The organism is Pantoea ananatis PA13 (assembly GCF_000233595.1).
GTDB lineage: Bacteria > Pseudomonadota > Gammaproteobacteria > Enterobacterales > Enterobacteriaceae > Pantoea > Pantoea ananatis.
In genome coordinates, this window is the sequence record NC_017554.1 from 574,236 (window position 1) to 687,809 (window position 113,574).

The 113,574-nt window shown below is 53.4% G+C and carries 118 protein-coding genes and 1 other RNA gene (2 of these 119 running past the window's edge); 83 read left to right on the plus strand and 36 right to left on the minus strand.

Annotated features, from left to right (window positions below):
- Positions 1-87: the 5' end (the start) of a ribosome biogenesis factor YjgA gene (yjgA, locus tag PAGR_RS02765; protein ID WP_014594709.1), read on the minus strand. It extends 459 nt beyond the left edge of the window; the window shows 87 of its 546 coding nt (coding positions 1-87); it begins with the start codon at positions 85-87; its stop codon lies beyond the left edge, outside the window.
- Between the two features lie 113 nt (positions 88-200).
- Between yjgA and pmbA the strand changes: the two genes are divergently transcribed.
- Both pmbA and cybC read left to right on the plus strand, forming a co-directional pair.
- On the plus strand, positions 201-1,541 hold the full coding sequence (gene pmbA, locus PAGR_RS02770) for a metalloprotease PmbA (protein WP_013027370.1): 1,341 nt from the start codon (positions 201-203) through the stop codon (positions 1,539-1,541).
- A gap of 97 nt (positions 1,542-1,638) precedes the next feature.
- A complete protein-coding gene (gene cybC, locus PAGR_RS02775) occupies positions 1,639-2,025 on the plus strand; it encodes a cytochrome b562 (protein ID WP_014604912.1) in 387 nt (128 codons plus the stop codon).
- A gap of 36 nt (positions 2,026-2,061) precedes the next feature.
- Here cybC and PAGR_RS02780 read toward each other — a convergent pair whose 3' ends face one another.
- Together PAGR_RS02780 and PAGR_RS02785 are read right to left on the minus strand one after the other, a co-directional pair.
- Positions 2,062-2,859, minus strand: a complete 798-nt coding sequence (locus PAGR_RS02780) for a DeoR/GlpR family DNA-binding transcription regulator (RefSeq protein ID WP_141118340.1) — start codon at positions 2,857-2,859, stop codon at positions 2,062-2,064.
- 34 nt (positions 2,860-2,893) lie between these two features.
- Positions 2,894-3,790: a sugar kinase gene (locus tag PAGR_RS02785; protein ID WP_013027367.1), complete on the minus strand. Its 897-nt coding sequence runs from the start codon at positions 3,788-3,790 to the stop codon at positions 2,894-2,896.
- Between the two features lie 165 nt (positions 3,791-3,955).
- Between PAGR_RS02785 and yihU the strand changes: the two genes are divergently transcribed.
- The 17 genes from yihU to PAGR_RS02870 all read left to right on the plus strand — a co-directional run bounded on the left by yihU (position 3,956) and on the right by PAGR_RS02870 (position 21,668).
- Positions 3,956-4,852 (plus strand): sulfolactaldehyde 3-reductase, encoded by an 897-nt coding sequence (gene yihU / locus PAGR_RS02790; RefSeq protein WP_014604914.1) that lies wholly within the window; start codon positions 3,956-3,958, stop codon positions 4,850-4,852.
- A 23-nt stretch (positions 4,853-4,875) separates the two neighbouring features.
- Positions 4,876-5,751 carry a sulfofructosephosphate aldolase gene (gene yihT, locus PAGR_RS02795; RefSeq protein ID WP_014604915.1) on the plus strand — a complete coding sequence of 292 codons (876 nt, stop codon included), beginning with the start codon at positions 4,876-4,878 and terminating at the stop codon, positions 5,749-5,751.
- A gap of 13 nt (positions 5,752-5,764) precedes the next feature.
- Positions 5,765-7,006 carry a sulfoquinovose isomerase gene (gene yihS, locus PAGR_RS02800; protein WP_014604916.1) on the plus strand — a complete coding sequence of 414 codons (1,242 nt, stop codon included), beginning with the start codon at positions 5,765-5,767 and terminating at the stop codon, positions 7,004-7,006.
- Positions 7,007-7,039: 33 nt separating this feature from the next.
- Positions 7,040-7,888, plus strand: coding sequence for an aldose-1-epimerase (locus tag PAGR_RS02805; RefSeq protein ID WP_014604917.1), 849 nt, complete (start codon positions 7,040-7,042; stop codon positions 7,886-7,888).
- Positions 7,889-7,922: 34 nt separating this feature from the next.
- Complete coding sequence (locus PAGR_RS02810) at positions 7,923-9,980, plus strand: alpha-glucosidase (protein ID WP_014604918.1); 2,058 nt, start codon at positions 7,923-7,925, stop codon at positions 9,978-9,980.
- 14 nt (positions 9,981-9,994) lie between these two features.
- The gene (locus tag PAGR_RS02815; protein WP_014604919.1) at positions 9,995-10,888 is read left to right on the plus strand and encodes a sulfite exporter TauE/SafE family protein; all 894 of its coding nucleotides are present in this window, start codon (positions 9,995-9,997) and stop codon (positions 10,886-10,888) included.
- A 46-nt stretch (positions 10,889-10,934) separates the two neighbouring features.
- A complete protein-coding gene (locus PAGR_RS02820; protein WP_014594701.1) occupies positions 10,935-12,329 on the plus strand; it encodes an MFS transporter in 1,395 nt (464 codons plus the stop codon).
- Positions 12,330-12,374: 45 nt separating this feature from the next.
- Positions 12,375-13,811 carry an MFS transporter gene (locus PAGR_RS02825; protein WP_014604920.1) on the plus strand — a complete coding sequence of 479 codons (1,437 nt, stop codon included), beginning with the start codon at positions 12,375-12,377 and terminating at the stop codon, positions 13,809-13,811.
- Positions 13,812-14,105: 294 nt separating this feature from the next.
- Positions 14,106-14,450 carry a glycine dehydrogenase gene (locus PAGR_RS02830; protein ID WP_013027358.1) on the plus strand — a complete coding sequence of 115 codons (345 nt, stop codon included), beginning with the start codon at positions 14,106-14,108 and terminating at the stop codon, positions 14,448-14,450.
- Between the two features lie 27 nt (positions 14,451-14,477).
- Positions 14,478-14,834: an SFCGS family glycine-rich protein gene (locus PAGR_RS02835; protein ID WP_013027356.1), complete on the plus strand. Its 357-nt coding sequence runs from the start codon at positions 14,478-14,480 to the stop codon at positions 14,832-14,834.
- A 3-nt stretch (positions 14,835-14,837) separates the two neighbouring features.
- Complete coding sequence (locus tag PAGR_RS02840; protein WP_014604921.1) at positions 14,838-15,134, plus strand: DUF4312 family protein; 297 nt, start codon at positions 14,838-14,840, stop codon at positions 15,132-15,134.
- Between the two features lie 33 nt (positions 15,135-15,167).
- Positions 15,168-15,944, plus strand: coding sequence for a DUF4311 domain-containing protein (locus PAGR_RS02845; protein WP_014604922.1), 777 nt, complete (start codon positions 15,168-15,170; stop codon positions 15,942-15,944).
- Between the two features lie 13 nt (positions 15,945-15,957).
- Positions 15,958-16,602 (plus strand): DUF4310 family protein, encoded by a 645-nt coding sequence (locus tag PAGR_RS02850; RefSeq protein WP_013027353.1) that lies wholly within the window; start codon positions 15,958-15,960, stop codon positions 16,600-16,602.
- 54 nt (positions 16,603-16,656) lie between these two features.
- Positions 16,657-17,790 carry an amidohydrolase/deacetylase family metallohydrolase gene (locus PAGR_RS02855; protein ID WP_014604923.1) on the plus strand — a complete coding sequence of 378 codons (1,134 nt, stop codon included), beginning with the start codon at positions 16,657-16,659 and terminating at the stop codon, positions 17,788-17,790.
- The gene (locus PAGR_RS02860; RefSeq protein WP_014604924.1) at positions 17,774-18,889 is read left to right on the plus strand and encodes a DgaE family pyridoxal phosphate-dependent ammonia lyase; all 1,116 of its coding nucleotides are present in this window, start codon (positions 17,774-17,776) and stop codon (positions 18,887-18,889) included. The genes PAGR_RS02855 and PAGR_RS02860 overlap by 17 nt, the downstream gene beginning before the upstream one ends.
- 1 nt (position 18,890) lies before the next feature.
- Positions 18,891-19,631 carry a 2-dehydro-3-deoxy-phosphogluconate aldolase gene (gene dagF, locus PAGR_RS02865; RefSeq protein WP_014604925.1) on the plus strand — a complete coding sequence of 247 codons (741 nt, stop codon included), beginning with the start codon at positions 18,891-18,893 and terminating at the stop codon, positions 19,629-19,631.
- 126 nt (positions 19,632-19,757) lie between these two features.
- Complete coding sequence (locus PAGR_RS02870; RefSeq protein WP_014604926.1) at positions 19,758-21,668, plus strand: BglG family transcription antiterminator; 1,911 nt, start codon at positions 19,758-19,760, stop codon at positions 21,666-21,668.
- Positions 21,669-21,671: 3 nt separating this feature from the next.
- Here PAGR_RS02870 and PAGR_RS02875 read toward each other — a convergent pair whose 3' ends face one another.
- A complete protein-coding gene (locus PAGR_RS02875) occupies positions 21,672-22,595 on the minus strand; it encodes a LysR family transcriptional regulator (protein WP_013027348.1) in 924 nt (307 codons plus the stop codon).
- A 129-nt stretch (positions 22,596-22,724) separates the two neighbouring features.
- Here PAGR_RS02875 and PAGR_RS02880 point away from each other — a divergent pair, with 129 nt between their 5' ends.
- A complete protein-coding gene (locus tag PAGR_RS02880) occupies positions 22,725-23,429 on the plus strand; it encodes a pirin family protein (protein WP_013027347.1) in 705 nt (234 codons plus the stop codon).
- 200 nt (positions 23,430-23,629) lie between these two features.
- On the opposite strand, the gene dolP is transcribed toward PAGR_RS02880, so the two are convergent.
- The 4 genes from dolP to PAGR_RS02900 are packed head-to-tail and all read right to left on the minus strand — an operon-like array spanning position 23,630 to position 27,205.
- A complete protein-coding gene (gene dolP / locus PAGR_RS02885) occupies positions 23,630-24,202 on the minus strand; it encodes a division/outer membrane stress-associated lipid-binding lipoprotein (protein ID WP_014604927.1) in 573 nt (190 codons plus the stop codon).
- A 14-nt stretch (positions 24,203-24,216) separates the two neighbouring features.
- The gene (diaA, locus tag PAGR_RS02890) at positions 24,217-24,804 is read right to left on the minus strand and encodes a DnaA initiator-associating protein DiaA (protein WP_013027345.1); all 588 of its coding nucleotides are present in this window, start codon (positions 24,802-24,804) and stop codon (positions 24,217-24,219) included.
- Between the two features lie 14 nt (positions 24,805-24,818).
- Positions 24,819-25,214, minus strand: coding sequence for a YraN family protein (locus PAGR_RS02895; RefSeq protein ID WP_014604928.1), 396 nt, complete (start codon positions 25,212-25,214; stop codon positions 24,819-24,821).
- On the minus strand, positions 25,172-27,205 hold the full coding sequence (locus PAGR_RS02900) for a penicillin-binding protein activator (protein ID WP_014604929.1): 2,034 nt from the start codon (positions 27,203-27,205) through the stop codon (positions 25,172-25,174). The genes PAGR_RS02895 and PAGR_RS02900 overlap by 43 nt, the downstream gene beginning before the upstream one ends.
- Before the next feature lie 62 nt (positions 27,206-27,267).
- On the opposite strand from PAGR_RS02900, the gene rsmI reads away from it, so the two are divergent.
- The 5 genes from rsmI (at position 27,268) to tdcC (ending at position 33,711) form a co-directional block, all read left to right on the plus strand.
- Positions 27,268-28,128, plus strand: coding sequence for a 16S rRNA (cytidine(1402)-2'-O)-methyltransferase (gene rsmI, locus PAGR_RS02905; protein WP_014594693.1), 861 nt, complete (start codon positions 27,268-27,270; stop codon positions 28,126-28,128).
- A 63-nt stretch (positions 28,129-28,191) separates the two neighbouring features.
- An RNA gene (rnpB, locus tag PAGR_RS22845) (RNase P RNA component class A) lies at positions 28,192-28,567 on the plus strand.
- Between the two features lie 473 nt (positions 28,568-29,040).
- Entirely contained in the window at positions 29,041-30,651 is a 1,611-nt protein-coding gene (locus PAGR_RS02910; protein WP_013027341.1) for an OpgD/OpgG family glucan biosynthesis protein, read from the plus strand.
- A 731-nt stretch (positions 30,652-31,382) separates the two neighbouring features.
- The gene (gene tdcB, locus PAGR_RS02915; protein WP_014594692.1) at positions 31,383-32,372 is read left to right on the plus strand and encodes a bifunctional threonine ammonia-lyase/L-serine ammonia-lyase TdcB; all 990 of its coding nucleotides are present in this window, start codon (positions 31,383-31,385) and stop codon (positions 32,370-32,372) included.
- A 10-nt stretch (positions 32,373-32,382) separates the two neighbouring features.
- Positions 32,383-33,711: a threonine/serine transporter TdcC gene (tdcC, locus tag PAGR_RS02920; protein WP_013027339.1), complete on the plus strand. Its 1,329-nt coding sequence runs from the start codon at positions 32,383-32,385 to the stop codon at positions 33,709-33,711.
- A gap of 89 nt (positions 33,712-33,800) precedes the next feature.
- Here tdcC and PAGR_RS02925 read toward each other — a convergent pair whose 3' ends face one another.
- Positions 33,801-34,775, minus strand: coding sequence for a glutathione S-transferase family protein (locus tag PAGR_RS02925; RefSeq protein ID WP_014604930.1), 975 nt, complete (start codon positions 34,773-34,775; stop codon positions 33,801-33,803).
- A gap of 257 nt (positions 34,776-35,032) precedes the next feature.
- Here PAGR_RS02925 and PAGR_RS02930 point away from each other — a divergent pair, with 257 nt between their 5' ends.
- Complete coding sequence (locus PAGR_RS02930) at positions 35,033-35,953, plus strand: formyltransferase family protein (RefSeq protein ID WP_080561258.1); 921 nt, start codon at positions 35,033-35,035, stop codon at positions 35,951-35,953.
- Between the two features lie 33 nt (positions 35,954-35,986).
- On the opposite strand, the gene PAGR_RS02935 is transcribed toward PAGR_RS02930, so the two are convergent.
- From PAGR_RS02935 to PAGR_RS02985, 11 genes are all read right to left on the minus strand, one after another.
- Entirely contained in the window at positions 35,987-36,679 is a 693-nt protein-coding gene (locus PAGR_RS02935; RefSeq protein WP_013027336.1) for a VIT1/CCC1 transporter family protein, read from the minus strand.
- 65 nt (positions 36,680-36,744) lie between these two features.
- On the minus strand, positions 36,745-37,305 hold the full coding sequence (locus PAGR_RS02940) for a cytochrome b/b6 domain-containing protein (RefSeq protein ID WP_014604932.1): 561 nt from the start codon (positions 37,303-37,305) through the stop codon (positions 36,745-36,747).
- 204 nt (positions 37,306-37,509) lie between these two features.
- On the minus strand, positions 37,510-37,920 hold the full coding sequence (locus tag PAGR_RS02945) for a DoxX family protein (RefSeq protein WP_024471122.1): 411 nt from the start codon (positions 37,918-37,920) through the stop codon (positions 37,510-37,512).
- A 202-nt stretch (positions 37,921-38,122) separates the two neighbouring features.
- Entirely contained in the window at positions 38,123-38,407 is a 285-nt protein-coding gene (locus PAGR_RS02950; RefSeq protein WP_014604933.1) for a YqjK-like family protein, read from the minus strand.
- Positions 38,407-38,802, minus strand: coding sequence for a phage holin family protein (locus tag PAGR_RS02955; protein ID WP_013027332.1), 396 nt, complete (start codon positions 38,800-38,802; stop codon positions 38,407-38,409). The genes PAGR_RS02950 and PAGR_RS02955 overlap by 1 nt, the downstream gene beginning before the upstream one ends.
- A 2-nt stretch (positions 38,803-38,804) precedes the next feature.
- On the minus strand, positions 38,805-39,110 hold the full coding sequence (locus PAGR_RS02960; RefSeq protein WP_014604934.1) for an ElaB/YgaM/YqjD family protein: 306 nt from the start codon (positions 39,108-39,110) through the stop codon (positions 38,805-38,807).
- A gap of 35 nt (positions 39,111-39,145) precedes the next feature.
- Positions 39,146-39,520, minus strand: a complete 375-nt coding sequence (locus PAGR_RS02965; protein ID WP_013027330.1) for a DUF1090 domain-containing protein — start codon at positions 39,518-39,520, stop codon at positions 39,146-39,148.
- 187 nt (positions 39,521-39,707) lie between these two features.
- Positions 39,708-40,055, minus strand: a complete 348-nt coding sequence (gene mzrA / locus PAGR_RS02970; protein ID WP_013027329.1) for an EnvZ/OmpR regulon moderator MzrA — start codon at positions 40,053-40,055, stop codon at positions 39,708-39,710.
- A complete protein-coding gene (locus tag PAGR_RS02975) occupies positions 40,052-40,726 on the minus strand; it encodes a DedA family protein (RefSeq protein ID WP_014594688.1) in 675 nt (224 codons plus the stop codon). Before PAGR_RS02975 ends, mzrA begins: the two co-directional genes overlap by 4 nt.
- Before the next feature lie 312 nt (positions 40,727-41,038).
- Positions 41,039-41,815 (minus strand): transcriptional regulator ExuR, encoded by a 777-nt coding sequence (exuR, locus tag PAGR_RS02980; protein WP_014594687.1) that lies wholly within the window; start codon positions 41,813-41,815, stop codon positions 41,039-41,041.
- 87 nt (positions 41,816-41,902) lie between these two features.
- Positions 41,903-43,207 carry an MFS transporter gene (locus PAGR_RS02985; protein WP_013027326.1) on the minus strand — a complete coding sequence of 435 codons (1,305 nt, stop codon included), beginning with the start codon at positions 43,205-43,207 and terminating at the stop codon, positions 41,903-41,905.
- Positions 43,208-43,606: 399 nt separating this feature from the next.
- Between PAGR_RS02985 and uxaC the strand changes: the two genes are divergently transcribed.
- From uxaC to PAGR_RS03000, 3 genes are read left to right on the plus strand one after another with little or no spacing between them, the layout of a single operon-like run.
- Positions 43,607-45,022, plus strand: a complete 1,416-nt coding sequence (gene uxaC, locus PAGR_RS02990; protein WP_014604935.1) for a glucuronate isomerase — start codon at positions 43,607-43,609, stop codon at positions 45,020-45,022.
- A gap of 2 nt (positions 45,023-45,024) precedes the next feature.
- Positions 45,025-46,473, plus strand: a complete 1,449-nt coding sequence (locus PAGR_RS02995) for a tagaturonate reductase (protein ID WP_014604936.1) — start codon at positions 45,025-45,027, stop codon at positions 46,471-46,473.
- 2 nt (positions 46,474-46,475) lie between these two features.
- Positions 46,476-47,966, plus strand: coding sequence for a UxaA family hydrolase (locus tag PAGR_RS03000; RefSeq protein WP_013027323.1), 1,491 nt, complete (start codon positions 46,476-46,478; stop codon positions 47,964-47,966).
- Between the two features lie 54 nt (positions 47,967-48,020).
- Here PAGR_RS03000 and PAGR_RS03005 read toward each other — a convergent pair whose 3' ends face one another.
- Both PAGR_RS03005 and PAGR_RS03010 read right to left on the minus strand, forming a co-directional pair.
- Positions 48,021-48,992: a TerC family protein gene (locus tag PAGR_RS03005; protein WP_013027322.1), complete on the minus strand. Its 972-nt coding sequence runs from the start codon at positions 48,990-48,992 to the stop codon at positions 48,021-48,023.
- Positions 48,993-49,252: 260 nt separating this feature from the next.
- A complete protein-coding gene (locus PAGR_RS03010; protein ID WP_014604937.1) occupies positions 49,253-50,233 on the minus strand; it encodes a Gfo/Idh/MocA family protein in 981 nt (326 codons plus the stop codon).
- Positions 50,234-50,368: 135 nt separating this feature from the next.
- Here PAGR_RS03010 and PAGR_RS03015 point away from each other — a divergent pair, with 135 nt between their 5' ends.
- Positions 50,369-52,057: a chloride channel protein gene (locus PAGR_RS03015; protein ID WP_014604938.1), complete on the plus strand. Its 1,689-nt coding sequence runs from the start codon at positions 50,369-50,371 to the stop codon at positions 52,055-52,057.
- Here PAGR_RS03015 and PAGR_RS03020 read toward each other — a convergent pair.
- Positions 52,054-52,557 (minus strand): M48 metallopeptidase family protein, encoded by a 504-nt coding sequence (locus PAGR_RS03020; protein WP_014604939.1) that lies wholly within the window; start codon positions 52,555-52,557, stop codon positions 52,054-52,056. The genes PAGR_RS03015 and PAGR_RS03020 overlap by 4 nt on opposite strands.
- Positions 52,558-52,639: 82 nt before the next feature.
- Here PAGR_RS03020 and rlmG point away from each other — a divergent pair, with 82 nt between their 5' ends.
- On the plus strand, positions 52,640-53,758 hold the full coding sequence (gene rlmG / locus PAGR_RS03025; protein WP_014594681.1) for a 23S rRNA (guanine(1835)-N(2))-methyltransferase RlmG: 1,119 nt from the start codon (positions 52,640-52,642) through the stop codon (positions 53,756-53,758).
- Here the strand turns inward: rlmG and PAGR_RS03030 are convergent, their stop codons facing one another.
- On the minus strand, positions 53,759-55,780 hold the full coding sequence (locus PAGR_RS03030) for an NADPH-dependent 2,4-dienoyl-CoA reductase (RefSeq protein WP_044042268.1): 2,022 nt from the start codon (positions 55,778-55,780) through the stop codon (positions 53,759-53,761). It lies immediately after the preceding gene.
- 162 nt (positions 55,781-55,942) lie between these two features.
- Positions 55,943-56,650: a purine nucleoside phosphorylase YfiH/LACC1 family protein gene (locus tag PAGR_RS03035; protein WP_014604941.1), complete on the minus strand. Its 708-nt coding sequence runs from the start codon at positions 56,648-56,650 to the stop codon at positions 55,943-55,945.
- A gap of 108 nt (positions 56,651-56,758) precedes the next feature.
- On the opposite strand from PAGR_RS03035, the gene PAGR_RS03040 reads away from it, so the two are divergent.
- The 4 genes from PAGR_RS03040 to PAGR_RS03055 all read left to right on the plus strand — a co-directional run bounded on the left by PAGR_RS03040 (position 56,759) and on the right by PAGR_RS03055 (position 61,931).
- On the plus strand, positions 56,759-57,568 hold the full coding sequence (locus PAGR_RS03040; RefSeq protein WP_013027315.1) for a 5'-nucleotidase, lipoprotein e(P4) family: 810 nt from the start codon (positions 56,759-56,761) through the stop codon (positions 57,566-57,568).
- Between the two features lie 572 nt (positions 57,569-58,140).
- Positions 58,141-58,773 carry a carbonic anhydrase gene (locus tag PAGR_RS03045; protein WP_014604942.1) on the plus strand — a complete coding sequence of 211 codons (633 nt, stop codon included), beginning with the start codon at positions 58,141-58,143 and terminating at the stop codon, positions 58,771-58,773.
- On the plus strand, positions 58,770-60,245 hold the full coding sequence (locus PAGR_RS03050) for a SulP family inorganic anion transporter (RefSeq protein WP_013027313.1): 1,476 nt from the start codon (positions 58,770-58,772) through the stop codon (positions 60,243-60,245). Before PAGR_RS03045 ends, PAGR_RS03050 begins: the two co-directional genes overlap by 4 nt.
- A 261-nt stretch (positions 60,246-60,506) precedes the next feature.
- The gene (locus PAGR_RS03055) at positions 60,507-61,931 is read left to right on the plus strand and encodes a GGDEF domain-containing protein (RefSeq protein WP_014604943.1); all 1,425 of its coding nucleotides are present in this window, start codon (positions 60,507-60,509) and stop codon (positions 61,929-61,931) included.
- An 18-nt stretch (positions 61,932-61,949) separates the two neighbouring features.
- Here the strand turns inward: PAGR_RS03055 and ddlA are convergent, their stop codons facing one another.
- Complete coding sequence (gene ddlA / locus PAGR_RS03060) at positions 61,950-63,047, minus strand: D-alanine--D-alanine ligase (protein ID WP_014594675.1); 1,098 nt, start codon at positions 63,045-63,047, stop codon at positions 61,950-61,952.
- Positions 63,048-63,145: 98 nt separating this feature from the next.
- Positions 63,146-63,499, minus strand: a complete 354-nt coding sequence (gene iraP, locus PAGR_RS03065; RefSeq protein ID WP_022622436.1) for an anti-adapter protein IraP — start codon at positions 63,497-63,499, stop codon at positions 63,146-63,148.
- 364 nt (positions 63,500-63,863) lie between these two features.
- On the opposite strand from iraP, the gene PAGR_RS03075 reads away from it, so the two are divergent.
- Positions 63,864-65,441 carry a sensor domain-containing diguanylate cyclase gene (locus PAGR_RS03075; protein WP_014604944.1) on the plus strand — a complete coding sequence of 526 codons (1,578 nt, stop codon included), beginning with the start codon at positions 63,864-63,866 and terminating at the stop codon, positions 65,439-65,441.
- Between the two features lie 16 nt (positions 65,442-65,457).
- On the opposite strand, the gene PAGR_RS03080 is transcribed toward PAGR_RS03075, so the two are convergent.
- Entirely contained in the window at positions 65,458-67,239 is a 1,782-nt protein-coding gene (locus tag PAGR_RS03080; RefSeq protein ID WP_014604945.1) for a GGDEF and EAL domain-containing protein, read from the minus strand.
- Between the two features lie 340 nt (positions 67,240-67,579).
- Here PAGR_RS03080 and PAGR_RS03085 point away from each other — a divergent pair, with 340 nt between their 5' ends.
- The 3 genes from PAGR_RS03085 (at position 67,580) to PAGR_RS03095 (ending at position 72,125) form a co-directional block, all read left to right on the plus strand.
- On the plus strand, positions 67,580-69,043 hold the full coding sequence (locus PAGR_RS03085) for a methyl-accepting chemotaxis protein (protein ID WP_014594672.1): 1,464 nt from the start codon (positions 67,580-67,582) through the stop codon (positions 69,041-69,043).
- A gap of 422 nt (positions 69,044-69,465) precedes the next feature.
- Entirely contained in the window at positions 69,466-69,705 is a 240-nt protein-coding gene (locus PAGR_RS03090; RefSeq protein WP_014604946.1) for a hypothetical protein, read from the plus strand.
- A gap of 245 nt (positions 69,706-69,950) precedes the next feature.
- Positions 69,951-72,125, plus strand: coding sequence for a sensor domain-containing phosphodiesterase (locus PAGR_RS03095; protein WP_014604947.1), 2,175 nt, complete (start codon positions 69,951-69,953; stop codon positions 72,123-72,125).
- 616 nt (positions 72,126-72,741) lie between these two features.
- On the opposite strand, the gene PAGR_RS03100 is transcribed toward PAGR_RS03095, so the two are convergent.
- Positions 72,742-72,984 (minus strand): biofilm development regulator YmgB/AriR family protein, encoded by a 243-nt coding sequence (locus tag PAGR_RS03100; protein WP_013027304.1) that lies wholly within the window; start codon positions 72,982-72,984, stop codon positions 72,742-72,744.
- 736 nt (positions 72,985-73,720) lie between these two features.
- Between PAGR_RS03100 and PAGR_RS03105 the strand changes: the two genes are divergently transcribed.
- The 4 genes from PAGR_RS03105 to PAGR_RS03120 all read left to right on the plus strand — a co-directional run bounded on the left by PAGR_RS03105 (position 73,721) and on the right by PAGR_RS03120 (position 75,367).
- Positions 73,721-74,029 carry a hypothetical protein gene (locus tag PAGR_RS03105; protein ID WP_013027303.1) on the plus strand — a complete coding sequence of 103 codons (309 nt, stop codon included), beginning with the start codon at positions 73,721-73,723 and terminating at the stop codon, positions 74,027-74,029.
- Positions 74,030-74,298: 269 nt separating this feature from the next.
- A complete protein-coding gene (gene ycgZ / locus PAGR_RS03110) occupies positions 74,299-74,538 on the plus strand; it encodes a regulatory protein YcgZ (RefSeq protein WP_014604948.1) in 240 nt (79 codons plus the stop codon).
- A 141-nt stretch (positions 74,539-74,679) separates the two neighbouring features.
- The gene (locus tag PAGR_RS03115; protein WP_014604949.1) at positions 74,680-74,949 is read left to right on the plus strand and encodes a hypothetical protein; all 270 of its coding nucleotides are present in this window, start codon (positions 74,680-74,682) and stop codon (positions 74,947-74,949) included.
- 142 nt (positions 74,950-75,091) lie between these two features.
- Positions 75,092-75,367: a biofilm development regulator YmgB/AriR family protein gene (locus PAGR_RS03120; RefSeq protein WP_014604950.1), complete on the plus strand. Its 276-nt coding sequence runs from the start codon at positions 75,092-75,094 to the stop codon at positions 75,365-75,367.
- Positions 75,368-75,452: 85 nt separating this feature from the next.
- Here the strand turns inward: PAGR_RS03120 and PAGR_RS23870 are convergent, their stop codons facing one another.
- The 3 genes from PAGR_RS23870 to PAGR_RS03135 all read right to left on the minus strand — a co-directional run bounded on the left by PAGR_RS23870 (position 75,453) and on the right by PAGR_RS03135 (position 78,280).
- A complete protein-coding gene (locus PAGR_RS23870) occupies positions 75,453-75,650 on the minus strand; it encodes a hypothetical protein (protein ID WP_014604951.1) in 198 nt (65 codons plus the stop codon).
- Positions 75,651-75,779: 129 nt separating this feature from the next.
- Positions 75,780-76,037 (minus strand): hypothetical protein, encoded by a 258-nt coding sequence (locus PAGR_RS03130; RefSeq protein WP_014604952.1) that lies wholly within the window; start codon positions 76,035-76,037, stop codon positions 75,780-75,782.
- Positions 76,038-76,351: 314 nt separating this feature from the next.
- Complete coding sequence (locus PAGR_RS03135; RefSeq protein ID WP_014604953.1) at positions 76,352-78,280, minus strand: methyl-accepting chemotaxis protein; 1,929 nt, start codon at positions 78,278-78,280, stop codon at positions 76,352-76,354.
- Between the two features lie 1,040 nt (positions 78,281-79,320).
- Here PAGR_RS03135 and PAGR_RS03145 point away from each other — a divergent pair.
- The 6 genes from PAGR_RS03145 to PAGR_RS03170 all read left to right on the plus strand — a co-directional run bounded on the left by PAGR_RS03145 (position 79,321) and on the right by PAGR_RS03170 (position 87,274).
- Positions 79,321-80,865 carry a methyl-accepting chemotaxis protein gene (locus PAGR_RS03145; RefSeq protein ID WP_013027297.1) on the plus strand — a complete coding sequence of 515 codons (1,545 nt, stop codon included), beginning with the start codon at positions 79,321-79,323 and terminating at the stop codon, positions 80,863-80,865.
- 455 nt (positions 80,866-81,320) lie between these two features.
- On the plus strand, positions 81,321-82,799 hold the full coding sequence (locus PAGR_RS03150) for a SulP family inorganic anion transporter (protein ID WP_013027296.1): 1,479 nt from the start codon (positions 81,321-81,323) through the stop codon (positions 82,797-82,799).
- Between the two features lie 170 nt (positions 82,800-82,969).
- Positions 82,970-84,517 carry a BglG family transcription antiterminator gene (locus PAGR_RS03155; RefSeq protein WP_014604955.1) on the plus strand — a complete coding sequence of 516 codons (1,548 nt, stop codon included), beginning with the start codon at positions 82,970-82,972 and terminating at the stop codon, positions 84,515-84,517.
- A complete protein-coding gene (locus PAGR_RS03160) occupies positions 84,510-84,983 on the plus strand; it encodes a PTS sugar transporter subunit IIA (protein ID WP_014594664.1) in 474 nt (157 codons plus the stop codon). Before PAGR_RS03155 ends, PAGR_RS03160 begins: the two co-directional genes overlap by 8 nt.
- Positions 84,984-85,003: 20 nt before the next feature.
- Positions 85,004-86,413: a PTS fructose transporter subunit IIC gene (locus PAGR_RS03165; protein ID WP_014604956.1), complete on the plus strand. Its 1,410-nt coding sequence runs from the start codon at positions 85,004-85,006 to the stop codon at positions 86,411-86,413.
- A 3-nt stretch (positions 86,414-86,416) separates the two neighbouring features.
- Complete coding sequence (locus PAGR_RS03170) at positions 86,417-87,274, plus strand: ketose-bisphosphate aldolase (protein WP_014604957.1); 858 nt, start codon at positions 86,417-86,419, stop codon at positions 87,272-87,274.
- 206 nt (positions 87,275-87,480) lie between these two features.
- Here PAGR_RS03170 and PAGR_RS03175 read toward each other — a convergent pair whose 3' ends face one another.
- Positions 87,481-88,065 (minus strand): phage repressor protein CI, encoded by a 585-nt coding sequence (locus PAGR_RS03175; protein ID WP_014594661.1) that lies wholly within the window; start codon positions 88,063-88,065, stop codon positions 87,481-87,483.
- A gap of 423 nt (positions 88,066-88,488) precedes the next feature.
- Between PAGR_RS03175 and PAGR_RS03180 the strand changes: the two genes are divergently transcribed.
- The 25 genes from PAGR_RS03180 (at position 88,489) to PAGR_RS03290 (ending at position 105,783) form a co-directional block, all read left to right on the plus strand.
- Positions 88,489-88,857 carry a hypothetical protein gene (locus PAGR_RS03180; RefSeq protein WP_014604958.1) on the plus strand — a complete coding sequence of 123 codons (369 nt, stop codon included), beginning with the start codon at positions 88,489-88,491 and terminating at the stop codon, positions 88,855-88,857.
- Between the two features lie 66 nt (positions 88,858-88,923).
- Entirely contained in the window at positions 88,924-89,142 is a 219-nt protein-coding gene (locus tag PAGR_RS03185) for a DUF2732 family protein (protein WP_014604959.1), read from the plus strand.
- Positions 89,142-89,369 carry a TraR/DksA C4-type zinc finger protein gene (locus PAGR_RS03190; RefSeq protein WP_014594660.1) on the plus strand — a complete coding sequence of 76 codons (228 nt, stop codon included), beginning with the start codon at positions 89,142-89,144 and terminating at the stop codon, positions 89,367-89,369. Before PAGR_RS03185 ends, PAGR_RS03190 begins: the two co-directional genes overlap by 1 nt.
- Entirely contained in the window at positions 89,366-91,429 is a 2,064-nt protein-coding gene (locus PAGR_RS03195; RefSeq protein ID WP_014604960.1) for a replication endonuclease, read from the plus strand. Before PAGR_RS03190 ends, PAGR_RS03195 begins: the two co-directional genes overlap by 4 nt.
- Positions 91,430-91,693: 264 nt before the next feature.
- Positions 91,694-91,861, plus strand: coding sequence for a hypothetical protein (locus tag PAGR_RS03200; protein WP_227008678.1), 168 nt, complete (start codon positions 91,694-91,696; stop codon positions 91,859-91,861).
- A gap of 693 nt (positions 91,862-92,554) precedes the next feature.
- Positions 92,555-92,758 carry a tail protein X gene (locus tag PAGR_RS03205; RefSeq protein ID WP_014604961.1) on the plus strand — a complete coding sequence of 68 codons (204 nt, stop codon included), beginning with the start codon at positions 92,555-92,557 and terminating at the stop codon, positions 92,756-92,758.
- Between the two features lie 5 nt (positions 92,759-92,763).
- Entirely contained in the window at positions 92,764-92,988 is a 225-nt protein-coding gene (locus PAGR_RS03210; protein ID WP_014604962.1) for an HP1 family phage holin, read from the plus strand.
- Complete coding sequence (locus tag PAGR_RS03215; protein ID WP_014604963.1) at positions 92,972-93,481, plus strand: lysozyme; 510 nt, start codon at positions 92,972-92,974, stop codon at positions 93,479-93,481. Before PAGR_RS03210 ends, PAGR_RS03215 begins: the two co-directional genes overlap by 17 nt.
- On the plus strand, positions 93,478-93,912 hold the full coding sequence (gene lysB, locus PAGR_RS03220; protein ID WP_014604964.1) for an Rz-like lysis system protein LysB: 435 nt from the start codon (positions 93,478-93,480) through the stop codon (positions 93,910-93,912). The genes PAGR_RS03215 and lysB overlap by 4 nt, the downstream gene beginning before the upstream one ends.
- Positions 93,794-94,069: an Rz1-like lysis system protein LysC gene (lysC, locus tag PAGR_RS24055; RefSeq protein ID WP_227008744.1), complete on the plus strand. Its 276-nt coding sequence runs from the start codon at positions 93,794-93,796 to the stop codon at positions 94,067-94,069. Before lysB ends, lysC begins: the two co-directional genes overlap by 119 nt.
- Entirely contained in the window at positions 93,999-94,469 is a 471-nt protein-coding gene (locus tag PAGR_RS03225) for a phage tail protein (protein WP_014594656.1), read from the plus strand. The genes lysC and PAGR_RS03225 overlap by 71 nt, the downstream gene beginning before the upstream one ends.
- A 92-nt stretch (positions 94,470-94,561) precedes the next feature.
- Positions 94,562-95,146 carry a phage baseplate assembly protein V gene (locus PAGR_RS03230; RefSeq protein WP_013027279.1) on the plus strand — a complete coding sequence of 195 codons (585 nt, stop codon included), beginning with the start codon at positions 94,562-94,564 and terminating at the stop codon, positions 95,144-95,146.
- Positions 95,143-95,493, plus strand: a complete 351-nt coding sequence (locus tag PAGR_RS03235; protein ID WP_013027278.1) for a GPW/gp25 family protein — start codon at positions 95,143-95,145, stop codon at positions 95,491-95,493. Before PAGR_RS03230 ends, PAGR_RS03235 begins: the two co-directional genes overlap by 4 nt.
- Positions 95,494-95,496: 3 nt before the next feature.
- Complete coding sequence (locus PAGR_RS03240; protein ID WP_014604965.1) at positions 95,497-96,405, plus strand: baseplate assembly protein; 909 nt, start codon at positions 95,497-95,499, stop codon at positions 96,403-96,405.
- Positions 96,398-96,931 carry a phage tail protein I gene (locus PAGR_RS03245; protein ID WP_014604966.1) on the plus strand — a complete coding sequence of 178 codons (534 nt, stop codon included), beginning with the start codon at positions 96,398-96,400 and terminating at the stop codon, positions 96,929-96,931. Before PAGR_RS03240 ends, PAGR_RS03245 begins: the two co-directional genes overlap by 8 nt.
- A gap of 69 nt (positions 96,932-97,000) precedes the next feature.
- On the plus strand, positions 97,001-98,548 hold the full coding sequence (locus PAGR_RS24435) for a phage tail protein (protein WP_014604967.1): 1,548 nt from the start codon (positions 97,001-97,003) through the stop codon (positions 98,546-98,548).
- Entirely contained in the window at positions 98,548-99,081 is a 534-nt protein-coding gene (locus PAGR_RS03255; RefSeq protein WP_014604968.1) for a tail fiber assembly protein, read from the plus strand. Before PAGR_RS24435 ends, PAGR_RS03255 begins: the two co-directional genes overlap by 1 nt.
- Positions 99,082-99,559: 478 nt before the next feature.
- Positions 99,560-100,729 carry a phage tail sheath protein gene (locus tag PAGR_RS03260; protein WP_014594650.1) on the plus strand — a complete coding sequence of 390 codons (1,170 nt, stop codon included), beginning with the start codon at positions 99,560-99,562 and terminating at the stop codon, positions 100,727-100,729.
- A gap of 12 nt (positions 100,730-100,741) precedes the next feature.
- Positions 100,742-101,254, plus strand: coding sequence for a phage major tail tube protein (locus tag PAGR_RS03265; RefSeq protein WP_013027271.1), 513 nt, complete (start codon positions 100,742-100,744; stop codon positions 101,252-101,254).
- A gap of 54 nt (positions 101,255-101,308) precedes the next feature.
- Positions 101,309-101,605 (plus strand): phage tail assembly protein, encoded by a 297-nt coding sequence (locus PAGR_RS03270; RefSeq protein WP_013027270.1) that lies wholly within the window; start codon positions 101,309-101,311, stop codon positions 101,603-101,605.
- A 32-nt stretch (positions 101,606-101,637) separates the two neighbouring features.
- Complete coding sequence (locus PAGR_RS22915) at positions 101,638-101,760, plus strand: GpE family phage tail protein (RefSeq protein ID WP_013027268.1); 123 nt, start codon at positions 101,638-101,640, stop codon at positions 101,758-101,760.
- The gene (locus PAGR_RS03275) at positions 101,753-103,819 is read left to right on the plus strand and encodes a phage tail tape measure protein (RefSeq protein ID WP_014604969.1); all 2,067 of its coding nucleotides are present in this window, start codon (positions 101,753-101,755) and stop codon (positions 103,817-103,819) included. The genes PAGR_RS22915 and PAGR_RS03275 overlap by 8 nt, the downstream gene beginning before the upstream one ends.
- A gap of 6 nt (positions 103,820-103,825) precedes the next feature.
- Positions 103,826-104,329, plus strand: a complete 504-nt coding sequence (locus tag PAGR_RS03280; RefSeq protein ID WP_014604970.1) for a phage tail protein — start codon at positions 103,826-103,828, stop codon at positions 104,327-104,329.
- Position 104,330: 1 nt separating this feature from the next.
- Complete coding sequence (locus PAGR_RS03285; protein WP_014604971.1) at positions 104,331-105,488, plus strand: contractile injection system protein, VgrG/Pvc8 family; 1,158 nt, start codon at positions 104,331-104,333, stop codon at positions 105,486-105,488.
- A 73-nt stretch (positions 105,489-105,561) separates the two neighbouring features.
- A complete protein-coding gene (locus PAGR_RS03290; protein WP_014604972.1) occupies positions 105,562-105,783 on the plus strand; it encodes an ogr/Delta-like zinc finger family protein in 222 nt (73 codons plus the stop codon).
- A 377-nt stretch (positions 105,784-106,160) separates the two neighbouring features.
- Here the strand turns inward: PAGR_RS03290 and PAGR_RS03300 are convergent, their stop codons facing one another.
- Complete coding sequence (locus PAGR_RS03300; protein WP_014604973.1) at positions 106,161-106,691, minus strand: hypothetical protein; 531 nt, start codon at positions 106,689-106,691, stop codon at positions 106,161-106,163.
- A gap of 137 nt (positions 106,692-106,828) precedes the next feature.
- Between PAGR_RS03300 and PAGR_RS03305 the strand changes: the two genes are divergently transcribed.
- From PAGR_RS03305 to PAGR_RS03315, 3 genes are all read left to right on the plus strand, one after another.
- A complete protein-coding gene (locus PAGR_RS03305) occupies positions 106,829-107,020 on the plus strand; it encodes a toxin-antitoxin system HicB family antitoxin (protein WP_014604974.1) in 192 nt (63 codons plus the stop codon).
- A 915-nt stretch (positions 107,021-107,935) separates the two neighbouring features.
- Positions 107,936-108,787, plus strand: coding sequence for a DNA processing protein DprA (locus PAGR_RS03310; protein ID WP_014604975.1), 852 nt, complete (start codon positions 107,936-107,938; stop codon positions 108,785-108,787).
- 24 nt (positions 108,788-108,811) lie between these two features.
- Complete coding sequence (locus tag PAGR_RS03315) at positions 108,812-110,104, plus strand: hypothetical protein (protein ID WP_014604976.1); 1,293 nt, start codon at positions 108,812-108,814, stop codon at positions 110,102-110,104.
- Positions 110,105-110,155: 51 nt separating this feature from the next.
- On the opposite strand, the gene PAGR_RS03320 is transcribed toward PAGR_RS03315, so the two are convergent.
- Complete coding sequence (locus PAGR_RS03320; protein WP_014604977.1) at positions 110,156-111,169, minus strand: phage integrase; 1,014 nt, start codon at positions 111,167-111,169, stop codon at positions 110,156-110,158.
- A 9-nt stretch (positions 111,170-111,178) separates the two neighbouring features.
- The gene (locus PAGR_RS03325; RefSeq protein ID WP_014604978.1) at positions 111,179-111,784 is read right to left on the minus strand and encodes a phage repressor protein CI; all 606 of its coding nucleotides are present in this window, start codon (positions 111,782-111,784) and stop codon (positions 111,179-111,181) included.
- A gap of 89 nt (positions 111,785-111,873) precedes the next feature.
- Between PAGR_RS03325 and PAGR_RS03330 the strand changes: the two genes are divergently transcribed.
- The 6 genes from PAGR_RS03330 to PAGR_RS03355 all read left to right on the plus strand — a co-directional run.
- Positions 111,874-112,110: a hypothetical protein gene (locus tag PAGR_RS03330; RefSeq protein ID WP_014604979.1), complete on the plus strand. Its 237-nt coding sequence runs from the start codon at positions 111,874-111,876 to the stop codon at positions 112,108-112,110.
- A gap of 34 nt (positions 112,111-112,144) precedes the next feature.
- Positions 112,145-112,654, plus strand: coding sequence for a phage regulatory CII family protein (locus tag PAGR_RS03335; protein ID WP_014604980.1), 510 nt, complete (start codon positions 112,145-112,147; stop codon positions 112,652-112,654).
- Between the two features lie 19 nt (positions 112,655-112,673).
- Positions 112,674-112,844, plus strand: a complete 171-nt coding sequence (locus PAGR_RS03340; protein ID WP_373420381.1) for a phage filamentation protein Fil family protein — start codon at positions 112,674-112,676, stop codon at positions 112,842-112,844.
- A 1-nt stretch (position 112,845) separates the two neighbouring features.
- On the plus strand, positions 112,846-113,229 hold the full coding sequence (locus tag PAGR_RS03345; protein ID WP_014604982.1) for a hypothetical protein: 384 nt from the start codon (positions 112,846-112,848) through the stop codon (positions 113,227-113,229).
- Between the two features lie 69 nt (positions 113,230-113,298).
- Positions 113,299-113,526 carry a DUF2732 family protein gene (locus tag PAGR_RS03350; RefSeq protein ID WP_014604983.1) on the plus strand — a complete coding sequence of 76 codons (228 nt, stop codon included), beginning with the start codon at positions 113,299-113,301 and terminating at the stop codon, positions 113,524-113,526.
- On the plus strand, positions 113,526-113,574 hold the 5' end (the start) of the coding sequence (locus PAGR_RS03355) for a TraR/DksA family transcriptional regulator (protein WP_014604984.1). Its footprint extends 179 nt past the window's final position; only the first 49 of its 228 coding nucleotides appear in the window; it begins with the start codon at positions 113,526-113,528; its stop codon lies off the right edge, out of view. Before PAGR_RS03350 ends, PAGR_RS03355 begins: the two co-directional genes overlap by 1 nt.

The following is a 113,574-nucleotide window of genomic DNA, read 5'->3' on the forward strand; positions in this document are numbered from 1 at the left end:
GCTCTTACTAACCCAAATAATCTCTTCATCTTCTTCTTCGTGATTATCGGGTACATCATCGAGCCACTCATCAGGCTGCTTAGTCATATCTGGCTCCAAAAAAAAGAGGCTAATCCTACCAGTTTATCGGGTGACTGCGAAATTGTTCTCTGACTCTGATAGACTCAAATTATTCAACCATAAGATTAGACGGCAGGTCGATGAACGTATCAACTCAAGTTGCAGAACAGCGAACAGCACTGGAACAGGCAATTGCACAGGCGCTTGAACTGGCAAAAGCAAGTACGGATGGCGCGGAAGTCGCGGTGAGCAAGACGACCGGTATTGGTGTGAGTACCCGCTACGGCGAGGTAGAAAACGTTGAGTTCAACAGCGACGGCGCACTGGGTATTACCGTTTATCATCAAAACCGTAAAGGCAGTGCTTCATCGACCGATCTCAGCCCAGACGCGATCAAACGGACTGTGCAGGCGGCGATCGATATTGCACGCTATACGTCACCCGATCCTTTTGCCGGACCGGCGGATGCAGAATTACTGGCTTATGAGGCTCCGGATCTCGATCTTTACCATCCGTGGGAGATCGATGCCGATCACGCCATCAAACTGGCGGCCCAGGCAGAACAGGCGGCGCTGCAGGCGGACAAACGCATCACCAACACCGAAGGCGGCAGCTTTAACAGCCACATCGGGATTAAAGTCTTCGGCAACAGCCACGGCATGTTACAGAGCTACTGCTCCAGCCGCCATTCGCTTTCCAGCTGCGTGATTGCTGAGCAGGACGGCAATATGGAGCGTGACTATGCTTACACCATCGGCCGGGCAATCGACGATTTAAAAAGCCCGGACTGGGTCGGCGCAGAATGCGCGCGCCGAACGCTGTCGCGTCTTGCGCCACGCAAGCTCGACACCATGAAAGCGCCGGTGATCTTTGCCCCCGAAGTGGCAACGGGTCTGTTCGGTCACCTGGTGGGCGCCATCAGCGGTAGCAGCGTGTATCGGAAATCCACCTTCTTGCTGGATGCCATGGGCAAACAGATTCTGCCTGAGTGGCTGACCATTCAGGAGCAGCCGCACCTGTTGAAAGGTTTAGCGTCAACGCCGTTTGACAGCGAAGGCGTTCGCACCCAGGCTCGCGACATTATCAAAGATGGCGTGCTGCAAACCTGGCTGATGACCAGCTATTCGGCGCGCAAGCTGGGCCTGACCAGCACCGGCCACGCGGGCGGTATCCACAACTGGCGCATCGCCGGTCAGGGGCACAGCTTCGACGCTATGCTGAAGCAGATGGGCACCGGCCTGGTGGTGACAGAACTGATGGGGCAGGGCGTCAGTGCGATCACGGGCGACTACTCACGTGGCGCAGCCGGTTTCTGGGTAGAAAACGGGGAAATCCAGTATCCGGTAAGCGAAATTACTATCGCCGGTAACTTAGGCGACATGTGGCGGAACATTGTCACCGTGGGCGATGACATTGAAACCCGTAGTAATATTCAGTGCGGTTCGGTCTTACTCCCCGAAATGTATATTGCCGGACAGTAAAATCTCTTTTAAGTTGTTTATGCGATAGCAAGCGGAGGGCATCGACCCTCCGTTTTTTTTTATAAAAAGCATTCCCACAATAAAAAGGAAGCTGAGCATGCGTAAAGAGCTTATGTCGTTGTTAGCTGTAGCCGTGTTATCCGTGAGCGTGACCGCCGGTGCTGCCTCTCTTGAGCACGATATGAAAGATATGTCGGGTATCTATAAGTCACTGGACGGGGCGAAAAGCGCCGACCAGTTGCACAAGATGTTAGGTGATTTGCGTGCTAAAGCTGAGGATGCCAAAAAAGGCACGCCGGACAAGCTGGAAGGCAAAGCCTCGGACAGCCCGGAAATGAAAGACTTTCACAAAGGTATGGATGACCTGATCGCCCAGATTGATAAAGCGGATGCGCTGGCTAAGCAGGGTAAACTGGATGAAGCCAAAGCAGAAGCGCAGAAGCTGGCGGCTATCCGTAACGAAAACCACAAGAAGTTCCGCTAATTTTACCGATAACCCCGGCTTGCCGGGGTTAATTGCTCAGGGCTCTTCATCGCCGCCTGGCGTCGCCTGAATGATTTCCACCTGATGTGCTTTAAGTACGTTCTGCAACGCCGTTGCCGGCAACCGATCTGTAAACAGGGCGGTCGCCTGGGTAACGCTGCCCATTTCTACCGCTGCCGATGCCTGAAACTTGGTGTGGTCTGCCGCTAACAAAATATGACGCGCATGCGCCATCATGGTTTGCGCCACGGCGGCCTCGTTAACATCAAATTCCAGTAGCGCCCCATCGCTCTCAATGGCGCCCATGCTGGTAACCAGATAATCTGCCCGAAAACCGGCCACAAACGCGGACGTGACCGGGCCAATAATGCCACCGTTGTGGGGACGCAGCGTGCCGCCGGGCACCATCACTTCAAACTGTGGGCATTTGTACAGAATATGGGCGACACGAAGGCTGTTGGTGATAACGCGCAGATGTTTATGATTTGCCAGCGCCCGGGCGACGTGTTCAACCGTAGTGCCAATAGTGATAAATACCGTTGATCCATCGGGAATATAGTCCGCAATGGCTTCCGCAATCGCACGTTTTTCTTCAGTCTGTGAGACTTCGCGCTGTTCAAAAGCGGTATTCACTACGCTGGATGCACGGCCCGCACCACCATGATGACGCGTGATTAATCCCTGATCGCTGAGTTTACGAATATCGCGCCTGACCGTTTGTGTGGAAACGTCGAGCAGCAAGGCGAGTTCATCAATATTCATGTAGCCACGTTCAGCGATCAGCCTGAGCAAACGATCGTGGCGAGGATTACCGGTTACGTCCGAGAGGATCATGGATTGTTCTCTGAATACCACCATGGCACACAGTTTATACATTTACCGACATAAAAGAACAGGTTTGATCATAATCAGGGATCCCGTCTCGCCCGCCCGGTCGCGTACATTTTAGCGCCGCGACCGCACTGGCAAAGCGCACGGCCTCTGTGACAGAGCCCTTCTGCGCCAGTTTCACGGCCAGCCCCCCGTGGAAGACGTCGCCCGCGCCGGTGGTATCGACGACCTGTACCTCAAAGGCGGGCTGATGCTGGAGCGTGCCGGCGTCCAGCCAGACGCAGCCCTGAGCGCCCTGGGTAACATAGACATGACCATTTGTGAGCATTTGTGCTTTTTTTAACGCCGCCGTTTCCCCCTCCAGCCCGGTTAAGCGCTGTAAACCCGGCGCTGAAAATGCCGCATGATCGCTTAACGCCACCAGCTCCCCAATGTCCTGCGGGGTCACATCCCCATCCAGAATGGTGGGAACGCCCTGTTGGCGGGCCAGGGTAAACGCGCACTTGGCACCCTGGTGCCAGCGAACATCTGCCAGCACCGCATCCCATTGTGAGAAGTCGATCTCTGTTAGCCAGTCTGCGCATTCTGCTAAGTCCGGGCTAGGGTAGTTGGCAATCATCCGTTCCCCCTCGGCATCCACCAGAATCGCGGATTGTGAAGAGCGGGCGGCCTCAAAAACCTTAGTATATCGGGTCTTTACGCCGTACTCATTTAACTCAGACAGCAGTCTCTTCCCTGTGTCATCGTCACCAACCCGACCAATAAAATCCACCTCTGCACCCAGTTTAGCTGCGGCAACGGCCGCTGTAGCAGCCGGACCACCGCCGACTTCCCGATAGTTGTTTGCCACATATTTTCCGCTCTGAGACGGCAAGGTATCCAGATACCAAATGCGATCTAATACGGTGATCCCTACACAAGCAATACGCGTCATAACGCTTCCTCACATTTTGTTGGTGTTGTCATTTTAATTTCATCAAATGTTTTAAAAGTGACACCTGTCAATTTTTTGACCATAAATTACAAATATGATCTAAAACAGACAGTAAAAGTCGTCTTTAATGACAAAATATGACAATAACGGGGTTGGGAGAGCGGTATGTCGGTAATTGCGTTTATTGGATTGGGACAAATGGGCGCGCCGATGGCGAGCAATCTGCTGAAGCAGGGCCATCAGCTCAACGTCTTTGATGTGGATCCTCAGGCCGTCGCGCGTCTGGTTGATAAGGGCGCCCGGGCGAGCGTTTCTGCTGCGGAGGCGGCAACCGGGGCCGAGTTTGTTATCACCATGCTGCCCAACGGCGAGTTAGTGCGTTCCGTACTGCTTGGCGACAAAGGTGTGTGTAGCACGCTGGCATCCACTGCGCTGGTGATTGATATGTCCACGATCCATCCGCTGCAAACCGATCGGCTGATCTGTGAGATGGCCGCTCGCGGTTTCAGCATGATGGACGTGCCCGTCGGCCGCACGTCAGACCATGCGATAGCCGGTTCACTGCTGCTACTGGCAGGCGGCACGCCGCAACAGGTTGCACGAGCAAAACCCGTGCTTATGGCGATGGGCAATGAGCTGGTCGTGGCAGGCGGCCCCGGTATGGGGATTCGCGTCAAGCTGATCAACAACTACATGAGCATCGCCCTGAATGCCCTCTCGGCGGAAGCGGCGGTGCTGTGTGAAGGTCTGGGGCTGTCGTTTGACGTGGCGTTGCAGGTGATGAACGGCACGCCTGCGGGCAAAGGGCATTTCACCACGACCTGGCCTGACAAGGTACTGAAAGGGGATCGCTCACCGGCCTTCATGATCGATCTGGCGCATAAGGACCTGGGGATTGCGCTGGATGTTGCCAACCAGCTGCATGTACCGATGCCGCTCGGGGCTGCCTCACGTGAAGTTTACAACCAGGCCCGCGCTGCCGGACGCGGACGCGAGGACTGGACCGCCATCCTTGAACATGTTCGCGCCAGCGCGGGCCTCATTTCTCCCCACACAGTGTGACGCTTAATTCAGAGGAAAGAAGCATGACTCATTACACCCTTAAAGACATCACCCGACCTTCAGGTGGTTTCGCCATGCTCGCAGTCGATCAGCGTGAGGCCATGCGTTTGATGTTCGCGGCCGCTGGCGCGTCACTACCCGTCAGCGATCGCGTGCTGACCGAGTTTAAAGTCAATGCCGCCAGCGTGTTATCGCCCTATGCCTCGGCGATCCTGATTGATCAACAGTTTTGTTTCCCGCACATCGTCGAACGGCAAGCGGTTGCCCCCGGCTGCGGCCTTATCGTCGCGGCGGATGAATTCATTCCGGGCAATGGCATTCCGGTGGACAGCGTGGCGATCGATAACAACGTCGATCCGGTGGCGATGAAGCGTGACGGCGCGAAGGCGCTGAAGCTGCTGGTGCTGTGGCGCAGCGATGAAGATCCGCAGCAACGTCTCGACATAGTTAAGGCCTTCAACACCCGCTGCCACCGCCATGGCCTGCTCAGCATTATCGAACCGGTAGTCAGGCCACCGCGCCGTGGCGATCGCTTTGATCGCGAGCAGGCGATCCTGGACGCGGCCACAGAATTGGGCAACAGCGGCGCGGATCTCTACAAGGTGGAAATGCCCCTGTACGGCAAAGGTACACAGTCGGATCTGCTGGCGGCCGCGCAAAAGCTCAACGATCGGATCGCGATGCCGTGGGTCATTCTCTCGTCCGGCATTGATGAAAAATTATTCCCGCGCGCCGTGCGGGTGGCGATGCAGGCGGGCGCATCGGGCTTCCTGGCCGGGCGAGCCGTCTGGTCTTCCGTCATTGGCTTACCGGATACCGACCTGATGTTGCGGGATGTCTCCGTCCCCAGGCTGCAACGGCTGGGTGAGATCGTAGATGAAATGATGGCTAAACGCTAAGAGGGCAACGCAAATGAAATGGTTTAACACGCTGAGTCATAACCGCTGGCTCGAACAGGAAACGGACAGGATTCTCGACTTTGGTAAAAACGCAGCGGTCGCCACCGGATTTGGCTGGCTGGGGAATACCGGGCAGGTAAAACCCGAGATGGGCACGCACCTGTGGATTACCGCACGCATGCTGCATGTCTATGCCGTTGCGGCCTCGATGGGACGGCCGGGAGCTTATCAACTGGTCGATCACGGCATTAACGCCCTGAATGGTGCGCTGCGCGATAAACAGTACGGCGGCTGGTATGCCTGCGTAAACGATGAAGGCGTCGTTGATGCGTCCAAACAGGGTTATCAGCACTTTTTCGTGTTGCTGGGCGCGGCCAGTGCGGTCACTACGGGGCATCCTGCCGCCCGCCAACTGCTGGATGACGCGATCGACGTGATCGATCGCTACTTCTGGAGTGAAGACGAACAGATGTGCCTGGAGTCCTGGGATGAAGCCTTTAGCAAGACAGAAGACTACCGCGGCGGCAATGCCAATATGCACGCCGTTGAAGCCTTCCTGATTGTCTATGACGTCACGCACGACAAGAAATGGCTGGATCGCGCGCTGCGTGTCACCTCGGTGATTATTCACGACGTCGCGCGCAGCGGTGAGTACCGCGTCAATGAACACTTCGACACTGACTGGAACCCATTACGCGATTATAACAAAGAGAATCCCGCTCACCGCTTCCGGGCTTATGGCGGCACGCCCGGACACTGGATTGAATGGGGACGTCTGATGCTGCATCTGCATGCTGCGCTGGAAGCGCGCTTCGAAACGCCGCCGGCCTGGCTTATTGAAGATGCGAAAGGCTTATTCGACGCCACTATCCGCGATGCCTGGGCGCCCGATGGCGCAGACGGGTTTGTTTACACCGTGGACTGGGATGGCAAGCCCGTAGTGAGTGAAAGAGTGCGCTGGCCCGTGGTTGAGGCAATGGGCACGGCTTACGCCCTGTATGCGGTCACTGGCGAGGCGCAATACGAAGCCTGGTACCAGAAATGGTGGGATTACTGCATCACTTACATGATGGATTTCGAGAATGGCTCATGGTGGCAAGAGCTGGATTGCGAAAACAAGGTGACCACCAAAGTGTGGGACGGCAAACAGGATATCTATCATCTGCTGCATTGCCTGGTGATCCCGCGCCTTCCTCTGGCACCGGGGCTGGCACCCGCCGTAGCGGCAGGATTACTGGACTGTAATGCGAAATAACCCCTGAAAAACAGACTAACGGGAGTACCAGCTATGCACAGCAGCGGACAAACCCTTGTTCTTCACGCTGGAGAATATCAGGCAAAAATCGTCACCGTAGGCGCTGGCCTGGCTGAGCTGACGCACGCGGGCCGCCATCTGGTGCTCCCACATCCTCCGGAGGCAATGCCGCTGGCGCATATGGGCAAAGTCCTGATTCCCTGGCCGAATCGCGTCGCGAAAGGAACCTGGAAACATAACGGCAAGCTGCTTCAGCTACCCATCAATGACCACGAAGGCGTTACCGCCATTCACGGCTTATTGGCCTGGCGTGACTGGCAGATCGCCAAACACACCGACAGCGAGGCGACCTTAACGGTTTTCCTGCCGCCCAGTTACGGCTATCCGTTTGCGTTGCTATCGGCAGTGACTTACCGGCTTGATGCCGCACAGGGCCTGCAGGTCAGTATCAGCAGCCAGAACGTAGGCGATCAACCCGCGCCCTACGGTGTCGGTTCGCATCCTTATCTGACCTGCAACATGACCCTGGTGGATCACTGCCTGCTTAAGCTGCCGGCCGCGATTGCAGAAGGGGATTTTCTTACCCCGCGTCGGTTGGCGTCGACGCAGATCGACTGCAGTGTTAACACCCGCGCAGCCGGACGCGAATGGGAGGTGAGATTAACCTGTCCACAGCAGGCACTTTCGGTTTTTTTACGCAGCGATCAACCCTGGTTGCAAATTTACAGCGGCGAAAAACTTGGCCGCACGGGATTGGCAGCCGAGCCAATGAGTTGTCCACCTGACGCGTTCAATTCTGGCATTGATGTGATTTTTCTTGCGCCACAGGCGCGCCATCTCATGACGTTCACGATTGGCTGTGACCAGCACGAATCACGCTAAACCTTATTTTTTATCCTACAACGCAGAGGTCAGAATGCATTTACAACATCCTGAGACGGCAGGCGTAAAGCTGACTGCCGCCGGTAACGGCTTTTCACTGACTTATCAAAACAGACAAATTCTTAGCCACAGCGAGGAAAAACCCTGTCTGTGGATAGGCAATGGCAACGCCGATATCGACATGTTTCGCGGCAATTTCAGTATTAAAGACCGGTTGAATGAAAAACTGGCGTTAACCTCGGCCGTTGTGACTGCGCAGGACACCGGCTGGACGGTGCGCTTCTCACGCGGAGAGGTGTTTAGCGCCACGCTGATCATCGGCACAGACGAAAACGGCCGCCTGTTGCTTACGCTGACAAACGACAGCGACAGGCTTAACCGTATCTGGCTGAGGCTGTCAGCCTTGGACGACGATCATATCTACGGCTGTGGCGAGCAGTTTTCCTGTTTTGATTTGCGCGGGAAACCTTTTCCACTCTGGACCAGCGAACAGGGCGTCGGGCGCAATAAGAAAAGCGTGGTCACCTGGCAGGCTGACTGTGCAGAGAATGCCGGCGGAGATTACTACTGGACCTTTTTCCCCCAGCCGACCTTTGTCAGCAGCCAGAAGTATTACTGCCATGTGGATAACAGCGGCTACATGAATTTTGACTTCAGCGCAGCGGATTATCATGAACTGGCTTTCTGGGAAAATAACGCCACGTTACGTTTTGAATGTGCCGATACCTACATCGCCCTGCTGGAAAAAATGAGTGCCCTGTTGGGGCGTCAGCCGGTATTACCGGACTGGGTTTACGATGGCGTCACGCTGGGGATCCAGGGCGGCACCGACATCTGCCAGCAGAAGCTGGACAAAATGCGTCAGGCGGGCGTGAAAGTGAATGGCATCTGGGCGCAGGACTGGTCCGGCATCCGGATGACCTCCTTCGGCAAACGCGTGATGTGGAACTGGCAGTGGGACAGCGAGCTTTATCCCCAACTGGACGCGCGCATTCAGCAGTGGAAAGCGGAAGGCGTACAGTTCCTGTCTTATATCAACCCTTACGTCGCCAGCGACCGTAACCTGTGCGAAGAGGCCGCCCGGAAAGGATATCTGACCAAAAATGCGGCTGGGGACGATTACCACGTCGAATTTGGTGAGTTTTATGCGGGCGTCGTCGATCTCACGAATCCGGAGGCTTACCACTGGTTCAAAGGCGTCATCAAAGACAATCTGATTGCCCTGGGCTGTCGCGGCTGGATGGCGGATTTTGGGGAGTACCTGCCAACGGACACGTATCTGCACAACGGCGTCAGCGCCGAAATCATGCACAATGCCTGGCCCGCGCTGTGGGCGAAGTGTAACTACGAGGCGCTGGAAGAAACCGGCAAACTCGGTGACGTGCTGTTCTTTATGCGTGCGGGTTACACCGGCAGTCAGAAATACTCCGTGATGATGTGGGCCGGGGATCAAAATGTTGACTGGAGCCTGGACGATGGCCTGGCCTCGGTGGTGCCCGCCGCGCTGTCACTGGCGATGAGCGGCCACGGTTTGCATCACAGCGACATCGGTGGCTACACCACGCTGTACGGCATGAAACGCAGTAAAGAACTGCTGCTTCGCTGGTGTGACTTCAATGCTTTTACCCCGATGATGCGCACCCATGAAGGGAACCGTCCTGGCGATAACTGGCAGTTTGACAGCGATGAAGAAACCATTGCCCACTTTGCCCGCATGTCCACGATCTTCACCACCTTAAAACCTTATATCAAGCAGGCTGTCGCGCAGAATGCCCACTCGGGCTTACCCGTTATGCGCCCTTTGTTTTTGCACTATGAAGCGGATGCCCGCACCTACACGCTCAAATACCAATATCTGCTGGGGCGTGACCTGCTGGTGGCACCGGTTTATGAAGAGGGCCGCCGCGACTGGTCGCTCTATCTGCCTGAAGACCGCTGGGTCAACATGTGGACCGGAGAAACGTTAAACGGCGGGGATATCACTGTCGCCGCGCCGATGGGGCAGCCGCCGGTATTTTATCGGGCAGACAGCGAATGGCAGTCATTGTTTGCTTCATTACGGCTTGCTGGCAGTCAGATATTGCCACAGTAGCGGGAGAAAGGATTATGGATTTCTTTACGCTACTTACACCTGAAGGTCTGGAAATCACCACTGAGGTCGTCTGCATCATTATTGCCATTATGTTTCTGTACACCTTTATTGGCATCTGTGCGGGATTTGGTGGCGCGCTGGTTACGATGCCGCTGGTGACGTTGCTGCTGCCGGTCAAAATGGCTGCACCGATGTCGGTGATTGTGGGGACGGCAACGGCGCTGTATGCCACCTGGCTGTCTCGCAAGGAAACCAACTGGAAGTCAGCCCTGGTGCTGATCCTGTTCTCCTTTGCCGGTATCCCTTTGGGCATTTACGCGCTGTCCAATTTTCCGGACGACGTGATGAAAACCGGGCTGGGCGTTTTCCTGATCCTTTATTCGTTCTACAGCCTGTTTATTCCTCGTCTGCCTGTCTATGACAAAAACTGGATAGTGATGCCCACCGGTATTATCGCCGGTGCGCTCGGCTCGGCGTTTGCCACCAACGGTCCGCCCGTCGTGATCTACGGCATGTTAAGGAATCTGGCACCCGCTGCTTTTCGCGGCACGCTCAATGCATTTTTTACCGCGAATAACATCGCCATTATTGGCGGCCTGACCACCAGCGGCATTTTAACGGTCTCAACGGTCAAGCTGGTGATGTTCTGCATTCCTACCATGATCCTGGGATCGTTAGTGGGCCAGTATGTGCACAAGCGTATCTCCGTGCGGGCTTTCCGACTGATGGTGTTTCTCCTGCTGATTGCTTCGGGCTCCATGCTGATCAAAGGCGCTCTGGATATCCCGGCCTGGCAGGTACTGGTGCCCTCATTTGGCCTGCTGGCCGTCATGCAGCTGCTGTTTGGTAAAAAAGTGGCCGCTATTCGCGCTGAAATCGAGCAACAAAACGCTTCAAAACCATCCTGAAAAAGCGGCCCTGCTGACAGGTTCAGTGGGGCAGCGGAGAGAAATCATGAGCCAACACCATCTTGCTTCCGGCAGTGAACCGGCGACGTTACGGTTGCCCTTCAAAGAGAAAGTCGCCTATGGCATCGGCGATCTGGGTTCAAATATTTTATTAGATATCGGTACGCTCTACCTCCTGAAGTTCTATACCGACGTGCTGGAGCTGCCGGGAACCTACGGCGGCATCATTTTCCTGGTGGCCAAGTTTTTTACCGCCTTTACCGATATGGGTACCGGCATCATGCTGGATTCGCGGCGTCGGATTGGCCCGAAAGGCAAGTTCCGCCCCTTCGTGCTGTACGCGGCCTTTCCGGTAACTCTGTTAGCTATCGCCAATTTTGTGGGTACGCCGTTTGACGTCACCGGAAAAACGATCGTCGCCACAGTGCTGTTTATGATGTATGGCCTGTTCTTCAGCATGATGAACTGTTCCTACGGTGCGATGGTGCCCGCGATGACGAAAAACCCCGACGAGCGTGCCGCACTGGCCGCCTGGCGGCAGGGCGGCGCAACGCTGGGCTTGCTGATCTGTACCGTGGGTTTTGTACCGGTCATGAACCTGATTGAAGGCAATCCGCAGCTGAGTTATGTCGTTGCGGCCACGCTGTTCTCGGCGTTTGGCTTATTTTTTATGTGGTGGTGTTATGCCGGCGTAAAAGAGCGTTATGTCGAGCAACCCGCCAGCAGCCCCACGCAGAAACCGGGACTGTTAGCGTCGTTCCGTGCCATCGCGGGCAACCGTCCACTGTTTATCCTGTGCATTGCCAACTTATGCACACTAGGCGCCTTTAACGTCAAACTGGCGATCCAGGTTTATTACACCCAGTACGTGCTGAACGATCCCATTCTGCTGTCATGGATGGGATTCTTCAGCATGGGGTGCATTTTTATTGGCGTATTTATGATGCCCGGCGCGGTCAGGCGCTTTGGTAAGAAAAAAGTGTATATCGGCGGTTTGCTGATTTGGGTCGCGGGCGATCTGCTCAACTATTTCTTCGGCGGCGGTTCGGTCAGTTTTGTCGCGTATTCCTGTCTGGCTTTTTTTGGCTCAGCCTTTGTCAACAGCCTTAACTGGGCGCTGGTTTCCGATACGGTGGAGTACGGGGAATGGCGGACGGGCGTTCGTTCTGAAGGTACGGTTTATACCGGTTTTACCTTTTTCCGTAAGGTCTCACAGGCGCTGGCCGGCTTTTTCCCCGGCTGGATGCTGACACAAATTGGCTACGTGCCCAACGTGATTCAGTCGTCCGGAACGGTAGAAGGGTTGAAGCAGCTGATGTTCATCTATCCCGGTGCGCTGGCCGTGATCACCATCGTGGCCATGGGGTGCTTCTACAATCTCAATGAGAAGATGTATGTCCGCATCATTGAGGAGATCGATGCACGTAAGCGTCAGCGCTAATTTGGCTTTGTGACTGCGCCGGTCGCGGCGCTAAAAGGATCACTTATGAAGACAGGCTCCGATCCATTAACGCTGAAACTCCCGCTGCGTGAGAAGGTGGCTTACGGCGTCGGTGATTTTGGCTCCAACCTGATGCTGACTATCGGGACGCTTTATTTACTCAAGTTCTACACCGATGAGCTGGGCATGCCAGCCTGGTACGGCGGGGTGATTTTCCTGGTGGCGAAATTCTTTACCGCCCTAACCGATATGTTCACCGGCATTGTGCTGGATTCACGCCGCCATATTGGCACGAGAGGAAAATTCAGACCTTTTATTCTCTATTTCTCGCTGCCGGTAGCGCTGGTGGCTGCGGCACAGTTTGTTGCTAACGACTTTAGCCTGACGATAAAGACAACGATCGCGACCGCCCTGTTTATGACGTTTGGTCTGTTTTACAGCTTGATGAACTGTTCCTATGGCGCAATGGTGCCAGCCATAACCAAAAATCCCCACGAACGCGCCCACCTCGCCGCCTGGCGGCAGGGCGGGGCAACGGTGGGATTACTGGTTTGCACCGTGTGCTTTATGCCCATTCAGTCGCTGTTTGTTGGCAAAAGTGCGCTGGGCTATCAGGTTGCCGCCGCCGTCTTTGTGGTCGCCGGGCTGCTGTGCATGTGGTTCTGTTACAGCGGGGTTAAAGAGCGCTATGTTGAGCTCACCCCGACGCATCATAAACCCGGTGTGGCAACGGCCTTCCGCGCCATCTTTCACAATCCGCCGTTGCTGGTTCTGTGCCTCGCGAACCTCTGTACCCTGGCGGCGTTTAATATCAAGCTGGCCATTCAGGTCTACTACACGCAGTACGTGCTGAACGATGTTCATTTGCTCTCCTGGATGGGCTTCTTCAGCATGGGCTGTATTCTGGTGGGCGTACTGCTGGTGCCCACAGCGGTAAAACAGTTTGGTAAGAAACAGGTTTATCTGGGGGGACTCATCCTCTGGGCCTTGGGCGATCTGGGTAACTTTCTCTGGGGAAGCAGCTCTCTGCTGTTCGTCATGTTCTCCTGCGTGGCGTTTTTCGGTACGGCATTCGTTAACAGCCTTAACTGGGCCCTGGTGCCGGATACCGTCGAGTACGGGGAGTGGAAAACCGGCATTCGGGCAGAAGGTGCCTGTTACACGGGCTACACCTTCTTTCGCAAGATATCCGCCGCGCTGGCGGGATTTCTGCCCGGTCTGATGCTGACGCAAATAGGCTACGTGCCCAATGCCGTACAAAGCGATGGCACGCTGGCAGGTTTAAGGCAGCTGATCTTTATCTGGCCCTGTTCGCTGGCGATTGCGGCGGCGTTGATCATGGGCTTCTGCTACAAGCTGAATGAAGCGCGTTTTGCCCTGATCGTGGCCGCCATTAGCCGACGTAAAACGCATCGCCTCCAGCCCGTTGACGACAAAAACCGCGTTACGCCATTACGTCAGCCCACTGACGCTGAGTCATAAGTTTCTCTGTTACCTTGCCCTCAGGGTTGCTGTTTGCCAGTTTTGTGACGGCTGACCAGCAACCCGGTTTTCTGTTTATTCCTCACCTGCCGCCTTTCCTGTGTGATATCCCTTTTTTAACTCACTGTTTAATCTGGTAAAAATAATCCGTCCGCTAAGCGAACGCGCAAGTTTGCGTTCCGGATCACTCACAAGGGCCGGATTTCCACTTCGAAACGGAAAAAGTCGTTCTCCACAGCGCTGCCGCCTCTGGTTAGTTTGAGATCACGCTAAGCGCGAAATGGGAAGCAGACGATGAGTACGGGTAAGGGAGCGGTAGCGATGAATGCGTCACAAGACGAACAGCAAAGGATTCAGGCCCTGACGGATCGCGTGATGGCGCAGATTGAGGTGCTTTTTGCCGAGCGGGCCATCCAGCCGAATGCCGTGCAGATACAAATGCTGGCTTCGCACGTGCGGGCAATGGCATTGCGATCCGTCACCGGCGAGAGTCTGCCAGAGGTTGAGGCTGAGCTGTTTGACGAAATTTCCAAAGAGTCGATGGCGCTGGCACAGCAGGTGGTGGACCTGTTTGGCAATTTGCCACCAGAAGAAGCCTGGCTGCTTTCTGTCCACTTTGAAGTGGCGAAGAACGACTAATTTTCCAACCCTGAGAGGAACAGACATATGGTAACCGTAGTGATCGGCGATCGTTTAGGTAAAGGACAAAAAGTGGCGGCTGGCGTAGAAAAAGCGGGTGGCCGTGCCGTTGTGGTGCCGGGCGTCGCGGCAGACATGAAGCTGGGCGACGTCATGAAAGCAGAGAATGCCGATTTCGGTATCTCCTTTTGCGGCAGCGGAGGGGCAGGCGCGATTACGGCGCAAAACAAATACGGCTATAAGGCCAAACATGGTATGCGCTCTGTGGATGAAGGCGTGACCGCCATTAATGAAGGCGCCAACGTGCTGGGCTTCGGCTTTATGGACAAAGAAGAGCTGGGTGAACGTCTGGTTCAGGCCTGGAACAAAAAACACGGTGGATAAGGAATGAAAGAGACCTTTACAACCTCGGTAGCCGTAAGCGGTAAGGGCGACACCAAGGCGAAAGCCTTCGCAGATGCGCTGAGTCGTGTACAGCACGAAGTCCTGCGCAACGCCAATAAGATTCTGCTGCGCATTGAACCGCAGGACGTAAAGGTGGTGCGCGCGCGGGAACGCGTCTCAACCGAAAAATTCCTTTTCTTTTTCCTGGCACGCGAGCGCAGGCTCTTCAGCGTCGACCTGGAGGTCACCATTAACGTGACCTGCCTGGACGGCGATAAGGTCGAGTTCACCCGCGTGTAAGTCAGCCTCAAACAACACATATAAGGAAAGAGGATGTTTCTCATCATTTTGCTCAAGTCGTTAATTATCGGCGGCCTCGTGGGCGTCGGTGTGGGCGCCGGTGCCGCCCGCATGTTCCATGCCCCGACGACACAAGGTATGGGCGCCTTTCGCACACTGGGTGAACTTAACTCCTGTGAAGGCGATCCTGCCTCTCACTTCTCTTTTGGGTTGGGATTCTTCTTTAACGCCTGGGCCTCCTCCGTGGCGGCGGGTGCGTTCACGCAGGACGTGGATCATCGCATCATCCCCAACTGGGGCGCGGCGGCGATCATGATCAAAAACCGCAATGTGGCAGAGACGCTACACGACCCGAAAAAGATGGCTATCGCCTGCGGCATCATCGGCATGGTGGTGGTGGCTTTTCTCAACTCGACCGCCTCTGCTGTTCCGGCGGCTCTGCAGGTCACGGCGGTAAAGGTGCTGGTACCGGCCGCTAATTTGCTGGTGAACACGGTCATGCCGGTGATCTTCTGGCTGGCGGCAATTGACGCCGGTAAGAAATCGGGCTTTTGGGCCACCATCTTCGGCGGTCTGGCACAGCTGATTATGGGCAATGCCGTACCGGGCCTGGTGCTGGGCATTTTGATTGGTAAAGGGGTTGAAGAGAGCGGCTGGAACAAAGTGACCAAAATCATGATGACCGCCATCGTCGCCCTGTTTGTTCTCAGCGCCTTCTTCCGCGGTTTCGATATGAAGATGCTGCAATCCTTCCAGCTCGGCATTCCTGGCTGGCTCGACAGTATTCATAACAGCCTGAGCGGCAAATAACGGAGCGTCTGCAATGGAAGAATCAAACAAAGGTTTCTGGTATGCCGACTGGTCATTCCCGATTTTTGTCGGTCTGCTCTCCTCCGGCGTGTTTGCCGGGACCCATATGTACTACCTGTACGGTATCGGCGCTTTTAACGAAGTGGCCTTCGTCTCGATGTTACGGGCGGGCATCGATACCGGCGTTTACGGCGCGGTGGCCGCTTTCGGTGCCAGCTTTCTGTTCGCCCGCATCATTGAAGGATCGCTGGTCGGGATTCTGGATATCGGTGGTGCCATCCAGACCGGCGTCGGGTTGGGCGTGCCCGCGCTGCTGCTGGGCGCCGGTTTTGTCTTCCCGGTGGCGAATTTTGCGGCTTCGCTGGTCACCGGTCTGGTTATCGGTGTGGCGATAGGCTACGTCATCATTCTGGCGCGTAAGTTCACCATTAATCAAAGCAACAGCACCTATGGTGCGGACGTGATGATGGGCGCGGGCAATGCATCAGGACGCTTCCTGGGGCCATTGATCATCCTGGCCGCTATGGGCGCCTCCATTCCTATCGGTCTCGGTTCGCTGTTGGGTGCGCTGGTGTTCTATCTGTGGAACAAACCGATCACCGGCGGGGCGATCCTCGGTGCCATGATCCTCGGCGCGATTTTTCCGGTCGCGATCTGATCGCGTTAATGCCCGATCGGTGAAGGCCGATCGGGGCAGTCAAAGGAGATTCCTATGTACGATCTGATTCTGCGTCGGGCGCGACTGCCGGATGAACGTCTGATCGATATCGCCATACTCGACGGAAAAATAGCCGCCGTGGGTGAGGTAACCGGCAGGGCCAGAGTGGAACAAACCCTGGCGGCGAACTGCTATCTCAGTGCGGGCTGGATCGACTCCCACGTACACTGCTATGAAAAGTCGCCCATCTACCACGATCATCCCGACCGGATTGGCGTGGAAAGCGGCGTCACCTGTGTTGTCGATGCAGGCAGTACAGGTGCAGACGACATTGATGATTTCAGACAGCGCACGCAAGCGGTCACTACCCAGGTTTTTGCGCTGCTGAATATCGCCCGCACCGGCATCGTTACCCAAAATGAACTGGCGGACATGACGCAGATTGATCGCCCGGCGATTGCCGACGCGGTAAGACGTCATCCCGATTTTATCGTCGGGCTTAAAGCCCGGATGAGCAGCAGCGTAGTGGGCGAAAACGGCATTCAGCCGCTGGTGCTGGCGAAGACGATTCAGCAGGAAAATGGCAACCTGCCCCTGATGGTGCACATTGGTAACAATCCCCCCAACCTCTATGAAATCGCCGCGTTGCTGACCTCCGGCGACATCATCACGCACTGCTACAACGGCAAGCCAAACCGCATCCTGACGCCCGAAGGGCAACTGCGTGCAGCGGTAAAACAGGCCCTGGCAAGGGACGTGCGGCTTGATGTTGGCCACGGCAGTGCCAGCTTCAGCTTTGAGGTGGCGCGCGCGGCGATTGCCCAAGGCATTCTGCCTGACACCATCAGTTCAGACATCTACTGCCGCAATCGTCTGAACGGACCGGTTTATACCCTGGCGCACGTGATGTCGAAATTTTTCAATGTAGGCATGACGCTGCCGCAGATTATTGCCTGCGTAACGCATCAGGCGGCCAGCGGGCTGAGATTACGCAGTAAAGGTGCTATTGAGCCCGGACTTGATGCCGACTTTACCCTGTTTACCGTGGCGCACGAATCCGTGTCGTTTGTGGATGCGGAAGGGCTGGCGGAGCAGGGCGATCGCCAATTGATTCCTCTGGCGGCTATCGTCGCCGGTGAGTGCTGGATGACTGAAGAAGGGAAAAAACACAATGTCTTCACTGTATGAGAAATATGGCCTGAAGCAGGTCATTAATGCCTCTGGCCGCATGACCATTCTTGGCGTGTCTACACCGGCCAGCGACGTGGTTGATACGGTTAAATACGGCCTGGAGCACTATTTTGAAGTGAAGGACCTGGTCGATAAGACCGGGGCTTACATCGCTAATTTGCTGCAGGTGGAAAATGCGCTGGTGGTGTCCTGTGCTTCTGCGGGCATCGCCCAAAGCGTAGCTGCCGTCATTGTGAAAGATGACGACTGGCTGCTGGATAATTTACATAGCGCACCGCTGACCGTGCCGCACGACATCGTGGTGCCAAAAGGGCATAACGTGAATTACGGCGCGCCCGTTGGCAGCATGATTGCGCTGGGCGGCGGTCGGACGGTTGAGGCGGGTTACAGTAACGAGTGCTCGCCCCAGCAGCTTTCCGCCGCAGTCACCGCCCAGACGGCGGCCATTCTCTATGTGAAGTCCCATCACTGTGTACAAAAGAGCCACCTGAGCGTTGCGCAGGCCGCCGAGGTGGCACGTAAGCATGGCGTGCCGCTTATCGTGGATGCCGCCGCTGAGGAAGATCTGCAGTGCTATTACCAGGCGGGTGCCGATCTGGTTATTTACAGCGGGGCTAAAGCCATTGAAGGCCCCACCAGCGGCCTGGTTATCGGGAAACATCAGCTTGTCGAGTGGGTGAAGCGCCAGAGCAACGGCATTGGCCGCACCATGAAAGTGGGCAAAGAGGGGATTCTGGGACTGACCCAGGCCATTGAATCCTACCTGACCCTGCCGAAAACCACCGGCGCCCAGATGGTGGAAAAAATGACGCCTTTCATCAACAACCTTAACGGTCTGGATGGCGTCAGTGCGCGCGTTGTATGGGATGCCGCCGGACGCGACATTGCCCGTGCCGAAATTAAGTTTGATGAGGCTAACATCGCGCGTCGAACCGGCGATCTGGTGCAGGCGCTAAAAAACGGTGATATCGCCATTTACTTCCGTGGCTACAAGGCTAATGAGGGCATTATTGAAGCCGACGTGCGCAGCGTCAGCGCTGAGCAGCTGCAGATTATTTTCACCCGCATTCGGCCGCTGTTAACAGGAGAAAAATAGCATGACGCTAACCCCCAATTTTTATCAGGATCGCCTGTGTCTTAACGTACTGGCGGGTTCAAAAGAGAACGCGCGAGCCATCTGGCAGGCCGCAGAAGGCCACGTACTGGTCGGCGTGTTATCAAAAAACTACCCCAGCAACGAGGCCGCTATTGCGGATATGCGCGAGTATGCCGCGCTGATTGATAACGCACTGTCCATCGGCCTGGGCGCGGGCGATCCCCGGCAGTCGCGAATGGTCAGCGAACTGGCCGCTGTACTACAGCCGCAACATGTTAATCAGGTGTTTACCGGCGTCGGCACCAGCCGTGCGCTGCTCGGTCAGTCACAAACGGTAGTCAACGGGCTGATTTCACCAACCGGCACGCCGGGCAAGGTGAAAATTTCCACCGGTCCCCTCAGTTCACAGGGCAGCGACGGAATTGTGCCCATTGATACCGCGATTGCGTTACTGAAGGACATGGGCGGCAGTTCCGTGAAGTATTTTCCAATGGGCGGTCTGGACACGGTGGACGAGTACCGCGCGGTGGCCGAAGCCTGTGCGAAACAGGATTTCTGGCTGGAGCCGACCGGCGGGATCGATCTGCAAAACGTTGGGCCGATCCTGCGTATTGCCCTGGACGCTGGCGTGAGCAAGATCATTCCCCACATTTACAGTTCGATCATCGACAAAGCCAGTGGCGAAACCCGCGTGGAAGACGTGCGCCAACTGCTGGCCATCTGTAAAAGTCTGCTGGACTGAGCCCAGGCCTGTGCGCCACTTCAAGGACAGATTACGGGCGCGCAGGGCATAATAGACCTGCCGCCTGTTTTCCGGCAGTCTGACGTTTACTTTGTTCTTGTTAACCGCTGAAGCAGGTAACCCGACGTGAGATTCCCGAATCAGCGCCTTGCGCAACTGTTCGACGCATTGAAAAACGAAACGCTCCCCCAGGACGAACTGGCACGGCGGTTTGCGGTGTCCACGCGCACCGTACGCACGGATATTACCGCGCTCAACGCCATGCTGCAGCAGCACGGCGCGCAGTTTGTCCTGAATCGCGGTGCGGGCTACCAGCTTAAAATTATTGATGCACTGCGCTTTAACGTGCTGCAGCAGCAGACGCGTGCGCCTCTGCGGGTGCCGCGCACCTCACACGACCGAATCCGCTACCTGCTGGTGCGCTTTCTCACCGCCGCCTATTCCCTGAAGCTGGAAACCCTGGCTGAGGAGTGGTTTGTCAGCCGTGCCACGCTGCAGAATGACATGGCCGACGTGCGCGAATGGCTCGGCCGTTATCAGTTGAGTATCGAAAGCAAACCCCATCACGGCATGAAGCTGTTTGGCAGTGAAGTGGCGATCCGCACCTGCTTAACCGATCTGCTGTTTGAGATCGATCAGGAGCAGCCTGACAGCCCGCTGATCGTGCCCGAATCGCTGGAAAGCGGCCTGCTGGAAACCCTTCAGCCGCTGCTGCAAAACGGCCTTGCCCAGCACAATATCCGCCTCAGTGATGAAGGCGAGCGCTATTTGCGTTTTTACTGCGCGGTGGCGCTACGTCGCATCAATGAAGGCTATCCGCTGAGCGATCCACAGGTGGAAGAGATCGGGGATGACGTGCGCGAGTCTGCGCAGACGCTGATCCATGCGCTGCGGCCGCTCACCGTTAAACCGGTTTCTCCGGCGGAAGAGAGCTGGCTGCGGGTGAATATCGCCGCCCGACGCATTCAGGACGTTGCCCCCAGCGCCATTAATGCTGACGATGCGGAGGCGCTGGTTAACTACCTGCTCAGCTTTATTAACACTCACTACTATTACGATCTGCAGAACGATCCTCAACTCCGTGCCGATCTGCTTACCCATATTAAAACGATGATCACGCGCGTGCGTTATCAGATCCATATTCCTAACCCGTTATTAAGCAATATCAAGCAGCACTATCCAATGGCCTACGATGTGACGCTGGCGGCGGTGTCCAGTTGGGGAAAATATTCGCCCTATACGATTAGCGAAAATGAAATTGGTTTTCTGGTGCTTCATATCGGCGTCGGGCTGGAGCGCCATTATAACGTGGGTTACCAGCGTCGCCCTCAGGTACTGCTGGTGTGCGACAGCGGTACGTCGACGCTCCGCATGATCGAAGCCATGTTAATGCGCAACTATCCCCAGTTGCAGGTGACGCAGTGCCTGTCGCAGCGTGAATATGAGGCCCGCCAGCGCATCGAAGAAGATTTTGTGATTTCCACCACGCGGCTGAGTGAAAAAGAGAAACCGGTTGTCGTGGTCGCGCCTTTCCCGACGGAATTTCAACGGGAGCAGATAGGCAAGCTGGTGCTGGTGGACCGCACCCGGCCCTATATGTTGGAGAAATTTTTTGATGCCCGCCATTTCTGCATCATCGATCGGCCGATGAGTCAGTCTGCGCTGTTTCGGCTGTTATGCGATCGGCTGGAAGCAGAAGGCGTGGTGGATAATGCGTTTTATGCTTCCGTTGAGGAGCGTGAAGCCATTGTCAGCACCATGCTGGGCGAAGGGATTGCGCTTCCGCATTCGCTGGGGCTGATGGCGAAAAAAACGGTGGTGTACACCGTGCTGGCCCCGCAGGGGATCCCCTGGGGCGAGGACACGGCTTACGTGATTTTCCTGCTGGCAATCAGCAAAAACGAGTATGAGGAAGCGATGGCTATCTATGACCTGTTCGTGACCTTTATGCGCGAGCGGGCGATGACGCGATTGCGCGACAGCAGTGACTTTGCCTGCTTTAAAAGCGTCGCGCTGGACTGTCTGAGCCGGCTGTAATCTTCAGGGATGGGCGCCCGGCGTCGGTGAGTTTTTCCGGGCCAGCAGGCGAGGAATTTCGCGCAGGCACCAGGCTTTTGCCTCACCCATGCTGTCACGCCGCCAGGCCATGATGATATCGACCTCACGCGAATACTCCGGGCTGACCACCCGCAAGCGGCCCTCTGCAATGTCCTGCTCCACCATGTTATAGGGCATGGTGGCGACCCCTAAACCGGCCAGGAGCGCGCGACGTTTGTCATCCATCGTACTGACGGTCAGGCGCTGTTGCTTGTCCAGCAGTTGCACGGTCAGAACCGGACGTTCGCGGGCTGTATCTGCCACGGCAATGCCGCGATATTTTACCCGGGTGACTTCTGAAAGCGGCTCGGGTTCGTTGTGTATTGGATGGTCAGGGCTGGCAACGTAAACGCTGATGATGCTGTAAAGTTTGCGGGTGTTTATTTCGGTCGAGGCGCGAAAATGCATATCCGGTGCAATGACAATATCAGCCCGCCCCTGTTCCAGTCTCTCCCAGGCGCCAGCCAGTACTTCTGTGATGATGGCGATCTGGGTATTGGCTTTGTCAGCCAGCTTCGTGACCAACGGAAACAGCGCATCGGTGGGCACTAACGCTTCCGTCACGATAGTCAGCTGGGTTTCCCAGCCGCGTGCCAGCGCCTCGGCATCGGTCGTAAGCTTGTCGGCGGCCTCCAGCAACACCCGACCGCGCTCCAGTAACATTCTTCCGACATTGGTGAACTTCGTTCGATGGCCCGAACGGTCAAACAGCACCACATCCAGCTCTTCTTCCAGTTTCTGCATGGTGTAGCTAAGCGCTGAGGGCACGCGGCCCAGTTCATCGGCGGCGGCGGCAAAGCTGCCGCGGCGATCGATAGCATCCATCACACGTAAAGCTTCAAGGGTTAACGCACGGTCTTTGGCCATCCCGGTTCTCTGTCAGGAAATTTGAATATGCACGGCAGATTAACTGGCTAACAATCCGGCGTCCAGACTTTTACCATAAAGGCATATTTCCCGTCGTCGATTCTTGCCGACGGATGCTGGAGGTACATAATGATTACGACACGCAGTGCATCCGCTTGTGGTCAGGCCGATTACGGTTGGTTACAGGCGCGCTACAGCTTCTCTTTTGGCCACTATTTCGATCCCAAATTAATGGGTTATGCCTCCTTACGCGTTTTGAATCAGGAAGTCCTGGCACCCGGCGCGGCGTTTCAGCCGCGCACCTATCCTCAGGTGGATGTGCTGAATATCGTTTTACAGGGTGAGGCGGAATACCGGGACAGCGAAGGCAATCACATCAGCGTGCGTGAAGGTGAGGCGTTGCTGCTCTCCGCTCAGCCTGGCGTGAGCTACAGCGAACTTAATCCGAGTAAAGATCGCCCGTTAACCCGTATGCAGCTCTGGCTGGCGGCCTGCCCGGAACGTGAAAATCCCCGTATGCAGAAAATGACGTTGTCGGGCGGCATGCGTTCGCAACTGCTGGCCTCACCAGATGGCGGCGACAGCAGCCTGCAGTTGCGTCAGCAGGTCTGGATTCATCAGGTTGAGCTGGCGGCAGGCGAGCAGCATCTGGTGCCGCTTCAGGGCGCGCGCGCCTATCTGCAATCTATCCATGGCGCGTTTGAGGCCTCGGCCGGGGGCGCTCATCAGGAACAGCTGGGCTGTGGCGATGGCGCATTTTTGCAGGAAGAGCAACAGCTGTGGCTGTCAGCGAAAACCCCGACCCGCGCACTGGTGATCGATATTCCGGTCTGAGGCCTTCTCTCGTTACGCCGCCGCCAGCGGAGACAACCTCGGGCGGCGCGATAATGCTGGGCGGCAAGCCGGAAAACGTTTGTTGGCTCTGGCCCGGTCACGGCTAAACCCGCAATAAAAAAAGCCGCAACCCAACAGGGTGCGGCTTTTCTGTCTGCGCCAGTAACAACCCGGACAGCTGTCCTGGGGTTAACTCAGCATTACTTCACCATGGTAAACGCGGTGGTAACGTGTTTCACGCCGCTGACCCGGCTGGCAATGTCCGCGGCGGCTTTGGCTTCTTCTGGCGTCACCAGGCCCAGCAGGAACACTTCACCGTTTTCCGTGGTGACTTTGACGCTTGATGATTTCACCTGATCGCTGCCCAACAGCTGCGAGCGAATCTTGGTGGTGATCCAGGTATCAGACGACGAGGTGCCAAGGCTGACTTTCGGCCCAATCCTAATCTCGTTATAGACTTCGGTTGCGCCATCAACGCCCATGGTGATCTGTTTCGCGCGGTTGGCAATCTCCTGACTCGGGGCCTGACCGGTTAGCAGGACTTTACCCTGATAGGCGGTAGCAATGACGCGAGCATCGGTTTTGATTTGCTGATCTTTTGCCAGCGCGTTGCTGACGCGTAATTCCAGCGTGCCGTCATCGACCTGCGTTCCGACAGAGCGCGGATCGGTGGCGGTTTTGGTCGCCACAGCGGCGCTACCGGCAACCACCGCGACGCAGCCCTGCAGCAGCATGGCGGTTAAAACAATGGCTATAGCGTTCAATGCTTTCATTGGTGCTCCTTCCGTCATTCCTGGTGGGGAAACAAGGTGTTATCAATCAGATCGCACAAACAGTTGAGTGTTAACATATGCATCTCCTGAATGCGAGCACTACGATGTGAAGGAATACGAATTTCCACATCCTGCGGTCCCAGCAATCCGGCTAATTCGCCCCCATCATAACCGGTAAGCGCAACGATAGTCATATCGCGCGTGACGGCGGCTTCGACGGCCTTTACGATGTCCCGTGTATTCCCGCGTGTAGAGATTGCCAGCAGAACGTCACCGGTTTGTCCCAGTGCACGCACCTGCTTAGCGTAAATCTCGTCATGCAGACGATCGTTACTGATCGCCGTCAGCATGACGTTGTCCGCACTTAAGGCCAGCGCGGGCAGGCTGGGGCGTTCGGTTTCAAAGCGGTTGATCATGCTGGCGGCAAAGTGCTGAGCATTGGCGGATGACGCACCATTACCACAGCTCAGTATTTTGTTACCGTTGAGAAGCGACTGCACCATTGTCATTGCTGCACGCGAAATGGCATCGGGTAACGCCTCTGCAGCAGCGATTTGAGTTTGAATACTTTCGGTAAAACACGCTTTAATTCTTTCCTGCACACGACCACCTGGTTCTAAACGTCTGCATTAAAGGCATTCGGCAACCATTCAAGCGCCGTGCCGGTAATGGCAATGATGTCGAAACGGCAATTCACTGTTTCAAAACTGCCGCCGCGTTGCGCCAGCCACAGAGAGGCGGCACGCAGCAGCTTGTGTTGTTTCTGTCGGGTAATACTGGCCAGACTGCCGCCGAAGCGTGCGTTACGCCGGTAACGCACTTCGACGAACACCCAACACTGGTTGTCTCGCATTATCAGGTCTAGTTCCCCTGCGCGATAGTAAACATTGCTGGCGACCCATGTTAACCCCGCCCGCTCAAGATAGCGGCGGGCGAGTTGTTCGTGCTCGGCACCCGTACGGCGGCGGTTTAGCTGGCCGGTACGATGTTGCCCTGGCGATACTGGTTCCATGTCAACTTCCTGTTGATCACACAATCAGCGGTGGCGCTCAGCTTGCCGGTATTGCCGTCGAGCGAGAAGCCCGGCACCTGACGCATCTGGTTAAAGTGGTTAGCCAGCGTCCACGCATCAATCCCCATTGCGTACAGACGCACCAGCGAGTAATCGTTATTGAACGACTTCGCGGCCTGCTGCATCAACGCCGGATTTGCGCCGGAAAGCAGGGGGATATCGCTGAACTGCAGCCCTTCCATTTCCAGACGGAAATCCGGCCCTGCGCCCGCCTGCGCGCTGCGCGAACTGGCGTAGAGCGCAACGTTGCTGCGGCTACCGGTGCGCATGCTGATCATCGGTTTGATCAGTTGCAGTTCATCCTGAGTCGAGACGATATAAGCGGCATCAATGGCTCCGCCACTGCTGGCGGCCGGGGTGCTGGTTTGCGGTGCCGGAATGTTCAGGCCCGCAACGGAAACGCTTTGCGGCTGAGAAGACGAGGGCATAACCACGGGCGTACCGCTCATGCTGATGCCTGCACCGCTATTGATGCCCTGCTTGAGTTCTGAAACAGAACCAAAGCGCTGCTGGAGCACGGTGCCGCCGCCCAGTGACTGCCACTCTTTCGTAAAGGCCGCCGTTACGCGATCGCCCAGGCCGTTGCGAGGCACTAACAGCAGCGGCTGGCGTTTGCCCTGGTCCCAGATATGATGCGCCGCATCGCGCGCTTCATCTTCAGGCGACAGCGCAAAATAGCACATATTCGGATGGTTCTGGATTTGCTCTGGCTCGTTCAGCGCCAGGACATTCAGCGGTGTCTGGCTGTTCGCGACCGTTTCAACGTTGTTTTTCAACAGCGGTCCAACAACGAGCGTGGCACCATCCTGTTGGGCCTGCTGCATCACCTGCGCGATGGGCTGACTGCTGGTGTCGTAAACCTTCACCTGCGCATTGCTGGCGGGTTCGGCGGCCGGCTGTTGCTGAGGCTGCTGTTGCGTCGTTGCCGGTTGCTGCGCCGTGCCGCTCTGCTGCGCAGCCGCCGGGTTAGCTGACGGGCTGACGACCGCATTCGCATCTGCAGGCTGCTGCTGATTTATCGCGATAGGATCCTGGGCGCTGCCCGGCGTCGCCTGAGGCGCAGTAGCGAGGGTGCCGTTCTTCGCGTCGTTAAAGCCTTTCTGGATAGCGCTGGCGAACATCTGAGCCTGACCGTTCAGCGGCAGCAGCAGCGCGATAGTGCTGGTGGACGCTTTGGTAAAGTTCTGCACCTGGCTCAGCTGGGTCGGTAAGGTTTTTGCAGCAGGGTTATCGGGATAGCGCGTCTGCCAGTCTTTAATGGCTGACTTCAGCATGTTGGCATCCTGCGCGTTGGCATGCCACGCCGTGAGCAGATCCAGCCAGCCCTGCAGAATGTTTTCGTCGGCATTGATCACCAGCGAATTCATATCCTGCTGCGACAGCTGGGTCAGCGCCTGCCAGGTGGCATCGATATTCTGCTGGCGTTCATCGCCTTTAAGCAATGGCTCCTGAGCAATATAGGCGCGGAGCAGGGCCAGCGAGGTTTTACCCTGTGCGCTGGCAATCTGTAAACCGTAGTAGCGCGCCAGCTGATCCTGAGACAGCTCGCTGGTTTTCACCTGACTCAATATCGGTTGGGCATCGGCAATCTTTTGCTGAGCAACCAGAGACTGGGCTTTCAGCAGCAGTAATTCTTGCTGCTGTTTATCAGAAAGCTGATTAGGCAGTTCGCCGATCGCCTGAGCAGCCTGCGGATATTTTCCTTCTTTCAACAGGGCGCGGATTGCGAGTAATTGCCAGTCGGTCTTGCTATCATCGCTGCTTTGCTGCACCTGCTGCAGATAGTAGGCGGAATTATTAGTAACGGGTGCCTGGATGTCTACGGACTGGCTTTTCGGGCCCTGGCCACTACACGCGGCTAAAATCAGACCAGCAAGAAGGACAGGCACAAAGCGTCCTGCTTTATGACGAACGATTTTTGAAGGAAGCATACTGTATCCAGTGATGTTTTTTTCAAGATGCTCAATATTAAATCGGCAATTCGGATGAAACAATGAAACAACTCGATCGGGCAGACATTTCCGCCAGCACGCTCTACATCGTGCCAACCCCAATAGGTAATTTGGCTGACATTACCCAGCGGGCGCTAGCGGTACTTTCCAGCGTCGATCTGGTCGCAGCGGAAGATACACGTCATACCGGACTGTTGCTACAACATTTCGCCATCAATGCGCGACTCTTCGCACTTCATGACCACAACGAACAGCAGAAAGCAGAAATCCTGCTAACCAGGCTGCAACAGGGAGAAAGCATAGCTCTGGTTTCTGATGCTGGCACGCCATTGATCAACGATCCGGGTTATCACCTGGTTCGCCGCTGCCGTGAGGCCGGTATTCGCATCGTTCCTTTACCGGGTGCCTGCGCAGCGATAACAGCATTAAGCGCAGCGGGATTGCCGTCTGATCGTTTCTGTTACGAAGGATTTCTACCCGCCAAAACAAAGGCGCGGTGTGATGCGCTTCGGGCGCTGGCCGAGGAGCCGCGTACCTTAATCTTTTACGAATCCACGCACCGTTTACTGGACAGCCTGCAGGATATGGTAACGGAGCTGGGGGCTGGCCGTTACGTCGTGCTGGCGCGCGAATTAACCAAAACCTGGGAAAACCTGAATGGCGCACCGGTGGGGGAACTCCTGGCTTGGGTGAAAGAGGATGAAAATCGCCGTAAAGGTGAGATGGTGCTCATCGTTGAAGGCCATCATCCTGACGAAGAGGCATTACCCGCAGATGCACTGCGCACGCTGGCGTTGTTGCAGCAGGAACTGCCGTTGAAAAAGGCGGCGGCGCTCACGGCTGAGATACACGGTGTGAAAAAGAATGCGCTCTATAAACATGCGCTTGAGCAGCAGGCCTGAGCCTGTTGAGTTGCCTGCGCGCCGGGCGTGACAGCGCGGGCTAAACCCTCTATAATGCGCGCCGAAGCTGACCAGACAGTCGCCGCTTCGTCGTCGTCCTTCTCTGAAGGAGACGGGCGGAGGGGAGGAAAGTCCGGGCTCCATAGGGCAGGGTGCCAGGTAACGCCTGGGGGGGAAACCCACGACCAGTGCAACAGAGAGCAAACCGCCGATGGCCCAGTAATGGGATCAGGTAAGGGTGAAAGGGTGCGGTAAGAGCGCACCGCGCGGCTGGTAACAGTCCGTGGCACGGTAAACTCCACCCGGAGCAAGGCCAAATAGGGGTTCACATGGTACGGCCCGTACTGAACCCGGGTAGGCTGCTTGAGCCAGTGAGCGATTGCTGGCCTAGATGAATGACTGTCCACGACAGAACCCGGCTTATCGGTCAGTTTCGACTTCTTAATGCAAACCCCGCGCAAGCGGGGTTTTTGCTTTTTGGCGCGGCAAAGCCGGCGCCGCTGCCGCCACCAGACGCGGGGGATATCGGCAGCAGGCCATGGCTCCTTGCTGACGCGGGCTGGCCAGCGCGATGAAGGGCGTTGTCCGATACCGTCGTAAAACAATGTGGCGTTAGCCGGTCAGGGCGCTTCCGCGCTGGCGACCCTGAGAGGAAACGCGATTCACTCTCCTGATCTGGCAAGAAAAATGGGCCGCGTTGCCAGAGGCTTTGTTTCTCAGGCAAATCCCATCCATTTTCTTTCCAATGCACTATAGGCTCATCCGATGTGTCAGATGATGGCTTGCCATCTGTTTGGGAGGCAACGGTTTCTCTCGTCTATAGTTGAAGGCAGCTTGCCACACGTCATTATTTTACGTTTTGCCCCATTGGGCGCGAATTCATTGAATGAAGATTAAAAAAACAGGTGGATCATGGTTACAAGAAGGACTTTACTGACTTATTCCGGGGCGTTTGCTGCCTTATCTGCATTAGGCATTTCTCCCGGCGCTATCGCAGCAGGCGTTCTCAAGTTAGGTAACAGCGAAGCATTTAACTTTGAAACCTTGATTGCCCAGGCCAAGGCCCTGGCAGCCAAACCCTATGAAAAACCCACCTCATTCGACCCGTCATTGTTATCCAACATAACCTATGACGCCTACATGAAAACCGTCTACAAGCCGGACTATGCGCTGTTTAAAAATGCCGGACGGTTTCCTGTTACCTTTTTCATGGTAAACGGTTTACACCGTATGCCGGTGAAAATGCACGTCGTGGAAAATAACGCCGCGCGTGAAATTATTCAAAATATTGACTACTTCACCACGACGGATAAAAACGTTACGTTGCCGGCGCTGAAAGGTAACGTATTCTCAGGTTTCAGAGTGCTGGCCAGCCAGGACACGCTAAAAACCAATCCACAAAATGACTGGATATCTTTTATGGGCGCGTCTTATTTCCGCGCCATCGGCGAGCTGGGTCAGTTTGGTTTATCCGCGCGCGGTATTGCGCTGAATACCGTTCAGCCGGGTGTCGATGAAGAGTTCCCTGACTTTACGGATTTCTGGTTTGAAGCGCCGAAAGACGACAGCAAACATCTCACGGTCTATGCGCTACTCAACGGGCCGAGTATCACGGGCGCCTACAAATTTATCCTGCAGCGCGGCAAAGGGGTTATACAGGATGTCGAATGTACGCTTTTCCTGCGTAAGGACATTCAGCGTTTCGGTATCGCGCCTCTGACCTCCATGTACTGGTTCTCAAAAACGGTTAAAGGAGCGGCGACAGACTGGCGCCCGGAAGTGCATGACTCCGATGGTCTGGCGATGTGGACCGGCAGCGGCGAACATATCTGGCGGCCGTTAAATAACCCATTACGCGTGGTCACGTCCAGTTTTCATGATGAGAACCCGCGCGGCTTTGGTTTACTGCAGAAAGATCGGGATTTCGACAGCTATCTGGACGCTGCGCACTACGAGAAACGTCCCGATCTGTGGGTGGAACCGCGAGGGGAATGGGGCAAAGGCTCAGTTCAACTGATGGAAATCCCGACTGACGATGAAATCTACGACAATATCGTCGCCATGTGGGTACCGGATGCGCCAGCAAAAGCGGGCGATCAGCATCATTTCCATTATCGTTTGCACTGGCTGGCCGATGAGCCTTATCCTTCTCCTCTGGCGCGTTGTGGGGCTACCCGACTGGGCCGGGGCGGTGTACCGGGTTCCGATCGTCCGCATGACAGCCGTAAGTTTGCCGTCGAGTTCCGTGGCGATGTGCTTAATCATCTGCCGTCAGGCGTTTCCCCCGAAGCCGTGCTTTCTGCATCGCGTGGTACTTTTGAGAACGTGCTCGTGTCTAAATTGCCGGACGATTCAGGCAACTGGCTGGCGCAGTTTGATTTGGTCGCCGGCGAAGGCGATCCGGTAGAGCTTAAGCTCTATTTGAAAGCACAAGACAAGGTGGTGTCGGAAACCTGGTGCTACCAGTACCATCCGTTCAACTCCCCTGCGAAGCCCTGGCCCGTCGCGTGCGAAACGAAATAACTTTTAAATAACGCCCATTGAACAGATGGGCGTTAATCTTTTAACGCGACTCATCGGCAAACGTCGCGCATTAAAATGCTATTGGATGCGTTATCTTCAGCGTTTCAGGGATAATAATGACCTTCCCCCTTTCCCGGCTAAGCCCGTCTTAAATAGCGTGATTGTCTTCCCTTATCCTTGTTCTGTTAACGGCTGTTTCATCGCTCTGCTTTTTTCGGCGAAATATTCTTAAGTGAAAAAAAGATATTTTATTGATCTTCACAAAGTCAGTATAAATAAAAGCATTGGTTCTCATAAGAAAAGAGTGAAGTGTGAGAAACAGCACAATCCCATTTTTTTATGATGATTAAGATTCGTAGCGGATAAAGGCGACGTAAAGGAATGACATCATGCACAGGTATACGCAACGACGAACGCCCCGGCTAACACTGTATCAGAGCACTGTTTGCCCCCTATTAACGAATCGCTTTAACCCCGTCTCTTCTGCAAGAATACGTTTTATCCCTTCCGTCAGTAATACAGTTTCTTCCACACAATACGCTGTTTTATCGCCATCCTTTTCCTATCCTCTCGCTGCCCGTTTCTTTTTAAATCAACTGCGTAAGCTCATGCTGTTACAGCATGCTGCGAAGCGAAAACGGTAAGTTTATTACTTTTTTTCAGCTTTTATACGATCGCATTTCTCTTCGGGGAATTTTGCTGAATAAACCCTACCTGAAAAAGGAGTCGATATGAATATCAATAAAAACCTTCCCGTTAGCCTTGATGAAATTTATGCTGCCAGAGAGAGACTCACAGGGAAAGTTTATAAAACCGGCATGCCACGTTCAAACTATCTCAGCGAGCGCTGCGACGGAGAAATATTCCTTAAATTTGAAAATATGCAGCGAACGGGTTCTTTTAAGATTCGTGGTGCATTCAATAAAATGAGCTCACTGACGGAGAAAGAAAAACGTCAGGGCGTTGTCGCCTGCTCAGCGGGTAACCATGCGCAGGGCGTTTCACTGTCGTGCGCCATGCTGCATATTGACGGCAAAGTGGTCATGCCTGCGGGTGCGCCAAAATCCAAAGAAGCGGCGACGCGCGATTACTCCGCGGAGGTGGTCATTTATGGTGAAAACTTTAATGACACGCTAACCAAAGTGGAAGACATTGTGGCCAGCGAAGGCCGCATATTTATCCCGCCTTATGATGATGTGAAAATCATTGCCGGACAGGGCACCATCGGTCTGGAAATTCTTGAGGATCTCTTTGATGTCGATAACGTCATCGTTCCCGTAGGCGGCGGCGGGCTCATTGCCGGGATTGCCACGGCGATCAAGTCCATTAATCCCACGATTACCGTCATCGGCGTGCAGTCTGAAAACGTTCACGGTATGGCAGCCTCCTTTTTTGCTGATACCATTACGCGCCATCGTCTTACCGGCACCCTTGCGGACGGCTGCGATGTCGCCTGTCCGGGCGATCTCACCTTCGCGATTGTGAGAGAATTGGTCGATGAGATGGTGTTAGTGAGTGAAGACGACATTCGTAAAAGTATGATTGCATTGATTCAGCGAAACAAAGTGGTCACAGAAGGTGCCGGCGCGCTGGCATGCGCCGCGTTACTGAGCGGCAAAGTCGACCACTACATTCAGGGGCGGAAAACGGTGTGCATTATCTCAGGCGGCAATATTGATTTGTCCCGGGTTTCCCAGATTACGGGTTTTGCTGACGCATAAAGGATAAGTTATGAGTAATTCTGAAAATATTCTCGACCAGGAAAAAACCTCAACCTGGCGTAAGTCCGATACCACATGGACACTCGGACTGTTTGGCACGGCCATTGGCGCCGGCGTGCTTTTCTTTCCCATTCGGGCCGGTTACGGTGGGCTGATCCCTATCTTGATCATGCTGGTGCTGGCCTGGCCCATCGCGTTTTACTGCCATCGGGCGCTGGCCCGACTGTGTCTGTCAGGCAGTAACGTATCGGGCAATATTACCGAAACGGTAGAAGAGCATTTCGGAAAAACGGGCGGGGTGGTCATTACTTTTCTCTACTTTTTCGCGATTTGCCCGCTGCTCTGGATTTATGGCGTCACCATCACCAATACCTTCATGGCGTTCTGGCAATATCAGCTACTGCTGCCGGCCCTCAATCGCGGTGTGGTGGCGCTGTTGCTGCTGCTGTTGATGGCTTTTGTGATCTGGTTTGGTAAAGACCTGATGGTAAAGGTGATGAGCTGGCTGGTGTTTCCGTTTATCGCCAGCCTGGTGCTGATTTCGCTGTCGTTAATCCCCTACTGGAATACCGCCGTGATCGATCAGGTTAACCTGAGCGACATCGCCCTGACCGGGCACGATGGCATTCTGGTTACCGTGTGGTTAGGCATTTCTATTATGGTGTTCTCGTTCAATTTTTCGCCGATTGTTTCTTCTTTTGTGGTGTCAAAGCGGGAAGAATACGAGCCGGAAATGGGCCGGACCTATACCGAAAACAAGTGCAGCCAGATCATCTCCCGCGCCAGCATACTGATGGTGGCGGTAGTGATGTTCTTTGCCTTTAGCTGTCTGTTTACCTTATCCCCGCAGGATATGGCGGACGCGAAGGCTCAAAATATCCCTGTGCTCTCCTACCTGGCGAATCACTTTTCCGCCCTGTCGGGTGAGAAGTCCACCTTCTCTACGGTACTGGAATACAGCGCCTCGGTGATTGCTCTGGTCGCTATTTTCAAATCCTTCTTTGGGCACTATCTGGGCACGCTGGAAGGGTTAAACGGATTGATTATCAAATTTCGCTATAAGGGCGATAAAGACGCTGTGTCCAGCCGTAAGCTGAATACGCTGAGCATGGTCTTTATTATGGGCTCGACCTGGCTGGTAGCTTACCTTAACCCCAATATTCTCGACCTGATTGAGGCGATGGGCGCGCCGATTATCGCCTCGCTGCTCTGCCTGTTACCCATGTATGCCATCAGCAAAGTCCCTGCACTGGCAAAATACAAAGGCCGGGCTGACAACGTTTTTGTCAGCGCGATTGGCTTACTCACCATTTTAAATATCGCTTATAAGTTTTTCTGACCGTCATTCAGCCCTGTTTGACCTGACATGTGCTGTTAGTCAGCGCACGTCAGGTCTTTTCACATCCAATTCAACGCGGTGTTCTGTTGTTAACCGCGACCGTGCGGCGCATCCCAGTCAAAGGCCGGGCCGACAGAGATCACCCCGTGCGGGTTGATGGTTTTATGACTGCAGTAGTAGTGGTGACGAATGTGAGGCAGGTTTACTGTGTCGGCGATACCCGGCATCTGGTAAATGTCGCGCAGGAAACCGCTCAGGTTCAGATAGTCGCTGATACGGTGGCGATCGCATTTAAAATGGGTGACGTAAACCGGATCAAAGCGCACCAGCGTGGTCCATAAGCGTAAATCGGCCTCGGTTAACCTGTCGCCAGCCAGATAGCGATGCTGACCCAAGATCTGCTCTACCCGCGACAGTGAGTGGAACAGGGCGGTTACGGCTTCATCGTAAGCGGACTGAGAGGTGGCAAAACCGGCTTTGTACACGCCGTTGTTAATGGTGTCGTAAATCCAGCCATTGAGCGCATCAATCTTCTCTCGCAGGTCAGCCGGATAGTAATCCCCCGCCCGCGCCCCGACTGCATCGAACGCGCTGTTAAACATGCGAATAATATCGGCAGACTCATTGCTAACGATGGTGTTCTGCTGTTTGTCCCATAACACGGGCACGGTGACACGCCCGCTGTAGTCGGCATCCGCATGGAGATAGAGCTGATAAAGAAATTCATTTTGGTGCAGTTTATCGCCAGTTGCATCCGGAAAACTGTCATCAAACGTCCAGCCGTTTTCCAGCATCAGCGGATGCACCACCGAGACATCAATCATGCTGTCCAGACCTTTAAGCTGACGCATCAGCAGGGTGCGGTGCGCCCACGGGCAGGCAAGCGACACGTAGAGGTGATAGCGATCGCGTTCCGCCGTAAATCCGGCTTTGCCGCTCAGTCCTGCGCTGCCGTCGGGCGTAACCCAGTTACGCCATGCGGATTCCGAGCGCTTAAAGCGCCCACCGGTTGATTTCGTGTCATACCATGTGTCATGCCAGACACCATCAATTAGCTGACCCATCTTGTCTCCCGTACAAACGATAAAAAGAATATTTCCGACTTTAACCATAGGCGGTTATGGATAACTTCGACAGCGCACCACGTGCGTTGCCAAACATTTTGCCTACCCGCATAAATGCGCGCTATACGGCGAACGGGCCAGAGGCGTAATCGGGCTAAGAATGCCTTATCATGGGGCTGTCTACGGCCTGTAACGGACAAGCCGTCCATCACGCCCGTCCCGCAGGATCAGGCGAAAAAAAGATGAAGGAAAGCGGAATGAAAGCGGTACTCTTTGGTTATCACGAAATGGCCTGTACCGGCCTGAAGGCGTTAATGGATGCCGGATTCACGGTTAGTGCCCTGTTTACCCATGCAGATCCCGCGTCCGGCGCGCAGTTTTACGGCTCCGTCGCCCGCCTGGCTGAGCGCCACAACATCCCGGTTTTTATCACCGAGGATGTCAATACCGCCGAATGGCAAGCCCGCATAGCCAGCCTTGAGGCAGATTATCTGTTCTGCTTCTCTTACCGTCAGGTTCTCAGCGAAGCCATCCTGTCCTCTGTTAAAAAAGGGGCCTATAACGTGCATGCCGCCTTGCTGCCGGCTTATCGGGGCCGTGCCCATCTCAATTGGGTAATTATTAAAGGCGAGATGCAAACCGGTGTGACCCTGCACCGCATGATTAAACGTCCTGATGCCGGCCCGATTCTGGCGCAGAAGGCCGTTGAAATTCATCCACAGGACAATGCCCTGGCACTGCATACCCGACTGGTTGCGACCACGGCGCAAATGCTACCGACCTGGCTTGATGCGCTGGTGGCGGGCGAGCTTACCGAAACCCCTCAGGACGAGCGTGCAGCAAGCTGTTTTGGCAGCCGTAAGCCGGAAGATGGCCAAATTCACTGGCAGGCGCCCGCCCGCGATATCCATAACCTTGTCCGGGCGCTGGCGTTTCCCTGGCCCGGCGCTTTTACATTGGCAGACTCACAGCGATTCACCGTCTGGCAAACCCGCGTTATTGATGCGCGTAAAGCCAGCCAGCCGGGTGAAGTTGTTTCAGTTACACCGCTGGTTATTGGCTGTGGGCAGGGACAACTTGAAATTCTGCAGGGGCAGTCTGCGGGCGGCGAATCTGTCACGGGCACGACGCTGGCAGGCCAGCTCGGGCTGATTGTCGGGCAGCATCTGGCGCGCTGAGGGCGGCAGATGCATCCTTACCCAGTAAGTGCGTCAGCCAAGCGCCATACCTGAAAGATAGCCGACTGATGCAGACAGCGTCATCGCCAGCAGGCTCCAGAAGCAAATGCGCGTGACGCTTTTCCTGACCGGCGCATCACCGGCTTTGGCCGCCGTCGCGCCCAGAAGCGTCAATGCCAGGAGCGCCGAGACCGCAATGGCGGGCAAGGCGAAGGGGCCGGTGATCAGCATGGCAACGGCGAAGGGTAAAATACTGCCTGAGGCAAAACTGACCGCAGAAAACAGAGCGGCCTGAAGGGGTTTGGCACTGCTGAAATCGGTGATGCCCAGCTCATCTCTGGCATGAGCGGCTAAGGCATCATGGGCCATCAACTGTTCTGCGACCTGACGAGCCAGCTCGGGCGACAGGCCACGCGCCCTGTATATGGCTGACAGCTCCACCGTTTCAGCCGCAAAATCGGCCTCGAGTTCGGCTTTCTCCTGCCGCAGAGAAGCTTTTTCAGTATCTGACTGCGAGGACACCGAGACGTATTCTCCCGTCGCCATCGACATTGCGCCTCCAACAATACCTGCCAGCCCGGCGAGCAAAACATTGTGATGACTGCTGCTGGCAGAAACGACGCCGGCCAGCAGGCTGGCGGTCGAAACGATGCCATCATTCGCGCCCAATACGGCAGCCCGTAGCCATCCGGCGTGTTCAATTTTATGCGATTCACTATGTAGCATCGGGTCTTCCAGTGATAAGCGATTCGTTTAATCAGGAGGGCGACAGCCTGCATGCGTGCCCTGTGCTATTTTTCATAGCGGGATAGCAGGATATGAAGCACGCCCATCGCGCCATGGCTGTAAAAATAAATCTCTACAAAGGTGGTCAGGAATTTATGCCAGTGCAATACCCTACGCGTCAAATCAGGCGTGGCGAGCGACGTACTGTTAAATAAAAACCATAGCCCACCAGAACAGGCGACGGCGATCAACGCGATAACCCCCAGGCCCTGCACCGTCGCGGCTATGCCACCGCCATGTGCCTGTGGGAGTTTCAGGCCGGTCAGCTGTACGACATCGTTTCGAATACCCCGAAAATCCAGCGTGAGCCAGGCGAAGTACCAGCGAAAACCTCGCTGAACCAGCATCCAGATGAGCATGATAACGCCCGCAGCGATCAGCAACAGTCCTGAGAGAATATGTAGCCAGGTTATCAGCGTCTCCAGGCTGTGCTCGCCGAGCGCTTCACGTGCGGTGAAATTGGAATTGATGATCTGCGAAAGGATCAGCACGGCGACCAAAAGATGAAGCCGTCGAAAAAAGGGTGCATCGTGATGGGGAAGCCACTGACCATAAGATACTTTCATAGCGTTGCCAAAAAGAAGAGGGACGGAACGCTATATTTCCATGACTAGATTAGGCTTACCTTAAGCACCGGGTGGGCCGGGACTCTGCGGGATGGTAGGGCATGATCGCTTCAAACCGCCCGGCAAAGGATTTTGATCATAAAAGCAAAACGCACCGGGAGAAAGCAACCGGTGCGTCAGAAAAGCGGTGTAGTCAGGCGTCAGTTAGCGCGCCAGAGCACCCTGAGGTTTTTTGCTGATCAGGCGATCGATACTGTACGCACCCGGACCTACCAGACCTAACACCAGGAAACCGCCAGCGATAGACAGGTTCTTCATGAACATCAGCTGGTTCACGCCCTCGGCGAAGTTACTGTGAAACAGAAACGCGGTCAGAATCGTAAAGCCAGCGGTAAACAGCGCGGTAAAACGGGTCAGGAAGCCAAACATGATGGCCAGGCCGCCGCCAAACTCCAGCAGAATAACCAGCGGCAGCATGAAGCCGGGCACGCCCATGGCTTCCATATAGTGCTGAGTGCCGGCGTAGCCGGTGATTTTGCCCCAGCCTGCAGTAATAAACAGGATAGTCATCAGGATACGGGCGGCTAACAAACCACTGTCTTCGAATTTTTTCATCATCTACTCCAACGCTAAAAGTTTGCAAGGCAGCGATGCCCGCGGTGAATATTCCCGTTAACTGCATGGTTGCAATTGGCCGGGCTGATAGCTGGAGATGATAGTCGCGAGAAGTGACAGTTGTAAGCGATATAAACTGTCGATGTTATTCAGTAAAACTGAAAAAAGAAAAAGCCAGTCGCACTGGACTGGCTTTGGGGATTCAACGCGGGGGAAGGGCTGATTTAACCATGCGCCAGGTACTCCACAGGCCAAAGCCCCGTTTCGCCCAACGTAGCAGGCGATTAGGACTGCGAATGGAATAGATAGCTAATGCACTACTGCCAATGGCCAGATAGCGTTTCAGACTCAAAAACGTAAACCAGCCACGATCGTAGGGCGCGGTGATCTCCAGCCAGCTACGCCGCGCGGCACTCATGTCCAGACGCTGCTGCTGAACCTGTTTCAGCAGTTCATCGATACGCGCTTCACGCTCGCGGCGGCTCATTACCGGTTATCCTCAAGCAGATCACGATCGTTCGCCAGTTCCTTGCGCGTGTGGCGCAGCAGGGTTGACTGACGTGATTTACGCAGTGTCCATAGCCCAAAGATCAACGCCAGCAAGAACAGCACGCCAGTGGTGATGGCAATAGCCATTAAACGATACTGAGCATCAACTGCCCAGATAATCAGCACCATCAGGCTCATCAGGCCAAAAGCCGTGAAGAGCATGGTCAGGCCAAGCATCAACAGCATCTGGATGATATTGGCCTTCTCTTCTTCCAGCTCTACCACTGCAAGACGAACGCGTGTTTCGACCATACCAACCAGCGTGGTGACGATACGCTGACCAATATTGATGACCCCTTTGGCCGGTCCGTGGTTCTGCTGTGAATCCGTCATGATTAACGACGCGAGATCAGCATACCGATGGCAACGCCGATGGCGGCACCGATACCCACGCCATGCCATGGATTATCACGCACATAACCATCTGCTTTCTGCGCCGCTTCGCGCGTGGTCGCCGCCAGGCGCTCACCCGATTCACCTAAACGCTCACGAGAGCTGTCCAGCGCAACGCGCGCTTTGTGACGGAGCTTGTCCAGTTCACCTTTGGACTTTTCAGTCCCGCTGCTCAGGACTTCTTCCAGCGTATCCGCCAGGTTTTTCAATTCAGCACGCAAATATTCCGATGATGTGTCTTTAGACATAAAATACTCCTTTAACATCAGTAGATTGAATCCGATTAATAGGGCTCCGCCTGTAACTTCTTAAGCTCCTGGCGTGCTTCTTCCAGCTTGCGTTCGCGTTTTGCAATCTTGTCCTTGTCATGACCTTCGTCGCGCTCTTCCTTGAGTTCGCGCTCACGCTCAGCCACTTTCTCTTTCTGAGCGTTGATTTTTTCCAGATGCGAGGCTTTAAGCTTTTTATCAGTACATCCCGCGCGCACCTCGGTAAGGGCGCGCTCCAGACCGTTCACACGGCGCTGATTGTTGTGCTTCTGAGCCATCTCGATTTCACGCTGAATGTCCTGCTCTTTTTGCTGACACAGCGACTGTGCCGCCATCAGGGAGCCTGAAAGAGAAAACAGCGTGATTCCCAGTAGTAACGTATGTTTCATTCGGCTTTGTACCTTCCATTGTTGCCTGACTTAATTCAGCGCACTGCAAGAACCCTCCGCAGTGCGCTGATAACCCGCCTTAGTTTAAGCATAGACATCAGGTGGAAAAAGTCCAAAGATCACCGATATACAGAGAAACGCTTAGCACAGTCTGAAAGTGCGCTAAGCGTTTAAGAAGGGCGACGAATTAAGCAAGTGAAAGGTGAGCCGCCTGGTCGTGTTGCGCGACGATAAACCCGTCCGGCAGCAATCGACGCAGAACTTTCTGCGCGGCGAGGCTTTGCTCTTCGTTGTCAAAATGAATAATCAACGCATCCCCTGAGGGCGTGATGCTTTTGATTCGAATACCCTGGGCGCTCAGCTGCTGATAGAGATAGAAGCCATCGGGCATCGGGGCACCCGCGTGCGAAACGCGAATCTGCACCACGTTTTCATGGCGCATCAGGCTGGGCATCATGCTCACCGCTACCAGCGCAAATGCCCCGCCAATTAACCAGGGAAGCCAGCGTTTAGGAAAAGCGTGTAAAGGTTTCATGAGCCCTCACCACGCTGGTTTGCGCGGCGTTTACGCCACAGCACAATCAGCGAGCCCACCAGCCCAATCACCAGCAACACCAGCGGAAGCATCATCAGGAAAAACATCAGTTCATCTTCGTAGCGGCGGAAGATCGGCGTTTTGCCTAAGGCAAAGCCCAGAACAGTGAGAATGACGACCCACAGAAAGCCACTCATCCAGTTAAAAAACTGGAAACGGGCGTTGCTTAAACCGGAAAGGCCCGCAATTGTGGGCAGCAGCGTACGCACGAAAGCAATGAAACGGCCAATGAGCAGTGCCGATAAGCCGTGACGGTGAAACAGATTATGTGCACGCTGATGATAGCGGGCAGGAAGGTGTGATAGCCAGTTTTGCACCGTCGGCGTGTTCCCCAGCCAGCGGCCCTGAATATAGCTCACCCAGCAACCCAGGCTGGCGCCGGTGGTGAGGACCAGAATGGTCAGCGGAAAACTCATGGTTCCTTTGGCAATCAGCACGCCCACCAGAATCAGCAGGCTGTCACCGGGCAGGAAAGCGGCAGGCAATAAGCCGTTTTCCAGAAAAAGGATCATAAATAAGACGCCGTAAATTGCCCACACCAGTGTTGGATCGGAAAGCGTTTCATAATCCTGTTGCCACAAGGCATGCAGCAGCGCTTGCAAAATTTCCATCAATCATTCCCGAACATCATCGTTGAACATGTCCCACAGGGACCTCAGCGCAGACTGACATTTTTTATCGATTCTGAGAGCGTAGTCTGAGCAAGCGTTTCTGGATCCTTCCAGAACTGATTGTTAAATCAGCGATTTGATAAGCCCTTATCGCAAAAGGTAAGAAAAGGATGATAACTGTAACAAAAATCAAGCTTCGGAGACAGAACTACTCCTAAACGAACAGGAGTTTTACCCTCTGTATCTCGATGTAAAAAGGAGTTTTACATGTCCTGACACTATTGCAGATTAACTGACTGTTTTTCAGTCAAATTAACGCTGAATCGTATCTGCATCCGGAAGGACAACCGGATTTTCACTGAACATGTAGCGGTCAACATTGAACTCAAAATCGTCGGCGGTGGCGTTAAATAACATCTGCTTAGTATTTTCGAGATGTTGCCACATTGCCAGCTTACTGGCGGCGGGATCTTTGCGGATTAATGCTTTAAGAATCTGATCGTGATCGTCGCACCAGCTTACGATACTGCGCTGATCGATATGCTCATGCAGCTTAAGCCAGTAAGGGTTGTGTAAACGGTGCAGCCACATCTTCTCGACAATCGCGGCCAGGGCGCTGTTTTGCGTCGACTGAGCAATACGAACGTGAAACCTCATATCCCATTCAGAGTCCCTGAAATGGTCCTCCTGTCGCGCTTTCTCCTGAATCGCCATTAAATCGACAATATCCTGACGTGTCACCTGGGTTGCCGCGAACTCGGCAACGTTACTTTCAATAAGCTGGCGCGCCTGCAACAGTTCAAACGGGCCAAAGGCGGCAAACTCTAGCTGGCTGCTGCTTTCGGTGACCCGGTTTTGCTGCTGGCTGGAAATCACGTGAATGCCCGAGCCTTTACGCACCTCAACGTAGCCTTCAACCTCCAGCATGATGATGGCTTCGCGCACCACCGTGCGGCTGACTTCCATTTCTTCAGCGATCAGGCGCTCTGCGGGCAGTTTCTCTCCCACCTGGTAAACCCCGTTTTCAATGCGGCGTTTTAACTCGCTGGCCAGCTGTTGATAAAGTCGACGAGATTCAGTGAGGTCCATGAGGCAATCCAAAGTAACGAGCAGATAAGTTGTTATACCACTTTGCGGCAAGAGAAGAAAAGGGCTGGCACTGGCCAGCCCTCAGGATTAGCTACGTATTGGCGCAGCCTGAGAAGGGGAAGGGGCGGTCTGCAGTTCAGAAATGGGTTTATTTTTTAACACTGTCCAGATCACCACGGCACCGAGCAAGTCGAACACGGCCAGGGCGGCAAACAGTGGGCTAAAGCCTAATGTATCGGCCAACGCACCGACGACCAGCGCAAACAGGGTGCTGGCTGTCCAGGCCGCCATCCCGGTCAGGCCGTTCGCCGTGGCAACTTCGTTACGACCAAACACATCGGAAGACAGGGTAATCAACGCACCAGACAGCGCCTGGTGGGCAAAGCCGCCTACGCACAGCAGCGCGATAGCAATATAAGGGCTGGTAAATAAACCAATGGTGCCCGGGCCGATCATTAAGATCGCGCCCATCGTCACCACCATCTTACGTGACACAATCAGGTTGACCCCAAACCAGCGCTGAAACAGCGGGGGCAAGTAACCGCCCAGGATACAACCAAAGTCGGCAAACAGCATGGGCATCCAGGCGAACAGCGCGATCTCTTTAAGATTAAAGCCGTAAACTTTAAACATAAACAGCGGAATCCAGGCGTTGAACGTTCCCCATGCCGGTTCAGCCAGAAAGCGTGGCAGGGCGATGCCCCAGAACTGGCGATTGCGCAGGATCTGCAGGGCCGACATTTTGGTGGTGTTGCCGGTTTGATGCTGCAGCTCCTGACCCGAAATAATGTAGTGGCGCTCTTCGTCACTCAGCTTTTTCTGCTGCTTGGGATGCTTATAAAACACCAGCCAGCATAGCGCCCAAATCATGCTCAGTACGCCCGCGATAATAAAGGCCATCTGCCAGCTGTGCGCAACAATCGCCCAGACCACCAGGGGAGGTGCCAGCATCGCGCCGATTGAGGAGCCGACGTTGAAATAGCCCACCGCTACCGAGCGTTCTTTCGCCGGAAACCATTCGCTACTGGCTTTTAGCCCGGCAGGGATCATCGCGGCTTCTGCGGCACCCACTGCGCCGCGCGCCAGGGCCAGACCGCCCCAGCTTCCCGCCAGCGCCGTCGCGGCGCAAAAGATCGCCCACAGCACAGCAAACACCGCGTAGCCCACTTTGGTGCCCAGTAAGTCAAGAACGTAACCTGCGACAGGCTGCATGACGGTGTAGCAGGCAGAGTATGCCGCCACAATATAGGAGTATTGCTGGGTGGTGATATGCAGTTCGGTTTGTAGCGTCGGGGCTGCCACGGCAATCGTGTTACGCGTCAGATAGCCGAGTACCGTACCCAGGGTAACCAGGCCAATCATATACCAGCGTAATCCTTTGATCTTACGCATTCTGTACCTCTTCCAGTTGTTTGCGCGGTCTTACCGCTGTTGTTATCTGGAGCGGGACATCTCGTGATACAGCTCTGCTCACGCCCGCCGGCCCTGCACCAGCGACCGTTATCTGCCTTGCCTTGTGTAAGAAAGTTGTTACCTTGCGGTAAAGCGAGAGCCTAACTTGTTATACAACTTTAAAAGTTGAAAGCCATCACAAAAACCCGCAATAGCTTGTGGGATACTGCAAACAGACGAGAACACAGCCAGTTAGCGCGCTGCGGGCGACAATAAGGTCCATATGGGATGTGATCATCTTGCTTAAATGTGACCTGAGTCGTAAAAAAACCTGCAGTCAGCCAAAATTGGTATGATAACTTTGAGCCATTCAGGGGTCATCCCATAAGGAAGCTTTTTATGTCGCGTTTCATGACCGAGGATTTTTTGCTGGACACTGAGTTCGCCCGTCGTCTCTATCACGACTACGCCAAAGACCAGCCTGTCTACGATTATCACTGCCATTTACCGCCGCAGCAGATTGCTGAAAACTATCGCTTTGCCAACCTTTACGATATCTGGCTGAAAGGCGATCACTATAAGTGGCGGGCGATGCGGGCTAACGGTGTGGCAGAGGCGCTGTGTACCGGTGATGCCAGCGATCGGGATAAATTCAATGCCTGGGCGCGCACCGTGCCGCAAACCATTGGCAATCCGCTTTATCACTGGACGCATCTGGAGCTGCGCCGTCCCTTCGGCATTACCGGCGTGCTGCTGTCCGAAAAAACGGCTGATGAGATCTGGCAGCGTTGCAACGATTTACTGGCGCAGGACGATTTCACCGCGCGCGGCATCATGCAGCAGATGAACGTTAAGATGGTCGGGACCACCGACGATCCGCTGGACGATCTGACACATCACCGCGCACTGGCTGAAGACAACAGCTTCAAGGTGAAGGTGTTGCCAAGCTGGCGTCCGGATAAAGCCTTTAATATCGAAGCCGACACCTTCCTGCCGTGGATTGAAAAACTGGAAAGCCTGACCGATATCAGCGTGCAGCGCTTTGATGATTTACGTCAGGCGCTGAGCAAACGTCTGGATCACTTTGCGGCACACGGCTGCAAGATTTCCGACCATGCGCTGGACGTCGTATGTTATGCCGATGCCGATGAAACCACGCTGGACAGCATTCTGGCGCATCGTCGCGGAGGCGCAAAGCCGGATGCCCAGGCTATCGCCCAGTTTAAAACCGCAGTGCTGGTATGGCTCGGGGGGGAATATGCTCGTCGCGGATGGGTGCAGCAGTACCATATCGGCGCGCTGCGCAATACTAACCAACGCCAGTTCCAACTTCTGGGCGCAGATGTAGGCTTTGACTCCATCAACGATCAGCCCGTCGCCGAGCCGCTGGCCCGCTTACTCGGTGCGCAAAACCTCAATAACGCCTTGCCTAAAACCGTCCTCTATTGTCTGAATCCGCGGGATAATGAAGTGCTGGCGACCATGGCCGGAAATTTCCAGGGCGAAGGCCAGGCCGGGAAAATGCAGTTTGGTTCCGCCTGGTGGTTTAACGATCAGCTGGACGGCATGCAGCGCCAGATGACGCAGCTGGCGCAAATTGGCCTGCTGAGCCGCTTCGTCGGGATGTTAACCGACAGCCGCAGCTTCCTTTCTTATACCCGTCATGAATATTTCCGTCGGCTGCTGTGCCAGATGATTGGCCGCTGGGTCGAACAGGGCGAAGCACCCGCAGACGAAGCGCTGTTGGGCCAGATGGTACAAAACATTTGCTTCAACAATGCCCGTGACTATTTTGGCATTGAGCTGGGAGCCTGACCATGAAGCGGCTAAACCGCCACGACTTTCCCGGCGCGGTCTACCACGATCGCGTGATTCAGTTCGGTGAAGGTAACTTTCTGCGTGCCTTTATCGACTGGCAGCTTGACTGGCTCAATGAAGATCAGGGCACAGACGCCGGTGTGGTGGTGGTCAGGCCGCGTAATCGCGACGTCAGCGACAATCTGAATCAGCAGGACGGTCTGTATACCACGCTGATCCGCGGGCTGAACGCGCAAGGCGAACAGGTGAGCGAAAGCCGCCTGATCCGCAGCCTTAACCGTGAGATTCAGCCTTACCAGCAGTTTGACGATTTTATGGCGCTGGCACGTCAGCCTGCTATGCGGTTCGTTTTCTCCAATACCACCGAAGCCGGCATCGCGTTTACCGAAACGGATCGCTTGGACGATCGGCCTGCATCCAGCTTTCCGGGCAAGCTGACGCAACTGCTGTGGGCGCGTTACCAGCATTTCGACGGTGATAAAGAGAAAGGCTGGCTCATCGTGCCCTGTGAGCTGGTCGATCACAATGGCGATATGCTGCGTGAACATGTGCTGCGCTATGCCGATCTCTGGCAACTGCCCAGGGAATTTCAACGCTGGGTTGATACGCGCTGCGCATTCTATAACACGCTGGTGGATCGCATTGTAACCGGCTTCCCGTCCGAGAGCGCCACGCTTGAAACCCAACTGGGCTATCAGGACCGTTTTCTGGTGGCCGGTGAAGTTTATTATCAATTTGTTCTTCAGGGGCCAGCTGCGCTGTTTGACGAACTGAAGCTGGCCGCACTGGCGCCGCATGTCCGTCACGTTGACGATATTGCCCCGTACAAAGCGCAAAAAGTCGCGATTCTGAACGGCGCTCACACGGCCATGGTGCCGGTTGCGTATCTGGCGGGGCTGGAGAGCGTAGGAGAGGCGATGGACGATGAGCAAATCTCGGCGTACGTGGATGCGCTGCTGCGCAAAGAGATTATCCCCACGCTGGATTTGCCCGCTGATGAGCTTAACGCTTTTGCCGATGCGGTACTGCGTCGCTTCCGCAATCCGTTTATTCGCCATGCACTGCTTTCCATCGCCCTGAACGGCATGACCAAGTTCCGTACGCGCTTGCTACAACCTTTGCTGATGTCGCATGCGAAAACAGGGCAGTGGCCACAGCACCTGACGTTTGCGCTGGCAGCCCTGATTGCGTTTTATCGCGGGGAATCGGCGGATAAAAGCTGGCCTCTGCAGGATGAGCCGCACTGGCTGGAACGCTACTCAGAGGGCTGGGCCGCCGTGGCAGCAGAGCAGATCTCTCCTTTAGCGTTGGTCAATCGCGTATTAAGTGATGCCGAGCACTGGGGACAAGATTTAACACAGCAACCCGGCCTGGCCGAAACGGTCAGCCAGCACCTGCAACGCATCCTCGCGCACGGTATACGTGACGCGCTGAGCCAACGGAGATAACCATGCAAGACGCCATAAAAATTCATCCGCAGGACAATGTTGCCGTGGCGTTGCATGATATGGAAGCCGACACCACGATTGAACTCGCCGCCCAGCCCGTCACGCTGCTTCAGGACGTGGGACGGGGGCACAAGTTTGCCTTGCGCGCCATCGGCAAGGACGAGTTGATCATAAAATATGGTTTGCCGATTGCGCATGCGACTCAGGCCGTTGGGGCAGGGGAGCTGATTCATTCCCACAATGCGCGCACCAATCTTAGCGACCTGGATCACTATGAATATCAGCCCGACCAGATTGCGTCAGCCACCCAGCCAGGCGACCGTGAGGTACAACTTTACCGTCGCGCCAATGGCGATGTCGGTATTCGGAACGAGCTGTGGATCTTACCGACCGTCGGCTGCGTAAATGGCATTGCGCGACAGATTTTACAGCGCTTTCTGAAGGAGACGCAGGAGGCCGCCGGTACAGACGGCGCTTTTCTGTTTAGTCACACCTTTGGCTGTTCGCAGCTGGGCCAGGATCACGACAACACCCGCACCATGCTACAAAACATGGTGCGCCATCCCAATGCCGGCGCGGTGTTGGTCATCGGCCTGGGCTGCGAGAATAACCAGGTGGATGTGTTTCGTGAAACCCTGGGCGCGTTTGAAAGCGATCGCGTTGAGTTTATGGTGTGCCAGCAGCACGACGATGAAGTGGAAGCCGGACTGGAACGGCTGCACGCACTCTATGAAAAAATGCGTCACGATCGCCGCTCGCCCGGCACACTCAGCGAGCTCAAGTTCGGTCTGGAATGTGGCGGTTCCGATGGCTTCTCAGGCATTACGGCGAATCCGCTGCTGGGGCGCTTCTCCGATCAGATGATCGCCAACGGCGGTACCACGGTGCTGACGGAAGTGCCGGAGATGTTTGGGGCCGAACGGATTCTGATGGGCCGTTGCCGGGATCGGGCTACCTTCGACAAAACCGTGTCGATGATTAACGACTTCAAACAGTACTTTATCGATCATCATCAGCCCATCTATGAAAACCCGTCACCGGGTAATAAAGCAGGCGGTATTACCACGCTGGAAGAGAAGTCACTCGGCTGTACACAAAAGGCGGGGCAAAGTCAGGTGGTGGACGTGCTCAAGTATGGTGAACGTCTGACAACGCCGGGCCTTAACTTGCTCAGCGCGCCGGGGAACGATGCGGTGGCGACCAGTGCGCTGGCCGGTGCGGGCTGCCATATGGTGCTGTTCAGCACCGGGCGCGGCACGCCGTACGGCGGATTTGTCCCTACGGTCAAGCTGGCCACCAACACGCCGCTGGCCGAAAAGAAACCGCACTGGATTGATTTCAACGCCGGAAGGCTGGTCGAAGGCATGAGCATGGACGCGCTGTTAGCCGACTTTGTTGACACCATCGTGGCGATTGCCAACGGGCAATTAACCAACAATGAAAAGAATGATTTCCGTGAGCTGGCTATTTTTAAAAGCGGCGTGACGCTGTAAACGCAAGGGCGGCATGTCTGCCGCCCTTTTTCACTGTGTTTCCTTACCCTGCCGTTAAGGCTTAGTCAGCTTCTTCTTATCGTTCTTGTGATTCACCCAGGCGTTGATCATCAGGGTTGAGGCAAGAATCGCGCCCACGACGCCCAGCGATATCGCCACCGGGATATGGTAAATATCGACAATCAGCATCTTGATACCGATAAACACCAACACGACAGCCAGGCCGTATTTCAGCATTGAGAAGCGTTCCGCGACGTTAGACAGCAGGAAGTACATGGCGCGCAGGCCCAGAATCGCAAACAGGTTTGAGGTCAGAACGATAAAGGGATCGGTGGTGACGGCAAAGATGGCCGGGATACTGTCGACGGCAAAGATCACATCACTTAATTCGACCATGATCAGCACCAGCAGCAGCGGTGTCGCAAACAGCACGCCGTTCTTGCGGGTAAAGAATTTCTCCCCTTCCAGCGTGTCGGTCATGCGCAGGTGTTTACGCAACCAGCGCACCACCGGTTTGTCGCCCACCGCCGCATCATCCTCTTTTGCCATCGCCATTTTGATACCGGTAAACAGCAGGAAGGCACCGAAGATATACAGGATCCAGCTAAACTGCGTGACCAGCCAGCTGCCCGCGAAGATCATGATGGTACGCAGCACGATAGCGCCCAGTACACCGTAGATCAGCACACGACGTTGCAGGTTGGCAGGAACAGAGAAGTAGCTGAAAAGCATCAGCCAGACGAAAACGTTATCGACCGCTAGGGATTTTTCCAGCACGTAGCCGGTCAGGAAAGCCAGCGTCTGACTGGTTGCGACTTCGCGTCCGGCGGTGCCGTCCAGATACCACCAAAATGCAGCACTGAACAGGAGCGAGACGGAAACCCAAATCAGCGACCAGACCGCAGCCTGTTTAAAGGACATGGTTTGCGAACCGCGACGACCCTGTAAGAACAGGTCAATCGCCAGCATGATAACTACTACAACCGCAAAACTGCCCCAGAGGAGTGGCGTACCTACAGTTTGCATAATCGTATCCTGTCTGAAAAATAAAAAAACGGCTGAAGTCAGAAGACGTCAGCCGCTTATTCAGTGTAAGCAAACCTCGCCTTCCGGCAAGGTCTCACTTACAACTCAGGAATTGATTCTGGGTTGCCTGATGACCGGATGCGTGCGCAACGTAGTGACGATCAATCAGCTTACAAGTTACTCCCCTTTGCAAGCGGGTAAGTTACGTGGCTGGCGCTCAGGAATCAATCATTGCCAGTCATATTTTGAAATATTTACATTCAGGATGCATCGGCCGGAAAAACGACGCCCGTCTGACGTCGGATCTCGGTGAGTAATCCGGCCACGCAACGGGAAACCACCAGCGCCGGATGGCTGACGTGGCGCTGTTCAACCAGCCGCACAAAGGTCTCTGCTTCATACAACATGCTGTTGATATGCTGCGGCTGGGTTAACGCCTGTTTATCCCCTTCACGCGGGATAAAGGTCACTGACTGGCACTCAGCGATGCGGTTTATCACCAGCGATCCCGCCTCACCCTGAATTTCACTGGCCAGCACGGAGTCACTGACCTTGGAGTGCACAATCGTGACATCAAACTCACCATAATTGAGGATCACCGTGCCGTGCGCATCGACGCCGCTTTCCAGCAGGGTGGCGGAGGCGTTAACCTGCTGCGGCTCGCCCCATAGCGTGACGGCCAGCGCCAGGCAATAGTAACCGATATCCATGATGGAGCCGTTGGACCAGCGGGGATCGAAAGTATTAGGCCGCTCGCCATTCAGGTAACGCGGATAACGAGAGGAATACTGGCAATAGTTCAGCAGCGCCTTGCGCAGTGTGCCAGTCTTTGCCAGCCCCTGTTGCAGTTGAATAAAGTTCGGTAAGCTGGCGGTTTTAAAGGCTTCAAACAGCACGACCTGATGCCGGAAGGCGCAGGCGATCATCGCCTCAGCTTCCTGCAGATTCGAGGCCAGCGGCTTTTCGCAAATCACGTGTTTACCCTGCGACATAAACAGCATGGCCTGCTGACAGTGCAGGGCGTTGGGGCTGGCGATATACACGGCATCGATTTCAGGATGGGCGGCCATGGCCTCCAGCGACGTAAAAAGCTGGTCGCAGGGATAATCATGACGGAATGCCTCTGCCTGCTGCAGAGTGCGCGAATAGACGGCACAGAGCGTCATCTTGCCGGTTTCATGTGCCGCTTCAATAAACTGACGCGTAATCCAGTTGGTTCCCACAATGGCAAAGCGAATCACAGTTAGCCTCCTGCACAGATAAAAACGCAGAGTAGCATCTGAAACCGGGCAGGCAACGCCAGACGTTGATCCTGAGATCTCCATTCCAATAATATGTCTCGATAACGCACGTTAAGCACAAGACGGGGAGCGCAGGTGAAAGGAAGTAAACATGCACTAAACTGGACCACATTGCTTATCGCCATCCCGGTTGGCTGTGCGGCGTCGTTAGTTACCTTGTTATTTCGTGAAACGATCGAGTTTATCAATCAGTTGCTGTTTGGCCGCAGCAACGACATTACCGAATCTCTGCATCTCTGGCCCTGGATATTCTGGCCGGTTCTGGTCGGTGTCGGCGGGCTGCTGGCGGGATTCTTCCTGCGCTATGCGGTGGCAATCGAGCAGCAGCAAACCGTAAAAACAGATTATCTGGAAGTCATCAACGCGCGCCTTGATGTCGTGCCCACCAAAACCTCGCTATTCCGGGCACTGTCGTCGATAGCCAGTATTGGCAGCGGCGCGTCAATCGGTAAAGAAGGCCCAATGGTTCAGCTTGCCGCCCTGTGCGGCAGCATCATTGGGCGCGTGTTGCCCGGCGCGTTGCAGTTAAAAAACAGTGACGTCGTCGCCATGGCCGCCGCCGCGGGTCTTTCGTCGGTTTATCATGCGCCGCTGGCGTCGGCTATCTTCGTGGCGGAAATTGCTTTTGGCATGTCGGCTTTACAACGGCTGATTCCGCTGGTGGTGTCGTCCGCTATGGCGGTTATGACCATGTGGACGTTAGGCTTTCGTAATGCGCTGTATCCGCTGGCCGATGTCAGCTTCACGATGGATAGTTACAGCCTGCTGATTACCATCCTGATCGGTTTACTGTCTGGTCTGGCTGGCTTACTCCTTATTCGGCTGATTGCGCGCGCTAAAACGCTGTTCAGTCGGGTCAAGTCCTTGCCGTTGCGCCTTGGGGCAGGGGGATTTGCCGTGGGCCTGCTGGCGCTGATCTCAACCGATATCCTCGGGAATGGTTACGAGGTGATTGTGAAGGTGATGGCGGGTCATTATCTGCTGTCCGGGTTACTGCTGCTACTGGTGTTAAAAACCCTGGCGACCACTCTTTCCGTGGGGTCCAATGCGGTGGGCGGGCTGTTTACGCCGTCCCTGCTCATTGGCGCGCTGCTGGGCATGGTCATTGCACTCGGCGGCGTGGCGCTGCATCTTCCGCTAGATAACGTTTTGCTGTTCGCCGCCGTAGGCATGGCGGCGGTGCTGGCTGCCGTGAGTCAGGCTCCCCTGATGGCGATGCTGATGGTGCTGGAAATGACGCTCAACAGTAGCTTGCTGTTCCCGGTCATGATCGCTTCCGTGCTGGCGACAATGGTGGTTTATCGCCTGCAAATGGCAAGTACCTATCCGGTCGTGACTCACCACTTCAACCGCTCTGAAGCCAAATATGACTTCGATAATATGCGCATCAGCGAGCTGATTATTCCGGGCGCGGCGCTCCAGCCTGAAGCGTCGGTGGGCGAAGCGCTGGCGGTGAGTTCGCTTAAGCGCGAACGCTATGTTTACGTGATCAACGCGGAAGGTGCATTCCTGGGCGTTGTCTCAATTCATGAGATATCGCGCAGGGTGCTGGCACAGGAGATTAATCTGGATTCGCCGGTGCAGTGCGTGATGGATCAGGATTTCCCGGTCGCCTATCAGAATCAAAGCCTACGGGAAGGGTGGGAAGCCTTTGCGGCCGTGACGCTGGAGCGCCTGCCGGTGCTGAATAACCCGCAGGAGCGCCGTTTCCTGGGGGCGCTCACCAAAACCAGCCTGATTCAGCAAGCGCAGCAGTTTCTCTAAGCTGCGTTGCCCCGCATCGCCTGTTCCGTCATCCACAGGCGCGCATCGAATTCGAGCTGGTGGTAGTCCGGCTCCATATGGCAGCACAGCTGATAGAACGCCTTGTCGTGGTTTTTCTCTTTCAGGTGTGCCAGCTCATGCACCACGATCATGCGTAAAAAGGGTTCGGGCGCCTGGCGGAAAAACGTCGAAATACGGATCTCGGCTTTGGCCTTCAGGTTGCCCCCCTGCACGCGGGAGATGGCGGTGTGCAGGCCCAGCGCGTGCTTCATCACCTTAATCTTGTTGTCCCATACCACCTTATTGATCGGCGGAGCATTTCGCATGTAGCGGTTTTTCAGCGCCAGTGTGAAGTCGTACAGCGCCTTATCACTCACTCTGTCATGCATATCAGGATAGCGCTGTTGCAGCACCGGGCCTAAACGCTGGCGATCGATAAGGGTCTGCACCTGCTCAAGGATGGACTCAGGATAACCCTGAAGATAGATAAGTGAGGACATTAGAGATTCCCGGCGAAAGACAGTATACTGCGCCCCCTTTTTGGGGCGAAAATCAACCAAAGTGTACCACGCCGGAGAATTCATGAGCCAACTTGAACTGAACGATCGCGCACTAACCCTGCATCGTTTCCCGCAGATGCGTGACGAGAGTCCGTTACAAGCCTGGGATGCCGCTGATGAATATCTGTTGCAGCAAAGCCTGCCATCGGGTCCGGCGTTGATTTTTAACGACAGTTTCGGGGCGTTAACCTGCGCGCTGCATTCGCGTCCGGTGTGGCATATTAGTGATTCCTGGCTGAGCCAGCAGGCAACGCGCCAGAACCTGCGCCTGAATGCGCTGGATGACAGCGACGTCCATTTCCTCGACAGCCTCTCTGACTTACCGGCGGCGCCCGCACTGGTGTTGATTAAAGTTCCTAAAACGCTGGCCCTGCTGGAGCAGCAACTGCGTGCGGTGCGTCAGGTGATTACCCCGGAAACCGTGGTGCTGGCGGCGGGGCGTGCGAAAGAGATTCATACCTCCACGCTGCAACTGTTTGAACAGATTATTGGTGAAACCAAAACCTCGCTGGCCGTAAAAAAAGCGCGGGTAATATACAGCCAGTTCACCCAACCCGCGCTGCGTGAAAAAGCGCCAACGCAGGTCTGGCCGCTGGACGGAACGCCTTACCAGATTCACAACCATGCCAACGTGTTTTCCCGATCTTCTCTGGATATCGGTGCGCGCTTGTTCATGCAGCATCTGCCGGAAAATATTGAGGGCGAAATCGTCGATCTGGGCTGTGGCAATGGCGTTATCGGGCTGATGGCGCTGGCGCAGAATCCTGAGGCAGAGGTGCATTTCCTTGATGAGTCTTATATGGCAGTGGCCTCCAGCCGGTTAAACGTTGAGGTCAACCGCCCAGACGATCTGTCGCGCTGCCAGTTCCGGGTCAACAACGTGCTTAGTGGCTATCCATCCGATACCTTGCATGCCGTGCTCTGTAATCCACCCTTCCACCAGCAGCACGCGGTCACCGACCACCTGGCCTGGCAGATGTTCCGCGATGCGAAACGCTGCCTGCAATATGGTGGAGAACTGCGCATCGTTGGCAACCGCCACCTTGATTATCACCACAAGCTGAAAAAGCTGTTCGGTAACTGTACGCTGGTGGCCTCCAACAAAAAATTTGTGGTGCTGCGCGCCGTAAAAATGCGTTAACTAAAGCGTTAACGCCAGTGCGGTGGCCTGGGCGATTGCCCGACGGGCATCCAGCTCTTGCGCCACATCGGCCCCGCCAATTACCTGCACCGGTTTGCCGTTTGCCCGCAATGCCGCTTCCAGTTCGCGTTGCGGCTCCTGACCGGCGCAGATAATCACATTATCAACCGGCAGGACAAGCGGTTCGCCGTCGCGTTTGATATGTAGTCCTTCATCATCAATCGCCAGATACGTAATCCCGCCCCACATTTCAACGCCGCGTGACTGCAGGCTGCTGCGGTGGATCCAGCCGGTGGTTTTCGCCAGCGTTGCGCCGGGCTTGCCCGCCTTACGCTGAAGCAGCCAGATTTGGCGAGGGGATCGCAGCGGCGCGGGGGCGATCAGACCTCCGCGCTGCGTCAGGCTGTGATCGATGCCCCATTCACGATAAAAGTCGTCCACCGTTTCGGTCTGATGCGGTTGAGAAAGGTATTCTGCCGTATCAAACCCGATCCCGCCTGCGCCAATGATCGCCACGCGCGGCCCAACCGGACGTTTATCCGCCAGCACATCCAGATAGCTCAGCACGCTGGGATGATCGATACCGGGAATCTCTGGCGTGCGGGGTTTAATGCCGGTTGCCAGGATAACCTCATCGACGTCAGCCAGCATAGCGGCGCTGACCCGGCAACCTGTTTTAATGACCACGCCTGCCGCAGGTAAACGATGACGAAAATAGCGCAGGGTTTCGCTGAACTCTTCTTTGCCAGGGATCTGACGGGCGATATTGAACTGCCCGCCGATGTCTGGCGCGGCATCATAAAGTGTTACCTGATGCCCCCGTTCTGCCGCCTGCAACGCAAACGCCATGCCCGCCGGTCCGGCACCGACCACGGCCAGCCGTTTAGCTGCGCGCGTCGGCGTAACGGGCATCAGGGATTCATGGCAGGCGCGGGGGTTAACCAGGCAGGAGGTCACATGACCGGCAAAAATCTGGTCCAGACAGGCCTGATTACAGGCGATACAGGTGTTGATGCTGTTGTCATCCCCCCGCTGCGCCTTGCTGACAAAGGCAGCATCGGCCAGAAAAGGTCGCGCCATCGACACCATGTCTGCACAGCCATCCTGTAATAGCTGTTCGGCCACCTGCGGGTGGTTGATACGGTTAGTCGCCACCACCGGCACCGCGACGTGCTGACGCAAACGGCGCGTGACCCAGACAAAGGCGGCGCGGGGGACGCAGGTGGCAATGGTTGGAATTCGCGCCTCATGCCAGCCAATGCCGGTATTAAACAGCGTCACACCGCAGCGTTCCAGCTCGCTGGCCAGCTGCAGCGTCTCTTCTAACGTGCTGCCGTGGTGAATTAAATCCAGCATCGACAGCCGGAAGATAATAATAAAGCGGTCGCCAGTGGCCGCGCGTACCGCACGAGTAATTGCCAGGGCAAATTGCATGCGCCCGGTAAAATCACCGCCCCAACGATCCTGGCGCTGGTTGGTGTGCTGCACCAGAAACTGGTTAATCAGATAACCTTCGGAACCCATGATTTCCACACCATCGTAGCCCGCCTTCTGGGCGAGCCGGGCACAGTGGGCGAAATCGGCAATGGTCTGTTCAACCTCGGCATCGCTCAGTTCACGCGGAGTAAAGCGATTGATGGGGGCCTGTATCGCAGAGGGGGCAACCAGATCGCGCTGAAAGCTGTAGCGGCCCGTATGCAATATCTGCAGGGCGATTTTCCCCTCATGCTGATGCACCGCGGCGGTAATCTGTCGGTGCCAGTCACACTGTGCGTCGTCATTCAGTACGGCACCGTGTTCGGCGGTCACGCCCTGGGGATTTGGTGAGACGCCGCCTGTGACGATCAGCGCCACGCCTTCCCGTGCCCGCTCGCCGTAGAATGCCGCCAGCCTGGCCGCGCCATCTTCACGCTCTTCAAGGCCCGTATGCATTGACCCCATCAGAAAACGGTTTCTGAGCTGAGTAAAGCCCAGATCGAGCGGGGTGAATAAAGCAGGATAGTGGGAGGACAGCGCTGTCATAATCACTCACAGATAAAGTGGTCGGATGAGTTAGCTTCAACCATTTCTATGTTAAAAAAAAGTGAAATGGCATCAGGGTGTGAGAAACATCATAAAAGCGTCACTACCCGGCGCGGCAGTCCGCCCCTTAAACACGCCGCAAAAGAGCAGACTCAGTGGAATTCAGCGGCGGCGAATCCAGGAATAGCGCGAACGATAGCCGCTGCCGTGATGGGTATTGAAACGGTAGCTGGAGCCAGATTCGGTGGCGCAGTAAGTACACAGAGGAATCAGGTCGATTTGTGCTGCCGGTATGCCTGTATTGACCAGCATCTGCTTAGCCAGCTGCGGTAAATCGAACCAGATGCCTGCCTGGGTGGCAACGGCCTGGGGGCGCAGTGCGTACGGATTACGAGGCTGCTGCTCGTGATAGCGCAGCGGCAGGGGGATACCTGGCAACCGCTCAATATCTGCCAGGCGTTGCCGATCCAGCTCAAAACAGCAGGGCGCCAGCGCCGGGCCAATCGCCACGGTCAGGCTCTGGGGCGTTGCGCCGCGTTCACAGAGTTGCTCCACGGCGCGGTACAGCACCCCGGCCAGCGTGCCCTGCAGGCCGGCATGCACGGCGGCCACCTGTCTCTCTTGCCGGTCGGCAAACAATACGGGTAAACAGTCGGCCGTGTACACGGCGACGGGTCGGTGTCCGGTGGCAATCACGCCATCTGCATCACAGCTTTTAGGGGGGAAATTATGGATATCGGTGACGACCACGGCGCTATGGCGCTGATGACCATAGGCCGCATCCTCGGGCGGCGGTTCACCTGCGGGCTGAAAAGCGTAATCGACCCAGTCGAGTGCATCAAGTAATGGCGAACGCGGCATGGCGGACATCCTCTTCTCCTGTCAGGTCAGCGTGCAATCTGCTGCCCTCAGCTTACGTTAACTGCTACATTTTTGAAGCGTTACCCACTCAAATCTTTCAAACCTTAGGATGAAACGATGAAAAATTCAGTGAATGTCGCGCTGTCAGCCATGGTTGTGCTGGCGCTGGCGGGCTGTGCGCAACCTGCCCGGCAGCAGGCACAGCAGCAACTGGGGCAGCAATCGGTGCTGGCGTTAGACTGGTTCCAGCAGTCCGGCGAATATCAGGCGCTCAGCTGGCAGGCATTTAACAGCGCCCGTCTGGCCTTTGATCAATCGGCTTCGCTGACCGGCAAGCCTAAAGCGGTCATCGTCGATTTAGATGAAACCATGCTCGATAACAGCGCCTACAGTGCCTGGCAGGCAAAAAATGGACAGCCTTTCAGCGATAAAACCTGGTCAGCCTGGACCCAGGCGCGTCAGGCCAGAGCCGTTCCCGGCGCGGTGGAGTTTGCCCGTTATGTCAACAGCCATGGCGGCACCGTATTCTATGTCTCCAACCGCGATCAGAAAGATTACGCTGCGACGGTGGCTAACCTTGAACAGCTTGGTTTTAGCGGCGTGAGCGAAAAAACGGTGAGCCTGAAAACGGACTCATCAAACAAACAGGCACGTTTCGATGCAATCAAAAACGCGGGCTACAACGTGGTGTTGTATATCGGTGACAACCTGAACGATTTTGGTGGGGCAACCTGGCATCAGGGGAATGCACAGCGCCAGGCGTTTGTTGAGCGTAACCATGCACAGTTTGGTACACAGTTCATTGTGTTGCCGAACCCGCTCTACGGTGACTGGGAGAGCGGGATGGCCGAGAATTACAATAAACTGACGCCTGAACAGCAGCTCTCCGTCCGTGAAGCGCGCCTGAGGGCCTGGAACGGTAAATAATGTGTCAATACAGAGAGCCTGCAATGAGTAGGCTCTTTTTACATCGCTGTGGGCATTTACTTACTGTCGTCACTATTCTCATGCAAATTAAATTAACCATCTCTTGCTTTAATATTCCCTTTAACAAAGTTCATTTAACTGCCTAATTCGAATAAAGGCGGTGGATTGTGCTATTCATAAATTCTGCATTTAAGAGTAATCCTGGTCTGATGCGCGACCTCTGTTTTTTTTCATTCTCGCCCGGAAAGTGTTTTGTATTTATTTGTCAGTTTTGCTTTTCCTGATAAATATTTAACTAAATGATTTTAATGATAAATAATTAAAATAACCAGATGCCTCAGTGGTATGATCTCTTAATTTTATTTACGTAACCATGACGTTTGTTGAATAAGTGCTTACATAAAACGCCCTGTTTTTCTGGGCTGAAATATTCCGTGTGCATTGATAATGATAAGCAGCTATAACCTTTTAATGTGATGAGCTTCAGGTTTCGTAACCCATTCGCGGATATTAAGTGAGCGGGTTCACTCCGTGGTCAGCCAGAACGTCCTGTTCCCGGTCGTAGAGAGAAGATGATTGTGACGACACTTAAACCCTTATTAGCGAAAAATCGCAGTTGGGCACTTCAGCGCCGCCAGCGTAACCCCGCCTATTTTGAAAAATCCTTATATCAGCAAAAACCGCACTCATTATGGATAGGCTGTTCAGACAGTCGGGTACCGGCGGAGGTATTAACGGGATCGCATCCTGGTGAACTGTTTGTTCACCGTAATATCGCCAATATGGTCGTGGCAGAGGACGATAACCTGCTAAGCGTGCTGCAATATGCCGTTTTTTACCTTGGGGTAAAGCGAATCGTGCTGAGCGGTCACTACGGCTGCGGAGGCGTTCAGGCGGCCTTATCGCTGCCCGACAGCCCGCTGGCCACTGAGGATTCGGCACTGGCACGGCGTATTACTTTTCTGCGGCGTGGGTTAGCGAGTCATCTTCACAGCGAAGCCAGGCAGGAGACGGAAAGCGAGAAACTGAATCGTCTGGTTGAGGCCAATGTTTTGGTGCAGTTTGCCAATCTGGTGGCGGCCGAACCGGTACGGCAGGCCTGGCAGTCTGGTCAGGAACTGGACGTGTTTGGCTGTGTTTACGACCTGCAATCGGGTCATCTTAAAGAGTTGATTCAGCAATCTGCAGAGGAGTCTTCACCATGAATCTGGATACATTACGCCGCGATGTGCCGGCAGGGCTGGTTGTGTTTCTGGTCGCACTGCCGCTCTGCCTGGGCATCGCACAGGCCAGCGGACTGCCGCCGTTTGCCGGTTTATTGACGGGGGTGATTGGCGGGATACTCGTGACCTCCCTGAGCCCTTCACGTTTTGCGGTCAGCGGACCGGCCGCGGGCCTGGTGACCATCGTCGTGGCCTCTATGGCGACGCTGGGCAGCTTCTCCGCGTTTCTGACCGCCCTGATTATCGCCGGGGTGCTGCAATGTCTGTTTGGCCTCTTACGCGCCGGGCGTTTCATCGCCCTGGTGCCCGGCAGCGTCATCAAGGGCATGCTGGCGGCGATTGGGTTGCTGCTGATTATGCAGCAGATACCGGTCGCGCTGGGCGCGGGCGGCAGCGTGAAGTTAGTGTCGCTGGTCAACGGGGAAATGACATTCTCGCTGTCCGCCCTGCTGGTTTCTTTAGTGGGCTTGTTCATTCTGTTTGTATGGACAACCGGACCCATTAAACGAATCAAGGCACTGGCATGGATACCTGGCCCCTTGTTCGCCGTGCTGTTTGGCTGTGTGGTGACCGTTGCAGGCGCGCGACTGTTCCCTGAACTCACCGGTGCCCTACCGCGCATTTCACTGCCCGCTTTTGACAGCGTTTCCGCGATGATGGCGGAGCTGGAAACCCCGGACTGGATGGCATGGAAAAATCCACAGGTCTGGGTCGTGGCCCTGACCCTGGCGCTGGTGGCGAGTCTGGAAACGTTGTTAAGCCAGGAAGCCCTGAAAAAGCTGCGGCCGCAAACCCCAGCGCCGTCACCCAACAGAGAAATGTTTGCCCAGGGCATAGGTAACCTGACGGCCGGCTTCCTTGGTGCCATGCCCATTACGGCGGTGATCGTCCGGAGTTCGGCTAACGTCAACGCTGGCGCACAAACTAAACTGTCCATTTTGCTGCATGGCGTCATGCTGCTGATTTGCGGAATGTGGTTCAGTGAAATGCTGAATGCTATCCCGCTCGCCAGCCTCGCGGCGGTGCTGCTGTACACCGGCTACAAGCTGGCCGCACCTCGTCTGTTTATTGAGCAGTTCCGCATGGGCGCGCAACAGTACGTACCGTTCCTGGCCACGATTATCGGGATTATTACGCTGGGGATGCTTGTCGGTATCGGTATCGGTATTGCCACCCAGATCCTTTACAGCATCTACAAGAGCCACCGTAACGCATTGCAGCTTACACGTTATGACGACCACTACGTTTTACGTTTCCAGCAAAATCTGACGTTTATGCACAATCCTAAACTGCAGGGGCTGCTTGATAAAATACCCGAAAATAGCGTGGTAATCGTCGATAACGATAATGCAGAATACATCGATCCGGACGTTAAAGCCGTCCTGAAGGATTTTGGTGAGAATGCGGATAAGCGGGGAATCCGTCTGAGTCAATGGCCGGTGGCGGTGAAATAACCGTTCAGACCAAAACAGTCAGACAAAACGTGAAAAATCGGATATCTCGGATATCCGATTTTTTTATTTGTAAGACATAATGAATGGGCATCTCTGCGTGCATGCTTATACCCAGTAACGGGCTTCAAATCGCTAACGTTCGTTCATTTAAGGGTGCTTTTCTTTGAATGGCGCAGACAAGATTCAGGGTTAAATAATCATAACGCCATATACCCCGTAAGCGGCGTGATGGTAAGCCTCTTTGTGACAAGGTCCAGACGTATGCGCGTTAAGCTGTTTGAAGAGCACAATGCTAAAAAAAGTGCCCTCTGGCTGTTTATGATTACTCTGATGTTCTGTTTTGTCGGCGGACATCTGCGTATTCCCCATGACTTATCCCTGTTCTGGCCGGTTAACGCCTTTATTGCCGGTATGATGCTGCGCTATCCCTTTCTTCATCGCACCCGTTTTTATCTTGTTTGTTTCAGCGCCATGGTATTTAACGACGCGGTGTTTTCAGGCTGGACCTTACCGGCGTTCACACTGAACGTTGCCAATATTCTGTTTATCCTGATTTGCGTCGTGGTGATGGGGCGGCAGTATCAGCACGACTCCAGCAGCGAGCGTATCGCTAACGCCATGCGCATTTTTCCGGCTTGCCTGCTGGCGGCGTTCGGTTGCGCCACCTGGGGCGGCCTGGCGCAGGTCGGCAGCATAAATGCCGAATTTGCCGATGCGTGGATGAACTGGTTCAGCGAGCAGTTTTCGACCGGACTCATGCTGCTGCCGTTTCTGTTAACCTCAAGCTGGCGCGTGAGGATTTCAGCCCGGCGGCTGCAGATGGGCAAAATTGTCCCGTTAATTGCCGTCGTGCTGTCACTGGTCGCCGGGGCGTTAATGGGCGGGGCAGGCAGCCTTACCTTACCGGTGCCAGCCCTAATCTGGTGTGCCATCGTGTTGCCTGTGCCGCTGACCAGCCTGATCACCCTGATAACCGGGATTAGCCAAATTATTTTGGTTTCTCACGGTGTGATGAATATTCAGGGCGATAACAGTCTGCTGCCCATCAGCCATCTGACCTCAGCGCGCCTCGGCGTAGCCACGATTGCCCTGAGTCCGTTAATTGTGGCAGTAAGCATGGATGCGATTCGCCAGCTCAATGAACGTCTGGCGCTACGTGCGGACTACGATTTTCTGACCCAGCTCCTGTCGCGTTCGGGGCTGTATGAACATCTCCGCAATGAAGCCTGTTCTGAGCAACGCCAGGTTGGGGTGATCCTGCTGGATGTGGACTACTTTAAATCGGTCAATGACAATTTTGGCCATGATGCGGGCGACAGGGTACTGGAAGAGATCGCGCGGCGCATTTCGCCGCTGGTGGGCAACCACGGTCATATCTGCCGGTTTGGCGGAGAGGAGTTTGTGATTGTGCAGTTCGACCTCTCGCCGGAAATGATTTATTCACTGGCTGAAGGCATTCGTCAGAGCATCGTTAAAGAGAAATTCTTACTGCATGGCAACGCGGTCACCGTCACCGTCAGCCTGGGGCTGGCATACGGCCAGGCGCAACCCGGTGTTGAGTGGGCCGAAACGGTTAATCGTTTGATCTCTGCCGCGGATAAAAACCTTTATATCTCTAAGCGAAACGGCCGCAATCAGACCTCACCCGGCAATGCGCGCAGTGAGATGACCAGCGACGTTGCCTGAGCAGGCCGCTGGCGGCGATTAATTAACGCTGGTTTTGAGCGACGCGTTCTGTTGATGACGTTCCAGTGCCAGCTCAATCAGGCGGGTAATCAGATCCTGATAGCTCAGACCTGCCGCCTGCCACAGCTTAGGATACATGCTGATGTTGGTGAAGCCAGGTAACGTATTCACCTCATTCACGATAATCTCACCGTCTTCGGTATAGAACACGTCAACACGGGCCAGACCAAAACAGGACAGCGCGGTGAAGGCGGTGAGCGCCACCTCACGAATCGCCTCATCGACAGCCGCAGGAATGTCCGCCGGAATCACCGTGTGTGCGCCGGTTTCGCTAATGTATTTGGTGTCATAGGAATAAAAGGCATCGCTCACCACGACTTCGCCGCAGGGGCTGGCCTCTGGGTAATCGTTGCCCAGCACGGCGCACTCGATCTCGCGACCTTTAATCCCTTTTTCAATCAGAACCTTATTGTCAAACCTAAACGCCAGCTCCAGCGCCGCACGAAACGCTGCAGCGGTGGTGACCTTACTGACGCCAACGGACGATCCCTGATTCGCTGGCTTGATAAAAAGCGGGAGTCCAAAGCGTGCGATAACGGCTTCGATGTCCAGATTGTTCATCTGCGCCTGCGTCACGCTCAGCCAGGGGGCAACCTTTAAACCGGCATCCCGCAGCAGGCGTTTTGTGACGTCTTTATCCATGCTGACGGCAGAGCCCAGCACGTCCGAGCCAACGAAGGGGAGCGAAGCCATACGCAGCAAACCCTGCAGGGAACCGTCTTCGCCTTGCGTGCCGTGAACCACGGGAAAAATCACGTCGAGCTGCGACAGCGGATGGGCGTCCATTCGGTCAATGATCTGGTTTTGGGGTTCGCCGGGGATGAGTGCGACCTGTTTTGCCGTGCGGTTCAAGGCAATCAGCGACGGATTTTCCGCATTCAGCAGAAAGTTTGAGGCATCATTAAGATGCCACTGGCCTTGCTTATCAATCCCCAGCAGCACAACCTCAAACCGGGTTTTATCAATCGCATCAACAATATTCTTAGCCGACTGCAATGACACTTCATGCTCAGAAGATTTGCCACCGAACACGATGCCAACTCGCTGTTTTTTCATCGAACCTTATCCACGTACAGGCAAATAAATACCCTACCACAGGCGTGACGATAAAAGACAGACAGACGCGCTTAACGCATCGCCCTCAGAGGCGATGGCTAGCAGTCGGTAATTTTTTCATTACCGGAGACGGAGGGAAGCGATTTTTGAGGAACGCTTTTCAGAAACTCTTTTGACTCCTCATCCACCAGCCGGGTCAGCGTTAACTGCTCCTGAAATTTGGTCAGCAGAAGCTCCGCATCGGATTTAATCAGGCCGTCAGAGGACTCCAGAACCGTATTGATGGCCTGACTGATCGCTGAAATCAGCTCTTCGACACCGCCGCTTTTGCCCACGGTCAGCGTCAACGCGCTGAGCAACAGCGACTGCGCTTCTGTCTGAGCAACCAGTTCTTTCGTTTCAGCATCCATTTTTGAAATTTTGGCCAGCATGCTAAGAACAGCGCTTTTCATCATGGTCTTCCTCAGAGTCTGTGTAGGTGTTGAACATTATTAGCGCAGAGAAAAGCACAGGCAACCGTGCCGTGATCGGATGATTCCGCTTATCACGAAAGGCTTTGCGCCGCCGCCAGAGGCGTTATCCGGCTGGAATGCCTGGCAAGGGTAAACCCAAAAACGCCCGGGTAACCGCTGGCCCAGATTACACCTTCACGGCGCCTAAATGCTGCACAACGCAAAAAAAAGAGTATCAGGCTGCTTTTACAGCAATGCGTAACGTCATTCAGTATGAAAGACAAGTAAACAGGCGTTTATTCTCGCGTTTGTCTGGCGCTGCGGCGGTTAAAATTTGACTAACTCATCCTCAGCGCAACCCAATATGTATCGCAGAAAAATACATCTACGAACGCTCCTTACCGCGTTATCCATTGGAAGCGTCATACTGACTTCAGGTCTGCTGTTGGGCGCGCTGTTTATTTTTCAAAAGAGCAATATTGAAGAGTCGTTGTTAGACAGTAACATCGCCTACGCGCGCAAGCTGGCGGATACGACCGATCATTACCTGACCATTGCTCAGCGCGAACTGGCCTGGAGTGCTAATCAGATCACCGATCTCAACGATCTGAACAGGCTGCATCGCGAAACCACGCGTTTACTGCAGCAGTCCGGCTTTTTTAATTCGGTCGCTGTTGTTGACCGTCATGCCGTTATCGCTTCCGTTTCGCCTGAAAGCCTCAGCCTCGTGGGCGTGAAAGTAGACACTCCGCAGACAGAGCAGGCTATTACGTTCCGTAAGCCCTTTATTTCCTCGCCTTTCAACTCCCCTTCAGGCAATTACGTCGTGCTGCTGTCACAGCCCCTGTTTGCAGCGGATGGACGTTATCTTGGTTTTATCTGTGGAACCATCTACCTGAAGAAACAGAGCATGTTGAGTGACGTGCTGAGCCAGCATTATTACGGGGATGGCACCTCGGTGAGTATTGTCAGCGATGACGGCTCCGTTATTTTCAGTCACGATCCAGCCCAGGTTGGCAAACGCATGGCGCTAAGCCCACAGTTGCAAAAGCGGCTGGCCTCAACCACGAGTGGTCAGTTAATGATTCAGGAGGAGGGCAAAAAATACCTCATCGGCTATGCCAGCCTGCAAAAAACCGACTGGAATATTTTTATGTCAGGCACCTCAGAAACCGTGGGTAGCCTGATGGCGCACACGGCCAGGAGCGCGTTCTGGTTTATCCTCGGTGTTATCGTGCTCACCGCAACCTGTATGGCCTTTCTGGCGACGCGCATCTCTTATCCGCTGGAAAAACTGGCCGGAATGGTGCGCGATGGTGGTAGCGATGCCAGCCCGGAGCTGCTCTCATCGGTTAACACCTGGTATAACGAAGCGGACAGGTTGAGAGAGGCGGTTCAGCAGCATCGTCGGGCGGTCGCCGGGCACGTTGCCGACCTGAATGATAAAGCCATGACCGATCCGCTGACCGGACTGAATAACCGGCGCGGCTTTTATATTCAGGCGGCGCAGCACAGCGAAGAGCCTGTGCAAAGCGCCATCGCTATTGATATCGATCACTTCAAAAAGATCAACGATCGCTACGGGCATGATGCGGGAGACGAGGTTCTGGTAAGCCTGGCAGGGTTGTTGCGTAAGCGATGCCGCACGCTGGATGTGATAAGCCGTTTTGGGGGGGAGGAGTTTATTTTGCTGCTTCCCGGTACGGCACTGAACGACGCGGCCGCGATGGCGGAACGCATCCGTGAAGCCGTCAGCAAAACGTCATTTCCGTTTATCAGTGCGATGACTGTCTCTCTCGGCGTCGCGACGCTAAGTGAAACGGAGGACAAAGACGCCCTGTTAAGACGGGCAGACGAAGCGTTGTATGCGGCCAAAGGGGATGGCCGTAATCGGGTGATGATAAGCCACGAGGGCGCGATCTCTCGCTATCCGGCCGGATAAGCCTGCGCGCCGTGTATCAGCACATCTCACGCAGTTTCCAGTGCAGCCAGTGATCCAGTTCACTGTCTGCCAGCGGCCGGGAGTAGAAAAAGCCCTGCGCCTGGTCACAACCATATTCTGTTAATGCCTCGACGGTATCGACGCATTCTACGCCTTCAGCCAGCACGACATAATCCAGCTCTTTCAGCATGGCGATGATGTTGCGGGCGATGATGCGTGACGCCGTATCTGACGACAGCTCACTGATCAACGACCTGTCCAGTTTAATCACGTCCAGCGGCATACGGCGAAGATAGCTGATATTGCTGTAGCCGGTGCCAAAATCATCAAGAGAAATACCGAAGCCGCGCAGTTTAAGCATTTCAAGTCCGCGCATGGCGGAAGGGCTTTCCACAATGCGCTCTGTTTCCAGGCACTCAATTCCCAACAGCGACGTGGGAAGTTTCGCCTTTAACATTCTCTCTTCCAGCACGTCCGCAAAGCCATCAATCGAGAAATCACGCTCACTAACGTTAATCGTGATCGGCAACTGGATACAGCTATTGCGCAGACGTTTCAGGCGTGTAATCACGTTGTCTATGACCCAGGTGGTCAGGCTCGTGAGTATCTCTGTCTGCTCGGCCAGCGGAATAAATGAGGCAGGGGAGAGTTCACCGTGTACGGGATGGCGCCAGCGAATCAGCGCCTCCAGCCCAATAGGCTTGCCGCTTTGTAAGCAAATTTTGGGTTGGTAAACCAAATACAGGCCGCTATTTTCCCGCAACGCCCTTGCCAGATCGTTTACCAGGGTGAAGTCCTGGGTACGTTTGTTGTCGGTGGCCTCGCTAAAGCGTAAAGAGGGCAATCCCCGATCGATGGCTTCATGCAAGGCACTGACTGCCTGACGCAGCGTTTCGTGAGGGGGGAAAATGCCGGAGACAAAATCGACTTCACCGGTGTGTGTACTCAGCCCCACCGAGAGGCCTTCACCCAAATCCGCACTGATGCCCGCCATCTGGCAGGCCACCCAGTTAGCACTGATGCGGCTGTCCGCCCGGGTCAGCACGGCAAAACGTCCAGTCGCCACGGTGTAAAGAATATCGCTGGGTGCAGGACGCAGGCGTAAAGGCAGCAGTGTCGCAACATCTTTAAGCAGGCTTTCGACCGGGGCCATGCCCATTGAACGGGCCAGTTCATAGGCACGGGGCATATCTATACAGTCAATCAGGACCAGGCGACGCAGCGTGGTGTCACCGGCAGCCGCCAGATAATGCATGTCGCGGATCAGGCGCTGACGATTTGGCAGATTCGTCACCGGATCGATAAATCCTGCAGAATGCCACGCTTCCAGAAATGACATCACCAGTGATGACAGCAGTGTCAGCGTCGTGATTTGTGCCGGGGTGAAAGGATGCGGCTGAATATCGGTCACACACAGCGTGCCCAGATTAATGCCATCGCGGTTTTTAAGCGGTACGCCCGCATAAAAACGAATAAAGGGGGCACCAATGATCAGCGGATGTGCCGCGAACCGGTTGTCCAGAAACGTGTCTGGCACCACCACCGCAGCATCGCTGTCTACCGCGTAGCGGCAAAGGGAGTCCTCGCGGGAGGAGCGCTCCAGCTTGAAGTTGTGTGAGGCACGAATGTACTGGAATTCGTCATCAATGACCGAAATAAAGCTTCCGGGAATATTCAGCGCCTGACTGGCAAGCCTGACGAATTTTCTCAGCACATCATCCCGACTTTCATCGGGGTAGCGAAGGGCCTCAAGGGCACGCGTGCGGCGTTCATGATCGCCGTCGAGATTCATAAGCATGTGTGTCCTCCGCTCCGGATTGCTCACGGCGCGAAATTAAAAAGAAAAAATGTCGAATAAAAACACCGGAATGAGGCCGGACTCGGCGAAAGGAAAATAAAAAATAGTTTTTTTCTCGGTAAATAATAGGCGCGTTCTGGTTTTATGTCTCTTTTTATTTTCTTTAATGAATTTATTAGTTATCGACGATGCATACATTTAATCAATTTTTGATTTTTATTTTTTCAATAACGCTGCCACAATACTCAGATAAGAGTAGCGCGCTATTGTTTTGCTCGCAACTATTAGCCGTGAATATTTTATTTTAGCTTTTTTTACGTCGCCACACCGGGGAAATACCATGAATATTCTAAAAAATTTTACAATCAGACGCGTTGTCCTCTGGATCCTTATCGCTGCTGTCATGATTATCGCGTTAGCCGGCGCATATGGATCGTTCATCATCAATGAAATCGACCATCAGGCCAGCCGCAGTAACAGCCTGACTCAGCAGCTGGTTTTTCTTAATCGCGCCAGCTTGCAGGTGCAGGCTAACGCAACGGCTACGCATGCAGACATTGCCGCCCAGGCACCGGCAGAGGCTGACTGGCAGCGGTATCGTACCGCTCTCACCAGCGCGCCTCAGGATTATCCCGCAGCAACTCAGGAACGGCTCACGGCACTTGAACAGCAGCTTTCCGCTGATCAGGCACCGCTGCGCAATGAGCATCAGAAGCTGGTCGATCTCTTTCTGGTGACGCTGGCCGCCGTCACCGCGCTGCTGCTCTTTTGCGACCGTTATCTGGTGGTGCACCTGGTGCGACCGGTCGCGAAACTGCGCGCTCACTTCCGCGTGATTGCCGAAGGTGATTTGACCCGTGAACCCGAAGATCTTGGCAGGAATTGTGTCGGGCAAATGGTTCCTTTATTGAAAGAAATGCAACAAAGTTTGTTAAATACCGTTCTGGCTATTCGCGATAACGCCTCTGTTTTGAACTTTGAAGCGGGGGATATTGCGAAAGGGAATGCTGACCTGTCGAACCGAACGGCCACCCAGGCTGCGGCGCTGGAGGAGACGGCTGCCAGCATGGAGCAACTGACGGCCACCGTTCGGCACAATGCTGAAAACAGTCGTGAAGCGCGTGAGCTGGCAGGTATAACAGCCCAGACAACGCAGAAAGGCGAGCAGCTGGTTAAAACGGTAGTGACCGCGATGACGGGACTTGCCGTGGGGGCTGAAAAAATCCGCCAGTTTACTGCCACTATTAATGGCATCGCGTTCCAGACCAACATTTTGGCCCTCAACGCCGCGGTTGAGGCCGCACGTGCCGGGGAACAGGGGCGTGGCTTTGCGGTTGTTGCCAGCGAAGTTCGGTCGCTGGCCCAGCGCAGTGCTGAAGCGGCGAAAGAGATAGAAGGACTGATTGCGGACACGGTCGCGCGCATTGGTGAAGGGCGCGGAGCAGCCGACAGCGCCGGCAGCACGATGGAAGAGGTCCTGCAGAACGTGAGCAGCGTTAACGAGCTGATTAGCCAGATAGCGCTGGCATCCGAAGAGCAAAGCAAGGGCCTTTCTCAGGTGACGATCGCCGTTGCCGAGATTGACCGTGTGACGCAGCAAAACAGCACGCTGGTTCATAAGATATCGGCTTCAGCAGAGAGCATGAATAATCAGACGGAAACGCTGACCAGCGTGATCACGCGGTTTACGCTACCCGCGACGTCCCCCGCTCAGTTTTCCCCAGTCACGCCAGCACCGGCGAAGCGTCACATCGTCTCTGCACCGACCAAAGATGATGATGCGTGGGTCGCGTTTGGCCGTTAATTCGTGCCTGTCTCATAAGATATTAAGGGACTGGGAACAACCTGATACCTTATAAACGCGCTAACCTGCCGCGATGCCTTTTAAAACCCCGTATCGGATGCGGGGTTTTTTGTTTGCATTAAATAGAGCATTCCGTGATAAATATTTACTTACATAATAACAACACAGAATAAAAACCAAAATTTTGAGCCAGTTAAATATAAAGGCGTTTCGCTTAATCAAAATAAGCCGGGCTGGACTGACCCTCCTTTTAGAGATAAATAATCCCAGCAGACGAACTGTCCCCTGTTTGACATTTCAACAGATAAGATTAAAAATCCTTATGAAATGTGTGCTGCAACGGTTGCAGACAGATGTGTCAGCGGACACCGAAGGGATCGGCTGACGACCTGTTACCCTACTTTATCCACAGGGAGCCTGGTTTGGGAAATTCAATCGTCCGACGGCCCGTTACCGTCCAGAATAACGTGCGTGAACTGCGGATTGCCGCTGGCCTGTCGCAGGAAGGGGCTGCCGAACGCTTCGATCTGAGTTTGCGGGCATGGCAAACCAAAGAGGCCACCGCCAAGGTCGCCTTGCTGAGTCAGGGGGAGTATGAGCTTCTGCTGCTGCTTGCGGGGCGCCATCCCCATTACGAACTGGTGCCGCAACAGAAAAAATGACGATTTTTACCCTTTAAAAGCGTAAACACGGTTTTAGCTATGAAGTTCGCTCCTGAACGGACGATAATTACAACATCGGGCACTATGTAAGAGTAGATGTCGTTATCAGTACAGGTTTCTGATCTCTGACATTATGCTGTACAGGCGGACCTATGTTGCGGCTTCAGGTTGATGTGTAGTGCGTTACCTGGTTCTGTCTGATTGCAGGCGTCCTCTTTTTACTGTGAGATGCCCGGCCACAGTATATGACCTCAGGAGGACAAACTCTGAAGCACTCAACTGAAAGCGGCTGTGAAGTCGCACGCTTGCGTGCGCTTGCCCAGTACCATCTGATGGATACGCCGCCCAATGAAGCCTTTGATCGACTGACTATCCTGGCGGCCAGACTGTTCAGCGTGCCGGTCGCATTTGTGTCGCTGATTGATGAAAAACGGCAGTTTTTTAAGTCGCGTTATGGTTTGCAAATCACAGAAACCTCGCGAAGCGTCGCGTTCTGCCACCACACGCTCGAAAGTGACGATATCCTTTGCGTTCCCAATGCGCTCGACGATCCCCGTTTCGCAAACAGCCCGCTGGTGCAGGGTTATCCTTTTATCCGGTTCTATGCGGGTGTGCCGCTGATTACGCCGGACGGGCATCGCATTGGTACGCTCTGTCTGACCGATAATCATCCACGCCCCGCGATGAGTACGACCGACCGTCAGAATCTGACCGATCTTGCCGCACTGGTCATGGATCGCATGGAAGTTCATCGTATGGAGGTGCTGCGTCATGCCAGTCAGCAGCGCCTCGAAGCCATCTCGATAACCTCGCCCGATGCCATTATCTGTACGGATTTGAACCGGGGAATTACCTTCTGGAACCCTGCAGCGACCAAGATGTTTGGCTATGATGCTGAAGAGATGGCGGGTAAATACGTTGCCGGACTCATTCCGGAGCGCTGCCAGACGGATTACCGCAATGAGCTTGAGCGCCTTGAACATGAAGAGGCGGCTATCTCAGCGCCGCGTACCTTGCAGATCTGGGGCAAGCGGTGCAATGGGGAAGAGTTTCCGGCGGAAGTTTCTTTTTCCGGCTGGCGGGAGGGCATTGAGCGTTACATCGGTATGATCATTCGGGATGTGACGCTTCGTTACGAGAGCGAAGCCCGTCTGTGTGAGTTGGCCTCACTGGACATGCTGACACGGCTTGCCAGCCGAAGCGCCTTCATGACGCAGCTCAGCAAGCTAACTGAATCAGGCGTACCTTATACGCTGCTGATGACAGATTTAGACAGTTTCAAAGACGTTAACGATACCCGCGGTCATGCGGCTGGTGATGCATTGCTTTGCCATGTGGCTGAGCAAATCCGCGCTGTCTGCACTCAGGCTATCGCCGCCGCTCGCCTGGGGGGCGATGAGTTTATCGTTTTACTGCCCTGCGGTAGCGATGAGGCGATGAAGATTGCCCAGCAACTCACCGCCGCGATTCAGACGCCTTTTCATTACATGGATTCGACTATAGCGGTCGGTGCCAGTACCGGGGTGGCCAGTTTTCCCCATCACGCGGCGGATACCTCATCGGTGATGTCAGCAGCCGATCTGGCGTTGTACCGGGCTAAGGCAAGCGGCAAAGGCCAGTCAGTGCTGTTTAAGTCTGAGTTTCGTGAGGCGGAACTGGGGCGGCGTCGGTTTGAACGTGAGCTGGAAGCCGCCGTTCGCCAGCAGCAGTTTGTTCTGCATTATCAACCGCGGTTTGATGCCCAGAATGGCGAGTTAATCGGCTGTGAAGCCCTGGTACGCTGGATGCATCCGGCGCGGGGCCTGCTGTTTCCCGCTGATTTCATCGATATGCTGATTAAAAGCCCTTTGTCCATTACTCTGGGGACGTGGATTGTTCAGTCTGCCGTCAGTCAGGTTAAGCAGTGGCGTGCGCAAAATCTGTCCCTGCGAGTCAGTATTAACCTGTTTCCGCGCCAGCTAATGGAGGCTGGCCTTGAAGAGGTGATCCGTCAGTGTGCCGGCGATGACGCAGGTTTTATCGACCTGGAAGTGGACGAACCCTTGCTGACCAATACTGTGGACATCAAATCGCAGGTTTTAGAAGCCATTCAGGCGACGGGAGCATTATTGATCGTTGATCACTTTGGCCGAAGCCTTGCCTCAATGAGCCTGTTACAACATCGCTGCGTCGCGGGGCTTAAGATTGATAAATCACTGACTCTGCAACTGGAGAAGAGCAACAAAACCCGGCTGTTAATCAACGCTATCGCGTCACTGGCTAAAAATATGGGGATTACGGTGGCCGCCGAGGGCATTGAGAACGACGCACAGCACGCGTTGATTTGCGCGGCTGAATGCGACGTTTTGCAGGGGAACCAGACGGGCTCTCCGGTCAGCGCACCCCGGTTTGAACAACTCTATCTCACCCCGTTGAATTAAGCCTTCGCCGTGTTCCCGCCAGGGATAGCGTTTCACTGTGCCTGGCAAACTCCGCCAGGCACGTATTGACCCCACGCATGACAAAAAAACGGCACCGCAAGGGTGCCGAAGTAAGCAACATGTGGTCAGGACAATCATTGTGATAATCAACTCACATTACCCTTATCGGCTTGCCAGGCAGAACATGGAACCGGCCCGATAAGACTTTGCAAAAATGTGATATGAAGCTTGATTCTTACTGTCAGACGGCACTTATCAGCAAAAAATTAGAGACGTATTTCAGGTACAGAAAAAATTTGTCCGATTTCGACTGGCGACAATTCAGATGGTGAACTAATTTAAAAACGCTGTTTGGAAGTCATTTAGGATTTCCCTGAGAACTCCGGCCCGACCCTTTAACGAGGTGCGGGCATTTTTTTTGTCGGCGTCAGGGGGTTTGCATGTTGTCGTAAAGCGTAAGGGGGGAGCTCGCCCTCCGTAGCGCATCTGAAAACCGCTACTCGCACTGTGCTATACAGCAGAGCGCAGCGAGGGAGAGACGGATTCCGACGTGATGTACGTAGAGGGCGGTGTTGGGTTTGACCTGCTCATTGATGGAAGCACGGTTTAGCAGGTGTTATTGACTGAATAGCATGGCCAGTAGTTCACGATAATGCAAAGCGTCTTCCTCACGGGTGGCTTTTTCAAGACAGCCGATGAGCTTAAGACAGATGATCCGTCGACTGACGGGCTTATTCTCGTGAAGTATTTCAACCGCTATCCTGCCCAGCGTTTCGAGCTGGTGGGGATGATCAATCTGGCTGAAATAGTGGGCCAGACTGCTGGTTTTCCCCGAAGGTGGTAAACCGTTCTGGCGCATAGTGTTCCCTTGAGCGAAGTAGGAAGAGTTGTGCGCAAGTTAACCGATCCTGGGGGCTGCTGTACAGCAGTATTACCGATCGTGCCCTAACAAAAATCTGTGCCGTTTGGCTTACTTTTTCTGGGCCCGGTGTGACAATGCCTGCACGCCGCTGAGAAACACGAATACCGGCATACCCGCGCATATTTGTTTTTCAAATTCACCGCGAAACCTGCCTGATTTTTTGAACGTTGCAGGAGGGGGAAATTGGGCTGGTCACCTCGTCGGGAAATGTTATCCGCAATAAATCCTGTCTTCTGCATCAGTAAAAAAACAACACTGCATTGAGTGTGGTTTTATAGGCTGTGATAAGCGGGCGCTTAAAAAGTGACAAGTGAAATTATCAGATGAAAATCATAAAATAAGGCAGGTTATAGGGTTAAATGCTGCGCAGATTGCCTCTTTAAAGATGTCGAGACGTTAATGACCACCGACCCGCAAGCCTTGCAGCGTCAGGCCTGGTTCGACCATTTTCAGCCAGGCTGCGCTTTAAGAATAGTCTTTTACAGGATTTTAGTATGTAAATTAACCCACAAAATGATTGTTTTTCATCAGGTTAAAAAAAGCATTTAAAATATAAGATATTCGCACTTGTAAAATATTGTTCTGATGGCCAGGAAATATTTTTGTCATCTGGCCTCGGGTCACTAAAATAGCTTATGTAGTAACGATGTAATTTATAAAGCAGGAGGATACAGTGTTATTTCATGACGATGAGAAAGAGCACGTCATTCTTGGTGAAGCCGTGGTCAGCCTGGCTCTTGGTGAGAAAGAAATAAGTTTTGATACGCTCATCACAGAGCTCAACCAGATGGCCGAAGAGGAAACCTGTGACAACAGACTGGCAGAGATTTTTGCTGCCCGTAGCTGGCTGAAACAGTTCAGGCAGTCGCATGCCCGCCCCAATGCGAGTCTGAGGTGGCTTATGTTGGCGAACCAGAATGAAAACGCGAAGCGCAATGATGATGTCATCCGATTCCGTTCGGATGAGGACGATGACAGATAGCTTCGCTGCCAGAGACTTGTACAAGGTTCACCTTGCGACATGAAACAGAAATGTCTAAGACAGTCTTTGCCTGTTAAAGAGTGGGTAACGTTCTAAAGGTTAAGAATCTGATACTCACGCAAGTAATTGTTATACAGGGCATAGCACTTTATGCACAATTCTCAGCGCAGGGAATAAACGGAATTCCTGTACAATTTTCCAGATGTTGTATAAGTTTAGTGGACAAGGCTTGGTTATAGTTCACTCAATTTCACATCTGGGGGTTTAGCATGCATCAGAACGAAACCACTACAAATACCGTCCGTGACATTGCGCGCTACTTCGGCAATGACACGCAGCCTTCTGAAAAAGAGACGCTGGGTCAGGTCATTCTTGAGATCCTGCATGCAGGTAAAAGCCTTAACCGTAAGGCCATTTGCAGCGCGCTGATCCGTCGCCTTAGCCAGTCGACCGGGCCTCAAGAAGAGCAGCATTACCAGAAACTTATCGGCATGCTTTTTGACCGCTGAGATTCGTGCCGCGTTGCGTTAAAGGGTAATAACGTCTCGCAGCATCAATCTGATCGGCCAAATTAGCAGGTCATTAGAAGCCTGAGCGTTTGAGGCTGGTTTGCCCGGTTGTATGGGCACAATGTCATCAGAGGTGCGGGTATGCTGAAAGACAAACTTGAGAAATTGACTGAGCACATCATGGGCGAGGCGGTGATTGCGCTACTGGACAGCAATGACAGAATCAGCGGTGCAACCCTGGCTAACAGGCTAAAGTCTATGCTCAGAGATGAAACGGATGCCGGGCGGCAAGAGGCCATTGAAAAGGTGCTTGCTGAAGTGCAGAGCGAGTTTGCCTCCGCGCGTGATCCCGTTGATTCTGCGGCACTTGCATTCGGTCAAAGCGTCCCGGACAACAGTCGCAAGCATTAAGGCTCGTCTCACGCCTTTTCAAAATACTTTTTTACAGTGCGTAGTGTAATCATCACTACTCAGGACAGACACGTCTGTATTTCTGCCCGCTTCGCGGCATTACCACGTGTCCACTAAATTGACATTGATTAAGAAGAGCATCATGCAGAACACCATCGACACTCAGCAAAGCACGACCGAAGCGGAAATTATGCGCCTCTTTCGCGGTGCGGGCGATAAACTTGAGGCTGAAAGTGCAGTGCTGGATGCAGTGATCCGTAATATTGTCATTCAGGGACAAAAAGTGACCAGCAAGGCCATTATTATCAATCTGATTGCCGAGCTGGAGAGTACAGAAGATGTTGTACAGCTGGATGTATTGCGGAGTTGCCTTGAGATTGTGGTCGGCCGCACGTGCTCTCAGGAAGAACAGGCATAAGGGCAAAAAACCGGGTTCTGTTCTGAGGCGTTAGCAGGCCTGGCGATATAAGGTAACACCCGGCAGCGAGCTGAGTGACTGTCTCTCAGTGGAGCTGTCTGGAGAGCAAACGGATGGCTTCCTCGCAGGCTCGCTTTTCACCTTTATCGGAACTTTGCTGGCTGAAGTGGTGCAACGAACTGAGTATGTCCCGCAGGTGTATTTCCCCATCTGGCCTGAGCAGATGGGTAACTATCCTGCCAATCAGGGTATAGATATCTTCAGTGGCGGTCTCGTCGCTCATGGGGCGGTTATCCGCCAGAGCAGTGGCTTCTGGATTATTACTGTCATTGTTTCGATATTATAAATTGTCGTTCAGACGGTAGACCACTCACAACGCGTAAACGGAATGTCCAGCCGTGTTGCTCAATACTTAGTGAAGCTGATGAAGATTTGCCGGATGAGGTTCAACCCCGTTGTTCTCGGCCGGATGTAACAGCATTTCGGCGCGTATCTCATCCATCGCCCGCAAAGCCGCTCTGAGCCGGGTTTCATCCCGCTCGATGTCCAGAAACTGTTGCAGCCTCTCAAGGAGAATGCTCCACGAGATAGCCGCATCCTCATTCAGTAGCTGCGTCACCACCTCACCGATGATGATGTCCGTCATTTTTTCGTCAAAAACGTTGTTCATATTCTCCCCGAATGGCGATTCTGAGACCGGAAGGTTAGCACAGCTTAGCCCAACGGGTAGGTGCTCTATATCAAAATGAGAATGCACCGATGGACCGTAACAACCCCAGCCTTCGGACATTAGTAGAGTGCCGTTGACCGCTTACTGTTTTTTTACGGCGAACAGAATAAGTTTCTTTCGGTAATCATTCAATTAATCATCCGTGTGATTTCGCTGTTTTTCTGGTCGAAAGTTGCCTGGCTAACGCCGGGCATGAGGGATTATAACGGCCACTGCGCCAGCCAAAGGCTGACGGCAGTGGCAAAAGGAGAAGATTAAGCGGTGCGGAACACAGAGACCATGTCGCGCAGATCGCTTGCACGTTTTGCCAGCTCGTCAGCAGAAGACGCCGACTGTTCAACCAGCACGGCGTTTTGCTGCGTGACCTGGTCCATCTGATTAACCGCAATATTTATTTGGCTTACGCCGCTGCTTTGCTCTTCAGAGGATGAGGAGATATCGCGAATCAACTGAGATGTCTGTTCAATTGCTTCGACGCTCTGTTTTACTTTGCTGCCGGCATCCTGCGCCAGCATTAAGCCCTCATTCGAATGCCCAACGGACTGCTCAATCAGGCCCTTAATTTCTTTCGCTGCGCTGGCCGAACGCTGGGCCAGCGCCCGGACTTCAGCGGCAACCACGGCAAAACCTTTGCCCGTCTCGCCCGCACGCGCTGCTTCCACGGCCGCATTCAGCGCCAGAATATTCGTCTGGAAGGCGATGCTGTCAATAACGGAGGTGATTTCTTCGATTTGCCCCGAACTGCTGCGAATTTTTTGCATAGTAGTCATTACAGAAGTCATCGCTTCGCCGCTCTTCAGCGCTGCGTTAGTGGCTGAAACCGCCATATCTGATGCGTAGCGCGTGTTGTCAGCATTCTGCTTGATGATTGAAGAGAGCTGCTCCATGCTGGCCGCGGTTTCCGCCAGTGAGGCCGCTTGTTCTTCAGTTCGGGAAGAGAGGTCGTTATTCCCCATCGCAATCTCTTCAGAGGAGTTTGCGATGGTTGACGCATTGTTTTTAATATTCGATACCAGAAGCGCAAGACGTTGCTGCATTTGCGAGAGCGCATTGAGCAACTCAGCAATTTCATTTTTACCTGACACGGTAATCGTCGTCATTAAATCACCGGCGGCCACTTTACTGGCAAGTAAAACCGCTTCTTTTACCGGACGGGTAACGGACCGGCTGATCATCACCGCCACACATACGGCCAGCAAGGCCACGGCGATCAGTGAAGCCAGCAATATATATTGTGAACGACGACGTTGGTCGATTTGGTCGTTCAGTGTTTTTCCCAGCTGCAGGCTGAGTTTCATGCCAAGATCGTTATAAGTGTTAATAGCCTGGGTGAAGTCTTTTACATATTCAACAGGGGTAATTTGAACACGTTTTGTAATAAAGACATCTTCAGCCAGTTTAAGGACGCTGGCGGAACGTTGGAAGGCATCATTCGCCAGCGCGGTAAATTCAGATTTGAGATCCGGCTCTACGGCAAACGCTTTATTTAACACATTACTGAATTTTTCCAGCGCCGCATTACCCCCTTCAATCTGGTACTCCATCGTGCCGCGTGAAGAATCGGATGCGTTGTCACCCGCAGCAATCACAGAGGTACCGCTGGCTCTGATGCGTCCAAGCGTCTCGGTCAGTTCAGGTAACCGACCATAGATACTCATGATAAGTTGATACGTATTGAGGTCCGCGTCCAAAGAAAGACCATATAAATCAAGAATGTCCTGGTTGGTGTCCAGTAAGTTCTGAATCAGCAGCGCGTGATGCGAAAGGCTGGTAGCCAGCGTCAGTTTACCCGATGCAACATCTTGCTGAAGCTGAGACCAGGCGGCTTTGACGCCGTTGAAGCGCTGGGTCGGCTGCGCACTGGCATCATACTGGCGTAATTCTGCGGCAATAGTATCTGTCAGGGTATCTATCTGAGAGGCAAGTGCCAGGCGCGGCGCATTATCAGGTTTATTCAATGAAATGGCGATTGCACTTTCAGCCCGGTGACGCTGAATCAGGTTAAGCAACGTCAGGATATCTTTTTCGACCGGTACGCCCTGCAGCTCTTGTTTCTTCGCATCAATAGCCTGATTACCCGTCTGGATAAATAAATAGGTGGGAAAGACAAATAATACCAACGCGAAAATCCCCAGGATCAGGAATTTAGTCGGCAGACTAATGTTATTGAGAATGTTTTTCATTTATTGAATTCCAGGTGAAATGGTGTTTTTTGATGAATGCCATCAAATATTATTCGTGTAATTTATTTATAATAATCTTTGTTAAATTTCTATTTATCAAGGCCTTGCGCGTGACTCTTGGTCACTATGTGTCTGTTGAAATGCGCAGGGGAAAATCTACTTTCCATAGTAGAGTAGATTATAGAATGTGGTGTGTTATTTTCCACGTTAGAAATGCACAATATTTTCTTTTGGATCCGGTTAAGCCAAATTAATATTTTTTCGATAACCTCAGGCTAATCATAAATAGGTATGTCCGGGGTTGTGATAAATGAAAACCTTTTCATTTATTAAAAAATACAAAAACAGTAAAGTTTTTAAAAAATGTGCCGATAATGTCCCCGTTTAATTATTCTGTGTGTTTTAAAAAAGCGCCCTTGTCGGGATGCTGGCATGCGCATGCATAAAAATTAAAGTGATAACGCTCAACGCTACTCAGTTTCTCTCGCGCAGCGCTAATTATGAATGGCGGCAGGCTGGCTCCTGTTATCTCACCCGCAAACCCAAACCCAAACCCAAACCCAAACCCAAACCCAAACCCAAATCCAAACCGTCATCGCTACCGGTTTCGTTGCCATGATAGCAGCGGTGATCGTCAGGCACAGCCAGTGACTTATCCTTTCGTTATCCTGTCCGTTGCACAAACCCACTCCCTGGACAGTCTGCGGGTCTTCCTGACCGGACAATCGCGGCTGACAGCAAAAATCCATAGCGTTAAGCCCATCAATCAGCAGAGTATGCCGCAGCAACGACGTTTTATATTATTTTTCTTAATCGAAAAGGAAGCATGGAATATTTTTTAATAAATGGTTGGTTGGTGATATTTATTTTTTCATGGCGAGATAGAATATAAAGTCGCATTCGTCAAATTATTACAGGGAATTATTATAATAACATAATTATCAATGTCTTACATTATTATAACTATTATTTATGATTTTTTTACTGTGGTTTTTATTATTTCAACCGATACCTGTTTCCTAACATAAACAGGAGTCCCCATGAAAATCTCTACGCGTCTCACTATCAGCTTTGGCCTGTTGATTACGTTATTCATTATCTGCACCTCGGTGGCCTATAACGGCCTGAATAATGCCCGTAATGGCATGGACAACGCCGTCAATGTCAAAATGAAGAAATACCGTCTGGGGATGGAAATGTACGGCGGGTTACGTGATATGGCCGTCATCGTTCGTAACCTTGCCCTGCTGACCGAAGCCGACCAGATGCAGAAGGAATGGCAGCGTATTGTCACGCAAAAAGCCCGTTATATTGAAAACCGCGAACGGCTTGCTGCCATGGTCGCCGAAGATTCAACCCCGCAGGCCCGGGAAGCCTTCGACAAGATCGTCAGCAGCGAAGGCCCCGTTCTGGCCGTGCTGGATCACGCAGGGCAGTTAGGCCTGCAAAATAAACAGCAAGAAGCGATAAGCTACCTGATAAAAACGGTCAGGCCGCTGCAGGGCCAGTTGCTGGAGGCCCTCAAGGAAATGACGAACATTCAAATGGAAGACAGTGAGCGGTCGGTTGAAAACACCAGTCAAAACGTTCACAGAGCAACCACAATCTTAATGATTCTGGCCTCGCTTTCCGTGGCGATTTCAATTGCGGCGGGCTTCATCATTACCCGAGTATTGATGCGCCAACTGGGCGGGGAACCGGCCCAGGCCCAGGCACTGTCTGCGGCCATCGCCAGCGGCGACCTCACAGCGCCAGTCATACTCCGCCACAACGATTCCAGCAGCCTGCTTGCCTCGCTGGCTAACATGCAGTCCAGCCTGCGAAGTCTGGTTACGCAAATCAAAGAATCGGCAGGTTCGGTCGCCTCCGCCTCGGACGAGATCGCCCAGGGCAATACTGAGCTGTCATCACGCACTGAACAGCAGGCCGCAGCCCTGCAGGAAACGGCGGCCAGTATGGAACAGTTGACCGCGACGGTGAAAAGTAATACTGCCAGTGCTCAGCATACCGCCACCGTTGCCAGAGAGGCTGCAACCCTGGCACGCACTGGTGAGTCAGAGGTGCAGTTGATGTCTCACACCATGAATGAAATCGCATCCAGTGCTACCAAGGTTCGTGACATCACCGGCGTGATTGAAAGTATCGCGTTCCAGACAAACATCCTGGCGTTGAACGCCGCTGTCGAAGCGGCGCGGGCGGGTGAAGACGGACGCGGATTTGCCGTTGTTGCCGGCGAGGTCAGAACGCTGGCGCAGCGAAGCGCCACCGCAGCTAAAGAGATTAAAGAACTTATCGAACGTGCCGTAGAGCAGGTGGACAGCGGCGTGCACGTCGCGGCCGGTACGGGTGAAAGCATCTTAAAAGTCGTGGGCATGGTGAACGAACTGGCGGGCGCAATGGATGAGATTTCGATGGCGTCCTCGGAGCAGATGCAGGGCATTTCTCAGGTCAGCATTGCGGTCAGCCAGATGGACGGGGTCACCCAGAATAACGCGGCACTCGTCGAAGAGTCTTCGTCTGCTTCGCAGTCCCTGTCTGAACAGGCACATTCATTACGCGGTATGGTTGAGGCATTCAGAGTGTAACGACGCGCCGAAGCGATGCGTCACGCCTGGCTGACCGTTCATTTATGCGGTCAGTCAGGCTATATGCGCCTGCGGCACGCAATGTTATAAAATCAATAAACAGCAGTTTTACAAGCGCTTATTGAGGATTTCTCCCGCCGCTGGCCGGGAGTGCCTGGGCTGTAAGGCAAATTCAGGCTTCCAGTGCGGGTGATTTTTTGTGTAAAGTAGTCAGCTGAACAGGGCGTTGCCTGAGATGACCCGGCAATGTTACTGCAGTGCCTTGCTGCAGCCAGCCCATGCTGATAAGGAGTTTTTAACCGTCATGCGTATCACGCCACCCTGAGTTTTATCCCTTCCCTGTCGTCCCGATCCCATTCGGACGCACCTCATTGACATCCCGTCTGTGGATGTGACGCTTTCTGTCTGAAATCTGCCCTTTTGGGCGAACTGCATTCAAAATTTGAGAAAATACTATGTTGCTGTCCTCGACGAGTAAGGACTGGCTGGGTAACGTCCGTGGTGACGTGCTGGCTGGTATTGTTGTCGCGCTCGCGCTGATTCCTGAAGCGATCGCTTTTTCTGCCATCGCGGGTGTCGATCCTCAAGTGGGTCTTTACTCCGCCTTCTGTATTCCGGTTGTCATGGCTTTTTTTGGTGGGCGTCCGGCGATGATTTCCTCATCCACCGGCGCGATGGCGTTGCTGATGGTGACGCTGGTCAAAACGCACGGGCTGCAGTATCTGCTTGCCGCATCGTTGCTCACCGGCGTACTTCAGGTCATTGCGGGTTACTGTAAACTCGGCAACCTGATGCGCTATGTGTCGCGTTCGGTGGTCACGGGATTCGTTAATGCGCTGGCCATTCTGATTTTCCTGGCGCAGTTGCCTGAACTCACTCATGTCACCTGGCATGTTTATGCGCTCACCGCCGCCGGCCTGGCGATTATTTATCTTTATCCACTGTTCGACAAAACACTGCCGTCACCGCTGATCTGCATTGTGATTCTGACGGCAGTTTCATTGTTTCTGCACCTGGATGTGCGAACCGTGGGCGATATGGGCAAACTGCCTGACAGCCTGCCCATTTTTCTGCTTCCCGACGTGCCTTTGAACATCGACACCTTGTTGATCATTTTGCCTTACTCCGCAGGTCTGGCCGTGGTTGGCTTGCTGGAGTCGATGATGACGGCGACCATTATTGATGACATGACGGACACCGCGAGCGACAAAAACCGCGAATGTAAGGGGCAGGGCATCGCCAACATCTGTACCTCCTTCATCGGCGGAATGGCAGGCTGCGCGATGATTGGTCAGTCGGTGATCAATGTAAAATCAGGCGGTCGTGGACGGCTTTCCACACTCACGGCGGGTATCACGTTGCTGGTGATGGTGGTGTTTCTGCGCCAGTGGGTATCTCAGATTCCCATGGCGGCACTGGTCGCGGTCATGATAATGGTTTCGATAGGTACCTTCTCCTGGCGTTCGGTGGCGACGTTACGCACCCATCCTCTCTCAAGCAGCGTCGTCATGATAGCTACCGTCCTGGTCGTGGTTTTTACCCATAATCTTGCCTTTGGCGTCATCGTGGGCGTGCTGATTGCTGCATTAAATTTTGCCACCAAAGTGGCACGCTTTATGGCGGTCAGTTCCACGCGATCAGGCGATTGTCGCCATTACGCCATTACCGGGCAGGTATTTTTCGCCTCCGCCGATCGCTTTGTCCGCAGCTTTGACGTTCAGGAGGATCTGGAAAAGGTGGTGATTGACGTAACCCATGCCCATTTCTGGGACATCACGTCTGTTAACGCGCTTGATCGGGTGGTGGTTAAATTCCGTCGGACAGGGGCGGATGTCGAGATTCGTGGCATGAACGAGGCGACAAAAACCGTTGTCGATCGTTTTGGCGTACATGACAAACCCGAAGAAGTTGAAAAAGTCTTTGGCGGACATTAACCGCATCGGGCCTGATGTTCAGGCCCGCTCTTTCTGTCACGCCGCGACACACTGGAGTTTGCACGAATGGAACCGGGTTAGCAGCATTGCAGGTGCACTGTTCACTATTATGGTCATATCGACGCCATGGTTTGGTATTTCTCTACCGGAACAAGGCAGATATAACGGTAATGACCGAGCATCTGGATCACCTAGCGAAGCCGGGAGTCAACGTGCTGACCCAAAGACAAAAGGCATTAATTCATCTTTTAGCTTCTCAGGGCGAATGGCGCTCGGCAACAGATATTGCCCGGACGCTGAAGGTTTCAGCCAGTACGCTGCGCCGCGATGTAGATTCCGTTAATCACTATTTCGCCGACAAGGAGAGCCGAATCCTCAGCAAACCCGGGTTGGGATTGTTGCTGGAAAATGGCGTCGCCTTACCCGTGGATCTGCATGGGGAAGAGGTAAAAGGTTTGTTGAAAAATAAAAGGCTGGTCGCCATCACAACAGACTTGCTTACCTGTTCTCCATCACCGCTCACGCTGAGCGCATTGGCGGAAAAATATTTTATCAGCCGCTCTTCCATCGTGGCAGATTTACGAAAAATAGAGGTCTGGTTAACGCCTTTTTCACTGCGCATTGCGCGTAGCCATAGCGGAACCTGTATTACCGGCAGCGACCGGGATATTCGTCTGGCGCTGAAAGAGATTATTACCTTCAGCGTGATGAGTGGTTACCCTGTCGCCGACAGCCGCATCGATCGTTTTTCGCGCGTTCAGCTGGTGGCGGAGTTTGGCAGCGACAATGTGGCCTGCTGCATTAATCTGATCACCTACATTGAAGAGGCGCTGCACTGCGCCATTAGCGAGCCCTATTATACCAACCTGTTTTCCCATCTGCTGGTGACGATTAAAAGAGCGCTTAACGGCACGCCACCCGCGCCAGCGGAGTCGGACATGGCAGGTTACAACAATCACGAATGGTCAGTCGCCCGGCAAGCGGTCAGATGGCTGGAGGAAAATTACGCGGTCTCCTTCGCGCCCGTTGAGGTTCACTATATTTATCAATACCTCATCTCGTCGGGTCGGCATCCGTTTAGCGCCGGTTTTCCGTCTCCATCGCACTACGACGAAGACGCCGTGAACTACGCCACGACCTTAATCACCCGGATTTCTTCGTTATTAAGACAAAATATTGGCAGCGACAGCGTGCTGCTTAACGCGTTGGTGTCACATGTGAAGCCCATGCTTAATCGGCTGGCCTACCGCATTGTTATTCACAACCCGTTGCTGGACGAGATACGTAAAGAATTTGCCGCGGTATTTAACGTCGTCAAACAGGCCGTGTTGCACCTTAATCAGCAGTGGGGGCTTCCGATAGCGTCGGATGATGAGATTGCCTATCTGACTATTTACATTCAGAACGCGTTAGAAAAGTGTCATGCAACTAAACGCGTCATGCTGGTGTGCTCCAGCGGCATTGGTACATCTCAGCTGCTTTCCAGCCGAATCAGCCGGGCCTTTCCCGAATGGGAGATCGTGGATATTGTGCCGGGTGCCCGCCTGAACGAAGCCATTAAGAAAGTCAGGTGCGATTTAATTATCTCCACGATCAGACTGGAGGAGACTGAACATCCTGTGGCCTATGTTTCTGCCCTGTTTTCAAACAGAGATGTTTTGCGGGTGATGGAGTGCCTTAATAAAGAAGATAATGCTAACGGAGTAACGGATGCATAATAAAATTGTTGTGGCCGATCTGTTAAGTCAGACCTGTGTTTTTATGAATCTAAATGCAAAAAATAAAGATGAGGTTATTGAGAAATTAACGCAAAGCTTGTGTGAATTAAATATTATCAGCAACAAAGAAGGTTTTATTCATGACGTCATGCTGCGCGAAGCATTAGGTTCTACCGGCTTCGAAAATCAGATAGCAATCCCGCATGGAAAATCGCAGTGGGTGAACGAAACCCGGATCGCGGTAGCCAAACTGGCGTCCCCCGTGGAATGGGAAACCATGGACGATTCGCCGGTCAGCCTCGTGATTCTGTTTGCGGTTAAAGAAGCTGACAGCGGCGCGGGACATATAAAACTACTGGCAAAAATTTCAATTGCCCTTGGCGATGATGAAGTCGTTGAGGCATTACTAAACGCAGAGACAAAAGAGGCCTTATTTAATTTATTAGTCAATAACACCCAGGAGTAAGCCTTTCACCGGGAGGAAAAATGAATATTATTGCGATTACCGCCTGTCCCACAGGCGTAGCACACACTTATCTGGCGGAAGCCAATTTAAAAAAGAGCGCAGAGAAAAAAGGCATAACGATCCTTGTTGAAACACAGGGTGCCGTTGAAAGTGACTATATTTTCACTGAAGAGGATATTAAACGTGCTGATATCGTGCTTATTGCCGCGGATAAAAAGATTGATTGCTCCCGCTTTATCGGCAAAAGCATGATTACCGTGTCCGTTACCCGAGCCGCGAGAGATGCCGCTGGATTACTGGACGACATTTTGTCCGGGGCCTTAACCGGCGAAATCTGTTCCGCCTCACCAGAAGACGTAACCTTGCAGGGCAGAGACAAAGACAAAAAAGCGGCGCTGTCGAGCATCTATGTGCATCTGATTACCGGCGTCAACCTTATGATTCCCTTTGTCGTGGCGGGCGGGATATTAATTGCCCTCAGTTTTTCTTTTGGGATCACTGCCGCCACGCCAGGCGATCCCCTCTATAACCCCATTGCAAAGATGCTGTCCGATATAGGTGGCGGTGCCGCTTTTGCGTTAATGCTGCCGATTCTTTCACTGGGCATCAGCAAGTCGATTAGTGGCAATATGGGGATTGTGTCGGGCGCGGTGGGCGGCATGTTAGCCATTCATACCGGATCGGGTTTTCTTGGCGCCTTACTGGCGGGCTTTATGGCGGGCTACATCACGCTGCTCGTGGTGAAGTACATCAACTTACCCAAGGCCATTGCCGGACTTAAACCCATTCTGATTGTGCCACTGTTAAGCGTGTTCCTGACCGGTGCGCTGATGATTCTGGTCGTCGGCCAGCCCATTAAGCTTCTGTTACAGAGCCTGACTACCTTCCTGACGGATATGGGAAATGCCAACGCGGCTATCTTCGGATTGCTTATCGGAATGATGGTGGCTTTCGATATGGGCGGGCCGCTTAACAAAACCGTCTGTATGTTCGCGATTGGATTGATGTCGACCGGAATCTACGAACCCATCGCAGCATGCATGGCTGCGGGAATGGTTCCTCCCTTGGGCATTGCCCTTGCCACCACCCTTTTTAAAAAGAAATTCAGCGTTCAGGAGCGCGAAACCGGCAAGGTCACCTACGTGCTCGGCCTCTCTTTTATCACTGAGGGGGCCATTCCGTATGCCGTGGCGGACCCGCTTCGCGTCATTCCCGCCATTGTGGCGGGCTCGGGACTGGCTGGCGTACTGTCAATGATGCTCGGCTGTGCTTCCCGCGCACCGCATGGCGGGATCTTCGTTATGTTCATACCGAACGTCATTACCCATGTCTCAGCCTACCTGTTTGCCATTCTCGCCGGTGCGCTGTTTACCGCACTGATCCTCAGAGTGATTAAAAAAGATCATCCGCAACATTTACCGCAGGAGTGAATTATGTTGATAAATATGAAGGCGTTACTGAAGGTGGCGCAGGAGAATCAGTTCGGCGTCGGTGCCTTCAACATCGCCTCCGCTGAGTTTGCCCGGCTGGTCATTGAGGTGGCGGAATCCCTGCAATCTCCCGTCATCCTGGAAGTGCATCCCGATGAGCACGCTTTCGTCGGCGACAGTTTCATCGCCTATCTCAGGGAGCTGGCGGTTAACGCTTCCGTGCCGGTGGTGATTCATCAGGATCACGGCCAGACGCTGGCGCATATTTTAACCGCCATCCGCACCGGCTATACCTCGGTCATGATCGATGCCTCAGGCTTGCCATTTGAAGAGAATATCGCGCTGACGCGTGAAATCACCGCCATTGCCCACAAGGTTAACGTCTCGGTAGAAGCCGAACTGGGAACGATTGGCGTGGCAGAGGGGAGCGCGGAAGGGGGGCACAGTGAAATTCTCTATACCGATCCCGACCAGGCGGAGCGGTTTGCCAGAGAAACCGGGGTGGATACGCTTGCCGTGGCCATCGGCACGTCGCATGGTTTGTATCCTGCGGGTAAACAGCCTGTACTGGATATTGACCGTCTCAAAGCCATCAGACAGCGGCTGACGATTCCGTTGGTTCTGCACGGCGGCTCGGGCAACAAAGACAGCGAGGTCGCGGAGTCGATTAAGTATGGCGTAGGGAAAATCAATATCTCCAGCGATATGAAGAAGGCGTTTTATTTCGCGCTGCAGGAAGAATTGCAGTCAAACGGACATGAACCCAGCGCACTCTACGTGCGCCCGATGGCGGCGGCGAAAGCCGTTGTCGAGCACAAGATGCGGCTTTTCTCTTCAGCGGGGAAGGCCGGACTGTATTAAGCGTTAACGCTGGCGGTAACGGGCGAGCCGTGGTTAAACCTGTATTGACCGGGGAGCCAACCTCAGCGATCAGCAAGCAGCTTTGGTGGGAACCCCTTGCCGCTAAGAGCGGAGCGGGCGGCCTGAGGCAGGCGGCCCGCGTTGTACCGCATTCTGTTAGTGACGCTGAGGCCGTGATAAGGCGTTGCCGTGCGCACGACGCCGGTTTATTGAATCGTCAGAACCACGCGGCCAATCAGCCTGATATCATCAATCCCGCAATCAAACGCTACGCCGATGCCGCTGACGTGCACTTTCCTGACCGGAATGCGCGTTAGCGTCCTGACGCTGGCGGTTCCTTCAATTTCGACCAACCAGACGCCGTCATGCATATCTTCAAAATCGGTATCGATGATGTACTGGGTGGTTTCCGCCAACAGTAAGAAAGCACTGCGCGGTTCCTGTTTCAATGGCGCGTATAACGCTTTATCCAGCATCACATAACCCGCTTCCTCGATTTTGCCGCTGATTAGCTTTTTTCTAATCAGTGTGGGCGTGTCGGGTTTGCTTTCAGAGAATTTTGAGCCTTTGCCTGTGATCAACCATTGCAGGTCTGCGCCCGTTTCCATCACGCACTGTAAAACGATATCTGAAGGAAAAACATCACGTTTATAGCGTGCAGACAGGCTACTTGCTGCAATTCCAAGGTGATCTGCAAGCTGCATTTTCATGGTAAAGCCGTAGGCATCGACAACGCGATCCAGAGCTTCTGCGCTCGAGTTCGGAAATTTGAAATTAGTATAAACGCTCATTTTTATTGACACTTAGATTTAGTCTAAGTATCCTCCAGTTTAAGTTAGCCTTTGAATGATGCAACAGGGTGCGGCTTTATCTGATAACTCAGGATTTTGCCTGATGAGGCTCATTTTTACAATCATCAAGCCAGAACCTTATTGTCGCAATGAGATGCAGGGCTAATGCAGTCAGCGCACGTGGAGAGGCGCGTAAAAGCGCGCTTTCAGGGTCGAAAGCGCTCTCAGGCCGCGGCTGGCGCAGCAACACGCCCTGTCCGGGGCAATCTGGGGGGAAACCGTCTGCGCACCTGCCGTTTCGCTTAATGCTTAACGAGCGTCATGGATGAGACAGGCGCGAATCCGCCGCCAGTAAAACGTCACTGTAACAACGATGAGGGTATTGATTCGTCAAAACTCGCTGCAACGTTTTCGGAGGAGCCTATGAACCGCACCGTCCAGGTCATCAGTCAGTCATCTGCCGGGCCACGTTTCACCGCAGAGCAAGACTGCCACAGCGAAAAAATGACGTTTGATGCGTTTCGACAGCACTGGCGCTTGCTGCGCGATCACAACCGAAACCCATCGCTTCGCTATTTTAATCGTCAAAATGATGACTTTAAATTTTGCGTATTAACCCTGGCTAACCGCGACTGCCCGGGCATGTTCAGGCTGGAAGACATTGGCAGGCCTTTCCAGTTTTTTGACCAGGCGCGCCGTGAGCACATCATTTTAGCAATGAATAAGCTGGCCCGCTGGGGAAACATGTTGCCGCGTCAGTTCTCAACGGCTGACTGCTTTCTGCCTGAATAAGTAAATCACCCCTGACGTGATGACGTAAACCCGTCGGGCATGCCTTTGCCCAAAATCTGGAGAGAAATGATGAATACCGAGACACATCCAATGAACGACGCCATGGCCTTTACCCTCAATAAACTGCTCGATAATGAGCGTAAAGCCTGCGCGCTGGCCGTGGCGAAGCGGCTGAGTGCGATGGCAGCGCACATTACGCGGCAGACGCTAAACGGCATCGAAGCAGCAGAGCTGTTGCGATCTGAAGCTGAGCGTTATGAAAACGAATCAGGTGAGATGCGCTAATGGCAGATGCAATCGATATTGCGCAGCAGCGCAGCGAGGAAATCCTGGCGCAAAATATCGCGCAGGTTACGCAACGTCCTGTGGCGATCGGCGCCTCGCTCTGTGAAGAGTGCGACGCACCGATTCCTGAAGCGCGCCGTCGTGCGCTGCAGGGCGTGACCCGCTGCCTCTCCTGTCAGGAGTTGAGCGAGCTGAGAGCACGTCTTCACTACGGGAATACGCGATGATGTCGTTCGCTTACCCGTGGAATGCCCCGCGGCTGGCGATAGCCAGCCCGTATCTGACCCATGACCAGCAGCAGCACCGTCATCAACAGATTGCGGCGTGGTTGCACGGACAGAAAATTCTTCGTGCCCAGCCCAGCATTGTCCAGATGGACGTGAAGCGTCGTCTTGCCAGTCTGGAACAGCAGCAGGGAACAGCCCGGGCCAATGCCTACTTAGCAAAAACCTTTGTTGAGCGCACATTGCCGCGTGTTGACTCTGTTAACCGACGTTATCAACTGCATGATATGCGCACGGGCGTTGTCGCACAGCTGACCCGCAGCATGTCCTGCCCGCAGGGGGCAGCCAGAGCCGCTGGCACGCTGTGGGAACTGATGAAACGCTTTAACCGCCTTGCGGATATGTCCCGTGCCGACACTGATGTGCTGGCAGGGGATATCGCGCATTTCATTCACGCGGAGCTGGTGCAACTGCACACTCACGCCCAAACCGATACGGACTACCGTTATACCCACAGACTGTATATGACCGCGGCGGTGATCACCCGTGAGCTGGGTCAGACGCCGCCTTTATGGGAAACCGTCAGCGCCCGCGTATTCTGCCCTGAAGCGGTGACCTCGGCCATTCTGCGTATGCAGGCGGAAAAATGGTGGAAAGGCCAGCTGCGTCGTATCAGTGCCTTCTGGCGTGAACATCTGCATATCGCCCTGGCGAACGTCAATAAAACACATTCCCCTTATGCCAGCCTTATGGCCGTAGCGGAATGGCGTGAGCAACGCCGCCGTACCCGTGATTTCCTCCAGGGAATGGATCTGGAGGATGAAGAGGGCAACCGCATCAGCCTGATTGAAAAATACGACGGCAGCGTAGCCAATCCGGCTATTCGTCGTGCTGAACTGATGACGCGTATTCGTGGCTTCGAAACCATCTGTCAGGATATGGGCTTCCGCGCCTGCTTCTACACGTTAACCGCGCCGTCACGCTATCACGCGACCTTGCAGAGTGGTCACCGTAACGCTAAATGGACGGGGGCCAGCCCGGCCGAAACACAGCGCTATCTCTGCTCACTCTGGCAAAAAGTGCGGGCCAAACTGCATCGTGAAAAGATCAGCATTTTTGGTTTACGGGTTGCGGAGCCGCATCATGATGGCACGCCCCACTGGCATCTGCTGATGTTTATGCGCCCTGAAGACGTTAATCGCGTAGACGAGATCCTGCGCCATTACGCCTGCCAGCAGGACAGTGAGGAACTGAACAGCGCAAAGGCGCGCAAAGCCCGTTTTCACGTCGAAGCGATCGATCCGGCGAAAGGCAGCGCGACCGGCTATGTTGCCAAATATGTTTCTAAAAACATTGACGGCTATGCGCTAGAGGGCGAGCGGGATAACGAGAGCGGTAAACCGCTAAGGGAGACGGCGATGGCGGTGTCGGCATGGGCAGCACGCTGGCACATCCGCCAGTTTCAGTTTATTGGAGGTGCGCCCGTAACAGTTTATCGCGAACTTCGCCGCATGGCGGACACCGAAACCGCGCATGGCCTGAGCGTGGAATTCGCCGCGGTGCATGATGCGGCCGATGCCGGTCAATGGGCCGACTACATCAATGCCCAGGGCGGCCCGTTCGTTAAACGCGACGCGCTTGCGGTGCGCACCTGGTACCAGCCCGCCGAAAGCTGTAATGCGTTTGGTGAGGAAATCCAGTCAATTAAGGGCGTTTACGCCACTGCTGTTGGTGCTGATACGCCAGTCCTGACGCGGTTAAAGCTATGGAAGCTGGTGCCCAAACGTGCTGAAGATGCGGGCGACGAAAAAAGCCAGTCCGCTTCGTTGTCTTGGAGTTCTGTTAATAACTGTACGGACCCCGTAAGCCGTTTTTATGCCAGAAGTGAGGTCTCTGACGATCTGCGCACAGATCCGTGGCGCAGAGGTCACGAAGGCGAAAGGGCTTCCAGGTTTATCTGCCGGGCTTCGCCTTTACGCATTCCTGGCCCTGTTTCAGGCTACGACAGAGGCGATGCTTCTCCTGCAGCCCAGCCAACGGTGAGGATTTCTTTTTCGCCCTGACGTGACGAAAAGACGGAGTGAAAACCTGCTGTTTTGGATGGGTAAATGAAGAAAATCTATTGATTTTTCTTACGCTTCTGACGTAAGTGTGCCTTCACCTGTCTGGCAGGCAGTACAACAAAAGTTGATGCCTATCAACATGATATAATTTTTTACGAACTATCTTAAAACGCTTCCACAGTTAATGAATGCTATGCTACTGTATGTATGTACAGTATTTATTTGGGGGAGGGAATTGTGGGAAATGAATTACATGAGCGAGTCATGCTTGAACGCGTCGAACTTATCGCCAGGCTTACCAGTGAAGGAGCCTGCCGGGAGCGTGACAGGGAAATCGCGTTAAATTTGATCGCTGAAATCGCTGCGAACTACACCCTTTCCGATAACCACTTTTCTGTTGTCTTTGCGGCGACGCCTTTAAAAAAATCATGATGGCGACGCATTCACTGTGACATCAGGACGGTTGTCCGTTGCCTGAGCCATCTTAACGGATGAGAGGGTTCAGGCGCGGGCAACAGCAAAACCGCGCCAGTGCGTTTTATCGCTGACATTGCGTCATGACCGACCGAAAACGCCGGGCATCTGCTGCCTGCAGGCGTTTGCAGCAACCCCTGTTCGCCAGGCGTAGGTCTTCCCCCACCTTTACTGAATAACGTTATCCCGGCCGCTTTCCTGTCAGCATTCGCGGCAATCTTTTGGTTACTGCCCCTTTCCTGTTGCTGGCTTACGACCTCTCCCGGTCGTCGCTGTGAAAGCAAATACGCTCACGTCATCCCAGCGCTTTCGCAACCCTTCCATCGGCGCCCGCATCCAGGGTGTAACCCTCTGCCCGCCCAGCCTTGAGCGGACGGCCTTGCGTTGAGCAAGCGCCTGCTGAGGCACACACTACTTCTGACAAGCGGCAGGCACAGCAATCTCTGGATCGCTCTGCGCGAAGGCCAATGCACATCGCGTATCCGGGTTATCCGGATTCGGCTTCAGGGCGGTTTGGTGGCCCGACGGTGCAATTCTCTGAACAGGTTTCTGTTGGCCAACGGGGCCTTTATTGCCTGTCACCACGACAGCGGATGTTCTCAACTTATCGCCTACTCGACCATGGCTTTTACGCTCATAAGGGGCCAATCAATGCTGATTTACGCACAACAGGAAGAAACCGTTGATGAGATCTGCTGGCGTTACTACGGACGCACGCAGCAGGCGGTTGAACAGGTTTATGCCGCCAATCCTGGCCTGGCAGAACAAGGCCCAACATTACCGCACGGATGCAGAGTGGTGTTACCGGAGCTGCCTCAGGCGGCCACGGGTGAAACCCTCAATCTGTGGGATTAGCGCCAATGGAAAAAATCAGTTCTCTGATTAATTACCTCATCGGGATCGTCCTGATGTGGTTTGGACGTCACACACCGCAGGATATCGCCTTTATGGTTGGCTCTGGCGTCGCCGTTTTGACCATGTGCACCAACGTTGCGACGTTTTTTATCAACTGGCACTACCGTCGCAAAACTTACGAGCTACAGCAGCGCAACTTACAGGGGCTTAACTTTGAGCCAGACCGCTAAACGTTGCGCCGTGGCGGCCGTACTGGCCCTGGCCGCGTTGCTACCGCAAATCAACATGCTGAAAACCTCTGAAGCCGGCCTGAAGCTGATTGCCGATGCAGAAGGCTGCCGCACCTCGCCCTATCAGTGCAGCGCCGGCGTCTGGACCAACGGCATTGGTCACACGCAAGGTGTTACCCCGACCAGCGTGGTGAACGAGCGCCAGGCCGCAGTTAACCTGGTTTACGACGTGATGCGCGTTGAACGCGGGATCGACCAGTGCATGCCACGTGAAATGCCGTTCCAGGTTTATGACGCGGTGGTGTCATTCGGTTTTAACGTTGGCGTGCACGCCGCCTGTCACTCAACGCTGGCGGGATTGATCAACAGCGGCCGCTGGCACGATGCCTGCCTGCAGCTTAAGCGCTGGGTATATGTCAAAGGCACCTACAACCCGGGCCTGGATAACCGTCGCCAGCGCGAAATGGCGTGGTGTTTAAAAGGAGCGGCATGATGCGACTGGTTGCACTGGCGATCGCCATTTTGCTTATTGCCCTGGGCTTAACCGGCTGGCGCCTTAGCGTGATGACTCATCAACGGGATGAGGCACTGCGCAGGGTGAGTACGCTGACGGCTGACGTCAGCAGCCGGGACAAGGCGCTGGCCCAACTCGATGCGGATATCCAGGCTAGCCGAAAACGTGAGGCGGCGCTGCGGCTGCTTCAGAACCAGGCCAGCGCGCAGGCGCTCCATCGTGAAACCATTATCAGAAGAGAAACCGATGCCAATCCCGCTTTACGTGCCTGGAGCGCTGCTGCTTTGCCTGCTGACGTTATCCGGCTGCACAGCCGTCCGGCCTTCAGCAATGCCCGAGATTATCTGGACTGGTTGTCCACGCGTGACAAGTTGCCCCATTCCGGAAAACAACCTGCAGACGCAGGGTGATTTGGCGGCGGATAACCGCCAGTTAGAGGCTGCGCTCGCATCGTGCGGGTTGCAGATTGAGATGATTAAAGCGTGCCAGGAGCAGCATGATGTTGAAAGCGACCCAACTACGCCAGGTGCTGATAAACAGCGTTCCGCTGCTTCAGCAAAATCCTGACAACCTGACGATAGCGATTCAGTCCGGAAACCTGGTTTCCACGCTGGCCAGCTCGCTGTCGTTTGAATACCACTTCCAGCTGGCCGTCACGATTACTGACTACGCAGAGGATATCGATCTGATCATGGTTCCCCTGCTGACATGGCTTCGGGAAAACCAGCCCGACATCATGGTTTCGGATGAGAAACGTCGCACCGGCTTTACCTTCACCCTTGAGGCAACCGGCGATGGGCGCAGTAAGGTGAATATCACTCTGCAACTGACCGAACGCGTCTGGGTTGAGCAGCAGAACGGCGCATTACACATCACGCATCTGCCAGAACCGGCTATGCCGGAAAATGTTGAGCGCCCCTGGCAGTTGTACATCAAAGGCAAGCTGGTCAGCGAATGGAAAACATAGCGATAACCCTTATCCGCTGACGCGCTGTTTAGCCATCCCTGGGTAAACGGCATTCGATTGCCGCTTTTCTCCTGCAACGAGAAACTAATGCCATGAACGAGCAAATATTAGAAATCAAGCGCTTGCTGCGCAACATGGTCCGCATTGGCACCGTTGCCGCCATCAATCTGGAGGCGGGAACCTGCCGGGTAAAAACCGGCGATAACACCACTGACTGGCTGCACTGGCTAAGTGCCCGGGCGGGAAGAACCCGTTCATGGAATGCGCCGTCGCCAGGCGAGCAGGTGCTGATCATAAGCCTGGGCGGTGAGCTGAACAGCGGCTTCGTGTTACCCGGCGTGTTCTCTGACGCCAGCCCGGCGCCCTCGGCCTCTGCCGATGCGCTGCACTACTCTTTTCCCGATGGTGCGGTCATTGAATACGAGCCTGCAACCGGCGCGCTGAAAGCCGAAGGGATTCAGACGGCGACGATCAAGGCGGCTGTCAAAATCCTGCTGGATACGCCAGAGGTGGAGTGCACCACGTTACTGAAAACCGCCACGCTGGAAGTGACCCAGGGCGGCACCATGAAGGGCGATGTGTCGCACAGCGGTGGCAGCTTCGCCTCCAACGGCAAAGTGCTGCATACGCACCAGCATCCGGGCGACAGCGGTGGCACCACAGGAGCACCATTATGACAACAGCACGCTACACCGGCATGAGCCGCGAAACAGGCGTAACCCTCGTTGAGCTGGAGCATATCCGCCAGTCCGTCCGTGACATTCTGACGACGCCGCTGGGATCGCGGGTGATGCGCCGTAACTACGGTTCACTGTTGTCGGCGCTAATTGACCAGCCGCAGAACGACAGGTTGCGCCTGCAAATCATGTCGGCCTGTTATATGGCGATCCTGCAGTGGGAGCCGCGCATCAGCCTGACTGCCATTAATTTTGAATCTGCGTTTGACGGCGGGATGGTGGTGGAAATCACCGGCAACCGTGCGGACACCGCGCAGGATTTTTCGTTAACCGTCCCTGTGAGTTGAATCATGCCTACTATCGACCTGAGCCAGCTGCCTGCGCCAAACGTGGTGGAAACGCTGGACTATGAAACGCTGCTTGCCGAACGCAAAGCCACCTTGATTTCGCTCTATCCTGCAGATGAGCAGGCATCGGTTGCCCGGGTTCTGGCGCTGGAGTCCGACCCGCTGGTGAAACTCCTGCAGGAGAACGCCTACCGGGAAGTCATTCTGCGTCAACGCATCAACGAGGCGGCCAAGGCGGTGATGGTGGCCTGGGCCAATGGCAGCGATCTGGATCAACTGGGCGCCAACAACGGCGTGACGCGGCTGGTGCTGACGCCGGCAGATACCAGCGCTACGCCGCCCGTTGAGGCGGTAATGGAGCGGGATGAAGACTTCCGCGCCCGCATTGCCGCCGCGTTTGAAGGGCTGAGTGTTGCGGGGCCGTCCGGTGCTTACGAATTTCATGCACGCAGCGCCGATGGCCGCGTAGCCGATGCCTCGGCTATCAGTCCCTCTCCCGCCAGCGTCACGATTACCGTGCTGTCCCGCGAAGGCAACGGTGCGGCGGGCAGCGACCTGCTGGCGATCGTGAATGCCGCGCTAAATGACGAAGATGTCCGTCCGGTTGCTGACCGGGTTACCGTCCAGTCGGCTCAGATTGTGGATTATCGCGTTGACGCCACGCTGTATTTGTATCCCGGTCCCGAGGCGGAGCCCATCCGTGCCGCATCCGAGGCGAAGCTCAAGGCATTTGTAAACACCCAGGCACGTTTAGGCCGCGATATTCGCAAGTCTGCGCTGTATGCCGCGCTACATGTAGAAGGTGTACAGCGCGTCGAACTGGCCCAGCCGGTGGCCGATGTGGTGCTGGATAAAACTCAGGCCGCGTTCTGCACCGGCTACCAGATCACGGTAGGAGGTTCCGATGAGTAAACGCCTGCTGCCAACGGGTTCATCAGCCCTGGAAGTTGCCGCGGCTGAAGCCTGCGCAGCGCTGGAGTCCATTCCTGTTCCTTTGCGCCAGTTATGGAATTCGCAGACCTGTCCGGTAGAGCTACTGCCCTATCTGGCCTGGGCCTGGTCGGTGGATCGTTGGGATTCGGGCTGGAGCGAAAGCACGAAACGCAGCGTGGTTGCTGCATCGGAATATATCCATAAACACAAAGGGACGATTGGCTCTCTGCGTCGTGTGGTGGAGCCGATTGGCTACCTGATCCGTTTCACCGAATGGTGGCAAAACGATGGGGTTCCGGGCACCTTTCGCATCGATGTTGGCGTGCAGGAAGCCGGGATTGATGAGGCAATGTACAACGAGCTGGAGCGGTTAATTGCTGATGCAAAACCGGTTAGCCGACATTTGATTGGATTGTCTATCAATCTTGATTCAACGGGTTCTTTACCTGTGACTGTCGCCAGCTATAGCGGTGACGAATTAACCGTTTATCCCTTTATACCTTAATCAACACCGCAGGCGGTTCAGGTTACACCGTGCAGCGGTCCATCTTAATGATCTGACGGAAGTGAGAGCATGACAACGAAATATTTTGCCCTACTGACCAATCAGGGCGCGGCAAAGCTGGCCAATGCCGCAGCCCAGGGTACTCAATTGAAGATTACCGAAATGGCTTTGGGCGATGGTGGAGGCAGCCTGCCAACACCGGACCCCGCGCAGACCAAACTGATTAGCGAAAAGCGCCGTGCCGCACTGAATACGCTGAAAACTGATACCGCTAACAGCAACCATATTATTGCTGAACAGATTATTCCAGAGGACGAGGGTGGCTTCTGGATCCGCGAGATTGCCCTGTATGACGACGACGGCACGATGGTTGCCGTCGCGAACTGCGCGGAAACTTACAAGCCAAAGCTGCAGGAAGGCAGCGGTCGTACTCAGACCGTGCGCATGATTCTGATCGTAAATAGTCCCAGTTCCGTTACGCTAAAGATCGACCCTTCGGTTGTGCTGGCCACGCGGCAGTATGTGGATGATAAAACGATTGAGGTAAAAGGCTATACCGACGACGTGATGAAAAAACACGTCGAGGCAGCCAATCCTCACCCTCAGTATCTACAAACGGCTAATGCATTAGCGGAGATTAAAAATGCTGGATTGATGGCTGAAGCCCGAAAAAATCTTGAATTAGGCAGTGCGGCCTTGAGTGAGATCCAGACTTCAAAAGATGATGTTACTGCTGGACGTGCACTGGTTAACGGTGGGGCGATTGCGGTACGGACTGTTTACGCTCGTGGAGAAGGCGACAGCGCTTACAAAGACACTAACGATCTATCAGCTAATGCTGTCAGTTTTGTCTATTCCTCAGCTAAAAACTCGCCGGGTTTCGAGGCATCTTTGTTGGACTTCTCAGGACATACAGGGAATTATCGCGTCCAGCTTGCTGCCAGTTACGCAAATGGTAATCACTTTAAAGTCCGTACAATGAACGGCGACAATCAGACCTGGAATGACTGGTATGAGTTATATCATACAAATAATAAACCTACTGCCAGAGATATTGACGCAGTTCCTGTCGCCGGGGGAACTATGACAGGTGAGCTTAGTACGACAAGTCTAAATAGCTATCGTATTCGCACCGATAATAAGGCGTTTTTTCTCCGCTTTGATGGCAACGATTTTTATATTTTGAAAACGGTAAATGGCGATCCTGATGGCTTATGGGATAACTCCCGACCGTTGCGCATCAATGCAAATGATGGGCGGCTGTATTTGGGTGCAAATACACGTATAGAAGGTAATTTCTACGCCCAGGATGCGTGCTTTCAAACGGACGGTAATTTATATGGAAGCGCTTGGGGCGGTTGGCTAAGCGACTGGCTCAATTCACAACTCGCTGCGATACGGAATGCGGCAAGTGATGCTCAGGCTAACAGAGTGACGGATATACGCTTAACAGCAGAGCACCAGGTCGGTGCTAACGGCATCACGGATTATCGCAATGCGAATACCGTATTAACCGGTTTTACCAATGGTGATGCTGATTATTCCGCAGAAGGGCTTTTCTGGAGCTATATCCAGTATTACAGAAGTGGTCAATGGATAACGGTGGGACGCTCATAATGATGAATCTTAAAAACTTTAAACGTGGTGAACCCAGAACCGAGCAGCAGAAAGCGCTGGCACAGGGCGGTGCATGGTTTTTGTTCGATGAAGACGGTAATGAATGGTATGAAAGTCAGAAATTGTTTTCGCCAGACACTATCAAAATTGCGTATCGTGAAAAAGGGATTGTCGCGGCTATTGCGAACAATTTTACCGATGTATCCTCTTTATTTCCTGATGGGCTTAGCGTAACGGAGATTGAAAATACGGAGCAAAACCGTCTTGCCGATAATACCGGTGGTTGGGTGTTTGACGGTAAGGGCATTGTAGAGCGGATTTATACGGAGCAAGAGCTGACGGCTTTTGCAGAAGCTGAAAAAGCTAAGCGACTTGTCGCAGCATCTAAAGTCGTTGCGCCGCTTCAGGATGCCGCAGACTTAGAGATGGCCACTGATGAAGAAAAAGCCCGTTTACTTTCCTGGAAAAAATATCGGGTAATGCTTAACCGTGTGGATACAGCCAAACCCGACTGGCCTCAAGCACCAGAGTAGCATGCTGGAAATTTGAGAGCTGGTTGAGCAGGATGACATTCTTCGCTCTGCATCTACTACGCTGCGGCGATATCCTTCATCAGTCATTAACGGATGAATTTATCGCGCGGCGTATCACTTCATTACAATTAACGGTTTCACTCATCACTTCCCAGACCTTAAGTTTTAGCCCCAGCTGAGCCATTTGCAGTAACGTCAAATCCTGTTCTTTATTTCCCCTGTGCCCCTGTTCATACGCTTGGATATATCATGAAAAGCGAACCTCATAAAAACTTCTGTTAAAAAGAATCGTTGAGTCATTAAGTTTAATATTTACAATGGGTTATTTTTTTTCGTGCGCTGTCTGGCGCTGAGAATCCTTCACTATAATTGCGATTAGTTCAAGTGCTGTTTAGTCATATGCCAGCAAACCGCAATCGAATGCATCCTTTTCACTGACCTGACACTCTGAGCACACCCACAACACGGAGTGCTACAGATGTCTGATTTTCATCACGGTGTCCGCGTCGTCGAAGTCAATGACGGTACACGCACCATTTCAACAGTTTCAACCGCCATTGTTGGCATGATCTGCACCGCAGAAGATGCTGATGCAACGGCATTTCCTCTTAACACACCTGTTCTGCTGACCAACGTGCAGGCAGCTATCGGTAAAGCCGGTACCAAAGGCACCTTAGCGGCCGCGCTGCAGGCGATTGCTGACCAGGCGAAGCCGGTAACCGTCGTGGTTCGCGTTGCAGAAGGCGCGAGCCAGGCTGAAACCACCTCTAACCTGATTGGCTCGACGGATGCGAACGGTAAATACACCGGCATGAAGGCGCTGCTCAGCGCGCAAACGCAGCTGGGTGTTAAACCGCGCATTCTTGGCGTGCCGGGTCTGGATTCGCTGGAAGTGGCGACAGCGCTGGCCAGCATTGCCCAGCAGCTGCGTGGCTTTGCCTACGTGTCCGCCTGGAACAGTAAAACCATCTCTGACGCCATGAAGTACCGCGAAAACTTCAGCCAGCGCGAGCTGATGGTGATCTGGCCAGATTTTATTGCCTGGAACACGGCAACCAATAAATCTGAAATGGCTTATGCCACCGCACGTGCGCTGGGCCTGCGCGCCAAAATTGACAACGACACCGGCTGGCATAAAACCCTGTCTAACGTGGGCGTCAATGGCGTGACGGGTATCTCTGCAGATGTTTTCTGGGATCTGCAACAGACCGGCACCGATGCCGATCTGCTGAACGAAAAATGTGTGACCACGCTGATTCGCAAGGACGGTTTCCGTTTCTGGGGCAACCGCACCTGCAGTGACGATCCACTTTTTGCCTTTGAAAACTACACCCGTTCAGCGCAGGTGCTGGCCGATACCATGGCGGAAGCGCACATGTGGGCCAACGACAAACCGCTGACGCCAGTACTGGTACGCGAAATCATCGCCGGTATCAATGCCAAGTTCCGTGAGCTGGTCAGCGCCGGTTATCTGCTGGGCGCCAACTGCTGGTACGACGAAAGCGCCAACGATAAAGAGAGCCTGAAGGCGGGCAAACTGTTTATCGATTACGACTACACGCCGGTGCCGCCGCTGGAAGATCTGACCCTGCGTCAGCGCATCACCGATACCTATCTGGCGAACTTCGCCGCATCCGTAAACAGCTAAGGAGCCGGATAAATGGCACTGCCACGTAAACTCAAGGGGTTGAACCTCTTCAACGATTCAAACAGCTATCAGGGCATCGTCACCGCAGTTACGCTGCCGAAGCTGTCACGCAAGCTGGATACCTACCGTGCTGGCGGTATGAACGGTGCGGCATTCATTGATAACGGCCTGGACGATGCGGCACTCGATATGGAGTGGACGCTGGGCGGGATGGATGAGCTGGTATTAAGCCAGTGGGGCGCGATGGCGAACGTACCGTTGCGTTTCACCGGTTCTTATCAGCGTGATGACACCGGCGAAGAAATCGCCGTGGAAATCGAAGTACGCGGTAAGCACCAGTCCTTTGACTTCGGTGAAGCCAAACAGGGCGAAAACACCGAAACCAAAATCACCAGTAAAAACACCTATTTCAAACTGACCTGGAATGGCAAAGAGCTGATCGAAATCGACACCGTCAACATGGTGGAGAAGGTCAACGGCGTCGATCGTCTGGAACAGCGCCGTAAAAACCTCGGCCTGGTGTAATAACAACGGCCGGCGCGTCCTGCGCTGGCCCCTCTTGATTGGGATGGAGAAAAAATGGAACAGCTTGATAAGCCAGAACTGAAAGAAAACCTGGTGGTGCTGGAAAGCCCGATTTCACGTGGCGATGTGGTGATCGCTCAGGTTGAGCTGGTGAAACCGACCGCCGGCGCGCTGCGCGGTGTGCGGCTGGCTGATCTGGCCTCGTCCGATGTGGATGCCCTGTTGATGGTGCTGCCCCGCATCACCATGCCATCGCTGACCAAAGCAGAGTGCAACGCACTGGACCCAGTTGACCTGATTGCCCTGGGCGGCAAGGTGATTGGTTTTTTGTCAGCGAAATCGGCCGCGTAAGCTGGCCCCGCGATCTGACGGTCAATGACCTGATGGCCGATATTGCCAGCGTTTTTCACTGGCCACCCTCAGAAATGTATCCCATGTCGCTGGAAGAGTTACTCGACTGGCGGCATAGAGTGATGATCCGCAGTGGAGTAACCTCAGATGAGTAACACGCTCAAGCTGCAAGTGCTGCTGGAAGCGGTTGATCGGGCTACGCGCCCGTTCAATGCCGTACGTAAAGAAACCGAAAAGCTGTCTGCGGATATCCAGGAAACGCAGGATCGCCTGGACGAGCTCAACGCCAAATCCGCGCAGATTGAAGGGTTCCGTGAAACCCGCAAAGAACTGACGCTGACCCAACAAAATCTTAAAAATACCCGGGCAGAAGCAGCGGCACTTGCCATTCAACTTAAAAACACCCAAAACCCTACCGCGGAACAAACCCAGGCGCTGGATAAGCTGCGTCAGTCGGCTAACGCGCTGCAGCAAAAAAACCTTCAACTGCGTCAGTCAGTGCAGGATCAGCGCCAGTCCCTGAACGAGGCGGGAATTTCCACGCGCCGGTTGAGCAGCGAGCGCCAGAAGCTGAATCAACAAACAGAGCGCACGACATCCACCCTCAATGCGCAGGGTGAGTCCATGAATCTGCTAAATCAGCGCCAGGACAAGCTCAACCGCACCCGTGAACGTTACCGTGCGGGCATGGCGCTGGCAGATAACGTACAAAGCGCCAGTTCGAAGGCCAAAGACTTTGTCGAGAAGGGCCGCAAAGTTATCGATTACCTGTCACCCAGTGACGCGAAAGACGGCAAGGGACGCGTTGACGGGCAGGGCGCGGGCAATATCACAGAACTCAATAAGGCGATGGCCAGTGTCGGCCCGGTGGCAAAACAGGCGGGACTGAGTGTTGGCCAGACTGCGGCCATGATGGGCGTGCTGGCGGAAAACGGTATAACGGGCAGCCAGGCAGGCGCCGGCGCCAGTGCGATGTTAACGCACGTTCAGGCGCCTGATGCCAGCGCAGATAGCGCGCTTAAAGCGTTGAATGTGCAAACCGCTGACGACCAGGGCAACAGTCAGCCCATTTTCGCGGTGCTCAGCCAGGTGCAGGCGGCGTTTGAGAAAAACAAGCTCGACGCTGCCCAGCAGGCCACTTATCTGCAGGCCATCTTTGGTGAACAGGGCGCCGCACCTGCCGCAGCATTGATGAAGGGCGCGGCCAGTGGCCGGCTGGATCAGCTGTCTCAGTCGCCCGCAGCCCAGCCGCCTGCAGCAGATGCCTCTGTGGATACTAACCTGCAAGCTATCAGTCAGGACGGCTTATCCGTTCAGTCCGTTCTGACCGGCGTCATGAATATCAATCCTCAACTTTCTGACAGCCTGCTGACGCTGGCGGCCGGTGGGCTGACCTTGGTGGATTCCCTGGCCAGCGTCGGGAACATTGCCTGGCCGGTCATTAGCGGGCTGAGCACCATTATGGCGGGCGTGGAGCTGCTGGGCGGTGCATTTGCCATCATCGGCGGCGCCATTACGGCCACGCTGGGAGCGATCACGCTGCCGGTGGTGGTGCTTGGTGCCGCTATCGCGGCGGGGGCCATGCTGGTTTATCAGTACTGGGAACCGATTAGCGCCTTTATCAGCGGCATCGCTCAGGGCTTCAGTGCGGCGATGGGGCCGATAAGCGACGCGTTCGCGCCGCTGAAGCCGGTATTTGAGTGGTTCAGCAATAAAGTGTCCGAGCTGGGGGCCTGGTTCTCAAAGCTGCTGGAACCCGTGAAGTTTTCTCAGCAGGAACTGGCCTCGGCAGGTGAGATGGGACAGCGCTTCGGCAATATGCTGGCGACAGCACTCAAATTACCCGGTGAAGCCCTGAATCAGCTGCGAGGCGGCATTGACTGGGTGCTGGGCAAGCTTGGCATCATCGATGAGAAATCTGACAAGGTGAAAGACAAGCTGCCTCCGCCCAAAATGCGTGAGCAGGATGAAGAGGATGAGGATAACGCGGATGCCCGTCCGGCCGCATCGCGCGCCAGCCTGAACAGCACGCTCAATCAGCCTTTGCCCTCGGTTAACAATTCAAACGTGGATAACCGTCAGCACACGGTCACCAACAATATCTATGCGACAGGTGAGCCTCAGGCGATTGGACAGGCCGTTGCGCAGTATTCCACTGCATCGCCATGGCCCACGTCTGACCATAGCTATAACTCCATGTTTAGTCTGGATTAATTAACCATGATGATGATATTAGGCATGATGCCGTTTGTACGGCAAACCCTTCCCTTCGACAATTTACAGCATGACATTACCTATCGCTGGGCAAAAAACAGCCGCGTGGGGCGTCGTGAGTCGACCCAGTTTTTGGGCGGCGGCGACGATAAAATCAAGCTGTCTGGCGAGCTCCGGCCTGAAATCACCGGCGGCAATGTCACGCTGCTGGCGCTGAAGGCCATGGCCGATGAAGGGCTGGCGTGGCCGCTGATTGGCGGCAATGGCATTATTTACGGCATGTTTGTTGTGACGGATTTCTCGGCCACGCATACGGAGTTCTACAGCGACGGCAGCGCGCGCAAGATAGGCTTTACCCTCAACCTGATGCGGGTAGACGATTCACTAACCAGTATGTTCGGGGACTTAAAAAGGCAGGCGGAAGAACTGCAAAACCGGGCCAGCGACGCAGCGCAACGGGTCGGCTCTGTCATCAACAGCGCCACTTCTGCGCTGAATGGAGGGCGCTGAGATGAGCGATATCGTCCCGATTCCGGTGCCCCTGCGCGTTGCGCCTACGCCGGACTTTACTATCAAAATTGAGACGAAGGATAAAACGGAAGATATTCGCCCACGGCTGATTTCTCTGAAGTTGACGGACAACCGCGGCCTGGAGGTCGATCAGCTGGACCTGGTGCTCGACGACAGTGACGGCCAGTTGGTCATGCCGCCCTTTGGCGCAAAAGTGGTCTTAGAGATAGGCTGGAAGGGGCAGCCGCTTGCAGATAAAGGCTCCTACATCATTGATCAGGTCACCTACCAGGGCGCGCCGGACACGATAACGGTTGTCGCCCGAAGCGCCGATTTTAGCGGTTCGCTCGATGTTAAAATCACTGATTCATATCCAGACATGACGGTTGGCGAGGTTGTGGACAAAATCGCGAAACGTAACGGACTTACCTCCGACGTGCGGCCGGAGATAGCCAAAAAAAAAATTAAGCATATCGATCAGACGCAGGAAACGGACGGCACGTTCATTACCCGGCTGGCTATGCTGGTTGGCGCGGTGGCGGCAATAAAAGATAAGACGCTACTGTTCTTTCCCCCCGGGCAGGGCGTGACCGTGAGCGGAAAGCCGATTCCACTCCTGAATCTGAACCGACAGGATGGCGATAAGTATGAGTACAAATTGTTTAAGCGCGACGATTACAGTGGCGTTGAAGCAAAATGGTACGATCAGAAAAAGGCGCAGCAGAAAGGGATAACCGTCAACACGATACCGCCAGCAACACCGACACTGAACCCTGTCCATCCGGCGGCCAAAAATATCCCCACAATCGGGCAACAAGACCCGGGAAAAACCTATGTTTTTGGCAGCAATAAGAAGCTGTTCGTACTGAATACGCATTTCAGTAGCCAGGAGGAAGCAGAGGAGGCGGCTAAAGCGAAGTGGCAGGATCTGCAACGTAACCGGGCTACGTTGAAGATCCTACTGGCACTGGGCGCTGCAAAGCTGATTCCTGAAACGCCGGTCAAAGCCCAAGGCTTTAAATCGGTCATCGATAATCAAAAATGGCTGATTACCAATATTGTGCATAGCCTCGATAAAAGTGGATTTACCACCTTGTTGAACCTGGAGCTGATGGTTGAAAACGTGGATTACGTCTTAGTGGAAAAACAGGCGGGTTAGATTAAGTCTAATTTTAGTTGCTTTTTGTTTAGTCTTTGGCTAATGTTATCGTATGCCAGAGAGGAGAACCACCATGATGCATTGCCCAAAATGTCAGACCGCCGCCCATACGAAAAGCAGTCGCTACGTTTCGAAAGAGACGAAAGAACGCTATCACCAGTGCCAGAACATTAACTGCAGTTGTACCTTTAAAACCCTGGAGAGCGTGTCCGGGATTATCGTCGAACCGGCGCAGATCAATACGGTTCCGATGATGGCAAAAGGCAGCAATAACCCCTCACCGCAGCTGCTGTAAGCCCAACCCGCGAAAGCGGGTTTTTTTATGAATGTGGATTGGATGGGATGGCTGGGAGATGAGGCTGAAGGCCAGCGCGCCGTTGATGTTTAAGGGCGCGACAGCGCTCTCTGGGCGTGCTGTTAATAACTGTACGGCGGGTAGGGCGCGGGCCCTTGGGGACAATGGCAATAACTGTACGGGAATGAAAAGATTCCAGGAGTGTCAGCACGACAAAATATATGTCCAGTGAATGGAGATGAATCGTCGCGGTATTTTCGGCAGAAGAAAACTCAGGGCTATAAAGCATTTTGGCACTGAGAGTGAGTCAACAGTGAGATTTTAAATTTTGCATGCGAATTCCCTTCTTCCCTGCGGAAGAAGGGAAGGGTCCAAAATCAGTGAACGATATGTGTAAATTTGCTCTCAATCATCACTAGCCCCGACTCTGTTCGCACAAAGCGCGGCGCGGTTAAGTCATCAGCCATGATGTTAACCATCTGGAATAACAAGCCGGTGATGTGTTTTTGCAAGTCTGCCGGGGCCTGCTGATTCAGCAATACTAACGTTAAAGCGCTGCAATATTGCCGCATCTCTTCCGAGTCTATCAAATCCTTGGTGCGACAGGCTTTGTCATCACCTTTCTCCACTGTGAGGCGCTCAATCAGGTGTTCTGGCAGTGGCTGGTCCAACAGAACCCTCAGGACTTCCAGTGCAGCAAGCAGGCGACCGCATAGCGCCATGCGAGCTGCGAGCTCGTTACATTCCACCAGGGCATCGACATAGCGCACGCACGTATCCAGCACCTGAAAGAGATCGTGCGTGGTGCCGAGCGGCGTTTTCAAGAGGTTTGAGATCGCAGATTCGATAACTGGCTGAATGTCCACGATTTGATGATGGGCGGTTGTGTTACTATCGGTATTAGCCATAGCGTTGTTCCTTAACACTGAACGTTGTGGTTAAACGCTCCGGTATGTGTTGCATCACTGCCGGAGCGTTGCTCTCTTAAAAGACCTCGTGTTAGTGTGGTCTTTTATAAGGCTAAACTGAGGGAGTAGGTAGCCACATGTCAATAATAATGCGTGAAAAAAAACCAAAAGGTGGAGGCAAGTCCCCACAATTTAAAATGCGCATTGATCCTGCCTTGAAAAAACAGCTCAATGAGGTTGCAACTGAAGAAGGAATTAGTCTGGCAAACTGGTTGAAGAATCTGGCGAGGGAGGCATTAAAGGCAAGGGGAATTGAGCCGAAGGGATAAATTTGTGGGTGAAATGTTGAGTTAATTATATGTGTGGTAAATGGAAAAAGCTAAATTTCGCTATTGTGAAGTTTTTAATGTGGCCATTACAACTTTGATAAAATAGCTGAGGCTTTGATGGAGTTTGAGTAAATGAAGCTTTTATTGTATGTTTGCTGCAATCTTTTTTCTATCTTGTGCCGATTATAGTCAGTGTTGTTGGCGCTTATTTTATTGTGCGATTTGTTCCATTTTACCAAATGGGGTTTGTCTTTTCCTGGGGCGGTATCGTTGCTTATCTTTATGCAAGATATAGTAAGTGGGTTTAATTTTAAATGCAGGATTTATATCTACAATTTTAAATGCCTCACAGTAATATCGTGTTTTGCTGCAGCCTGTTTATCGATGTAAGCGAAAAAAATTGAATGTTACCTCAACAAGTCATTTTGAAATTTTGGCTAACCTTACAAGCTTCATTTTCGTTAGACTTAAGTCAGTGAGCAAGTGATTATGAGTCCCCAAACGAAATCAATCAAAACAGTAACTTACTGATTTTAAAGTTTTCATTAAACCAAATAGACGCAGAAATCGCTGAATACCGTTACGGTCTGCTGCCATTTTGCTGCCACTATGCTGTTGTTGCGTGAAATGCATGTAAGATCATATGCCTTGATTTATTTTAAAATGAAGTTTGGATGAACTTAAGTTAAATTTAACTAATCATTTAATCTTGATTGGTAAGGGGAGGGGCGAACTTATTAATTAAAATGCTTTAAAATCAATTGGTTAATTAATGGTGATTGGTTTTTTTTTCTTTGTAGTGAAATTTACATAAAAATATCTTGATATTTTATGTGTTTTAAATTAAAAAATTATCAATGTCTGATGGAACTGGTGCAATATATGAGCTTCAGGAGCGACATTGATGGGTGAATAATGGACAGTAATTTAAAGCTTAACGATCATAAAATTGATGCTTGGTGCCATGCAGCCCTTATCTTGGCAAAAAAAATAGGCGTAGGTTCAAAGAAAGCAAATAGTGATCTTTCAGAATTAATTAATAATTTTGGTTCAATTCGCGGGGTGTATAGAAATTATTTTTCTATGATTCCATTAGAAAAAGACATCGTCACTCACCTCGATAGAGTTTTTTCAAAAATCCCTTATAATTTTGGCGTTTTAAACATTGCCGATGAAGATTATCCAGCAGCATTGAAGGGCGTCTATGGTGCTCCGCCCATAATTTATTACCGAGGTGACAAAAAAATCTTTTCATTGAAGAGAAGTATTGCATTTGTAGGTACTAGAAATTTAGATGCCTCTCAATACATTGAGCAAGGAATCAATGCTATCAAAAGATTGAAAAATGCTGGTTTTGAGGTGTTAGTGAGCGGATTGGCCAAAGGCTCGGATACTCTAGGACATAAAGTTGCGATTGAAATTGGAATGAAAACGATTGCAGTGTTAGGTACGCCTTTAACAGTGTCATATCCAGCAGAAAATAAAAATCTACAAGAAGAGATTGCATCTCAACATCTTTTAATTTCTGAATATCCTATGGGGATAAAAACACAGGGCTCCTATTTTGCTAATAGGAATCTCACCACTGTGAGCCTATCTAGGGAAGGGATCATTGTTGCTAGAGCAGGAGATAAAAGTGGCACTCAGCATGCCATTCGGACCTGCGTTGAGCAAAGTAAAAATGTTTATGTTCTTGAAAATAACATTTACGAAAATGAGTATTTATGGTTGGCGAAGTATAAAAAGAATATTAAGTTAATTAGATGATTAAAAAGTAAAAGGATTTATAGCATGAAAGCAATTATATTTGATTTGGATGAAACTATTTTAAGCACTAAGCAATGCAAACCTTACCTCAGAACTCCCGCAGGTAGAAGTGTAATTTGCGAGAGAATAATTAGTGGAGGCGTTAATGTTTTTGAAAAATTTGACGGTATCATAGATTATATAAATCTCTTGACGAATGAAGATGGCCTACATGTCTATATTTTCTCAGATTCGCCTAAAAACTATTGTTTAACTCTCTTAGATTTTTTCAAAATAAATATACATGAAAACAAAGTTTATGGTTCCCAACATAAACCTTGCGTTGATGATTATGATTTATATGATGATTATGAGGAAGTTTTAGTCATCGGTGACAGTGCTAAAGATGTTTACTTTGCACATATGAAGAGTTTTTCATCAATACTCTTGGCGCGCTTAGATAAAAAAGTTGTAAGTTTTTATAACGACTGGACCAAGCCTAATAAGATTTGCACTTCATTAGATGAGCTTAAAAATGCCGTAAATGATTTTATGGCCGGTCGTTTAAGTTTTATTGAGCATGATTTTTCCGTTAATCATAAGAATTTAAATAGGGCTGATCTTGAAGTTACGCTAATACCTGCTGAGAGTATCGGGTATTCTAATGAGTACTGGTCGAATCCGAATGAATGGGGTGGTGTTGAACAAAGAATAAATATCTGGTTCGAAGTTCAAAGATCTATCAAAGTTGCAAAAGAGCTTAGTGATGATGAAATCGAAGCTAAGGTTGCGATTAAGTTTTATAATAAAAATGGGTCGATTGGGGAAGGTAAACCGTTTAAAAATTTAATGTGGGCGCACTATTTAATATTTAAAGATTGGGTGAAGGAGAAAAATATCCATGGGAATGTCTATTTAGTTCCCGTCCCACCTTCAGCTCCAATTGAGTGCAATGAAAGTTTTCCTATTAATGTGTTAATTAATCAGTGGGTGAAATATGGTTATTATTCAAAGAGAGAAGGAGACATCGATTTCACTTTAATTAATGCATATATTGTAGACAGGTTTTGGCCTACACCCTCATCTCATGTAGTTGGTGGAAGACGTGAAATTGAAACACATCTAAACACTATGGCTGTATTCAAGGATGCAAAGGTAGTTCCTGATAAGTCTACAATTATCATAATTGATGACATAATTACATCTGGCACTCAAATGAATGCTGTAGCAACAATTTTAGCTAGCTCGAAATTATTTCCTAAGGATACGCAAATTTTAGGTTATGCATTAGCTAAAACAACGCATCACAATGAAGCAGATGAAGATGACTGGTTTTGAATTTTAAAAGTCAATGTGCTTAATTAATAAATATTTCGAAAACTATAATTCCTATATTTTAGTTAATGGGTTCAAATATGCTGCATCTATAAGGTGTTCAGGAGAGAAATGAGAATAACGCATTGTCACTTTAATGTCTGTATGTCCTAAGATCCGTTGAAGTACAAGGATGTTACCGCCATTCATCATGAAATGAGAGGCGAATGTGTGACGCAAAACATGCGTTAATTGTCCAGATGGTGTTTCAATGCCTGCTCGCTGCATCGCCTTACGGAAAGCAGTGTAACATGGTTTAAAAAGTGATTGTGCTTTTCTGCATAATGGCAGCTCAGCCTTTAGTTTATCTGTGATCGGAACCGCTCGATTCTTTTTGCCTTTAGTTTTCACGAAGATAATCTGACCGGCACGGATTTGATTTCCCTTTAAGCCTTCGGCCTCACTCCATCGTGCTCCGGTTGCTAAGCAGATTTTTACAATAGTAGCTAAATCCTTAGAGCGGCTGTTCTCACATTCGGAGAGAAGGGTTTTGATTTCCTCAATAGTCAGATACGCCATTTCCGACTCACTGATTTTAAACTCGCGCACATTCTCAAGCGGATTAGGCGCGGTCCATTCATCCAAACGGCGCAGCTCATTAAACATCGCTCGGAAATAAGCCAATTCTAAATTCACCGTGCGAGGCGTTACCGTCTTCACTCGATTCGAGCGGGTGATCTTTCCGCTTAACCGCTGCTCGCGGTAGGACGCAAAAATTTTTGCGTTAAACTCGGTTGCGAGTGGGTTTCCCATAGCCTCGCAGGCGAACGCCATTGTGGTTCGTCGCTTCTCGCCATCCGCCAAGGTGATACCATGCGTGTTGAACCACAGTTCAACCAGCTCAATTACCCGCCGCTTATCTGCTTTCTCTCCCAGCCAGGGCTTATCTTGAGCCTGCTCTTTAACGAACTTCTCATAGGATTGTGCTTCGCCCTTCGTCGCAAACTGGCGGCGAATCCTTTTGCCGTCACGGCCGTTTGGGAAAACCTGTGCCTGCCATTTCCCGTTGGGTAATTTGTTTATCGCCATGCTTTGCCTTTAATAGTACTCAGTGCGGGCAACGACTTTACCCAAGACCTTGATGTCGTCTGCCTTGCATTCAAATGAAGCTTTGCCATTTTCAACGCGGATGCGCCCGCCAGGAAAACGGTACAGCTCTTTAACGCTAATGAGCTTATCAATCTCGATGAGCCACAGCCCGTCGGTGATTTCTGCGGCGGTCATATCAACTAAATAATTCTGTTTCTCGAAATTTACTAACAGTGGGGCTTTAACATCACTTGGTAAGAGCTGAGCGTCATATTCAACCCAATTAGATGATGAAAATATCCCATTTGAGATTTTTTTTAGTTCGATTTTTGTAGATGCAATATCTTGGTCTGTGATATTTGGATTGCCTGTGCCATAAGTAAGCCATTCCAAAGAGGCACCCGTTTCCATGGAGCAAATTAGCACCCAATCGGCAGGAAAGTTCCCGCGCATTATACGGTTAGCCATAGTGCTTTGAGATACGTTGAGGTGACGGCACAACGCTTGTCTTGATGAAAGCCCATATGCCTTGACTATGCGTTCAACGGGTTCTTTCCCCCCCTCTGGCAGAATTGGTACTTTACGACTCGTAAAATTTTTCGTTGACCTTTCCAATTTGAGATCCTAATATTCACTCGTCGTAACGAGGTGTGTTTAATAGAGATAAATAGAGTTGGCTAGAACTCAACAGAGGATAGTGCATCATGACCCGTAAACTTTCAATGCGCCCTTCAATCAATCTCGTGATTTCAGAACCGTACATTACTGTTGAAGAGTTCTGCCGTCGCACTGGATACAAGGAGGGTACCGTTCGCCAGATGTACCGCGAGAACCGTTTGCCCATCAGGAAGAAGGAGGGCTTAAACGGGCTTATCGAAATCAACATGGTTGCTCTCACTATCGAAGCCGCTTCTGGCTGCGAAATCACAATGCAGGGCTGATGTATCCATATTGGGATATTGAAAGGGATTAATCATGTTTGATTTTCGTGTGTCCACACATCTCCACTTTGACGAGGCCTGCCGTAGATTCGCCCTGTCTCACAATATGAAAGAGCTGGCACAGGCTGCAGATATGAACGTGCAGACCCTGCGCAATAAGCTGAACCCTGAGCAGCCGCACCAGTTGACCGTTGCGGAAATGCTTTTGCTCACTGACCTGACCGAAGATGCAACCTTAATGGATGGTGCGCTGGCACAGCTACATTGTTTGCCTTGCGTACCAATGAACGAACACGCCGAGGAAAAGTTGTCTGCCTACGTTTTGAAGGCCACGGCAGAAGTGGGGCAGCTGGCAGCCGGTGCAGTGAATCAGGATGCGTTGAGCACTTCCTGTCGCCGCAGCCTGATGCAAAGCGTTAATACCGGCATTCGTTGCCTGAGTCTGGCCGCTATAGCAGTACAGGCCCGCATTCATTCCAATCCCACTATGGCATCAACCGTAGACGCGATCAGCGGCCTCGGCGCATCCATTGGCCTGAGCTGAGGGACTGACGACAATTTCACTGGCATCACGCCTTAAGCGTCAAAGCCCGTCCGTAGCCTACGGCAACGGCTGGATCATGGGTGAGAACGGCAAGCCCTGGCATCCGTGCAACAGCCAAAAGCAACTGCTACAGGGGCTGACCAGCAAGCGCAAACCTGCCGGTTTCATGGCGCGTTTATTCAGGGGGTAACATGCAGCGAGTAACAGGCAACACAACCGCACAGCAAGGCCCGGCATCTTTTGCCAAAACTCATTCAACGGGCAATCGTGCTGATGCTGTTAACAAAATGTCGTTTGATGAGTTTCGGAAAAGCTGGCGGCAGCAGCGTGACAATAACGCTAACCCGTCGCTGCGTTATTTCAACCGTCAGAATGACGATTTTAAATTTTGCGTGTTAACCCTGGCTAACCGCGAAAATCCTAAAACATTTTCACAGGAGGAAATCGGAAAGCCGTTTGAATACTTCGACGAATACCGCCGCGAATTAATCATCATGGCGATGAATAAAATGGCGCGCTGGGGAAAGATTCTGCCCCGACAGCTTTCTACCGCAGACTGTTTTTTACCTGAGTAAATAAGACTCAAAAAATTAATGGCGTAAACCCGCCGGGCATTCCTTTGCCTGAATCTGGAGAATTGGACGATGAGAAATACCCAAACCCGTAATTTTGAAGCCGACGCAGACACATTAAATGCTCTGCTGAGCAAGGCCAAAACAGAACAGCGCAGCGATGATGCGCTGGCCGTGTCAGTCCGCATTGCGGCGCTGGTCATCCATGCCCGTAAGCAAGAAATGAGCGCATCGGAAATTATTGAGCTGCTGGATAAAGAGGCAGAACGTTTTGAGCATCAGGCGTGGGAGCTGCACTAATGGCCGATTCAATGGATTTAGTCCAGGCGCGCGTTGAGGAAGAACTGC

Excerpts from the sequence above, each read along its gene's own strand:
- PAGR_RS03240 (WP_014604965.1), top strand. The coding sequence starts at position 95,497 with ATGCCTACTATCGACCTGAGCCAGCTGCCTGCGCCAAACGTGGTGGAA.
- PAGR_RS03230 (WP_013027279.1), top strand. The coding sequence starts at position 94,562 with ATGAACGAGCAAATATTAGAAATCAAGCGCTTGCTGCGCAACATGGTC.
- PAGR_RS03245 (WP_014604966.1), top strand. The coding sequence starts at position 96,398 with ATGAGTAAACGCCTGCTGCCAACGGGTTCATCAGCCCTGGAAGTTGCC.
- PAGR_RS02940 (WP_014604932.1), bottom strand. The coding sequence starts at position 37,305 with ATGAAAGTATCTTATGGTCAGTGGCTTCCCCATCACGATGCACCCTTT.
- PAGR_RS02810 (WP_014604918.1), top strand. The coding sequence starts at position 7,923 with ATGCATTTACAACATCCTGAGACGGCAGGCGTAAAGCTGACTGCCGCC.
- PAGR_RS03075 (WP_014604944.1), top strand. The coding sequence starts at position 63,864 with ATGTATCGCAGAAAAATACATCTACGAACGCTCCTTACCGCGTTATCC.
- PAGR_RS02950 (WP_014604933.1), bottom strand. The coding sequence starts at position 38,407 with ATGAGCCGCCGCGAGCGTGAAGCGCGTATCGATGAACTGCTGAAACAG.
- PAGR_RS03270 (WP_013027270.1), top strand. The coding sequence starts at position 101,309 with ATGGAACAGCTTGATAAGCCAGAACTGAAAGAAAACCTGGTGGTGCTG.
- PAGR_RS03330 (WP_014604979.1), top strand. The coding sequence starts at position 111,874 with ATGACCCGTAAACTTTCAATGCGCCCTTCAATCAATCTCGTGATTTCA.
- PAGR_RS03030 (WP_044042268.1), bottom strand. The coding sequence starts at position 55,780 with ATGACAGCGCTGTCCTCCCACTATCCTGCTTTATTCACCCCGCTCGAT.
- PAGR_RS03170 (WP_014604957.1), top strand. The coding sequence starts at position 86,417 with ATGTTGATAAATATGAAGGCGTTACTGAAGGTGGCGCAGGAGAATCAG.
- PAGR_RS02850 (WP_013027353.1), top strand. The coding sequence starts at position 15,958 with ATGGAAGAATCAAACAAAGGTTTCTGGTATGCCGACTGGTCATTCCCG.
- PAGR_RS02945 (WP_024471122.1), bottom strand. The coding sequence starts at position 37,920 with ATGAAAAAATTCGAAGACAGTGGTTTGTTAGCCGCCCGTATCCTGATG.
- PAGR_RS03045 (WP_014604942.1), top strand. The coding sequence starts at position 58,141 with ATGATTGTGACGACACTTAAACCCTTATTAGCGAAAAATCGCAGTTGG.
- iraP (WP_022622436.1), bottom strand. The coding sequence starts at position 63,499 with ATGAAAAGCGCTGTTCTTAGCATGCTGGCCAAAATTTCAAAAATGGAT.
- PAGR_RS03165 (WP_014604956.1), top strand. The coding sequence starts at position 85,004 with ATGAATATTATTGCGATTACCGCCTGTCCCACAGGCGTAGCACACACT.
- PAGR_RS03160 (WP_014594664.1), top strand. The coding sequence starts at position 84,510 with ATGCATAATAAAATTGTTGTGGCCGATCTGTTAAGTCAGACCTGTGTT.
- PAGR_RS23870 (WP_014604951.1), bottom strand. The coding sequence starts at position 75,650 with ATGAGCGACGAGACCGCCACTGAAGATATCTATACCCTGATTGGCAGG.
- exuR (WP_014594687.1), bottom strand. The coding sequence starts at position 41,815 with ATGGACCTCACTGAATCTCGTCGACTTTATCAACAGCTGGCCAGCGAG.
- yihT (WP_014604915.1), top strand. The coding sequence starts at position 4,876 with ATGACTCATTACACCCTTAAAGACATCACCCGACCTTCAGGTGGTTTC.
- PAGR_RS02975 (WP_014594688.1), bottom strand. The coding sequence starts at position 40,726 with ATGGAAATTTTGCAAGCGCTGCTGCATGCCTTGTGGCAACAGGATTAT.
- PAGR_RS03145 (WP_013027297.1), top strand. The coding sequence starts at position 79,321 with ATGAAAATCTCTACGCGTCTCACTATCAGCTTTGGCCTGTTGATTACG.
- PAGR_RS02825 (WP_014604920.1), top strand. The coding sequence starts at position 12,375 with ATGAAGACAGGCTCCGATCCATTAACGCTGAAACTCCCGCTGCGTGAG.
- PAGR_RS03035 (WP_014604941.1), bottom strand. The coding sequence starts at position 56,650 with ATGTCCGCCATGCCGCGTTCGCCATTACTTGATGCACTCGACTGGGTC.
- PAGR_RS02900 (WP_014604929.1), bottom strand. The coding sequence starts at position 27,205 with ATGCTTCCTTCAAAAATCGTTCGTCATAAAGCAGGACGCTTTGTGCCT.
- PAGR_RS03155 (WP_014604955.1), top strand. The coding sequence starts at position 82,970 with ATGACCGAGCATCTGGATCACCTAGCGAAGCCGGGAGTCAACGTGCTG.
- PAGR_RS03005 (WP_013027322.1), bottom strand. The coding sequence starts at position 48,992 with ATGCAAACTGTAGGTACGCCACTCCTCTGGGGCAGTTTTGCGGTTGTA.
- PAGR_RS02995 (WP_014604936.1), top strand. The coding sequence starts at position 45,025 with ATGAAGCGGCTAAACCGCCACGACTTTCCCGGCGCGGTCTACCACGAT.
- PAGR_RS03235 (WP_013027278.1), top strand. The coding sequence starts at position 95,143 with ATGACAACAGCACGCTACACCGGCATGAGCCGCGAAACAGGCGTAACC.
- PAGR_RS03095 (WP_014604947.1), top strand. The coding sequence starts at position 69,951 with ATGACCTCAGGAGGACAAACTCTGAAGCACTCAACTGAAAGCGGCTGT.
- tdcC (WP_013027339.1), top strand. The coding sequence starts at position 32,383 with ATGAGTAATTCTGAAAATATTCTCGACCAGGAAAAAACCTCAACCTGG.
- PAGR_RS03020 (WP_014604939.1), bottom strand. The coding sequence starts at position 52,557 with ATGTCCTCACTTATCTATCTTCAGGGTTATCCTGAGTCCATCCTTGAG.
- lysB (WP_014604964.1), top strand. The coding sequence starts at position 93,478 with ATGATGCGACTGGTTGCACTGGCGATCGCCATTTTGCTTATTGCCCTG.
- PAGR_RS02780 (WP_141118340.1), bottom strand. The coding sequence starts at position 2,859 with ATGATCCTCTCGGACGTAACCGGTAATCCTCGCCACGATCGTTTGCTC.
- PAGR_RS03195 (WP_014604960.1), top strand. The coding sequence starts at position 89,366 with ATGATGTCGTTCGCTTACCCGTGGAATGCCCCGCGGCTGGCGATAGCC.
- PAGR_RS03305 (WP_014604974.1), top strand. The coding sequence starts at position 106,829 with ATGTCAATAATAATGCGTGAAAAAAAACCAAAAGGTGGAGGCAAGTCC.
- PAGR_RS03055 (WP_014604943.1), top strand. The coding sequence starts at position 60,507 with ATGCGCGTTAAGCTGTTTGAAGAGCACAATGCTAAAAAAAGTGCCCTC.
- PAGR_RS03205 (WP_014604961.1), top strand. The coding sequence starts at position 92,555 with ATGCTGATTTACGCACAACAGGAAGAAACCGTTGATGAGATCTGCTGG.
- PAGR_RS02830 (WP_013027358.1), top strand. The coding sequence starts at position 14,106 with ATGAGTACGGGTAAGGGAGCGGTAGCGATGAATGCGTCACAAGACGAA.
- PAGR_RS03040 (WP_013027315.1), top strand. The coding sequence starts at position 56,759 with ATGAAAAATTCAGTGAATGTCGCGCTGTCAGCCATGGTTGTGCTGGCG.
- PAGR_RS03135 (WP_014604953.1), bottom strand. The coding sequence starts at position 78,280 with ATGAAAAACATTCTCAATAACATTAGTCTGCCGACTAAATTCCTGATC.
- PAGR_RS02935 (WP_013027336.1), bottom strand. The coding sequence starts at position 36,679 with ATGCTACATAGTGAATCGCATAAAATTGAACACGCCGGATGGCTACGG.
- cybC (WP_014604912.1), top strand. The coding sequence starts at position 1,639 with ATGCGTAAAGAGCTTATGTCGTTGTTAGCTGTAGCCGTGTTATCCGTG.
- PAGR_RS03120 (WP_014604950.1), top strand. The coding sequence starts at position 75,092 with ATGCAGAACACCATCGACACTCAGCAAAGCACGACCGAAGCGGAAATT.
- pmbA (WP_013027370.1), top strand. The coding sequence starts at position 201 with ATGAACGTATCAACTCAAGTTGCAGAACAGCGAACAGCACTGGAACAG.
- PAGR_RS02855 (WP_014604923.1), top strand. The coding sequence starts at position 16,657 with ATGTACGATCTGATTCTGCGTCGGGCGCGACTGCCGGATGAACGTCTG.
- ddlA (WP_014594675.1), bottom strand. The coding sequence starts at position 63,047 with ATGAAAAAACAGCGAGTTGGCATCGTGTTCGGTGGCAAATCTTCTGAG.
- PAGR_RS24435 (WP_014604967.1), top strand. The coding sequence starts at position 97,001 with ATGACAACGAAATATTTTGCCCTACTGACCAATCAGGGCGCGGCAAAG.
- PAGR_RS02880 (WP_013027347.1), top strand. The coding sequence starts at position 22,725 with ATGATTACGACACGCAGTGCATCCGCTTGTGGTCAGGCCGATTACGGT.
- yihS (WP_014604916.1), top strand. The coding sequence starts at position 5,765 with ATGAAATGGTTTAACACGCTGAGTCATAACCGCTGGCTCGAACAGGAA.
- PAGR_RS03200 (WP_227008678.1), top strand. The coding sequence starts at position 91,694 with ATGCTTGAACGCGTCGAACTTATCGCCAGGCTTACCAGTGAAGGAGCC.
- PAGR_RS03150 (WP_013027296.1), top strand. The coding sequence starts at position 81,321 with ATGTTGCTGTCCTCGACGAGTAAGGACTGGCTGGGTAACGTCCGTGGT.
- PAGR_RS03265 (WP_013027271.1), top strand. The coding sequence starts at position 100,742 with ATGGCACTGCCACGTAAACTCAAGGGGTTGAACCTCTTCAACGATTCA.
- PAGR_RS02805 (WP_014604917.1), top strand. The coding sequence starts at position 7,040 with ATGCACAGCAGCGGACAAACCCTTGTTCTTCACGCTGGAGAATATCAG.
- PAGR_RS03000 (WP_013027323.1), top strand. The coding sequence starts at position 46,476 with ATGCAAGACGCCATAAAAATTCATCCGCAGGACAATGTTGCCGTGGCG.
- ycgZ (WP_014604948.1), top strand. The coding sequence starts at position 74,299 with ATGCATCAGAACGAAACCACTACAAATACCGTCCGTGACATTGCGCGC.
- PAGR_RS03290 (WP_014604972.1), top strand. The coding sequence starts at position 105,562 with ATGATGCATTGCCCAAAATGTCAGACCGCCGCCCATACGAAAAGCAGT.
- PAGR_RS02785 (WP_013027367.1), bottom strand. The coding sequence starts at position 3,790 with ATGACGCGTATTGCTTGTGTAGGGATCACCGTATTAGATCGCATTTGG.
- rsmI (WP_014594693.1), top strand. The coding sequence starts at position 27,268 with ATGAAACAACTCGATCGGGCAGACATTTCCGCCAGCACGCTCTACATC.
- PAGR_RS03190 (WP_014594660.1), top strand. The coding sequence starts at position 89,142 with ATGGCAGATGCAATCGATATTGCGCAGCAGCGCAGCGAGGAAATCCTG.
- PAGR_RS03210 (WP_014604962.1), top strand. The coding sequence starts at position 92,764 with ATGGAAAAAATCAGTTCTCTGATTAATTACCTCATCGGGATCGTCCTG.
- mzrA (WP_013027329.1), bottom strand. The coding sequence starts at position 40,055 with ATGAAACCTTTACACGCTTTTCCTAAACGCTGGCTTCCCTGGTTAATT.
- PAGR_RS03115 (WP_014604949.1), top strand. The coding sequence starts at position 74,680 with ATGCTGAAAGACAAACTTGAGAAATTGACTGAGCACATCATGGGCGAG.
- PAGR_RS02955 (WP_013027332.1), bottom strand. The coding sequence starts at position 38,802 with ATGACGGATTCACAGCAGAACCACGGACCGGCCAAAGGGGTCATCAAT.
- PAGR_RS22915 (WP_013027268.1), top strand. The coding sequence starts at position 101,638 with ATGGCCGATATTGCCAGCGTTTTTCACTGGCCACCCTCAGAAATGTAT.
- PAGR_RS03180 (WP_014604958.1), top strand. The coding sequence starts at position 88,489 with ATGAACCGCACCGTCCAGGTCATCAGTCAGTCATCTGCCGGGCCACGT.
- PAGR_RS02875 (WP_013027348.1), bottom strand. The coding sequence starts at position 22,595 with ATGGCCAAAGACCGTGCGTTAACCCTTGAAGCTTTACGTGTGATGGAT.
- PAGR_RS03080 (WP_014604945.1), bottom strand. The coding sequence starts at position 67,239 with ATGCTTATGAATCTCGACGGCGATCATGAACGCCGCACGCGTGCCCTT.
- rlmG (WP_014594681.1), top strand. The coding sequence starts at position 52,640 with ATGAGCCAACTTGAACTGAACGATCGCGCACTAACCCTGCATCGTTTC.
- PAGR_RS03275 (WP_014604969.1), top strand. The coding sequence starts at position 101,753 with ATGAGTAACACGCTCAAGCTGCAAGTGCTGCTGGAAGCGGTTGATCGG.
- PAGR_RS02960 (WP_014604934.1), bottom strand. The coding sequence starts at position 39,110 with ATGTCTAAAGACACATCATCGGAATATTTGCGTGCTGAATTGAAAAAC.
- PAGR_RS02845 (WP_014604922.1), top strand. The coding sequence starts at position 15,168 with ATGTTTCTCATCATTTTGCTCAAGTCGTTAATTATCGGCGGCCTCGTG.
- PAGR_RS03345 (WP_014604982.1), top strand. The coding sequence starts at position 112,846 with ATGCAGCGAGTAACAGGCAACACAACCGCACAGCAAGGCCCGGCATCT.
- PAGR_RS03085 (WP_014594672.1), top strand. The coding sequence starts at position 67,580 with ATGAATATTCTAAAAAATTTTACAATCAGACGCGTTGTCCTCTGGATC.
- yihU (WP_014604914.1), top strand. The coding sequence starts at position 3,956 with ATGTCGGTAATTGCGTTTATTGGATTGGGACAAATGGGCGCGCCGATG.
- dolP (WP_014604927.1), bottom strand. The coding sequence starts at position 24,202 with ATGAAAGCATTGAACGCTATAGCCATTGTTTTAACCGCCATGCTGCTG.
- PAGR_RS03185 (WP_014604959.1), top strand. The coding sequence starts at position 88,924 with ATGATGAATACCGAGACACATCCAATGAACGACGCCATGGCCTTTACC.
- PAGR_RS03175 (WP_014594661.1), bottom strand. The coding sequence starts at position 88,065 with ATGAGCGTTTATACTAATTTCAAATTTCCGAACTCGAGCGCAGAAGCT.
- PAGR_RS03300 (WP_014604973.1), bottom strand. The coding sequence starts at position 106,691 with ATGGCTAATACCGATAGTAACACAACCGCCCATCATCAAATCGTGGAC.
- PAGR_RS02860 (WP_014604924.1), top strand. The coding sequence starts at position 17,774 with ATGTCTTCACTGTATGAGAAATATGGCCTGAAGCAGGTCATTAATGCC.
- PAGR_RS02895 (WP_014604928.1), bottom strand. The coding sequence starts at position 25,214 with ATGGAACCAGTATCGCCAGGGCAACATCGTACCGGCCAGCTAAACCGC.
- PAGR_RS03315 (WP_014604976.1), top strand. The coding sequence starts at position 108,812 with ATGAAAGCAATTATATTTGATTTGGATGAAACTATTTTAAGCACTAAG.
- PAGR_RS03050 (WP_013027313.1), top strand. The coding sequence starts at position 58,770 with ATGAATCTGGATACATTACGCCGCGATGTGCCGGCAGGGCTGGTTGTG.
- PAGR_RS02840 (WP_014604921.1), top strand. The coding sequence starts at position 14,838 with ATGAAAGAGACCTTTACAACCTCGGTAGCCGTAAGCGGTAAGGGCGAC.
- PAGR_RS03350 (WP_014604983.1), top strand. The coding sequence starts at position 113,299 with ATGAGAAATACCCAAACCCGTAATTTTGAAGCCGACGCAGACACATTA.
- PAGR_RS02925 (WP_014604930.1), bottom strand. The coding sequence starts at position 34,775 with ATGGGTCAGCTAATTGATGGTGTCTGGCATGACACATGGTATGACACG.
- PAGR_RS02820 (WP_014594701.1), top strand. The coding sequence starts at position 10,935 with ATGAGCCAACACCATCTTGCTTCCGGCAGTGAACCGGCGACGTTACGG.
- PAGR_RS02815 (WP_014604919.1), top strand. The coding sequence starts at position 9,995 with ATGGATTTCTTTACGCTACTTACACCTGAAGGTCTGGAAATCACCACT.
- PAGR_RS03285 (WP_014604971.1), top strand. The coding sequence starts at position 104,331 with ATGAGCGATATCGTCCCGATTCCGGTGCCCCTGCGCGTTGCGCCTACG.
- tdcB (WP_014594692.1), top strand. The coding sequence starts at position 31,383 with ATGAATATCAATAAAAACCTTCCCGTTAGCCTTGATGAAATTTATGCT.
- PAGR_RS03310 (WP_014604975.1), top strand. The coding sequence starts at position 107,936 with ATGGACAGTAATTTAAAGCTTAACGATCATAAAATTGATGCTTGGTGC.
- PAGR_RS03100 (WP_013027304.1), bottom strand. The coding sequence starts at position 72,984 with ATGCGCCAGAACGGTTTACCACCTTCGGGGAAAACCAGCAGTCTGGCC.
- PAGR_RS02985 (WP_013027326.1), bottom strand. The coding sequence starts at position 43,207 with ATGCGTAAGATCAAAGGATTACGCTGGTATATGATTGGCCTGGTTACC.
- uxaC (WP_014604935.1), top strand. The coding sequence starts at position 43,607 with ATGTCGCGTTTCATGACCGAGGATTTTTTGCTGGACACTGAGTTCGCC.
- PAGR_RS03130 (WP_014604952.1), bottom strand. The coding sequence starts at position 76,037 with ATGAACAACGTTTTTGACGAAAAAATGACGGACATCATCATCGGTGAG.
- PAGR_RS03320 (WP_014604977.1), bottom strand. The coding sequence starts at position 111,169 with ATGGCGATAAACAAATTACCCAACGGGAAATGGCAGGCACAGGTTTTC.
- PAGR_RS03225 (WP_014594656.1), top strand. The coding sequence starts at position 93,999 with ATGATGTTGAAAGCGACCCAACTACGCCAGGTGCTGATAAACAGCGTT.
- PAGR_RS03255 (WP_014604968.1), top strand. The coding sequence starts at position 98,548 with ATGATGAATCTTAAAAACTTTAAACGTGGTGAACCCAGAACCGAGCAG.
- PAGR_RS02930 (WP_080561258.1), top strand. The coding sequence starts at position 35,033 with ATGAAAGCGGTACTCTTTGGTTATCACGAAATGGCCTGTACCGGCCTG.
- PAGR_RS02965 (WP_013027330.1), bottom strand. The coding sequence starts at position 39,520 with ATGAAACATACGTTACTACTGGGAATCACGCTGTTTTCTCTTTCAGGC.
- PAGR_RS02910 (WP_013027341.1), top strand. The coding sequence starts at position 29,041 with ATGGTTACAAGAAGGACTTTACTGACTTATTCCGGGGCGTTTGCTGCC.
- PAGR_RS02835 (WP_013027356.1), top strand. The coding sequence starts at position 14,478 with ATGGTAACCGTAGTGATCGGCGATCGTTTAGGTAAAGGACAAAAAGTG.
- PAGR_RS03280 (WP_014604970.1), top strand. The coding sequence starts at position 103,826 with ATGATGATGATATTAGGCATGATGCCGTTTGTACGGCAAACCCTTCCC.
- dagF (WP_014604925.1), top strand. The coding sequence starts at position 18,891 with ATGACGCTAACCCCCAATTTTTATCAGGATCGCCTGTGTCTTAACGTA.
- PAGR_RS03260 (WP_014594650.1), top strand. The coding sequence starts at position 99,560 with ATGTCTGATTTTCATCACGGTGTCCGCGTCGTCGAAGTCAATGACGGT.
- PAGR_RS03335 (WP_014604980.1), top strand. The coding sequence starts at position 112,145 with ATGTTTGATTTTCGTGTGTCCACACATCTCCACTTTGACGAGGCCTGC.